The sequence below is a fragment of the Pseudomonas sp. A125 genome (assembly GCF_055409485.1).
On the sequence record NZ_JBUZVP010000006.1, the window covers coordinates 172,071 to 286,531 of the forward strand.

103 protein-coding genes, 1 tRNA gene and 1 pseudogene (2 of these 105 cut by a window edge) are annotated in these 114,461 nt (G+C 60.6%); 53 read left to right on the forward strand and 52 right to left on the reverse strand.

Annotated elements, in window-relative coordinates:
• The 5 genes from lldD to pstB all read left to right on the forward strand — a co-directional run.
• Positions 1-716, forward strand: partial view of an FMN-dependent L-lactate dehydrogenase LldD gene (gene lldD, locus ACZRN6_RS10535; RefSeq protein ID WP_322143508.1) — the 3' portion only. Its footprint begins 427 nt before the window's first position; the window shows 716 of its 1,143 coding nt (coding positions 428-1,143); its start codon lies beyond the left edge, outside the window; the stop codon is at positions 714-716.
• 167 nt (positions 717-883) lie between these two features.
• A complete protein-coding gene (gene pstS, locus ACZRN6_RS10540) occupies positions 884-1,900 on the forward strand; it encodes a phosphate ABC transporter substrate-binding protein PstS (RefSeq protein WP_464007904.1) in 1,017 nt (338 codons plus the stop codon).
• A 67-nt stretch (positions 1,901-1,967) separates the two neighbouring features.
• Positions 1,968-2,963 (forward strand): phosphate ABC transporter permease subunit PstC, encoded by a 996-nt coding sequence (gene pstC, locus ACZRN6_RS10545; protein WP_464007905.1) that lies wholly within the window; start codon positions 1,968-1,970, stop codon positions 2,961-2,963.
• Between the two features lie 50 nt (positions 2,964-3,013).
• Complete coding sequence (gene pstA / locus ACZRN6_RS10550; RefSeq protein WP_322148624.1) at positions 3,014-3,832, forward strand: phosphate ABC transporter permease PstA; 819 nt, start codon at positions 3,014-3,016, stop codon at positions 3,830-3,832.
• Positions 3,832-4,611: a phosphate ABC transporter ATP-binding protein PstB gene (gene pstB, locus ACZRN6_RS10555; protein WP_322143505.1), complete on the forward strand. Its 780-nt coding sequence runs from the start codon at positions 3,832-3,834 to the stop codon at positions 4,609-4,611. Before pstA ends, pstB begins: the two co-directional genes overlap by 1 nt.
• A 119-nt stretch (positions 4,612-4,730) precedes the next feature.
• Here the strand turns inward: pstB and ACZRN6_RS10560 are convergent.
• The 18 genes from ACZRN6_RS10560 to ACZRN6_RS10645 form a co-directional block, all read right to left on the reverse strand.
• Positions 4,731-4,806, reverse strand: a tRNA-Lys gene (locus ACZRN6_RS10560).
• Positions 4,807-4,869: 63 nt separating this feature from the next.
• A complete protein-coding gene (gene queC / locus ACZRN6_RS10565; protein ID WP_322143504.1) occupies positions 4,870-5,547 on the reverse strand; it encodes a 7-cyano-7-deazaguanine synthase QueC in 678 nt (225 codons plus the stop codon).
• A 1-nt stretch (position 5,548) separates the two neighbouring features.
• On the reverse strand, positions 5,549-6,196 hold the full coding sequence (queE, locus tag ACZRN6_RS10570) for a 7-carboxy-7-deazaguanine synthase QueE (RefSeq protein ID WP_464007906.1): 648 nt from the start codon (positions 6,194-6,196) through the stop codon (positions 5,549-5,551).
• Positions 6,197-6,361: 165 nt separating this feature from the next.
• Positions 6,362-7,195 (reverse strand): tol-pal system protein YbgF, encoded by an 834-nt coding sequence (gene ybgF / locus ACZRN6_RS10575; protein ID WP_464007907.1) that lies wholly within the window; start codon positions 7,193-7,195, stop codon positions 6,362-6,364.
• Positions 7,196-7,201: 6 nt separating this feature from the next.
• The gene (gene pal, locus ACZRN6_RS10580; protein WP_003209827.1) at positions 7,202-7,702 is read right to left on the reverse strand and encodes a peptidoglycan-associated lipoprotein Pal; all 501 of its coding nucleotides are present in this window, start codon (positions 7,700-7,702) and stop codon (positions 7,202-7,204) included.
• 55 nt (positions 7,703-7,757) lie between these two features.
• A complete protein-coding gene (tolB, locus tag ACZRN6_RS10585; RefSeq protein WP_032868196.1) occupies positions 7,758-9,038 on the reverse strand; it encodes a Tol-Pal system beta propeller repeat protein TolB in 1,281 nt (426 codons plus the stop codon).
• A 17-nt stretch (positions 9,039-9,055) separates the two neighbouring features.
• Positions 9,056-10,129, reverse strand: a complete 1,074-nt coding sequence (gene tolA / locus ACZRN6_RS10590; RefSeq protein WP_322143501.1) for a cell envelope integrity protein TolA — start codon at positions 10,127-10,129, stop codon at positions 9,056-9,058.
• Positions 10,129-10,581 (reverse strand): protein TolR, encoded by a 453-nt coding sequence (tolR, locus tag ACZRN6_RS10595; protein ID WP_161635741.1) that lies wholly within the window; start codon positions 10,579-10,581, stop codon positions 10,129-10,131. Before tolR ends, tolA begins: the two co-directional genes overlap by 1 nt.
• Before the next feature lie 23 nt (positions 10,582-10,604).
• On the reverse strand, positions 10,605-11,300 hold the full coding sequence (tolQ, locus tag ACZRN6_RS10600) for a protein TolQ (RefSeq protein ID WP_322143500.1): 696 nt from the start codon (positions 11,298-11,300) through the stop codon (positions 10,605-10,607).
• Position 11,301: 1 nt separating this feature from the next.
• Positions 11,302-11,757 carry a tol-pal system-associated acyl-CoA thioesterase gene (gene ybgC / locus ACZRN6_RS10605; protein WP_322143499.1) on the reverse strand — a complete coding sequence of 152 codons (456 nt, stop codon included), beginning with the start codon at positions 11,755-11,757 and terminating at the stop codon, positions 11,302-11,304.
• Positions 11,758-11,895: 138 nt separating this feature from the next.
• Positions 11,896-12,954, reverse strand: coding sequence for a Holliday junction branch migration DNA helicase RuvB (gene ruvB / locus ACZRN6_RS10610; RefSeq protein WP_322143498.1), 1,059 nt, complete (start codon positions 12,952-12,954; stop codon positions 11,896-11,898).
• A complete protein-coding gene (gene ruvA / locus ACZRN6_RS10615) occupies positions 12,955-13,566 on the reverse strand; it encodes a Holliday junction branch migration protein RuvA (RefSeq protein ID WP_010169952.1) in 612 nt (203 codons plus the stop codon). It abuts the gene before it with no gap.
• A 115-nt stretch (positions 13,567-13,681) separates the two neighbouring features.
• The gene (gene ruvC / locus ACZRN6_RS10620; protein ID WP_218263106.1) at positions 13,682-14,206 is read right to left on the reverse strand and encodes a crossover junction endodeoxyribonuclease RuvC; all 525 of its coding nucleotides are present in this window, start codon (positions 14,204-14,206) and stop codon (positions 13,682-13,684) included.
• Positions 14,207-14,387: 181 nt separating this feature from the next.
• Positions 14,388-15,134, reverse strand: a complete 747-nt coding sequence (locus ACZRN6_RS10625) for a YebC/PmpR family DNA-binding transcriptional regulator (RefSeq protein ID WP_010169954.1) — start codon at positions 15,132-15,134, stop codon at positions 14,388-14,390.
• Positions 15,135-15,285: 151 nt separating this feature from the next.
• Entirely contained in the window at positions 15,286-17,061 is a 1,776-nt protein-coding gene (gene aspS / locus ACZRN6_RS10630; protein WP_076017427.1) for an aspartate--tRNA ligase, read from the reverse strand.
• A 108-nt stretch (positions 17,062-17,169) separates the two neighbouring features.
• Complete coding sequence (locus ACZRN6_RS10635) at positions 17,170-17,391, reverse strand: FmdB family zinc ribbon protein (protein ID WP_010208103.1); 222 nt, start codon at positions 17,389-17,391, stop codon at positions 17,170-17,172.
• Between the two features lie 219 nt (positions 17,392-17,610).
• Positions 17,611-17,964 (reverse strand): ribbon-helix-helix domain-containing protein, encoded by a 354-nt coding sequence (locus tag ACZRN6_RS10640; RefSeq protein ID WP_322143496.1) that lies wholly within the window; start codon positions 17,962-17,964, stop codon positions 17,611-17,613.
• A 224-nt stretch (positions 17,965-18,188) separates the two neighbouring features.
• The gene (locus ACZRN6_RS10645) at positions 18,189-18,662 is read right to left on the reverse strand and encodes a Dps family protein (protein WP_464007908.1); all 474 of its coding nucleotides are present in this window, start codon (positions 18,660-18,662) and stop codon (positions 18,189-18,191) included.
• A 429-nt stretch (positions 18,663-19,091) separates the two neighbouring features.
• Here ACZRN6_RS10645 and ACZRN6_RS10650 point away from each other — a divergent pair, with 429 nt between their 5' ends.
• Positions 19,092-19,694 (forward strand): cold-shock protein, encoded by a 603-nt coding sequence (locus ACZRN6_RS10650; protein WP_003209798.1) that lies wholly within the window; start codon positions 19,092-19,094, stop codon positions 19,692-19,694.
• An 83-nt stretch (positions 19,695-19,777) separates the two neighbouring features.
• On the opposite strand, the gene ACZRN6_RS10655 is transcribed toward ACZRN6_RS10650, so the two are convergent.
• Together ACZRN6_RS10655 and ACZRN6_RS10660 are read right to left on the reverse strand one after the other, a co-directional pair.
• Entirely contained in the window at positions 19,778-19,984 is a 207-nt protein-coding gene (locus ACZRN6_RS10655; RefSeq protein WP_017847119.1) for a SlyX family protein, read from the reverse strand.
• A gap of 3 nt (positions 19,985-19,987) precedes the next feature.
• Positions 19,988-20,413, reverse strand: a complete 426-nt coding sequence (locus ACZRN6_RS10660; RefSeq protein ID WP_322143495.1) for an HIT domain-containing protein — start codon at positions 20,411-20,413, stop codon at positions 19,988-19,990.
• An 883-nt stretch (positions 20,414-21,296) separates the two neighbouring features.
• On the opposite strand from ACZRN6_RS10660, the gene ACZRN6_RS10665 reads away from it, so the two are divergent.
• The gene (locus tag ACZRN6_RS10665; RefSeq protein ID WP_322143494.1) at positions 21,297-22,568 is read left to right on the forward strand and encodes an OprD family porin; all 1,272 of its coding nucleotides are present in this window, start codon (positions 21,297-21,299) and stop codon (positions 22,566-22,568) included.
• Between the two features lie 189 nt (positions 22,569-22,757).
• Here ACZRN6_RS10665 and ACZRN6_RS10670 read toward each other — a convergent pair whose 3' ends face one another.
• Both ACZRN6_RS10670 and ACZRN6_RS10675 read right to left on the reverse strand, forming a co-directional pair.
• Positions 22,758-23,600, reverse strand: a complete 843-nt coding sequence (locus ACZRN6_RS10670) for a mechanosensitive ion channel family protein (protein WP_322143493.1) — start codon at positions 23,598-23,600, stop codon at positions 22,758-22,760.
• A 135-nt stretch (positions 23,601-23,735) separates the two neighbouring features.
• Positions 23,736-24,221, reverse strand: coding sequence for a YajQ family cyclic di-GMP-binding protein (locus ACZRN6_RS10675; protein ID WP_464007909.1), 486 nt, complete (start codon positions 24,219-24,221; stop codon positions 23,736-23,738).
• Positions 24,222-24,347: 126 nt separating this feature from the next.
• Between ACZRN6_RS10675 and ACZRN6_RS10680 the strand changes: the two genes are divergently transcribed.
• Genes ACZRN6_RS10680 through ACZRN6_RS10690 form a run of 3 tightly spaced genes read left to right on the forward strand, consistent with a single transcriptional unit; the run spans position 24,348 to position 27,929 of the window.
• The gene (locus tag ACZRN6_RS10680; protein WP_464007910.1) at positions 24,348-25,265 is read left to right on the forward strand and encodes a putative 2-dehydropantoate 2-reductase; all 918 of its coding nucleotides are present in this window, start codon (positions 24,348-24,350) and stop codon (positions 25,263-25,265) included.
• A 46-nt stretch (positions 25,266-25,311) separates the two neighbouring features.
• Positions 25,312-27,348 (forward strand): sensor histidine kinase, encoded by a 2,037-nt coding sequence (locus ACZRN6_RS10685; protein WP_322143490.1) that lies wholly within the window; start codon positions 25,312-25,314, stop codon positions 27,346-27,348.
• 2 nt (positions 27,349-27,350) lie between these two features.
• Positions 27,351-27,929, forward strand: coding sequence for a cob(I)yrinic acid a,c-diamide adenosyltransferase (locus ACZRN6_RS10690; RefSeq protein ID WP_464007911.1), 579 nt, complete (start codon positions 27,351-27,353; stop codon positions 27,927-27,929).
• A 148-nt stretch (positions 27,930-28,077) separates the two neighbouring features.
• Here ACZRN6_RS10690 and ACZRN6_RS10695 read toward each other — a convergent pair whose 3' ends face one another.
• From ACZRN6_RS10695 to secA, 3 genes are all read right to left on the reverse strand, one after another.
• On the reverse strand, positions 28,078-29,022 hold the full coding sequence (locus ACZRN6_RS10695; RefSeq protein WP_464007912.1) for a Nudix family hydrolase: 945 nt from the start codon (positions 29,020-29,022) through the stop codon (positions 28,078-28,080).
• 137 nt (positions 29,023-29,159) lie between these two features.
• Positions 29,160-30,377, reverse strand: coding sequence for a bifunctional glutamate N-acetyltransferase/amino-acid acetyltransferase ArgJ (argJ, locus tag ACZRN6_RS10700; protein ID WP_322143487.1), 1,218 nt, complete (start codon positions 30,375-30,377; stop codon positions 29,160-29,162).
• A gap of 120 nt (positions 30,378-30,497) precedes the next feature.
• A complete protein-coding gene (gene secA / locus ACZRN6_RS10705) occupies positions 30,498-33,233 on the reverse strand; it encodes a preprotein translocase subunit SecA (RefSeq protein ID WP_322143486.1) in 2,736 nt (911 codons plus the stop codon).
• Between the two features lie 305 nt (positions 33,234-33,538).
• Between secA and ACZRN6_RS10710 the strand changes: the two genes are divergently transcribed.
• Positions 33,539-33,994 carry a DUF721 domain-containing protein gene (locus tag ACZRN6_RS10710; protein ID WP_322143485.1) on the forward strand — a complete coding sequence of 152 codons (456 nt, stop codon included), beginning with the start codon at positions 33,539-33,541 and terminating at the stop codon, positions 33,992-33,994.
• Between the two features lie 27 nt (positions 33,995-34,021).
• On the opposite strand, the gene ACZRN6_RS10715 is transcribed toward ACZRN6_RS10710, so the two are convergent.
• Positions 34,022-35,500, reverse strand: a complete 1,479-nt coding sequence (locus ACZRN6_RS10715; RefSeq protein WP_464007913.1) for a helicase HerA-like domain-containing protein — start codon at positions 35,498-35,500, stop codon at positions 34,022-34,024.
• A gap of 197 nt (positions 35,501-35,697) precedes the next feature.
• Here ACZRN6_RS10715 and ACZRN6_RS10720 point away from each other — a divergent pair.
• From ACZRN6_RS10720 to ACZRN6_RS10740, 5 genes and pseudogenes are all read left to right on the forward strand, one after another.
• Positions 35,698-36,729, forward strand: a pseudogene (locus tag ACZRN6_RS10720) (HAMP domain-containing protein); the annotation flags it as partial.
• Between the two features lie 93 nt (positions 36,730-36,822).
• Positions 36,823-37,587, forward strand: coding sequence for a methyl-accepting chemotaxis protein (locus tag ACZRN6_RS10725; protein WP_416152109.1), 765 nt, complete (start codon positions 36,823-36,825; stop codon positions 37,585-37,587).
• A 71-nt stretch (positions 37,588-37,658) separates the two neighbouring features.
• On the forward strand, positions 37,659-38,780 hold the full coding sequence (locus ACZRN6_RS10730) for a glycosyltransferase family 4 protein (protein ID WP_464007914.1): 1,122 nt from the start codon (positions 37,659-37,661) through the stop codon (positions 38,778-38,780).
• Entirely contained in the window at positions 38,773-39,516 is a 744-nt protein-coding gene (locus tag ACZRN6_RS10735) for a DUF2334 domain-containing protein (protein ID WP_464007915.1), read from the forward strand. The genes ACZRN6_RS10730 and ACZRN6_RS10735 overlap by 8 nt, the downstream gene beginning before the upstream one ends.
• Complete coding sequence (locus ACZRN6_RS10740) at positions 39,513-40,622, forward strand: lysylphosphatidylglycerol synthase transmembrane domain-containing protein (protein ID WP_464007916.1); 1,110 nt, start codon at positions 39,513-39,515, stop codon at positions 40,620-40,622. Before ACZRN6_RS10735 ends, ACZRN6_RS10740 begins: the two co-directional genes overlap by 4 nt.
• A gap of 119 nt (positions 40,623-40,741) precedes the next feature.
• Here the strand turns inward: ACZRN6_RS10740 and purU are convergent, their stop codons facing one another.
• Positions 40,742-41,590 (reverse strand): formyltetrahydrofolate deformylase, encoded by an 849-nt coding sequence (purU, locus tag ACZRN6_RS10745; protein WP_464007917.1) that lies wholly within the window; start codon positions 41,588-41,590, stop codon positions 40,742-40,744.
• Between the two features lie 351 nt (positions 41,591-41,941).
• Here purU and mvaT point away from each other — a divergent pair, with 351 nt between their 5' ends.
• Positions 41,942-42,316 carry a histone-like nucleoid-structuring protein MvaT gene (mvaT, locus tag ACZRN6_RS10750; RefSeq protein WP_005790963.1) on the forward strand — a complete coding sequence of 125 codons (375 nt, stop codon included), beginning with the start codon at positions 41,942-41,944 and terminating at the stop codon, positions 42,314-42,316.
• Positions 42,317-42,405: 89 nt separating this feature from the next.
• Here the strand turns inward: mvaT and sbcB are convergent, their stop codons facing one another.
• Entirely contained in the window at positions 42,406-43,833 is a 1,428-nt protein-coding gene (gene sbcB / locus ACZRN6_RS10755) for an exodeoxyribonuclease I (protein WP_322143478.1), read from the reverse strand.
• Between the two features lie 189 nt (positions 43,834-44,022).
• On the opposite strand from sbcB, the gene ACZRN6_RS10760 reads away from it, so the two are divergent.
• The 6 genes from ACZRN6_RS10760 to ACZRN6_RS10785 are packed head-to-tail and all read left to right on the forward strand — an operon-like array spanning position 44,023 to position 50,678.
• Positions 44,023-44,715, forward strand: a complete 693-nt coding sequence (locus ACZRN6_RS10760) for an RDD family protein (RefSeq protein WP_322143477.1) — start codon at positions 44,023-44,025, stop codon at positions 44,713-44,715.
• Positions 44,712-45,692, forward strand: a complete 981-nt coding sequence (locus ACZRN6_RS10765; protein ID WP_464007918.1) for a stage II sporulation protein M — start codon at positions 44,712-44,714, stop codon at positions 45,690-45,692. Before ACZRN6_RS10760 ends, ACZRN6_RS10765 begins: the two co-directional genes overlap by 4 nt.
• Entirely contained in the window at positions 45,679-47,208 is a 1,530-nt protein-coding gene (locus ACZRN6_RS10770; RefSeq protein ID WP_464007919.1) for a DUF4129 domain-containing protein, read from the forward strand. The genes ACZRN6_RS10765 and ACZRN6_RS10770 overlap by 14 nt, the downstream gene beginning before the upstream one ends.
• Positions 47,205-48,362 (forward strand): DUF4350 domain-containing protein, encoded by a 1,158-nt coding sequence (locus ACZRN6_RS10775; protein WP_464007920.1) that lies wholly within the window; start codon positions 47,205-47,207, stop codon positions 48,360-48,362. Before ACZRN6_RS10770 ends, ACZRN6_RS10775 begins: the two co-directional genes overlap by 4 nt.
• A complete protein-coding gene (locus tag ACZRN6_RS10780; RefSeq protein ID WP_464007921.1) occupies positions 48,359-49,339 on the forward strand; it encodes an AAA family ATPase in 981 nt (326 codons plus the stop codon). The genes ACZRN6_RS10775 and ACZRN6_RS10780 overlap by 4 nt, the downstream gene beginning before the upstream one ends.
• A gap of 7 nt (positions 49,340-49,346) precedes the next feature.
• Positions 49,347-50,678 carry a DUF58 domain-containing protein gene (locus tag ACZRN6_RS10785; protein WP_464007922.1) on the forward strand — a complete coding sequence of 444 codons (1,332 nt, stop codon included), beginning with the start codon at positions 49,347-49,349 and terminating at the stop codon, positions 50,676-50,678.
• A gap of 10 nt (positions 50,679-50,688) precedes the next feature.
• On the opposite strand, the gene ACZRN6_RS10790 is transcribed toward ACZRN6_RS10785, so the two are convergent.
• Both ACZRN6_RS10790 and ACZRN6_RS10795 read right to left on the reverse strand, forming a co-directional pair.
• On the reverse strand, positions 50,689-51,048 hold the full coding sequence (locus ACZRN6_RS10790) for a PilZ domain-containing protein (RefSeq protein WP_322143471.1): 360 nt from the start codon (positions 51,046-51,048) through the stop codon (positions 50,689-50,691).
• A gap of 226 nt (positions 51,049-51,274) precedes the next feature.
• Entirely contained in the window at positions 51,275-51,649 is a 375-nt protein-coding gene (locus tag ACZRN6_RS10795) for a tetratricopeptide repeat protein (protein WP_464007923.1), read from the reverse strand.
• A gap of 174 nt (positions 51,650-51,823) precedes the next feature.
• On the opposite strand from ACZRN6_RS10795, the gene pyk reads away from it, so the two are divergent.
• On the forward strand, positions 51,824-53,275 hold the full coding sequence (gene pyk / locus ACZRN6_RS10800) for a pyruvate kinase (protein ID WP_322143469.1): 1,452 nt from the start codon (positions 51,824-51,826) through the stop codon (positions 53,273-53,275).
• A gap of 195 nt (positions 53,276-53,470) precedes the next feature.
• Here pyk and ACZRN6_RS10805 read toward each other — a convergent pair whose 3' ends face one another.
• Together ACZRN6_RS10805 and ACZRN6_RS10810 are read right to left on the reverse strand one after the other, a co-directional pair.
• Positions 53,471-54,220: an enoyl-CoA hydratase-related protein gene (locus tag ACZRN6_RS10805; protein WP_464007924.1), complete on the reverse strand. Its 750-nt coding sequence runs from the start codon at positions 54,218-54,220 to the stop codon at positions 53,471-53,473.
• 30 nt (positions 54,221-54,250) lie between these two features.
• The gene (locus ACZRN6_RS10810) at positions 54,251-55,183 is read right to left on the reverse strand and encodes an iron-sulfur-binding ferredoxin reductase (RefSeq protein ID WP_464007925.1); all 933 of its coding nucleotides are present in this window, start codon (positions 55,181-55,183) and stop codon (positions 54,251-54,253) included.
• A gap of 217 nt (positions 55,184-55,400) precedes the next feature.
• On the opposite strand from ACZRN6_RS10810, the gene ACZRN6_RS10815 reads away from it, so the two are divergent.
• The 4 genes from ACZRN6_RS10815 to ACZRN6_RS10830 all read left to right on the forward strand — a co-directional run bounded on the left by ACZRN6_RS10815 (position 55,401) and on the right by ACZRN6_RS10830 (position 61,738).
• Positions 55,401-56,924, forward strand: a complete 1,524-nt coding sequence (locus ACZRN6_RS10815) for a fumarate hydratase (RefSeq protein ID WP_167664434.1) — start codon at positions 55,401-55,403, stop codon at positions 56,922-56,924.
• 199 nt (positions 56,925-57,123) lie between these two features.
• Positions 57,124-58,890 (forward strand): ATP-binding protein, encoded by a 1,767-nt coding sequence (locus ACZRN6_RS10820; RefSeq protein ID WP_464007926.1) that lies wholly within the window; start codon positions 57,124-57,126, stop codon positions 58,888-58,890.
• The gene (locus tag ACZRN6_RS10825) at positions 58,884-60,209 is read left to right on the forward strand and encodes a sigma-54-dependent transcriptional regulator (protein WP_322143465.1); all 1,326 of its coding nucleotides are present in this window, start codon (positions 58,884-58,886) and stop codon (positions 60,207-60,209) included. Before ACZRN6_RS10820 ends, ACZRN6_RS10825 begins: the two co-directional genes overlap by 7 nt.
• A gap of 209 nt (positions 60,210-60,418) precedes the next feature.
• Positions 60,419-61,738, forward strand: coding sequence for an MFS transporter (locus ACZRN6_RS10830; protein WP_322143464.1), 1,320 nt, complete (start codon positions 60,419-60,421; stop codon positions 61,736-61,738).
• A 63-nt stretch (positions 61,739-61,801) separates the two neighbouring features.
• Here ACZRN6_RS10830 and ACZRN6_RS10835 read toward each other — a convergent pair whose 3' ends face one another.
• Positions 61,802-62,557 carry a COG4705 family protein gene (locus tag ACZRN6_RS10835; protein WP_102605691.1) on the reverse strand — a complete coding sequence of 252 codons (756 nt, stop codon included), beginning with the start codon at positions 62,555-62,557 and terminating at the stop codon, positions 61,802-61,804.
• Between the two features lie 193 nt (positions 62,558-62,750).
• Between ACZRN6_RS10835 and ACZRN6_RS10840 the strand changes: the two genes are divergently transcribed.
• Positions 62,751-63,383, forward strand: a complete 633-nt coding sequence (locus tag ACZRN6_RS10840) for a flavin reductase family protein (RefSeq protein ID WP_464007927.1) — start codon at positions 62,751-62,753, stop codon at positions 63,381-63,383.
• Between the two features lie 62 nt (positions 63,384-63,445).
• Here ACZRN6_RS10840 and ACZRN6_RS10845 read toward each other — a convergent pair whose 3' ends face one another.
• Both ACZRN6_RS10845 and ACZRN6_RS10850 read right to left on the reverse strand, forming a co-directional pair.
• Positions 63,446-63,694 (reverse strand): hypothetical protein, encoded by a 249-nt coding sequence (locus tag ACZRN6_RS10845; RefSeq protein ID WP_464007928.1) that lies wholly within the window; start codon positions 63,692-63,694, stop codon positions 63,446-63,448.
• Between the two features lie 43 nt (positions 63,695-63,737).
• On the reverse strand, positions 63,738-64,079 hold the full coding sequence (locus tag ACZRN6_RS10850; protein WP_322143461.1) for an antibiotic biosynthesis monooxygenase family protein: 342 nt from the start codon (positions 64,077-64,079) through the stop codon (positions 63,738-63,740).
• Between the two features lie 326 nt (positions 64,080-64,405).
• Here ACZRN6_RS10850 and ACZRN6_RS10855 point away from each other — a divergent pair, with 326 nt between their 5' ends.
• Positions 64,406-65,335, forward strand: a complete 930-nt coding sequence (locus ACZRN6_RS10855; RefSeq protein WP_322143460.1) for an AraC family transcriptional regulator — start codon at positions 64,406-64,408, stop codon at positions 65,333-65,335.
• 153 nt (positions 65,336-65,488) lie between these two features.
• Here ACZRN6_RS10855 and ACZRN6_RS10860 read toward each other — a convergent pair whose 3' ends face one another.
• The 4 genes from ACZRN6_RS10860 to edd form a co-directional block, all read right to left on the reverse strand.
• A complete protein-coding gene (locus ACZRN6_RS10860; protein WP_322143459.1) occupies positions 65,489-66,958 on the reverse strand; it encodes an ATP-binding protein in 1,470 nt (489 codons plus the stop codon).
• Positions 66,948-67,679, reverse strand: a complete 732-nt coding sequence (locus ACZRN6_RS10865; RefSeq protein WP_010169994.1) for a response regulator — start codon at positions 67,677-67,679, stop codon at positions 66,948-66,950. Before ACZRN6_RS10865 ends, ACZRN6_RS10860 begins: the two co-directional genes overlap by 11 nt.
• Positions 67,680-67,819: 140 nt before the next feature.
• A complete protein-coding gene (locus ACZRN6_RS10870; protein ID WP_322143458.1) occupies positions 67,820-68,776 on the reverse strand; it encodes a glucokinase in 957 nt (318 codons plus the stop codon).
• Positions 68,773-70,599 (reverse strand): phosphogluconate dehydratase, encoded by a 1,827-nt coding sequence (edd, locus tag ACZRN6_RS10875; protein ID WP_322143457.1) that lies wholly within the window; start codon positions 70,597-70,599, stop codon positions 68,773-68,775. Before edd ends, ACZRN6_RS10870 begins: the two co-directional genes overlap by 4 nt.
• A 221-nt stretch (positions 70,600-70,820) precedes the next feature.
• Between edd and gap the strand changes: the two genes are divergently transcribed.
• From gap to ACZRN6_RS10910, 7 genes are all read left to right on the forward strand, one after another.
• Positions 70,821-71,822 carry a type I glyceraldehyde-3-phosphate dehydrogenase gene (gene gap / locus ACZRN6_RS10880; RefSeq protein ID WP_003214117.1) on the forward strand — a complete coding sequence of 334 codons (1,002 nt, stop codon included), beginning with the start codon at positions 70,821-70,823 and terminating at the stop codon, positions 71,820-71,822.
• 197 nt (positions 71,823-72,019) lie between these two features.
• Entirely contained in the window at positions 72,020-72,538 is a 519-nt protein-coding gene (locus ACZRN6_RS10885) for an RNA polymerase sigma factor (RefSeq protein WP_003214115.1), read from the forward strand.
• A 61-nt stretch (positions 72,539-72,599) separates the two neighbouring features.
• Positions 72,600-73,568, forward strand: coding sequence for a FecR family protein (locus ACZRN6_RS10890; protein ID WP_322143455.1), 969 nt, complete (start codon positions 72,600-72,602; stop codon positions 73,566-73,568).
• Between the two features lie 118 nt (positions 73,569-73,686).
• Positions 73,687-76,266 (forward strand): TonB-dependent receptor, encoded by a 2,580-nt coding sequence (locus ACZRN6_RS10895; RefSeq protein ID WP_464007929.1) that lies wholly within the window; start codon positions 73,687-73,689, stop codon positions 76,264-76,266.
• 131 nt (positions 76,267-76,397) lie between these two features.
• On the forward strand, positions 76,398-77,006 hold the full coding sequence (locus tag ACZRN6_RS10900; RefSeq protein ID WP_322143453.1) for a biliverdin-producing heme oxygenase: 609 nt from the start codon (positions 76,398-76,400) through the stop codon (positions 77,004-77,006).
• Positions 77,007-77,176: 170 nt separating this feature from the next.
• Entirely contained in the window at positions 77,177-77,578 is a 402-nt protein-coding gene (locus ACZRN6_RS10905; RefSeq protein WP_322143452.1) for a YbaN family protein, read from the forward strand.
• 126 nt (positions 77,579-77,704) lie between these two features.
• The gene (locus tag ACZRN6_RS10910) at positions 77,705-79,843 is read left to right on the forward strand and encodes a methyl-accepting chemotaxis protein (RefSeq protein WP_464007930.1); all 2,139 of its coding nucleotides are present in this window, start codon (positions 77,705-77,707) and stop codon (positions 79,841-79,843) included.
• On the opposite strand, the gene ACZRN6_RS10915 is transcribed toward ACZRN6_RS10910, so the two are convergent.
• Positions 79,840-80,403 carry an NAD(P)H nitroreductase gene (locus tag ACZRN6_RS10915; RefSeq protein ID WP_464007931.1) on the reverse strand — a complete coding sequence of 188 codons (564 nt, stop codon included), beginning with the start codon at positions 80,401-80,403 and terminating at the stop codon, positions 79,840-79,842. The genes ACZRN6_RS10910 and ACZRN6_RS10915 overlap by 4 nt on opposite strands.
• Positions 80,404-80,542: 139 nt before the next feature.
• Between ACZRN6_RS10915 and ACZRN6_RS10920 the strand changes: the two genes are divergently transcribed.
• Genes ACZRN6_RS10920 through ACZRN6_RS10930 form a run of 3 tightly spaced genes read left to right on the forward strand, consistent with a single transcriptional unit; the run spans position 80,543 to position 84,166 of the window.
• Positions 80,543-81,970: a di-heme oxidoreductase family protein gene (locus ACZRN6_RS10920; protein ID WP_464007932.1), complete on the forward strand. Its 1,428-nt coding sequence runs from the start codon at positions 80,543-80,545 to the stop codon at positions 81,968-81,970.
• Positions 81,971-82,001: 31 nt separating this feature from the next.
• Entirely contained in the window at positions 82,002-83,066 is a 1,065-nt protein-coding gene (locus tag ACZRN6_RS10925; protein ID WP_464007933.1) for an imelysin family protein, read from the forward strand.
• Positions 83,067-83,068: 2 nt separating this feature from the next.
• Positions 83,069-84,166, forward strand: a complete 1,098-nt coding sequence (locus tag ACZRN6_RS10930; RefSeq protein ID WP_464007951.1) for a DUF1513 domain-containing protein — start codon at positions 83,069-83,071, stop codon at positions 84,164-84,166.
• 42 nt (positions 84,167-84,208) lie between these two features.
• Here ACZRN6_RS10930 and ACZRN6_RS10935 read toward each other — a convergent pair whose 3' ends face one another.
• Positions 84,209-84,922 (reverse strand): tellurite resistance TerB family protein, encoded by a 714-nt coding sequence (locus ACZRN6_RS10935; RefSeq protein ID WP_322143447.1) that lies wholly within the window; start codon positions 84,920-84,922, stop codon positions 84,209-84,211.
• Between the two features lie 169 nt (positions 84,923-85,091).
• Between ACZRN6_RS10935 and ACZRN6_RS10940 the strand changes: the two genes are divergently transcribed.
• From ACZRN6_RS10940 to ACZRN6_RS10980, 9 genes are all read left to right on the forward strand, one after another.
• The gene (locus tag ACZRN6_RS10940) at positions 85,092-86,003 is read left to right on the forward strand and encodes a LysR family transcriptional regulator (protein WP_464007934.1); all 912 of its coding nucleotides are present in this window, start codon (positions 85,092-85,094) and stop codon (positions 86,001-86,003) included.
• Positions 86,004-86,136: 133 nt separating this feature from the next.
• Complete coding sequence (locus ACZRN6_RS10945; RefSeq protein ID WP_464007935.1) at positions 86,137-87,594, forward strand: gamma-aminobutyraldehyde dehydrogenase; 1,458 nt, start codon at positions 86,137-86,139, stop codon at positions 87,592-87,594.
• Positions 87,595-87,666: 72 nt separating this feature from the next.
• Positions 87,667-88,818, forward strand: coding sequence for a putative ABC transporter substrate-binding protein YdcS (ydcS, locus tag ACZRN6_RS10950; RefSeq protein WP_322143445.1), 1,152 nt, complete (start codon positions 87,667-87,669; stop codon positions 88,816-88,818).
• Between the two features lie 194 nt (positions 88,819-89,012).
• Positions 89,013-90,047, forward strand: coding sequence for an ABC transporter ATP-binding protein (locus tag ACZRN6_RS10955; protein ID WP_322143444.1), 1,035 nt, complete (start codon positions 89,013-89,015; stop codon positions 90,045-90,047).
• 1 nt (position 90,048) lies between these two features.
• A complete protein-coding gene (locus tag ACZRN6_RS10960) occupies positions 90,049-90,978 on the forward strand; it encodes an ABC transporter permease (RefSeq protein WP_322143443.1) in 930 nt (309 codons plus the stop codon).
• The gene (locus ACZRN6_RS10965) at positions 90,968-91,777 is read left to right on the forward strand and encodes an ABC transporter permease (RefSeq protein WP_063032954.1); all 810 of its coding nucleotides are present in this window, start codon (positions 90,968-90,970) and stop codon (positions 91,775-91,777) included. The genes ACZRN6_RS10960 and ACZRN6_RS10965 overlap by 11 nt, the downstream gene beginning before the upstream one ends.
• Before the next feature lie 150 nt (positions 91,778-91,927).
• Entirely contained in the window at positions 91,928-93,352 is a 1,425-nt protein-coding gene (locus ACZRN6_RS10970; RefSeq protein WP_177087320.1) for a gamma-aminobutyraldehyde dehydrogenase, read from the forward strand.
• A gap of 174 nt (positions 93,353-93,526) precedes the next feature.
• Positions 93,527-95,389: an NAD(P)-binding protein gene (locus ACZRN6_RS10975; protein ID WP_464007936.1), complete on the forward strand. Its 1,863-nt coding sequence runs from the start codon at positions 93,527-93,529 to the stop codon at positions 95,387-95,389.
• A gap of 362 nt (positions 95,390-95,751) precedes the next feature.
• On the forward strand, positions 95,752-97,377 hold the full coding sequence (locus ACZRN6_RS10980; protein ID WP_322143440.1) for a glucan biosynthesis protein D: 1,626 nt from the start codon (positions 95,752-95,754) through the stop codon (positions 97,375-97,377).
• Positions 97,378-97,422: 45 nt separating this feature from the next.
• On the opposite strand, the gene ACZRN6_RS10985 is transcribed toward ACZRN6_RS10980, so the two are convergent.
• The 4 genes from ACZRN6_RS10985 to ACZRN6_RS11000 all read right to left on the reverse strand — a co-directional run bounded on the left by ACZRN6_RS10985 (position 97,423) and on the right by ACZRN6_RS11000 (position 101,574).
• Complete coding sequence (locus ACZRN6_RS10985; RefSeq protein WP_322143439.1) at positions 97,423-97,608, reverse strand: hypothetical protein; 186 nt, start codon at positions 97,606-97,608, stop codon at positions 97,423-97,425.
• A 303-nt stretch (positions 97,609-97,911) separates the two neighbouring features.
• Positions 97,912-99,018: an NADH:flavin oxidoreductase/NADH oxidase gene (locus ACZRN6_RS10990; protein WP_322143438.1), complete on the reverse strand. Its 1,107-nt coding sequence runs from the start codon at positions 99,016-99,018 to the stop codon at positions 97,912-97,914.
• Positions 99,019-99,169: 151 nt separating this feature from the next.
• A complete protein-coding gene (gene recJ, locus ACZRN6_RS10995; protein ID WP_177046946.1) occupies positions 99,170-100,879 on the reverse strand; it encodes a single-stranded-DNA-specific exonuclease RecJ in 1,710 nt (569 codons plus the stop codon).
• Positions 100,880-101,031: 152 nt separating this feature from the next.
• Positions 101,032-101,574: a YaeQ family protein gene (locus tag ACZRN6_RS11000; protein ID WP_322143436.1), complete on the reverse strand. Its 543-nt coding sequence runs from the start codon at positions 101,572-101,574 to the stop codon at positions 101,032-101,034.
• A 148-nt stretch (positions 101,575-101,722) separates the two neighbouring features.
• Here ACZRN6_RS11000 and ACZRN6_RS11005 point away from each other — a divergent pair, with 148 nt between their 5' ends.
• On the forward strand, positions 101,723-102,922 hold the full coding sequence (locus ACZRN6_RS11005) for a CaiB/BaiF CoA transferase family protein (RefSeq protein WP_322143435.1): 1,200 nt from the start codon (positions 101,723-101,725) through the stop codon (positions 102,920-102,922).
• Positions 102,922-103,800: a TIGR02285 family protein gene (locus ACZRN6_RS11010; RefSeq protein ID WP_464007937.1), complete on the forward strand. Its 879-nt coding sequence runs from the start codon at positions 102,922-102,924 to the stop codon at positions 103,798-103,800. Before ACZRN6_RS11005 ends, ACZRN6_RS11010 begins: the two co-directional genes overlap by 1 nt.
• 171 nt (positions 103,801-103,971) lie before the next feature.
• Here the strand turns inward: ACZRN6_RS11010 and ACZRN6_RS11015 are convergent, their stop codons facing one another.
• Positions 103,972-104,256 (reverse strand): DUF3509 domain-containing protein, encoded by a 285-nt coding sequence (locus tag ACZRN6_RS11015; RefSeq protein ID WP_322143433.1) that lies wholly within the window; start codon positions 104,254-104,256, stop codon positions 103,972-103,974.
• 301 nt (positions 104,257-104,557) lie between these two features.
• On the opposite strand from ACZRN6_RS11015, the gene ACZRN6_RS11020 reads away from it, so the two are divergent.
• The gene (locus tag ACZRN6_RS11020) at positions 104,558-104,779 is read left to right on the forward strand and encodes a hypothetical protein (protein ID WP_322148622.1); all 222 of its coding nucleotides are present in this window, start codon (positions 104,558-104,560) and stop codon (positions 104,777-104,779) included.
• A gap of 142 nt (positions 104,780-104,921) precedes the next feature.
• Positions 104,922-105,575, forward strand: coding sequence for a response regulator (locus ACZRN6_RS11025; RefSeq protein WP_464007938.1), 654 nt, complete (start codon positions 104,922-104,924; stop codon positions 105,573-105,575).
• On the opposite strand, the gene ACZRN6_RS11030 is transcribed toward ACZRN6_RS11025, so the two are convergent.
• From ACZRN6_RS11030 to xerD, 6 genes are all read right to left on the reverse strand, one after another.
• Positions 105,544-106,791: an EAL domain-containing response regulator gene (locus ACZRN6_RS11030; protein ID WP_464007939.1), complete on the reverse strand. Its 1,248-nt coding sequence runs from the start codon at positions 106,789-106,791 to the stop codon at positions 105,544-105,546. The two genes, ACZRN6_RS11025 and ACZRN6_RS11030, sit on opposite strands and share 32 nt — an antisense overlap.
• 72 nt (positions 106,792-106,863) lie before the next feature.
• The gene (locus tag ACZRN6_RS11035) at positions 106,864-110,445 is read right to left on the reverse strand and encodes a transporter substrate-binding domain-containing protein (RefSeq protein WP_464007940.1); all 3,582 of its coding nucleotides are present in this window, start codon (positions 110,443-110,445) and stop codon (positions 106,864-106,866) included.
• A gap of 109 nt (positions 110,446-110,554) precedes the next feature.
• Complete coding sequence (thrC, locus tag ACZRN6_RS11040) at positions 110,555-111,964, reverse strand: threonine synthase (protein WP_464007941.1); 1,410 nt, start codon at positions 111,962-111,964, stop codon at positions 110,555-110,557.
• A 67-nt stretch (positions 111,965-112,031) separates the two neighbouring features.
• On the reverse strand, positions 112,032-113,336 hold the full coding sequence (locus tag ACZRN6_RS11045; RefSeq protein ID WP_322143429.1) for a homoserine dehydrogenase: 1,305 nt from the start codon (positions 113,334-113,336) through the stop codon (positions 112,032-112,034).
• Positions 113,337-113,463: 127 nt separating this feature from the next.
• Positions 113,464-114,195 carry a thioredoxin fold domain-containing protein gene (locus ACZRN6_RS11050; protein ID WP_322143428.1) on the reverse strand — a complete coding sequence of 244 codons (732 nt, stop codon included), beginning with the start codon at positions 114,193-114,195 and terminating at the stop codon, positions 113,464-113,466.
• A 154-nt stretch (positions 114,196-114,349) separates the two neighbouring features.
• Positions 114,350-114,461 carry the end of a site-specific tyrosine recombinase XerD gene (gene xerD / locus ACZRN6_RS11055; protein ID WP_464007942.1) on the reverse strand. The gene runs 785 nt beyond the window's last position, so only the last 112 of its 897 coding nucleotides appear in the window; the start codon falls outside the window, past its right edge — the gene reads right to left on this strand; it ends in the stop codon at positions 114,350-114,352.

Below are 114,461 nucleotides of genomic sequence, written 5' to 3' on the forward strand. Positions count from 1 at the left end.
GAGCCCAGGCCGCCGGGGTGAAAAACCTCGTATTCACCGTCGACATGCCCACCCCCGGCGCGCGTTATCGCGACGCCCATTCGGGGATGTCCGGCGCCTACGGGCCGCAACGCCAAATACTGCAGGCCATGACCAAACCGGCCTGGGCCTTCGATGTCGGCCTGATGGGCCGCCCTCACGACTTGGGCAACATCTCAAAATACCTGGGCAAACCCACCCAACTGAAGGACTACATCGGCTGGCTGGCCAACAACTTCGATCCCTCCATCAGCTGGAAAGACCTGGAGTGGATCCGCGAATTCTGGAAAGGCCCGATGATCATCAAGGGCATCCTCGACCCGCAGGACGCCAAGGACGCGGTGAGCTTTGGTGCCGACGGTATCGTGGTCTCCAACCACGGCGGGCGGCAGCTGGATGGCGTGTTGTCCACGGCCAAGGCATTGGCACCTATCGCACAAGCCGTGGGCAGCGATCTGACGGTGCTGGTGGACTCCGGCATACGCTCGGGGCTGGACGTGGTGCGCATGCTCGCCCTCGGTGCCAAGGGCGTCCTGCTGGGCCGGGCGCAGGCTTACGCACTGGCGGCTGACGGACAGCGTGGCGTGGAAAACCTGCTGGATATCTTCGCCAAGGAGATGCGCGTGGCCATGACGCTGACCGGGGTGACGTCGATTGCACAGATCGATGAATCCATTCTGGTACGCAACCTGGGTTAATTGAAGAACGACCTCGGAATCGCGCTTCCGGGGTCATTCAAGATATTTCTAAATGTTTCTTCATAAAGCCAAACCGTCATTAAACAGACACATTTCAGGAATTAAATCGTCACGTCCCAGACAGGTGGAGCCCTCCACCTAACCCTTTCCTTTGAGGTGTCGTCGTGATGTTGCTGACCAAAAAGAGTCTGTCAGTGTTGTTCACTGCCCTGTGCCTGAGTGGTGTCGCTCACGCTACTGACGTCACGGGCGCAGGCTCCAGTTTCGTTTACCCGGTGCTGTCCAAGTGGGCCCAGGAATACAGCAAAGGCTCCAGTGACCGGATCAACTACCAGTCCATCGGTTCTGGCGGCGGTATTGCCCAGATCAAGGCGGCAACTGTGGATTTCGGGGCTTCCGATGCGCCGCTGTCAGCCGATGAACTGAAAACCGGCGGCCTGGGCCAGTTCCCAAGCGTGATTGGCGGTATCGTGCCGGTGATGAACGTCGAAGGCGTTGCCCCGGGCCAACTGAAACTTGATGGCGAGGTGCTGGCGAAGATTTTCCTCGGTGACATCAAGGCCTGGAACGACCCGGCAATTGCCGCGCTCAACCCTGGCCTGAAGCTGCCTGGCGCGAACATCACCGTGGTGCACCGCTCGGACGGCTCGGGCACCTCCTACAACTTCACCAACTACCTCGCCAAAGTCAGTGACGGCTGGAAAACCAAAATCGGTTTCGGCACTACCGTGCCGTGGCCAGTCGGTGTGGGCGGCAAGGGCAACGAAGGTGTTTCTGCCTACGTGAAGCAGATCAAGAACTCCATCGGCTTTGTCGAATACGCCTACGCGCTGCAAAACAAAATGACCTACGCGTCGCTGAAGAACGCATCGGGCAAGTTTGTTCAGCCTGACGCCAAGGCCTTCCAGGCAGCGGCTGACACCGCCGACTGGGCCAACGCCCAGGACTTCAACTTGATCATGACCAACGCGCCGGGCGAGAACGCGTGGCCGATCACAGCCACCACCTGGATCATCATGTACAAGCAGCCGAAGAACGCCGAGCAAAGCCAGGCCGCTTTCAACTTCTTTAAATGGTCGCTGGAAAAAGGTCAGCAGCAGGCTGCGGCACTGGACTACGTAGCGTTGCCCGATTCCCTCGTGACCCGGATCGAAGGTTACTGGAAATCTGACTTCGCCCACTGATCCGCCCTCCCATGATCCCCTTGCCCAGGCCGCTTGGCGCTTGAGCAAGGGGATGAGCACATCTGACATGAATGAAACTGTCCAAACCCTGGCCATGACGACTCACACGGGCGATGTGTCGGGTGACAGCCGCGCCGCTCGTGATCAACGCAATGACCTGTGGTTCAAACGCTCGATGTTCGGCGCCGCCATGCTCGTCTTGCTGTTGCTGGCAAGCATTGCTGCCTCGACATTATGGGGCGGCGGCCTGGCCTTCAAGACCTTCGGTTTCGGCTTTATCACCAGCACCGAATGGGATGCGGTCAACAATCACTTCGGCGCGTTGGTGCCGATTTACGGCACCTTGGTCACGTCTTTTCTGGCGCTGCTGATTGCCGTGCCGGTGAGTTTTGGCATCGCGATTTTTCTCACCGAAGTAGCGCCGCCCTGGCTGAGAATGCCGGTCGCCTCCGCCGTTGAGTTACTGGCGGGTATTCCCTCGATTATCTATGGCATGTGGGGGCTGTTCGTGTTCGGCCCGTTTATGGCCGAGTACCTTTCACCCTGGATCAACGATTACCTGGGTGCGCTTCCGTTGATTGGCTCACTGTTTCAGGGGCCGCCACTGGGCATCGGGATGCTGACCGCCGGTATCGTGCTGGCGATCATGATTACGCCGTTTATTACCTCGGTGATGCATGAAGTTTTCCGCAGTGTGCCGACTCAATTGAAGGAGTCGGCCTACGCGCTGGGGAGCACTACGTGGGAAGTGGTGTGGGACATCGTATTCCCCTACACACGCTCGGCAGTGGTCGGCGGGATCTTTCTGGGACTCGGTCGCGCATTGGGCGAAACAATGGCCGTCACCTTCGTGCTCGGTAACGCGCAACAGTTCTCCGCCTCGCTGCTGATGCCCAGCAGCTCCATCGCGTCCGTTATCGCCAACGAGTTCAGCGAGGCCTATACCGACCTGCATCGTTCGGCGCTGATTGCGCTGGGCTTCCTGCTGTTCATCGTGACATTCGTGGTGCTGGCGCTGGCGCGGCTAATGCTGATGCGCCTGTCGCGCAAGGAGGGCCTGTGAACAGCAACGAACGGCTGTACCGCAAGCGTGCCTTCAAGAACCGTGTGGCCATGCTGCTCAGTTGTGGCGCGACCGCCTTTGGCCTGCTGTGGCTGGCGTGGATTCTGCTGACCACCATCATCAATGGCTTCCAGGCGCTCAACCTGCGCCTGTTTACCGAGATGACACCGCCGCCCGGCACCGACGGCGGCCTGGCCAACGCGTTTTATGGCAGCGCCCTGATGTCGGGGATTGCCCTGCTGATTGGTACGCCCATCGGGCTGATGGCGGGCATCTGGCTGGCAGAGTTCGCACGGCATTCGCGCCTGGGGACCACGGTTCGTTTCATCAACGACATCCTGCTGTCTGCGCCATCAATCGTGCTGGGGTTATTCATCTATACCGGCGTGATCCTGCCGCTGAATCTGCTGACCAATCATCAGGTGGGTTTCTCCGCCATTGCCGGCGCCCTGGCATTGGCCCTGTTGGTGATACCGGTGGTGGTAAGGACGACTGACGAAATGCTCCAACTGCAGCCCTCGACCCTGCGCGAGGCAGCCCTGGCCTTGGGTGTGCCGCAATGGAAGTTGACGCTGCAGATCGTCCTGCGGGCCGCCAAGGCTGGCGTGGTGACCGGCATCCTGCTGGCGCTGGCGCGAATTACCGGGGAAACCGCACCGCTGCTGTTCACCGCCTTCGGCAACCAGTTCTGGAGCAGCAACCTGCTCAAACCGATTGCCAGCGTACCCGTGGTTATTTTCCAGTACGCCATGAGCCCCTTCGATGACTGGCACTCCCTCGCCTGGGCTGGCGCCTTGGTACTGACGATGTTCGTGCTGGTGCTGAGTTTGCTGTCTCGCCTGATTCTTTTGCGCAATAGGTCCCACTGATGCAATCGACCCGAATTGATCCTGACAAAACCAAAATCCGTGTCCGGGGTTTGGAGTTTTTCTACAACAACCAACGTTCGCTGAAATCCATCGACATCGATATTCCGGAAAAACGCATCACCGCGATCATTGGTCCATCGGGCTGCGGGAAGTCGACCTTGCTGCGCGTGTTCAACCGCATCTACTCGATGTACCCCAAGCAGGAAGCCCGCGGTGAGGTGCTGCTGAACGGCGAGAACATCCTGGCACCGGGCTACTCGATGAACCGCCTGCGCAGCCACGTCGGGATGGTCTTCCAGAAGCCGGTGCCCTTCCCCATGTCGATCTACGACAACATCGCCTATGCCGTGCGCCACCATGAAAAACTATCGCGCCGGGAAATGGATGATCGAGTCGAGCAAGCGTTGCGCGGCGGCGCGCTGTGGGATGAGGTGAAGGACAAACTCAAGCAGAGCGCCCAAAGTCTTTCGGGCGGGCAACAGCAGCGCCTGTGCATCGCCCGCACCATTGCGCTGCGCCCGCAGGTATTGCTGCTGGATGAACCGACCTCGGCGCTCGACCCGATTTCCACCGGGCGCATCGAGCAGTTGATCACCGAGTTGAAAGAGCAGTACACGGTGATCATCGTGACTCACAACATGCAACAGGCAGCGCGCGTGTCGGACAGCACCGCGTTCATGTTCATGGGCGAACTGATTGAGCACGGCAATACGGATGAGATCTTCACCAAACCCAGGATGAAGCAGACCGAGGACTATATAACCGGGCGGTTTGGCTAGGTTTAACGAAAAAAGCCGATCACTCTCAGCCTTGAGAATGATCGGCTTTTTACTGGGCAAAAAAAAACCCGGAAATCCTCACTTGCGTGGGCCTTCCGGATTTTCTAAACCGCCAAAAATGGTGGGTCGTGTGGGATTCGAACCTACGACCAATTGGTTAAAAGCCAACTGCTCTACCAACTGAGCTAACGACCCGCTGTGTGGTGGCGCGTATAATACTGATTTCTAAGGATTATTCAACACCTTATTTTAAATAAATCAGAAATAACGCGTTGGGTCAGTAATTCCGGCCGCCTGGAAGCCTTCAGCACGCAGTCGGCAGCTGTCGCATTTCCCACAAGCACGACCATCATTGTCCGCCTGATAGCAGGAAACAGTCAGCGAGTAATCGACGCCAAGTCCTACGCCAGCCTTCACGATATCCGCCTTGCTGCGGCTCTGCAGTGGCGCCAGGATGCGAAAGCCCTGCCCTTCTACACCGGCCCTGGTCGCAAGATTGGCCATGCGCTCGAAGGACTCGATGTACTCGGGACGGCAGTCCGGGTAACCGGCGTAGTCCAGCGCGTTGACGCCAATGAAGATGTCGCGGGCGTTCAGCACTTCGGCCCAACCGAGGGCCAGGGACAGAAAGACAGTGTTACGCGCTGGCACGTAGGTCACCGGGATGCCTTCGCTGGGCGCCTGGGGTACGTCTATCGAGCTGTCGGTTAACGCCGAACCGCCGATGCCGTTGAGGTTCAGGCCGATCACCTTGTGCTCGACCACACCGAGGTCGCGGGCGACGCGGGCGGCGGCGTCGAGTTCGGCGCGGTGGCGCTGGCCGTAGTCGAAGCTGATGGTGTAGCAGCTGTAGCCTTCTGCTCGGGCCATGGCAACCACGGTGGCAGAGTCGAGGCCGCCGGACAGCAGGATGACCGCACGCTTGTGATCAGTCATCTCAGCGCCCCGGCTCGTCGTTCCACAGGTATTTGTGCAGTTGCAGTTGCAGGCGTACCGGCAAGTTGTCCGCAACGACCCAGTCGGCCAGGTCACGCGCATTCAGGTCATGGTGGCTTGGGGAAAACAGCACTTCGCCAGCGCGACGGTCGAGGCCGTACTGGATCAACTTGGAGGTCGCCCAGTCATAGTCTTCACGGGAACAGATGACGAACTTGACCTGATCGTTGGCTGTCAACAGCTCGATGTTCTCGTAACGGTTGCGGTGCACTTCCTTGGAGCCTGGAGTCTTCAGATCGACAACCCGGCTGACACGTGGGTCGACCGCCGCAATATCCAGGGCGCCGCTGGTTTCCAGTGACACCTCGTAACCGGCATCACACAACTGCTTGAGCAAGGGAATGGCATTAGGCTGCGCCAGTGGCTCGCCACCCGTAACGCAGACATACCGCGGCCGGTAACCGGCCACTTGTTCGAGGATGTCGTCAAGGGTACGCACGGTGCCGCCGCTGAAGGCGTAGGCGCTGTCGCAGTACTGGCAACGCAGCGGGCAACCGGTGAGGCGCACAAATACAGTGGGCAGGCCGGCAGTGCGCGTTTCACCCTGCAACGAGTAAAAAACTTCGGTGATACGTAATGTGTCTTGCATAGTCGCCACGGGCGTAACAGCTAAACAGGCTGTCCGCCTCCGTCAGGCACTTCAAGGAATTCCGCCAACGCGTAAACCCCAAAAAGCGTGTGTCATAAAAGGGCGTGGATTCTAACGAAAAAACCCGCGCAGGGCGCGGGTTTCTTCTAAACGGGGTTGCCACACTTACATGCGTTGCAGATCCCGTTGAGCCAACTGCGCGGCGGAGGTACCCGGATATTGGGCCACCACCTGCTGCAGAATGCCTTTGACCTTGTCGGTATGACCCAGGCGGCGTTCTACGTCAGCAAGTTTGTACAGCGAATCCGGCACCTTGGCGTGCTTGGGGTACAGCTGGCTGACCTTGGCAAACGCCTGGCCTGCACCTTGCAGATCGCCCTTGGCCAGGTTCACCTCACCCAACCAGTACTGGGCGTTGCCCGCATACTGGCTGTTCGGGTATTTGCGCAGGAACGCGGTAAAAGCCTGGCTGGCTTTATCGAAGTCCTTGGCTTTGATCAGGTCGAAGGCTGCGTCGTAATACAGCTTTTCCTTCGCCGGGTCACCCGGTTCGCTGCTGGCGGCAGGGGCTTGGCTGGCAGCCGCGGCCCCTGCTGCTGCACCACCGGCGGCGCTTGGGGCGCCACTGGCAGAAGAATTATCAGAAGTGGCGGCTGGTGTAACGCCGGCTCCAATACGTCGATCAAGATCCTGGTATCGCTCCAGGCCTTCTTGCTTCAGCTGGTTCACTTGATTTTGCAGAACTTCAATCGTGCCTTGTTGCTGCGACAATTGATCCTGCATGCGTTGCAGCTGGTTGAACAGTTCGCCCTGTGCCGAAGGGGCGGCAGTCGCCGCTCCCCCGGCATAGGCGCCGTTCGTGCCATAACCCGCTGGCGGATAGCTGCTCCCGCTATTGTTATAGCCAGAGTTGCTATCTTCCACAGGAACCGCAGCCCACACCGCAAGCGGTGCCAGGCTGAGAGCCAATACAGTTAGAGCACGACGGCACGTTCGCATGACGAATTACTTACGCAGTTCGACGCGACGGTTTTGAGCCCAGGACTGCTCGTCGTGGCCAGTAGCAACTGGACGCTCTTTACCGTAGGAAACCAGTTCCAGTTGGCCCGGAGCAACACCTTGCAGTACCAGGTAGCGCTGAACGGCTTTCGCACGACGCTCGCCCAGTGCCATGTTGTACTCACGAGTACCACGTTCGTCGGTGTTACCTTCCAGAACAACGCGAGCGCCGTTAGCTTTCAGGTCCTTCGCGTGAACGTCCAGAGCGCGCATGGCTTCTGGTTTCAGGTCCGAACTGTCGTATTCGAAGTAGAAAGTGGTGATAGCGCGCAGAGCAGCTTCTTCGCTCAGGGAGCCGTCAACTGCACCAGTGTTAGCGCCGTAACCAGCGTTTGGATCAACAGCTGCGCCTTCACCGGCATTGTCGCCGCCTTTAGACGAGCAACCAACGGCTACGGACAGAGCCAGAGCCAGAGCAGCAAACTTACCAAACTTCAGCATTTCCATCGTGAAACTCCTAATGAACCCCAGTGTGTTAAGTACTTCTTTTTGTAGCGCCGCGTCAGTTCAGGTAAGGGGACCAGGACGGTTCTCTGACTTCGCCTTGTGCGGTAGGAAGCGGGAGCCTTACGCGTCCATTAATGGACACGAGCATCAAGACTCCCCGGCCCTGCTGGCGGGTGGCGTAGATTACCATGGTGCCGTTGGGCGCAACAGTGGCTGACTCATCAAGGTTGGTATCTGTGAGGATTTTTACGGTTCCGCGCTGCAAATCCTGGGCCGCAACCCGGAAATTAGTGAAACCATCCTGACGGTGAATCATCACCAACGTCTTTTCATCGGCCGAAAGCTTGGGTGCCGCGTTGTAGTTACCAATAAAGGTCACACGTTCGGCGCCGCCGCCGTTGACGCTGGTTTTGTAGACTTGCGGCTTGCCGCCACGGTCAGAGGTGAAGTAGATGGTCGAACCATCCTTGCCCCAGAACGGTTCGGTGTTGATGCCTGGACCACTGGTAACACGGCTCAACTGGCGCGAAGCCATGTTCATCACGTAGATGTCCGGGTTGCCGTCTTTGGACAGCACGAACGCCAGGCGTGAACCATCCGGCGACCAGGCTGGTGCACCATTGAGGCCTTCAAAGTTGGTGATCTGCTCACGGCGACCAGTGTCGATGTGTTGAACGAAGATCCGTGGACGCTTCTGTTCAAACGACACGTAGGCGATACGCTTGCCATCCGGTGCGAAGCGCGGCGACAGGATTGGCTCACGCGATTGCAGCAACGTCACTGCACGAGCGCCGTCATAGTCGGAACGCTGCAGCGTGTAGCGAGTGTTGTCTACCGAAAAACGCTCTGCCGTTACATAAAGCAGGCGAGTGGAGAAGGCACCCTTGATCCCGGTCAGTTTTTCAAACGACTGGTCGGAGATGTAGTGCGCCATGTCCCGCAGCTGATCCGTGGTGCCCGACACGCTGCCGGTCAGCACTTGCTGCTCGGTCGCGACGTTGAACAGAGTGTACTGGATCTGCAGGCGGCCGCCGGCAGGCGTGATGCTGCCCACCATCAGGTACTGGGCGTTCAGCGCTTTCCAGTCACGGAAGATGACTTCGCTGGCCTGGGTCGGCTGGCTGATCATGTTGCCTTTGTCGATCGGTGCGTAGTAACCGGAGTTGCGCAGGTCATCGCTGATGATCTGCGACATGTCGTCCGGCAGCACGCTGCCGCCCTGCCAGCCAAACGGTACAACGGCGATCGGGGTGGCCCGATCGCTACCGCTGGTGACCAGGATGTTCTTTTCATCCGCCGCCGCTATCCCTGCCATGCAGCAAATAACGACAAGCATTCCTCGAAGAAGGTTTCTCACAAGGCTAGATCCTCAGGTGTGAATGTCATCTTGAATGAACGGTAGGGAGCGAAGTCGCTTGGTTTCATTCCCTGCATCTCGGTCAACCGGCCAATGTTCTTGACCGCTGCTACCGCCGAACTGTCGAACGAACCATCGCCACTGGACTTGGCCACGCTGACCGAAGTCACCGTACCGTCCGGCAACATGCCGATCTGCAGCACTACTGTCATGCCTTTGCGTGCCGAAGGAGGACGTGTCCAGCCTTCTGCTGCCCGTGAGCGAATCAGGTCATCGAAACTGCCCGCGACTTCATCGCCACGTTCATCAGCCAAGGCCTGCTGGCGCTGCGGCGTGTCGGAAAGCAAATCGGCCAAGGCCTGGGCCTTTTTGTCTTCGGTCGATTTACGTGCTGCTTCCTGGGCCTTTTTCTTGGAGGCATCGGCGGCAGCTTTCTTCTTCGCATCGTCGGCGACTTTCTTCTTCGCCTCGTCAGCTTCAGCTTTCTTCTTGGCGTCGTCCGCGGCTTTCTTCTTCGCGTCTTCGACAATCTTTTTCTTCGCGTCTTCAGCGGCCTTTTTCTTGGCCTCTTCTTCGGCAGCTTTCTTGGCTTCTTCTTCAGATTTCTTCTTGGCTATATCAGCCAATTGTTTCTCTTCGACCTTTTTGGCTTCGGCAGCTTTATCGGCTTTCTTGGCTTCATCAGCCTTTTGCGCCTCTTCAGCTTTCTTCGCCTCGTCGGCCTTTTTCGATTCCTCGGCCTTTTGAGCCGCCTCTTCTTTCTTTTGTTCCGCAGCAGCCTTCACCGCTTCCTGCTCGACCTTCTTCTGTTCCATCTGTTCGACTTCAGTCTGGCGCGCAGCCGACTTCTGGGCCTCACCCGCAATCTTCTGATTGGTCTGGGTGGTGGCCTGGCTTTTCGATTTCAGCTGATACAGGGTCGCCTGCACGATCGGCTTGGCTGGCGGCAGGTCCGGGGTCATGGCAAAGCTGACAAACAGCATGCCAAACACCAGGACGTGCAGGGCAATTGCCCAGACGCTAGGCCAGAAGAAGCTTTCCGAGGCGGACGGCTCTCGCTGTTGGTGCATCAGGGCGCCTCGGTAATCAAGCCAACATTACCGACGCCGGCCTTCTGCAGCCCGCCCATGGCGCCCATCACGGAGCCGTAGTCGACGACCTTGTCGCCGCGGATGAACACCTGGGTGTGCTTGCCGCCTTCGTTGCCGGCGCGAATGATCTTGGTCACCGCATCCGTCATCTGCGGCAAGGTCATGGCCTTGTCCTGCTGCTTCTGGGTGTCGACTTCGCTGCCAAGGTTCCAGTAATAGGTCTTGTCAGCCTTGATCGAAATGGTCAGGACCTGGGTGTTGTTGTCCTGCGGCAAGGCTTCGCTGGAAACCTTGGGCAGATCAACCTTCACGCCCTGATTGAGCATCGGCGCGGTCACCATGAAGATAACCAGCAGCACCAGCATCACGTCGATGTAGGGCACTACGTTCATCTCGGCGACCGGCTTGCGCTTTTTGCGAGCTCGAGCGATTAAAGCCATTGGGAATTACCTGCTTATTCTTCGCTGGTGTGCACTTTACGGTGCAGGATCGCCTGGAATTCTTCGGCGAAGGTGTAGTAACGGCTGATCAAGGTTTCGCCGCGAGCAGCAAAACGGTTGTAGGCGATTACTGCGGGAATGGCTGCGAACAGGCCGATAGCAGTGGCGATCAGCGCTTCAGCGATACCCGGGGCCACGGTGGCGAGGGTCGCTTGCTGGGCCTGGGCCAGGCCGCGGAAGGAGTTCATGATGCCCCACACGGTACCGAACAGGCCGATGTAAGGGCTCACGGACCCTACGGTGGCGAGGAATGGCAGGCTTTGCTCAAGCTTTTCTTCTTCGCGGGAAATGGCAACGCGCATGGCACGGGCCACGCCTTCCATGACCGCTTCCGGGTCAACGCCTGGCTGCTGGCGCAGACGGGAGAATTCCTTGAAGCCGGCGCGGAAGATCTGCTCGACGCCCGAATCCGGGTCCGGGTTGCTGCCGGCCTGGCGATACAGTTTGGACAGGTCGATACCCGACCAAAAGCGCTCCTCGAAGCTCTCCAGGGCACGTCGACCGGCGCGCAGCAGGTTGCTGCGCTGAAAAATCATGACCCAAGAGGTAACCGATGCGGCTACCAGGACCAGCATCACCAGTTGAACCACAACACTGGCATTGCTGACCAGGCTCCACATGGAGGAATGGTCGACGACGGTAGGTTCCACGCTAAATCTCCTGCTCTGAATGTTTACCCGCGCCGCTCACGGCGGCAAAGGCCGCGCGTAGAGTTTCGGGAATGGCCCGGGGTTTCAAACTATTGGTGCGAACACAGGCCACCAGGAACTGCCCCTCACAGAGCAGCGTTGCATCCGTAGCCCGCCTGACCTGCTGTTTAAAGCGCAGGCTGGCACGGTTCAATTCGGTTATTTCTGCGCTGACCAGCAGTTCGTCGTCCAGTCGCGCCGGCGCGTAGTAACGTGCCTCGCTGGAATGCACGACAAACAACAGGTCCTCCCCTGCAAGCGTGGATTGGGCAAAGCCCAGCTCCCGTAGCCGCTCGGTTCGAGCCCGCTCCATGAACTTTAGGTAATTGACGTAATAAACGATGCCGCCAGCATCGGTGTCCTCGTAATAAACGCGACAGCGATGTGCGAACGACTGATCCCCGTTTTGCGCGCGCATACTCTAGTGCTTACTCCTCAGGTTGCCAATCCGGCCAGGCAACTGTTTTTCACTCTGTGGCTCATTTCTAACGAAAGAATGACGACGCCAGCCACTAGGACAGCACAAACGCCGAATAAATCGAATCGCCAAGCGTTTTTAATCGTCTACTGCATCGAGGAATTCGTCTACTACGGGCATCTCGCCCAATCGTGACGGAATGTTTAACCCAAAGTGCAAATAGGCATGCCGGGTTACCACTCGGCCCCTCGGCGTACGCATGATGTAGCCCTGCTGGATCAGGTACGGCTCCAGTACATCCTCAATCGTGTGCCGCTCTTCGCTGATGGCGGCCGCGAGGCTGTCCACCCCTACCGGGCCGCCGTCGAACTTCTCGATCATGGTCAACAGCAGGCGCCGGTCCTGGTGGTCAAAGCCGTGTTCGTCCACGTCCAGCAGGTTCAGCGCCAGGTCTGCGACGGGCTTGGTGATATGCCCCTTGGCCCGCACTTCGGCAAAGTCGCGCACCCGGCGCAGCAAACGGTTGGCAATACGCGGCGTACCACGGGCACGACGGGCGATTTCAAAGGCGCCTTCCGGGTCCAGGGGCAGGCCCAGGATGCTCGCCGATCGGCTGACGATGGTCGCCAGGTCTGCCGTGCTATAGAACTCCAGACGTTGAACAATCCCGAAACGGTCGCGCAACGGGTTGGTCAGCATTCCGGCGCGAGTGGTAGCACCCACCAGCGTGAACGGTGGCAGGTCGAGCTTGATCGAGCGCGCCGCAGGGCCTTCGCCGATCATGATGTCCAGCTGGAAGTCTTCCATGGCCGGATACAGCACTTCCTCGACGATGGGCGATAGCCGGTGAATCTCGTCGATAAACAGTACGTCGTGGGGTTCCAGGTTAGTCAGCAGCGCTGCCAGGTCGCCCGGGCGCTCCAGCACGGGGCCTGAGGTGGACTTGATCGACACGCCCATCTCCTGGGCGATGATGTTGGCCAGGGTGGTCTTGCCCAAGCCCGGCGGGCCAAAGATCAACGTGTGGTCCAGTGACTCGCTACGCCCGCGTGCAGCCTGGATGAACAGTTCCATTTGCTCGCGCACGGTGGGCTGGCCGATGTATTCGGCAAGGCTCAGGGGGCGAATGGCCCGGTCCTGGACTTCTTCACGGTCACGGGGGCCGGTGGCCGCGATCAGACGATCAGCTTCAATCACTTAAATCATTCCCTTCAGGGCGCGGCGGATCATGTCTTCGCTGCTCAGGTTCTTGTCCTTGATGGCCGACACGGCCTTGCTCGCCTCTTGCGGCTTGTAGCCCAGGGAGATCAGCGCGCTGACCGCATCGCTTTCAGCGCTGGCCACCGGAACGCCCGGCGCATCAGGCTGGTTAGGCACCAGGGCGAACATGCTCGGCACGACTTCCCAGGCCTTGAAGCGGTCTTTCAGCTCCACCAGCAAGCGTTCGGCGGTTTTCTTGCCGACACCCGGCACCTTGGTGAGTGCGGACGTATCCTGCGCTGACACACACCGCACCAATTCATCGACTTCCAGGCTCGACATCAACGCCAGCGCCAGCTTCGGCCCCACGCCATTGAGGCGGATCAGCTCACGGAAGAAATCGCGGTCACGCTTGCCGATGAAACCATAGAGCAATTGGGCATCTTCACGCACCACTAGGTGGGTGTGCAGGGTCAGCGGCTCACCGACCGACGGTAGGCGGTAGAGGGTGGTCATGGGCACTTCCAGCTCATAGCCCAGGCCGTTTACATCCAGAATCAGGTGCGGCGGCTGTTTCTCAGCCAGGGTGCCGCGCAAGCGTCCAATCACGTTCGAATCCTTAAGAATCGGCGCAGATCAAGGCCTGGCCGGTAATAACGCGGGCATGCCGGCCGACAGCACAGGCCGTTCATGCACCCCACGCAGAATGATTGCGCTGATGCTATCAGAGACGCAGCCGGCCGCCACGACTGCGTGCCGTGCCCAAGCCGTGCGGCATCAGGCTGGAACGGGTATGGGCGTGGCAAATGGCAATGGCCAGGGCGTCAGAGGCGTCGATTTGCGGTTTGGAGGTGAGCTTGAGCATGTGCATGACCATCATCATCACTTGCTCCTTATTGGCTGCGCCGGTGCCGACCACGGCTTGCTTGACCTGGGTCGCGGTGTATTCGGCGATCTCCATGCCCTCTTCGGCACCGGCAACAATGGCAGCGCCGCGCGCCTGGCCGAGCTTCAAGGCCGAGTCGGCGTTTTTTGCCATGAAGACTTTTTCGATGCCCATGGTCACGGGGCCATAGGTCTGGATTACTTCACGCACGCCGCGATAAACGATTTGCAAGCGCTCGGCCAGCTCGCCGGCGCCGGTACGGATACAGCCCGAGGCCACGTACACGCAGCCTCGCGGGGTCTGTTGGACCACGCCAAAGCCGGTGATTCGCGAACCGGGGTCGATACCTAGGATTAAAGTCATAACGCCTGCGGGTTGGATTTAAAGCGGATGCGCCAGGCACATGGTTTGTGTAAACAGCATAGAACCCTGTGGGAGCTGGCTTGCCTGCGCTAAAGGCACCTCGGTGCATCAGCTCGACCGGGTTGATGCCATCGCAGCCTCGCCGGAGCTCGACAGCTCCCACATTGGATCTTTGGTGTACTTAAGTGAGCTGTTCGGCTACCGATTCCGGGATATCGGCGTTGGAATAGACGTTCTGCACGTCATCCAGGTCTTCGAGCATGTCGAGCATCTTGAGTACCTTCTGAGCCCCGTCCAGGTCCAGCTCGGCGCTGGTGGTCGGCAGCATCACGATTTCCGCATCGGTCCCTTTGAAACCGGCCGCTTCCAACGCGTTGCGCACAGAGTAGAAGCCCGCAAACGAGGTAAACACGTCGATGGAGCCGTCTTCGTTGGTCACCACGTCGTCGGCATCCGCCTCCATCGCCGCTTCAATCAGCGCATCTTCATCAACGCCCGGCGCGAAGGAGATCTGCCCCTTGCGCTCAAACAGGTAGGCCACCGAACCGTCGGTGCCAAGGTTGCCGCCACACTTGCTGAACGCATGGCGCACGGCAGCCGCGGTACGGTTGCGGTTGTCGGTCATGCACTCGACCATCACCGCCACGCCACCGGGGCCGTAGCCTTCGTAGCTCAACTCGACCATGTCATCGGTATCGGCCGCACCGGCGCCACGGGCCACGGCACGGTCGATGATGTCGCGGCTCATATTGGCGCCCAGCGCCTTGTCCAGGGCCAGGCGCAGACGCGGGTTGGAGCCCGGGTCACCGCCACCCTGGCGCGCAGCTACGGTCAGCTCGCGAATCCACTTGGTGAAGATCTTGCCTTTCTTGGCATCCTGACGCTCTTTGCGGTGCTTGATGTTCGCCCACTTGGAATGGCCAGCCATAACACAACTCCGAAATTCTGTAGAAACCTGTCGATCCCGCCCCAGGCGGGACTTCCCCCTTTAACGTACAGCCCTTGTAACGCAAAGGCGCATCCGAAGATGCGCCCTTAGCTGACAATGTAAAACCTTATCGCGCTTTCACGCTGCGGCCTTACTCAGCCTTTGGTGCTTCGCGCAAACGGATATGCAGCTCGCGCAGTGCCTTGGCATCCACCACACCCGGTGCCTGCGTCATGACGTCGGCAGCACTTTGGGTTTTCGGGAAGGCAATCACTTCACGGATCGACTGGGCACCGGTCATCAGCATCACCAGGCGGTCCAGGCCGAAAGCCAGGCCGCCGTGGGGTGGTGCGCCGTATTTCAGGGCGTCGAGCAGGAAGCCGAACTTCTCTTGCTGCTCATCTTCGTTGATGCCCAGCAGGCGGAAGACCGATTGCTGCATTTCCTTGCGGTGGATACGGATCGAACCGCCACCCAGCTCGGTGCCGTTCAGCACCATGTCGTAGGCACGGGACAGAGCGCCAGCCGGGTTGGCTTCGAGCTCTTGCGGCGTGCACTTGGGCGCGGTGAACGGGTGGTGCAGGGCGCTGAAGCTGCCGTCGTCGTTCTCTTCGAACATCGGGAAGTCGACCACCCACATCGGCGCCCACTTGCAGGTCAGCAGGTTCAGGTCGTTACCGACCTTGATCCGCAGTGCACCCAGTGCTTCGCTGACGATCTTGGACTTGTCGGCGCCGAAGAACACGATGTCGCCGTCGACCGCGCCAACGCGATCAAGGATCACGTTGAGGTTGGCTTCAGGGATGTTCTTGACGATTGGCGACTGCAGGCCTTCAACACCCTTGGCGCGCTCGTTGACCTTGATGTACGCCAGGCCCTTGGCACCGTAGATGCCGACGAACTTGGTGTAGTCGTCGATCTGCTTGCGCGGCATGCTCGCGGCGCCAGGAACGCGCAGCGCGGCAATACGGCATTTCGGGTCGTTGGCCGGGCCGCTGAACACCTTGAAGTCGACATCCTTGAGCTGGTCTTCAACGTCAACCAGTTCCAGCGGGTTACGCAGGTCGGGCTTGTCGGAACCGTAACGGCGCATGGCTTCTTCGAAGGTCATGTGCGGGAATTCGCCGAACTCCAGGTCCAGCACTTCCTTGAACAGGTTGCGGATCATTTGCTCGGTGATGCCCATGATCTCTTTTTCATCGAGGAAACTGGTCTCGATGTCGATCTGGGTGAATTCCGGCTGGCGGTCAGCCCGCAGGTCTTCGTCACGGAAGCACTTGGCGATCTGGTAGTAGCGGTCGAAGCCGGCGACCATCAGCAGTTGCTTGAACAGCTGTGGCGATTGCGGCAACGCAAAGAAGGAACCCGCGTGGGTACGGCTCGGCACCAGGTAGTCGCGGGCGCCTTCCGGGGTAGCACGGGTGAGGATCGGCGTCTCGACGTCGAGGAAGCCGTTCTCGTCGAGGAAGCGACGGATGCTGGTGGTCATGCGCGAACGCAGACGCAGCTTCTCGGCCATTTCCGGGCGACGCAGGTCAAGGAAGCGATAACGCAGGCGGGTTTCTTCGCCAACGTCCGAGAACTCGTTCAACGGGAACGGCGGGGTTTCCGATTCGTTCAGCACTTCCAGCTCATAGCCCAGCACTTCGATCATGCCCGATGCCATGTTGGCATTGGTGGCACCGGCCGGACGCAGGCGAACCTTGCCGGTGATCTTCACGACGTACTCGCTGCGCACGCGATCGGCGGCGGCGAAGCTCTCGGCGCGGTCCGGATCGAACACCACCTGGGCCAGACCATCACGATCACGGATATCGAGGAAGATCACCCCGCCGTGGTCGCGGCGACGGTGAACCCATCCGCAAAGAGTGATTTCCTGACCTTCCAGGGTCTCGTTCAGTTGGCCGCAATAGTGGCTGCGCATCATGATAGTGGTTTCGCTTCTCGTAATTCGAAATTCGGTGGAGGCCTGCCTCATCACCGTACAGCTTAGTCAGGTGACGGATAATGCAGGAGCCTGCGCGTAGAGTTCAACTCAGTCTGCTTTGTCGCCGCCGGCCAGATTCTTTTTCGAGCCGGTCTTGAAGTCGGTCTCGTACCAGCCGCTGCCACTCAGGCGAAAGCCCGGCATGGACAACATCTTTTTAAGCTCCGGCGCCTGGCAGGCTGGGCAATCGACCAGCGGCGCGGCGCTGATCTTTTGAATGGCTTCCAACTGATGACCACAGGAAGCGCATTGATAGTCGTACATGGGCATGGAGATGTCTCGGCGATCAGATCACGACGTAAGCCACGCCCTGCCCTGACTCTGTCCCGTGGGAAAGTCCCGGCATGCGCAGCAAAGCCCGGGATTATATCTGGTAAATCGAGGCTGTGCAGCCGTAGCGGCGCCCTGCTTTATATATAGGTGGCCATACCGGACGCCTGCCAGGGGCCCGAACCGGAAACTTCCCGGGCGCGGCACCTGGCAGGCGAATCATCCCGGGCTGAACTCGCTGGCCGGCGCGGTAACCCGTCCTTTTAATACATGGACCACGCACACCACCCTCACCAGGCCGCTGAAGTTCTTCACTCCGCCGTAACGCAAGTGCACTTCGCGGTCTACGTAAGACAACAGTGCACTGACCGAGCAGGTATTGATCCTGGCGATTTCCGTCAGAATATTCCAATAGACTTGTTCAAGTCGCAAACACGTCGAAAAACCATTAAGCCTGACTGATCGGGACAGTGGCCTGGCCAAGTCCATATCAAACCCCTTGGCAAAGGGGTCCATCTTTATCTTGTGAAACCCGACCGTTTCCATCACTCCATTACCCGCTCCACGTGACATACACTTGACACTCCATTGCCTAACAGCCACTCCTGAGTATTCTCATTGGCCGTTGAGCCTATAAAACATCAAGAAGACACGTGCAGCCAGAAGACAGGGAGTTGATCACCGTAGGACAAGCCAACGCGCGCGTCGGGAAGCTCGCAGAATGAGGAAAAGGCCGTGGCACCGGCACGACAAGCAGGGCGAGGGGCGTCAGTTCGACGCCTCCGCGCCACAGCGCCTTATTTGCTTTCGAGCAGGGAACGCAACATCCACGCCGTTTTTTCATGAACTTGCATGCGCTGGGTCAGCAAGTCTGCAGTGGGCTCATCGCTGACTTTATCCAACAACGGGAAGATGCCGCGAGCCGTTCGGATAACCGCTTCCTGGCCTTCGACCAATTGTTTGATCATGTCCTCAGCACTCGGTACGCCCTCTTCTTCCTTGATCGAAGAAAGACGCGCATACACCGAGTAAGCACCCGGCGCCGGGAAGCCGAGGGCACGAATACGCTCTGCAATTGAATCCACCGCCAACGCCAGTTCGTTGTACTGCTCTTCAAACATCAAGTGCAGCGTGCGAAACATGGGACCCGTTACGTTCCAATGGAAGTTGTGAGTCTTCAGGTACAGTACATAGGTATCGGAAAGCAGTCGCGAAAGTCCATCAACGATTGATTTACGGTCTTCTTCACTGATACCAATATCGATTGCCATGTTTTTCCCCTTCAATTGATAAAAAATTCATTGATCAGGTGCAGGACCACTCTAGCAAGAGTACCGGCCTCGCGCAGCCTGAGAGCCGCACCCGAGGTGCGGCAAATCGCCCCTTGCGGAGCCCTTTCGCACTGTCGGCAAGGCCTCAAGCGGCGCAAGAAAAATTACCCGACGCCCGACGAACAGCTCCGCACCTGTCTAGGACAAGCGTTTGACGCAGAAATGCCGCTCGCCTCGCAACACCCCGAAATGCTTGATTTGAGTAGGCACAGGCTTTGCTGTTAAATAGGCAGCGTGTCGCCACCGTTATTTTTTGCGGCAGCCGCATAGGCTGATACCCGTGCACGTGCCCAGCGCCTCCCATTGTTCAGAAGCGAACCGTGCCAGTCAGCTCTTCCTTGTGATCCGTCTTAACGTGAGTTAATCAAAATGTTGAAAATCGTCCACCTGCTAACGGGCGCTGCAGCTTTGCTGCTGTCCTTTATCCCCAGCCTGCGATCAGAAACCCTGCCTTACCTGCAACAACCTGACGCTCTCTACCTGACCTTCTTTGGTCTTCTTAACCTGACACTGGCTCCAGTCATTCCTTACTGGAACAAAGGCCCGCGTCATCAACTGCAAAACCTGGTCAGCGCCCTGCTGGTCCTGGCTGTTGTCGTACAAACCCTCACCCTGCTGGCGCCTATGCCTGAAGTGGGTGGCCACCCGGCCGTCCTGCTCAGTTTGGCAATCGCACTGGTTGCCATCGTTCTTCATCTGGCCATCAGTTTTTACCGTTCCTCCCCGGCCGCTGCGTCGCAAAGCTACGACATGACTAACCGGGATACCGGTACCGTCAAGTGGTTCAACACCTCCAAGGGCTTCGGCTTTATTTCCCGGGATTCGGGCGACGATATCTTCGTCCACTTCCGGGCGATTCGCGGCGAAGGCCATCGCGTTCTGGTTGAAGGCCAGCGCGTGGAGTTTTCCGTGATGAACCGTGACAAGGGCCTGCAAGCTGAAGATGTGATCGCCGCGTTGCCGCGTCGCTGATTCCAGCACCCCGAAACAAAAAACCGCGATGCAGCCTGGCTGTATCGCGGTTTTTTTACGCCCGGGGATTCACCCCAATCCTGTTAATAATGAGGCGGCGGTGCTTCTTCCTCGGACGACTCGAACTGGCCGCCCATTTCTTCCTGGCGCTTGAGCAGCGCTGTCATCTGCAATTGCAGGCGCTCGACTGCCCGCTGCTGGGTGACCAGGATGTCATTGAGGGTCTCAATGGTGTCGTCCTGAAAGGCCAGGCGGCTCTCCAGGTCGGTTACACGGTCTTGAAGGTCCATGGTTCAAGCCTCCAGGAACGTGAAGTCAGTCGGCAGGATCTCGCGCAGGCGTGCACGAATCGCCGCCACTTGCTCGTCACTGTAGGGCTTTGCCGGATGCTTGCCCCAGACCGGCGCTGGCCAGGCCGCGTCATCGCGCTTGCGCACAATCACATGCACATGCAGTTGGCTGACCACATTACCCAGGGCGCCAATGTTCATTTTATCGGCGCCAAACCCTTCATTAAGCAGTTGCGCCAGCGCGGTGCTCTCCTGCCACACCCGCTGCTGGTCAGCGACATCCAGTTGAAACACTTCGCTGATACCATCAATACGCGGCACCAGGATGAACCATGGGTAATTCGAGTCATTGCAAAGCAGCAGCCGGCACAGGGGAAAATCCCCGAGGGGCAAGGTGTCTTGTTGAAGACGTGGATCTAAGGCGAACACAGCAGTCACTCCCGTTCGGCGGGTCAGGTTTCAGGCGCCCAGCATACCTGCGAATGCCGGGCGCTTCACGGTGAATGCTCCCGGTCAAATACGCGCCTAAACAGGACGGCACAAAAAAAAGCGCACCATTTCGAGACAGGCCAATATTTCAGCTACGCTAAATGACCAGCGCCCCCACACTCAGTCAAAGTCAGGGCACAGGATATGCCTCAAGACCTTGAACCAGAGGGCTTGCACGCAGAGAGCAGTGGCACGGAGCAAAAATGTGCGCAGGAAGCAACTGCACCAAAATGACCCATTTGAGCGTTAAACGGACCCGCACACTACCCACCGAACGGGGTGAACCGGTAACGTTTTGCTCGGGTGCAGGGGTTACGCTCCTGCACACAGGAGTACAGCAGGCACGCCGAAGCCAAACCAAACGGCGTAAAAAGCCCGTGCTTATGCGGTTTTTACAGCGCGTTGACAATTTTCACGAAAAAATCACATTCAGCCACGCGTTTGTGCACGCTTGTTGCATTCACACTCATATGGTCGACAACAGCACCCGCAGGAAGCCGGTGTTTCGCGACAGAAAACTACAGCGGGTCAATGCTTTTCAGGGAAGTGTTAAAACTTTCAAGGGTGACTTTTCCACCCTGGTTTCAAGGTTTTAAAACAGTATTGAAGTTGTCAGTCCGGTTACATTCGGACTGTAAATTTGCGACATGGACATAGCAATTTACGACAGGCTCGTAAAGAAGCTGAAAGGATAGATGGGCAAGTATCGCCAATATTGTCAGCGTGATATAAGTTTGCGCCGACACAAAAAAGAAAGAGCCGCCCAGACAAAAATATAGGTGGGACGGCAGTACTCTTCCTAAAACCAAAGGAGCAAATCACGATGCGCGTGATGAAGTGGAGCATGATCGCCCTCGCTGTTTCAGCAGGCACCTCGCAGTTCGCAATCGCGTCCTCCCAGGACGATTCCAAGGGCTTTGTTGAAGACAGCACATTCAGCATCAACACTCGCCTCCTGAACTTTAGCCGCGACTTCCGTAACAATGACACCGGCAAGAGCCGCGTCGACGAAACCGGTCTGGGCTTCAACGGCCTGTACCAGTCGGGCTTCACCCAAGGCACCATCGGTGTGGGTGTCGACGTCATCGGTCTGTTGGGCGTCAAACTGGACAGCGGCAAGGGTCGTTCCGGCACTGGCCTGTTTCCAACTGGCTCCGACGGTCGCGCCCAGGATGATTACTCCAAGGGCGGCGGCGCAGTTAAGTTCCGTATCTCCGATACGGTCCTGAAAATCGGCGACCAGTACACCACCGCGCCTGTATTCGCTTCCGATGACAGCCGTCTGCTGCCTGAATTGCCACAGGGTATCTCGCTTGTCAGCAACGAGATCAAAGGCCTGAAACTTGAAGGCGGTCACTTCACTTCGAGCGTGGCACAAGCCCAGACCTACCGCGACAGCCTGGGCCTGACAAAAACCGACTTCATCGGTGGCGTCTATGCCCTCACTCCAGAAGTCAGCGCCAGCCTCTACTACGCGAAGACCGAAGACTACTGGAAGAAAACCTACGCCAACCTGAACTGGACCCATGCGCTCAGCAATGAGCAGTCCCTGGCGGTCGACTTCAACATCTACAGCACCAAAAGTGATGGCGCTGGCCTGCAACGGGCTGAGAAAGACGGCACCACCAAACTGGACAACCGGGCCTATAGCTTGCAAGGCGCGTACACCATCCAGGCTCACACCTTTACCCTGGCCTACCAGAAGGTTAGCGGTGACGGTGACTACGGCTACGGCGTAGACGGCGGCGGCACGATCTTCCTGGCCAACTCCATCGCTCGTTCCGACTTCAACGCTGAAGACGAGAAGTCCTTCCAGGCTCGCTACGACCTGAACATGGCGACTTTCGGCGTACCAGGCCTAAGCTTCATGACTCGCTACGTTAAAGGCACCGGCGCCAACACCGCCGACACCTCAAACGGCAAAGAGTGGGAACGTGACATCGAAGCCAAGTACGTGATCCAGAGCGGCCCGGCTAAAGACCTGAGCCTGCGTGTACGTCAAGCCACTTATCGCTCCAGCGATGGTGTGTACTACGGTTCGGCGTCGATCGACGAACTGCGTCTGATCGCGCAATACCCGCTGAACATCCTGTAATTGACAGTTTGATTACAACGATGACTTAGGGCTTGGCCCTAACTAAAAAGCCGCTCACTTGTTCGCAAGTGAGCGGCTTTTTTATTGCAACTTAATCGCCTTGAACAGATAACTAGCAAGCTAGCTATCTAGTTTGTCCAATGTATCAAACCTGACACATTGGCCAGGTTTAATTCACCCGTTGCAATGTTACTTAGTAGCACTTTCCTGCACGACGCGTATAACCCGCTGTGGAAATGGAATATCAATCCCCGCCGCTTTCAAACGGTCACGTGCCAGTTCATTGAACATGAACATCACATCCCAATAATCCGAAGTCTTGGTCCAGATCCGCAGGGACACCGTAATCGAGCTATCGCCCAAGGTCGAAACCACGGCTGCCGGTGCCGGGTCAGCCAGTACGCGTGGGTCGTTGGCAAGCTCCAGCAGCACTTCACGCGCCTTCTGCAGGTCGGCTTCGTAGTCGACACCTACGTCAAACACCACTTTGCGGGTCGGCTGACGGTTGGTGTTGGTGATGAGGCCGTTGGACAGGCTGCCGTTTGGGATGATCACCGTCTTGTTGTCGCCGGTGCGCAACACGGTGTGAAAGATCTGAATGCTATCGACGGTACCGGAGGTGCCCTGGGCTTCGATCCAGTCACCAATGCGGAACGGACGGAACAACAGAATCAGCACACCACCGGCGAAGTTCGCCAGGCTGCCTTGCAATGCCAGGCCGATGGCCAGGGTGGCGGCACCGATTGCAGCAACGAACGAAGTGGTTGCCACGCCGATCATCGAGGCCACGTTGACCACCAGCATGACTTTGAGCGCAATGTTTGCAAGGCTGGTAATGAAGTGTTGCAGCGCCAGGTCAGCATTACGCAATGCCAGCAAACGCCCCACGCGGTGGGTCAAGACATTGATCAGCCACCAACCGATGGCCAAGGTAACCAGCGCCAGCAAAAATCGGCTGCCATATTCCATGATCATCGGTAACCACGACTCCGAGGTCTTGATCAGGTGATCCACTTCAGCGTTCAAATCCATCTACATTCTCCTGTTTACCGGATGCTCGGCATATTGAGTGGCCATAAATGCAATTGAGCCCCGTAGGGCTCAATGGTCGGCGCAGACTCTGGGGCGTGGGACGTCAAAAACGCCCACAGGTTCCCCAAAGGGCTGTCAGTCGCGGAAGTTGTTGAACTGCAGCGGCATGTCGAAAGTCTTGGCGCGCAGGGCAGCAATGGCCTCTTGCAAGTCATCACGCTTCTTGCCGGTGATACGCACCTGCTCGCCCTGGATCGCGGCCTGGACCCTGAGCTTGGCATCCTTGACGTGAGCGACGATTTTCTTCGCCAGCTCTTTGTCGATGCCCTCTTTGAACACCACTTCCTGTTTCATCAGCTTGCCGGATGCATAGGCGTCCTTGATTTCAAGGCACTGCGCATCGATCTTGCGCTTGACCAGCGACAGCTTGAGGATCTCAATCATCGCTTCAAGCTGGAAGTCGGCTTCTGCGGTCAGGTTGACGGTGAGGTCCTTTTCCTTGAACTCGAAGCTGCCCTTGCCCTTCAAGTCATAACGACGATCCAGCTCCTTGACGGCGTTCTCGACGGCGTTGGTGAGTTCGTGCTTGTCCAGTTCGGATACCACGTCGAACGACGGCATGTAGTTTCTCCAATAAAAAAGGGGCGCGGCTCAGTAGAGATGGAGCACGCCCGGGCTAAAATGCCCGGGCATTATAGCGGTTCTTTCGCCTCGTTCACTGCAGGCAGGCTTACGGAGTAAAAACTGATGTCGACCACCTGGCATGTCCTCGGCGCCGGCAGCCTCGGAACATTGTGGGCCGCGCGCCTGGCCCGCGCGGGGTTACCCGTGCGCCTGATCCTGCGGGACGACGCACGGCTGGCGAGTTACCAGGCGGCCAAGGGGCTGACCCTGGTCGAGCAAGGCACGGCCCATACCTACCCCGTCGTCGGCGAAACATCCGATAGCACAGAGCCGATCCATCGCCTGCTGGTTGCGTGCAAAGCCTACGATGCACAACACGCCGTCGCACAGCTCGAGCACCGCCTGGTGCCGGACGCCGAACTGATCCTGCTGCAAAACGGCCTGGGCAGCCAGGACGCAGTCGCCGCACAACTGCCCCAGGCACGCTGCATTTTCGCCTCCAGCACCGAAGGCGCGTTTCGCGAAAGCGACTGGCGCGTGGTGTTTGCCGGCCACGGCTACACCTGGCTGGGAGATGCGAGCCACCCTACCCCGCCGCTATGGCTGGATGACTTGCAGGCCGCCGGCATTCCCCATGAGTGGAGCACCGACATCCTCACCCGCCTGTGGCGCAAACTGGCCTTGAATTGCGCCATCAACCCGCTGACCGTGCTGTACGAATGCCGCAATGGTGACCTGCAAGCCCATCAATGCGAAGTCGCCACCCTGTGCGCCGAACTCGCCGACCTGCTGCAATGCTGCGGCCAGCCCGCGGCCGCGCAAGACCTGCAAAGCGAAGTGGAACGCGTGATCCAGGCCACCGCGGCCAATTACTCCTCGATGTACCAGGACGTTGCCAGTGCCCGGCGCACCGAAATCAGCTACTTGCTGGGCTACGCCTGCCAGGCGGCCGCCCGCCACCAGTTGACCTTGCCACACCTGCAACAACTCCAGGCGCGCCTGGTACAACGACTGTCTGCACGCGGATTGCCCAGCGACTGAACCACGCGCTACCCTGCCTGCTTGTTCCTTTGCTGCGAAAACTTCGATGCCACTGCGCCAGCGTCTCGAAAATCTACCGGTTGGGCAGAAACTGCTGGCGGCCCTGCTGGTTTTGCTGACCACCGTCTTGCTGGTGGCCAACCTGACCTTTATCAGCGCCGCCTACTGGATCTCCCAGGAAAGCATGGCACCCCAGGCCTTGCAGGCCATCGGCCGGCTGGTCTCCAACCCGTCACTGGCCGCCGAGGCCCTGGACTCACCGCTCAAGGCACAAACCCTGCTGGATGAGCTGACCAGTTACTCGCCGTTGCGGGCGGCGGCCTTGTATGACGGCGAAGGCACGCGCCTGGCCCAGCTGCAACATGCCAATCGCCTGCACCTGCCGGACACTTACCGCGAGATCGAAACCTGGCGCGCCACCGAGTTTCGCAGCAACCAAGTGATCACCATTCCCCGTGCAGGCCAACCGTCCGGGCATTTGTTGCTGGTGGCCAGCAGCGAACTGCCGGTGGCGTTCTACACCGGGACGTTAACCGCCAGCCTGGGCATCCTGATCTTCAGCGTGCTGCTGTGGCTGGTCATTGCCCGGCAGATCAAACGCCTGATTACCCGGCCGATCCATGAACTGGAAGAATTGTCGCGTCAGGTCACACGGGAAGAGAACTACGCCCTGCGCGCCGGTCGCGGCAACCACGACGAAATCGGCAGCCTGGCCGAAGCTTTCAACACCATGCTTTCACGCATCGAAGCCCGCGAGCAGCAACTCAAGCGCGCCCGGGACGACTCTCAGGCGGCCTACGATCAAGCCCAGGGCCTGGCAGAGGAAACCCGCCACACCAACCGCAAGCTGGAGTTGGAAGTCCAGGTGCGCAGCAAGATCGAGAAAAAGCTCACCGGTTTCCAGAACTACCTCAACAGCATCATCGACTCGATGCCCTCGGCATTGATCGCCCTCGACGAACAACTCTACGTCACCCAGTGGAACCAGGAAGCCAGCGCCCTTTCCGGTACCCGCCTGGATGAGGCGTTGAACCAGCCGATCTTCCTCGCCTTCCAGCCACTCAAACCCTTCCTGCCGCAAATCAAGGCCACGGTAGAGCAACACACCGTCGAGCGGATCGAGCGGGTGACCTGGATCAAGGATGACGAGCCCAAGCACTATGCCCTGACCTTCTACCCGTTGATGGGCGGCGCCGGGCGCGGCGTGGTCATCCGGATCGATGACATCACCCAGCGCCTGTCACTGGAAGAAATGATGGTGCAGTCAGAGAAGATGCTCTCGGTCGGTGGCCTGGCTGCCGGCATGGCCCACGAAATCAACAACCCCCTGGGGGCGATCCTGCACAACGTGCAGAACATCCGTCGTCGCCTGTCGCCAGAACTGCCGAAAAACCTTGAGCACGCCGAACAGGTGGGCATTGAACTGGGCACCGTCAACCGCTACCTGCAAAGCCGCGAAGTGCCGCAACTGCTCGACGGCATCCAGCAGGCCGGCGCCCGTGCGGCGAAGATCGTCACCCACATGCTCAGTTTCAGCCGCCTGAGCAACCGCCAGATGGCGCCCTGCGACTTACCCGCGCTGATCGATCAGGCCGTGGAAATCGCCGGCAATGATTTCGACCTCACCGTCGGCTTCGACTTCAAGGGGCAGGCAATCATTCGCCAGTTCGACCCACAGCTGGGCCCGGTGCCCGGTACCGCCAACGAGCTGGAGCAAGTGTTGCTCAACCTGCTGAAAAACGCCGCCCAGGCAATTCACCAGCGTGAAAATGACAGCGAACCGGGGCGCATTATCCTGCGTACCCGGCTCAACCCACCCTGGGCGGAAATCCAGGTGGAAGACAACGGCATCGGCATGAGCGAGAACGTGCGCAAACGCACCTTCGAGCCGTTTTTCACCACCAAGGAAATCGGCCAGGGCACCGGGCTTGGGTTGTCGGTTTCATATTTCATCATCACTAACAACCACAAGGGGCAGATGGAAGTGCACTCCACTCCAGGCCAAGGTACCTGCTTTACCTTGCGCCTGCCTTTGGCCAGCAGCCAAATGCCCCCCAACGAACTGACTCAACTGGAGCGCTAACCATGGGCTTTCGCCTGTCGAAAATTTACACCCGTACCGGCGACAAGGGCGAAACAGGCCTGGGCGATGGTCGTCGCGTGCCCAAGGACCATCCACGGGTGGAGGCGATTGGTGAAGTTGATGCGCTGAACAGCCAACTGGGTTTGTTGTTGGCCGGGCTTGAAGAACAAAGCGGCCAGCACCCCGCCTTGAAAGATGTGATCGAGGTGCTTACCCCTTGCCAGCATCGGCTGTTTGATTTGGGCGGTGAGTTGGCGATGCCGGTGTATAAGGCGCTGAATGCAGCAGAAGTCGACCGCCTGGAAGCGGCGATTGATCGCTGGAACGAAGAGGTCGGGCCGCTGGAGAACTTCATTTTGCCGGGTGGTTCAGCGTTGATTGCCCAGGCTCATGTGTGCCGCAGCCTGGCCCGCAGTGCAGAGCGTCGGTGCCAGCACCTGAATGCGATGGAACCGTTGGAGGGTGTGGGGTTGGCGTATATCAACCGGCTGTCGGACTTGCTGTTTGTGACGGCCAGGGTGATTGCCAGGCGCCAGGGCGTTGCGGAGATATTGTGGCAGGCAGCCGCCAAGCCGCACTAATGCTCACTGACTGATTGAGACCTGTGGCGAGGGAGCTTGCTCCCGCTGGGCTGCGCAGCGGCCCCAAAAAAGCGGGAGCGCTGCGCACTCCAGCGGGAGCAAGCTCCCTCGCCACAACAGCTCCCCTGGCCACTCGCCAAGGCTATGCTTAAACCTCAGGCCAGAACGCCCGAATCCCCGCCACACCTTGAGCACCGGCTTCCCAGGTTTTTTCCTGCTCAAGGGGACCAACCCCACCCAGCAGGTATACCGGCTTGCTGAACCCACTGATCAACTGCTGCGCCTGCTCCCAGCCCAACGGCTGCGCATCTGGATGAGTCTGGGTCGGCTGCACCGGCGACAGCGTGACGAAATCCACGTCCATCAATTGCGCCAAGGCCAATTCCTCAGCATTGTGGCAAGACGCCGCCAACCAGCGATCCTTGGGCAAAGGTCGTCCCTTGCTGGCGTACTTGCGCAGTTGCGCCGAAGTCATGTGCCAACCGGCTGCAGGAAAATCCCCCAGCCATTCAAACGGCCCCTTGAGCATCAACTGAGCCTTGCCCGCGCACAGGCCCACGGCGTCCACCGCCAGGTCGCGGTACTTGGGGTCATAACCGTTGGGGGCGCGCAATTGAACCAGCTTGATGCCGCCAGCGATGGCTTTTTGAATGCCGCGCAACAGGACCGGGGTTTCCAGCTCGCCGGGGGTGATCAGGTATTGCGCCGGCAAACGCGCCGCGGCCACGATCGGCGCATTGGCCGCCGGAAACTCATAGTTCAAAAGGTCTCGCGGTGCCACCCACTCAAGAGGCTGGCCTTCGGCCCCGTGGGGTTCGCCGGTAAACGCCGAGACTTCCCAGACATCCAGCAATACCTGTTTGTCCGGGTAATCATGCTGCACCTTGATCAACGGGCGAGCCGCCCTGACCTGGATGCCCAACTCTTCCTGCAACTCACGGGACAGCGCGGCAGAGACCGACTCATCGGCCTCCACCTTGCCACCGGGGAACTCCCAGAGGCCGCCCTGATGCTGGGTATCGGCGCGGCGCGCCAGCAGAATCCTGCCGTCGACGCCGCGGATGACCGCTGCTGCTACATGAATTCGTTTCACCACACTGTCCTCTAAACGTAAACCCACCTGCTCGCGAAGGTCGTTACCGATAACGCGGGCTCCCCGACTCAACGGGGTGCCCTCTGGTTTTTCGCGAGCAAGCTCGCTCCTACAGTGATACCCGACCTGGCTGCGTATCAGGTGCGGTATTCCGCGTTGATCTTCACGTACTCGTGGGACAGGTCGGTGGTCCAGATGGTTTCGCTGCATTCACCGCGACCCAACTCGATACGGATGGTGATTTCTTCCTGCTGCATCACCGCAGAACCCTGGGCTTCGGTGTACGTCTCGGCACGGGCACCACGGCTGGCAATACACACGTCGCCCAGGAACACGTCGATCTTGCTCACGTCCAGGTTGGGTACACCAGCACGACCAACAGCGGCCAGGATACGGCCCCAGTTCGGGTCGGAGGCAAACAGCGCGGTCTTGATCAGTGGAGAGTGGGCCACGGTGTAGCCCACATCCAGGCATTCCTGGTGATTGCCGCCGCCGTTGACTTCAACGGTCACAAACTTGGTGGCGCCTTCGCCGTCACGCACGATGGCCTGGGCCACGTCCATGCACACCTCGAACACTGCCTGCTTCAAGGCAGCGAACAACGGGCCGTTGGAAGAGGTGATTTCCGGCAGGTCGGCCTGGCCGGTAGCAATCAACATGCAGCAATCGTTGGTCGAGGTATCGCCGTCGATGGTGATGCGGTTGAACGACTTGTTGGCGCCGTCGAGCATCAGGTTTTGCAGCACATCGCGGGACACTTTGGCGTCGGTGGCGATATAGCCAAGCATGGTCGCCATGTTCGGGCGAATCATACCGGCGCCCTTGCTGATGCCGGTGACGGTGACGGTGACGCCCTCGTGCACAAACTGGCGGCTCGCGCCTTTGGGCAGGGTGTCGGTGGTCATGATGCCGGTGGCCGCAGCCGCCCAGTTATCCACCGACAAGTCGTCCAGTGCGGCTTGCAACGCGCCTTCGATCTTCTCTACCGGCAGCGGCTCACCGATCACGCCGGTGGAGTATGGCAGCACTTGGCTGGCATCAACGCCGGTCAGTTGCGCCAGCTTGGCGCAGGTGCGCGCAGCCGCCTCCAAGCCAGGCTCGCCGGTGCCGGCGTTGGCATTGCCGGTGTTGGTCAACAGGTAGCGCACCGGGCCTTCAACGCGCTGCTTGGCCAGGATCACGGGCGCTGCGCAAAACGCGTTCAGGGTGAACACGCCGGCGACGGTCGAGCCTTCGGCACAGCGCATCACCACCACATCCTTGCGCCCCGGGCGTTTGATGCCGGCCGAAGCAATACCAAGTTCAAAACCGGCAACCGGGTGCAACGTGGGCAAAGGACCAAGACCAACAGCCATGAATGCGCTCCTTAAAATAGGTGATGTGTGCTCCGTCGCCATCGACGGTGAACTAATGGCAAAACGCCGCGACGGCTGATGCCGGTCGCGGCGCGGGGTGTTGCACGTCAGGGGAAAATCTTAGTTGATTTCACCGTGGCAGTGTTTGAACTTCTTGCCCGAACCGCACCAGCACAGTTCATTGCGACCCAGCTTCTGGTCGTTGCGCACTGGCGTCTGGGCCAAGGCTACATCGACTTCCTCACCCAGCACTTCCGGCGCTTCAAGGCCTGGGGCCTCGTCATGCTGGAACTGCATGCGCGCAGCCAGTGCCTCGGCTTCCTGGCGCAGGCGAGCTTCTTCCTCGACCGGGTCTTCGCGACGCACCTGAACGTGGGACAGCACGCGAATCGAATCGCGCTTGATCGAATCCAGCAACTCGGAGAACAGCGTGAACGACTCGCGCTTGTACTCCTGCTTCGGGTTCTTCTGGGCGTAGCCACGCAAGTGGATGCCGTGACGCAGGTGGTCCATGGTCGACAGGTGGTCTTTCCACAGATCGTCCAGCACACGCAGTACGATTTGCTTCTCGAAGGTGCGCAGTGCTTCGGCACTCGCCTGCTCTTCTTTCTCGTTGTACGCGGCCAGCAGCTCGGTCATGAGCTTCTCGCGCAGGGTTTCTTCGTACAGATGGTCGTCTTCGTCGAGCCATTGCTGGACCGGCAAGTCGACACCGAAGTCGCTCTTCAACGCCGCTTCCAGGCCGGCAACATCCCACTGCTCAGGCAGGGACTGTGGCGGGATATGCGCGCTGACGGTTGCGTTCAGTACATCCTGGCGGAAGTCGGCAATGGTTTCGCCAATGTTGGTGGCCGCCAGCAACGTGTTACGCATGTGATAAATCACTTTACGCTGTTCGTTGTTGACGTCATCGAACTCGAGCAGTTGCTTACGAATGTCGAAGTTGCGGCCTTCTACCTTGCGCTGGGCCTTCTCGATGGCGTTGGTCACCATGCGGTGCTCAATGGCTTCACCGGACTGCATGCCCAGAGCCTTCATGAAGTTCTTCACCCGATCCGAGGCGAAGATACGCATCAGGCTGTCTTCGAGAGACAGGTAGAAACGGCTGGAACCGGCGTCACCCTGACGACCGGCGCGGCCGCGCAGCTGGTTGTCGATACGGCGCGATTCGTGGCGCTCGGACGCGATCACCTGCAAGCCGCCGGACTCCAGCACTTGCTGGTGACGCTTCTGCCAGTCGGCCTTGATCTGCGCGATCTGCTCAGGCGTCGGGTTGTCGAGGGAGGCGACTTCCACTTCCCAGTTACCGCCCAACAGGATGTCGGTACCACGACCGGCCATGTTGGTGGCGATGGTCAGTGCGCCTGGGCGACCGGCCTGGGCAATGATCTCGGCTTCTTTTTCGTGGAACTTGGCGTTGAGGACCTTGTGCTCGATGCCTTCCTTGTTCAGCAAGCTGGACATGTGCTCGGAAGTTTCGATGGTGGCCGTACCGACCAGCACCGGACGGCCCTGGGTCATGCACTCCTTGATGTCGGCGACGATGGCCGCGTATTTCTCGTCGGCGGTCAGGAACACCAGGTCGTTGAAGTCTTTACGCGCCAGCGGCTTGTTCGGCGGGATAACCATCACCGACAGACCGTAGATCTGGTGGAATTCGAATGCTTCGGTGTCGGCTGTACCGGTCATGCCGGACAGTTTGTTGTACAGGCGGAAGTAGTTCTGGAAGGTGGTCGAGGCCAGGGTCTGGCTTTCTGCCTGGATGTTCAGGACTTCCTTGGCTTCGATCGCCTGATGCAGGCCTTCCGACAAACGGCGACCCGGCATGGTACGCCCGGTGTGTTCGTCGACCAGTACGACCTGGCCGTCCTGCACGATGTATTCGACGTTGCGATGGAACAGCTTGTGCGCGCGCAGGCCGGCGTACACATGGGTCAACAAGCCCAGGTTGTGCGCCGAGTACAGGCTCTCGCCTTCAGCCAGCAGCCCGATCTGGGTCAGCATGTCTTCGACGAACTGGTGACCGGCTTCGTTGAGCTCGACCTGGCGGGTCTTCTCGTCGATGGTGTAATGACCTTCTTTGGTCACCACGCCTTCCACTTCCTCGATGTGTTGCTCAAGGCGCGGGATCAGCTTGTTGATCTCGGTGTACAGGCGCGAGCTGTCCTCGGCTTGGCCGGAAATGATCAACGGGGTACGGGCTTCGTCGATCAGGATGGAGTCGACTTCGTCGATCACGGCAAAATTGAGTTCGCGCTGGAATTTTTCTTCCATGCTGAACGCCATGTTGTCGCGCAGGTAGTCGAAACCGAATTCGTTGTTGGTGCCGTAAGTGATGTCGGCAGCGTAGGCGAGGCGCTTCTCTTCCGGCGGCTGGAACGGCGTGACAACGCCGACGGTCAGGCCGAGGAATTCATAGAGCGGACGCATCCAGTTGGCATCCCGACGGGCCAGGTAGTCGTTCACCGTCACAACGTGCACGCCCTTGCCGGACAGTGCATTGAGGTAAACACCCAGGGTTGCCACCAGGGTCTTGCCTTCACCGGTACGCATTTCGGCAATCATGCCTTCATGCAAGGTCATGCCGCCGATCAACTGAACGTCGAAGTGGCGCATGCCCATGACACGCTTACCGGCTTCGCGGGCGACCGCAAAGGCTTCGGGAAGCAGCTTGTCGAGGGTTTCACCTTTGGCTATGCGGGCCTTGAACTCTTCGGTCTTGGCGCGCAATTGCTCGTCCGAAAGGGCAACCATCTGCTCTTCGAAGGCATTGACCAGCTGCACCGTCTTGAGCATGCGTTTGACTTCGCGCTCATTCTTGCTTCCAAAAAGTTTCTTTAACAAAGGCGCAAACATATCGGCAGGTTCTTCCACACATAGGGATGGAGGGCGCCCCGTGAGTCGCCCGAGCAGCCCTCACGGCCGCATGCGAACGAGCATTCTACCCGGAAACGTGGGTGAGGAAAGTGGCGTTATTCCACGATGCAGGCACGGCGCTCTAAGAGGGCTTGTTTAAAATAAGGGCTTTTTGCTGAACTTCAACCCGTCCGGGCAATAAGTTACCCATTGATTTAATGGATAAACTGCCGGCAATGCAATGGCGGCGGCGACCCAGGCGCTTTCTGCTACCATGGCCCCTCTGTTACTTAAGGTGTCTAGTCATGGCATTTCGCCCTCTTACGGCCCGTGCTCCCGCCGTGTTGCTTCGCGAAGCCAAGCCTTTAAAAGCCATCTTCGGCCATGCGCAACGCCTTGGTCATTTGCAGCGCCTGGTAGAAAGCCAACTGCAACCTGCCGCCCGCGAACACTGTCATGTGGCTTCGTGGCGTGAAGGCAACCTGCTGCTGATCGTCACCGACGGCCATTGGGCGACACGCCTGCGCTATCAGCAAAAGCGCTTGCAGCGCCAATTGATGGCCTTCGATGAGTTCGCCAGCCTGACGCGCATCCAGTTCAAGGTGCAGCCACCCACCGTGCAGCAAGGTGCAGTGGGCCATACCATGGATTTGTCTGAAGTGGCGGCCGAAACCATCCAGGCCACCGCGGACGGGATTACCGACCCAAACTTGCGCGCTGCGCTGGAGCGGCTGGCCGCTCACGCCAAACCTAAAACCTGAGACCCGCTCCCAGATTTGATCCCATCGTTATTTACGCTTGCTGCCGCCCAGCAACGACCCCAGTAATCCGCGCACCAATTGCCGGCCCATCTGATTGGCCGCCTGCTGCATCGCAGATTTCAGCGCTTTGCCTGCCGTAGTGCCAAGGAACGCGCCGGCCTTGTCGGTGAAGCTCGGCTCTTCGGCGGTGGGCGTCGCTGGCGCTTGCGGTCCCAGTTCCTTGCGCGCCATCAATATTTCGTACGCCGACTCCCGATCAACCGGTTTGTCATAGCGCCCAAGCAGCGGCGAACTGGCAATCAACCCCGCCCGTTCGGCTTCACTCAACGGCCCGATCCGCGATTGCGGCGGTGCCACCAGTACGCGCTGGACTACTTCAGGCGTCCCCTTTTCCTGCAAGGTTCCCACCAACGCCTCACCCGTACCCAACTCAGTCAGCACCGCCAGCGCATCAAACGCCGGGTTGGGACGGAAGCCATCGGCCACTGCACGCAGCGACTTCTGCTCTTTAGTGGTGAACGCCCGCAGGCCATGCTGGATACGCAAGCCCAGTTGCGCCAGCACCGTGTCCGGCAAGTCTCCTGGAGACTGGGTGACGAAATACACGCCGACCCCTTTCGAGCGAATCAGCCGAACCACTTGTTCCAGGCGATCCTGCAAAGCCTTTGGAGTATCGGCGAACAACAAATGCGCCTCATCGAAAAACAGCGCCAACAGCGGTTTGTCGGCATCACCGCGCTCGGGCAATTGCTCGAACAGCTCGGCCAACAGCCACAGCAGGAAGGTCGCGTACACCTTCGGCGCCTCATGCACCAGGCGGCTGGCGTCCAATAGATGTATGCGCCCGCGCCCGTCACTGGCCGGCTGCAGGATATCTTCCAGTTGCAGGGCCGGCTCGCCGAACAATGCTTCGGCACCCTGCTGCTCCAGTACCGCCAGGCGCCGCAACAAGGCCTGGCTGGAACCGGTAGTCATCAACGCCGCGTCCTCCCCCAACAACTCCGGGTGGTAGCGCAAATGATTGAGCAGTGCCTTCAGATCCTTGAGGTCCAGCAGCAACAGGCCTTCGCGGTCGGCCACTTTAAAAGCGGCGTAGAGGGCCGATTGCTGGCTGTCGGTGAGTTCCAACAGGCTGCCGAGCAACAGCGGGCCCATTTCACTCATGGTGGTACGCAACGGATGACCAGACTGCCCGTGGATATCCCACAGCGTCACCGGGTAAGCCTTGGGCGTGTAATTAAGGAAAGGCATGCCGGCAATCCGCTCGGCAACCTTGCCCTGAGGGTTGGCCGCCGCGCCCAGGCCACACAGGTCGCCTTTGATGTCGGCGGCGAATACCGCAACGCCGGCATCGCTGAACGCCTCCGCCAGGCGCTGCAAGGTGACGGTTTTGCCAGTACCGGTGGCGCCCGCGATCAGGCCATGGCGGTTGGCCAGGCGCATCGACTGGGCAATCGGCTGGCCTTGAAGATCGGCACCAATAATGAGTTGCGAAGAGTCAGGCATTTTGTCACCCATGGTTAATCTTTAGTGGCGCATGGTCGATACAGTCAAAGCGAGAGACCCAAAAAGTCTTAGAAAAAACGGGCCGGATAATTCCTGCAGGAGCAGATGGAAATATCACACTTTTTTTGACGCAGCCATTTTGCGCGCCTCAAAAGGACGCGCATCGGATATTAAGACCATAGCGGACCCCACAAGCCATGAATAAAAATCTGCGTTTCAGCCATAAAATCCTGCTTGCCGCCGCGCTTATCGTCATTGCCGCCTTTGCGTTGTTTACCCTCTACAACGATTACCTGCAGCGTAATGCGATTCGCGACGACCTGAACAACTACCTGCATGAAATGGGCGATGTCACCGCCAGCAACATCCAGACCTGGCTCGCCGGGCGTATTGTGCTGATCGAAAGCGCCGCGCAAAACATCGCCATTAACCCGGACTCAACCAGCGTCGCCAACCTGCTGGAACAGAAGGCCCTGACGTCTTCATTCATGGCCACGTACCTGGGCGACAGCAAAGGCGGCTTCGTCATCCGCCCCGACACCAAGATGCCCGATGGCTTCGACCCACGTGTGCGCCCCTGGTACAAAGGCGCACAAGGCAGCAACGGCTCAACCCTGACCGAACCCTACATTGATGCGGCCACCGGCCAGTTGATCATTTCCATCGCCACTCCCAGCAGCAAAGCGGGCCAGAGCGTCGGCGTGGTGGGCGGAGACCTGAGCCTGCAAACCCTGGTAGACAACATCGGCGCCCTGAACTTCGGCGGCATGGGCTACGCCTTCCTGGTCAGCGCCGACGGCAAAGTGCTGGTGCACCCGGACAAAAACCTGGTGATGAAAACCCTGGCCGATGTCTATCCGAACAGCACCCCAAGAATCAGCAGCGATGTCAGCGAAGTCGAGGTAAACGGCAAAACCCGAATCGTTACCTTTACCCCTATCAAGGGCCTGCCCTCGGTAAACTGGTACCTCGGCCTGTCGGTGGATAAAGACAAATCCTTCGCCATGCTCAGCGAATTCCGCACCTCGGCAATTATCGCTACGAGCATCGCGGTGGTCATCATCATCGCCCTGCTCGGCATGCTGATCCGCATCCTCCTGCAGCCGCTGCACGTCATGACCCGCGCCATGCAAGACATCGCCGACGGCGAGGGCGACCTGACCCGCCGCCTGACCATCCAGAACCATGACGAATTCGGTGTGCTGGGAAGCGCGTTCAATCGCTTCGTAGAGCGGATTCATACCTCGATTCGCGAAGTGTCCTCGGCCACCGAGCAGGTCAACGAAGTGGCCCTGCGGGTGGTCAGCGCCTCCAACTCCTCGATGGTCAACTCCGACGAGCAGGCCAACCGCACCAACAGCGTCGCGGCCGCCATCAACGAACTGGGAGCCGCCGCCCAGGAAATCGCCCGCAACGCCGCGCAAGCCTCCAGCCAGGCCAGCGATGCCCGGCACCTGGCCGAAGACGGTCAGCAGGTGGTCGAGCGCAATATCCAGGCAATGAACCAGTTGTCGCAGATGATCAGCGCTTCCAGCACCAATATCGAAGCGCTCAATAGCAAGACGGTGAACATCGGGCAGATTCTGGAAGTGATCACCAGCATTTCCCAGCAAACCAACCTGCTGGCCCTCAACGCGGCGATTGAAGCAGCGCGGGCCGGGGAAGCCGGGCGCGGGTTCGCGGTAGTGGCCGATGAAGTGCGCAACCTGGCGCACCGCACCCAAGAGTCGGCGCAGCAAGTGCAGAAGATGATCGAGGAGCTGCAAGTCGGCGCCCGGGATTCGGTCAGCACCATGAGCGAAAGCCAACGCCACAGCCAAGACAGCGTGGAAATCGCCAACCTGGCGGGTGAACGCCTGAACAGCGTGACCCAGCGCATCGGCGAGATTGACGGGATGAACCAGTCGGTCGCCACCGCTACCGAGGAACAGACCTCGGTGGTGGAGTCGATCAACATGGACATCACTGAAATCAACACTCTCAACCAGGAAGGCGTGGAAAACCTGCAATCCACCTTGCGGGCCTGTTCGGACCTGGAGCAGCAAGCGGCCCGGTTGAAACAATTGGTCGGCAGTTTCCGGATCTGACAGCACGCAAACCCAACCGAACATCTCTCCTTGCCCAAGGTCCACGGTAAGGAGAGCAATGGATCGGAGGGATGTTCATCGTGCATATCGCGGACATAACCATGTTCTACGCCCCGGCCAGCGGCGGCGTGCGCACCTACCTGGATGCCAAGCACCGCCGCCTGGCACTCAGGCCCGGAATTCGCCACAGCCTGTTGATCCCGGGCGCGCACTTAAGCGAGCAGGACGGCATATTCAAAGTCCCGGCACCCGCCCTGCCCTTCGGCAAAGGCTATCGCTTCCCGTTGCGGCTGGCGCCTTGGCGAAACGTCCTGCACGATTTACAGCCTGATCTGATCGAGGTCGGCGACCCTTACCTGACTGCCTGGGCGGCACTGGATGCCCGGCGCCAACTGGATGTGCCGGTCATTGGTTTCTATCACTCCGACTTGCCACTGTTGGTGAGCAATCGAATGGGCAACTGGTTCACCCCGAACGTTGAAGCCTATGTCAGCAAACTCTATGGGAATTTTGACCGGGTGTTGGCGCCCAGCCAGGTGATGGCCGACAAGTTGATCGGCCTGGGGGTAAAAAATGTCTATGTCCAGCCACTGGGCGTCGACCTGCAAACCTTTACCCCGGCGGCACGGGACCCGGGGTTGCGCGCCGAGCTGGGCATCAGCCAAGACACACGCCTGCTGATCTTTGCCGGACGCGGCTCAAGGGAGAAAAACCTGCCAGTGCTGCTCAACTGCATGAAGCGTTTGGGGAACGGCTACCACCTGCTGCTGGTGGGTTCCGGCATGCCGGTGACGTTGCCGGACAATGTCACGGTGGTCGACGGTTTCCGTCCGGCGGCCCATGTCGCCCGGCTGATGGCCAGTTCCGACGCCCTGCTCCACGGCGGCGACCAGGAAACCTTTGGCCTGGTGATTCTTGAAGCCATGGCCTGTGGCCTGCCGGTGATCGCCGTAGCCGCCGGTGCCTTCACAGAAATCGTCGACGAGCACTGCGGCCTGCTGTGCGCGCCGAACAATCCCCGCGCCATGGCCAATGCAGTGCACGAACTGTTCAGTACCAATAGCCAGCACATGGGCGAACAGGCCCGGCGCCACGTCGAACAGCACTACGCCTGGGACGCCGTGGTCGACAGCCTGCTGGGGCATTATCAGGCCGTGCTTGGGGCGCACCCACCGATGCTCGCCCATGGCTAGGCGCTCAGTGATATTGGTGCTGCATGACGTGGCACCACAAACCTGGGCCGATTACCGTCCGTTCGTCGAGGCGGTCGATGCGTTGGGTAACGTGCCTGTTACCTGGTTAGTGGTGCCGGACTTTCACCACCGCAACTCACTCGACCGCCATGATGATTTCCGACGGCTGCTGGACAGCCGCGTTGCGAGGGGCGATGAACTGACGTTGCACGGCTACTACCATTGCGATGATCAACCGGCTCCGCGCACGCCGAAAGACTGGTTCATGCGTCGAATCTATACCCATGAAGGAGAGTTCTACCGACTGGCCGAAGACCAGGCCCTGTCCCGATTGGCAGACGGGATCGAACTGTTCCAACGCCACGACTGGCCCCTTCATGGCTTCGTCGCCCCGGCCTGGCTGATGAGCTGCGGCACCCGCCAAGCCTTGCGCCAGTTGCCCCTGACCTATACCAGTGACCCGCAACATTTTTATCGGCTTCCCGACTTCACCGCGATCAAGGCCCCGGGGCTGGTGTGGAGTGCCCGAAGCGCCTGGCGCCGGGGCGTGTCGAAAGTCCTCAGCAACCGTCGCGCGCAGCGCTGGCAATCGGCTCCGGTGATTCGTCTCGGCCTGCACCCGGTGGACATGCGCCACGATTTTTCACGTCAATATTGGTTCGATATCCTACGGCGGCTGATCGATGAAGGACGTATCCCGCAAACCAAACACGCCTGGCTGGCCACGCAGCCATGAACCGGCTGATCTGGTTGGCGGTGGCGTTGCTGGCAGCATTGGCTATTCCCTTGAGGCTGGGCGGCGGTGAAACCGGCGCACGCTTGCAGCAATTCCCCTTGCAACTGCTGTTGCTGATGTTCGGCATGATTGTGCTGTGCTGGCTGGTAAACACCCTGCGTATCCGTCTGCTGTTGGGGAACCATCTCGGGCAACTGGGCCGGATAAAAAGCCTGGGGCTGGTGATGTCCACCGAATTTGCCATGTGCGCAACACCCGGTGGCAGCGGTGGCCCATTGACGCTGATGGCCTTGCTCGCGCGCAATGGCGTGCGTCCGGCCCGTGGCAGTGCAGTGTTTGCCATGGACCAGTTGAGCGACTTGTTGTTCTTTCTCTGCGCATTGATCGGGATCGCCGTATATGCGCTGTTCCATACGCTCAACCCCAAACTCGAATGGCTGTTGGGGCTCAGTGCGGTATCGATGGTCGGCGGGCTGATCAGTTGCCTGCTACTGGCGCGCCTTCACCGCCGATTGCTTCGCCTTACGGAGTTTGTGCTCAAGACTTTGAAGGTGCGGGCCGCTACCCGCCGCCGCTGGGCGCGCAAATGGCTGCGTTTTCTCGCGGCCTTCACCGAGACCCTGAAGTTGCCATGGCACACCCTGGTGCTGGTATTTTTGCTGACCTGCGTGCACTGGAGCTTGCGCTACAGCGTCCTGTACCTGGCATTGCGCGGTTTGGGAGCGAATGTGCAATGGGCCTGGAGTTTCCTGATCCAGATGCTGGCATTGACTGCTGGCCAGTTCAGCCTGCTGCCCGGAGGTGCCGGGGCGGCAGAACTGACGTCGGCGGCATTACTGGCACCGATGGTGGGCAAATCGACCGCAGCGGCTGCGATCCTGATCTGGAGGGCCGTGACGTATTACTTTTACCTGCTGGCGGGCGGCCCGGTCTTCCTGTTGATGCTGGGCAAACCGTTGCTCAAGCGTCTGATTCAGGCAGCGCCGGCGGCTCATCCTGCTCCTGCAACTGCGCCCACAAAAGGGCGGCACCCGGGAAGTCGGTACCGTCTTGAGCATCCAGAGCGTCCGGGTCATAACGACTCAAACACCCCTCGCCCAAAGTAGCGGGTGCTCGGGAAGTGGCTTTATCGCGCGGATCAGTCATTGTCCGATCCTCCTGAATGAAAAAGGGCCTGCAGCGATTTAACGCCCAGGCCCCTTATTGTTCAACTGGAACAGGTCGATCAGAACACGACGGTCTTGTTGCCGTGCACCAATACGCGGTCTTCCAGGTGATAGCGCAGGCCACGCGCCAGCACCATTTTCTCGACATCACGGCCAAAGCGGACCATGTCTTCAATGCTGTCGCTATGACTGACGCGCACCACGTCCTGCTCGATGATAGGACCTGCGTCCAGCTCTTCAGTGACATAGTGGCACGTTGCACCGATCAGCTTGACGCCACGCAAAGACGCTTGGTGATACGGCTTGGCACCCACAAACGACGGCAGGAAACTGTGGTGAATGTTAATCACCTTGCCCGCGTATTCACTGCACAGTGCCGGCGGCAGGATTTGCATGTAGCGCGCCAGCACCACGACGTCCGCGTCGTGGTGCTTGACCAGGCGCGAGACTTCGGCGAATGCCGGCTCCTTGTCCTGCGGGTTGACCGGGACGTGGTAGAACGGGATGCCGTGCCACTCAACCATGCTGCGCAGGTCGTCGTGGTTGGAAATCACACAAGAGATCTCGCAGTCCAGTTCATCGCTGTGCCAGCGGTGCAGCAGGTCGGCCAGGCAGTGGGACTCGCGGCTGGCCATCAGCACCACGCGTTTTTTCTGTTCCGTGTCGGTGATGCGCCAGGTCATCGAAAACTCTTCAGCGATCGGCGTAAATGCCTCACGAAAAGCTTCCAGGCCAAAGGGCAGCGTGTCGGCACGAATTTCGTGACGCATGAAAAACCAACCGCTGAGATTGTCCGAGTGATGGCTCGCTTCGGTGATCCAGCCGTTGTGGGAAGCCAGAAAGTTACTGACCTTGGCAACGATGCCAACCCGGTCCGGGCAAGCAATCACCAGCCGAAAAGTGCGCATTAGGGGGGAACTCCAGAACTTCGCAAAGGCCGCCATTCTAGCGATTGCGCAGAAAAACTGCAGTATTCCTCAACGCTTATTCTGATCGCGAGCGTCGGCGGCGTCCCTTAATACCGTAAGGTTTTACCCACTCTATGTGCGCAACGCCATAGACTCGGGCAGTTAGCCAAGACTTAACGAGAGTATCTATAGGGCTTAACCCTTACTAATTAACTCAATTCCACGCTTTTGCCATAAACTACCAAAGTAAATTACATAAATGCGGCCTTAAATGTTTACTTGGGCAAACTGTCTGACTATTATTGGGCCACTATCCCCTTTCACCCCAGCGCCCTACATAAGGTAGTCCTCATGTCCCTGATCAACGAATACCGTGCCACCGAAGAAGCGATCAAAGAGCTGCAAGCCCGTTTGAAGAACCTGTCCCAAGACGACAAACTGCAAACCGAGCTGGAATTCGAAGGCAAATTGCGCACCCTGATGGGTGAGTACTCCAAATCCCTGCGTGACATCATCGCGCTGCTGGATCCAGAGTCGAAAGTTAAGGCACCCCGTGGCGCTGTAAAAACTACCGGCACCAAGCGTGCACGCAAGGTTAAACAATACAAAAACCCGCACAACGGCGAAGTGATTGAAACCAAAGGTGGCAACCACAAGACGCTGAAAGAGTGGAAAGCCAAGTGGGGCGGCGACGTGGTTGAAGGCTGGGCTACCCTGCTGGGTTAAGCTTCGTCAGGACGCTGCGCGATACGCAACGCAATAAAAAACGCCAGCTTGCTGGCGTTTTTTATTGTCTGAATTTTACGAGGGACCGATTACAGCCCCATTCGAGTTGCTAAGGAATCAACATATCCCTGCCACTCATCAAGCACCTGCCGCTGAAACGGTGTAGCACTAACAGCCAATTCAAAATGCGCCTGTTTAAACCCTCCAAGGGTGTTTGGCGCGCCCCATTGCGGGTCGGTCAAACGTTGCTGACAGAAAACTCTCCAGCGCTGTTGCTCCTCGTTATTCAGGGTGTCGGGAAAGTTACGGGCGCGATAGCGAAATAATAATTCCGGCAAACGCTCATCATCAAAAGGCCATTGCTGGCGCGCTAGTTGCTCAGGCTCAGCGACTCTCACTTGTTCACATAAACGTCGATCGCGATCACCGATAAAACCATCGTATAGCTGCTGCTCCGGATCGGCGCTCGACGCAAAATCTTCCTCGGCATAAATCGCCGCTAATTTATCGCGCCATAGTTCCTGTGCGTCGCTTAGCCGCAGGGCACGTGCCGCATACTCATCCATGTCCAGTTGCAGGCGCTCGCGGTCTTGAACACGAAGCACACTTAACGGCGCGACCACCGGGCAGCGATTGATATGCAGCAATTTGAGCGGTACCGGCAACTCACCTTCGGCAAGATCATCGCGCCGGGTGTAGAGGCGCCGACGCAAGGTTTCGGCGTCTTCGTCCAGTAAACCCCGGGGGTCGAGCCCCAAGTCACAAACGATCAATGCGTTGCGATTGCGCGGGTGCCACGCCAACGGCAATACCACGCCCAGGTAATGACGCTCGGCAGCAAAGCGGCCGGAGATATGCACCATCGGCTGCAACAGACGCACCTGGTCCATCACCCGTTGTTTGCTGCGCAACTGGAACAGCCAGTCATAGAGCTTGGGTTGTTTCTCACGGACCAGCCGGGCCAGGGCGATGGTGGCGCGCACATCGGACAACGCGTCGTGGGCCTGCCCATGGTCGATGCCATTGGCAGCCGTCAATCGCTCAAGCTTGAGGGTGACGCGTCCGTCTTGTTGCGGCCAGACGATCCCGTCCGGGCGCAAGGCGTAGGCGGTGCGCACCACATCGATCAAGTCCCAGCGACTGTTGCCGCCTTGCCACTCCCGTGCATAGGGGTCAAAAAAGTTGCGATACAAACTGTAGCGCGTCATCTCGTCGTCAAAACGCAAGGTGTTGTAGCCGGCGCCACACGTGCCTGGGGCGGCCAGTTCGGTGTGCACCCGGGTCATGAAGTCGGCTTCGGCCAAGCCCTTTTCCGCCAGCACGCCAGGCGTGATGCCGGTAATCGCGCACGCCGCCGGATGCGGCAGGATATCGTCGCTGGGCTGGCAATAAAGATTGACCGGCGGCCCTACCTCGTTGAGCTCAAGGTCGGTACGAATGCCGGCCACTTGCAGTGGGCGGTCGGTACGCGGGTTGATGCCGGTGGTTTCATAGTCGTACCAGAAAATGGTGGTCACGGGCTATTCCTGTGCTGAAGACCGACAAAGTCTAGGCGCTGGAAGGCACCGGGGGCCAGCGCTGTCTGTACTGTACAAACATTCAGTAAATCGTTGAGTGGTTGCTTCCAGCGTCGACACTGCTAGCATCCGTCTTTCCAACCCAGCCGCTGCCGCCCGTGCGCCAGCTCTGCACTGCCAAGGACCGCGATGCCACCTGCGCCATTGGACACCCGCTACCAGATCGAAACCCCGGAGGGCATCGACCTGCCGCTGCGCCCGGCCGGGTTGCTGGTGCGTTCACTGGCATTTGCCTTAGACCTGGGGTTGCGCGGCCTTATCCTGGGCATCCTGTTCATCGCCCTGGCCTTTCTTGGCAACCTGGGCGTTGGCCTGGGTTCACTGCTGCTGTTTCTCGTCAGTTGGTGGTACATGGTGCTGTTCGAGGTACTCAACCAAGGCTGCTCGCCCGGCAAGCAGATCATGGGCCTGCGGGTGGTGCACGACGACGGCACGCCCATCGGCTGGTCCGCGTCTCTCATCCGCAACCTGCTGCGTTTTGTCGACATGCTGCCCATAGGCTATTTCCTCGGGGCCATCAGTTGCCTGCAACACCCCAACTTCAAGCGCCTGGGCGACCTGGCGGCCGGAACACTGGTGATCTATCGAGAACAAACGCTTTCCCGACCGCAAGTACCGCAAGCCCCGCCGCTGCGCCTGCCGTTCGCCCTTGAGCTGAACGAACAGCGGGCGATTCTCAGCTTCGCCGAACGCCAGGGTGAGTTGTCCACCGAACGGGCCAATGAACTGGCCGCGATCCTGGCCGCGCCCCTGCAAGTCTCCCCTGCCCGCGCCGTGGCAGAACTGAACGGTGTCGCCCGCGGATTGTTGGGGCCAGCATGAAGCAGAGCCTTTTCGAAAGCCGTCACCAACCACAATGGCAAGCCTTTGCCATACAACTGGCACAGCTGGAAAAAGGCAAAGCCAAACACACTGACTTTGCCGACTTCCCCCATCAATACCGGCAGTTGTGCCAACACCTGGCCCTGGCCCAGGAGCGCGGCTACAGCAGCTATCTGGTTGACCCACTGCAACAACTTGCCTTGCGGGGCCACCAACAGCTGTATCGCCACCACAGCCGGTTGGGTGCAAACGTGCTGGGTTTTCTATTGGCCGGCTTCCCCAGGCTGGTTCGCGCGCAATGGCGATTCGTGCTGGCGGCGAGCTTGCTGTTCTTCGGCAGCCTGGTCGGTATCGCGCTGCTGGTGTACCTGTTTCCCGAGCTGATCTACAGCATCGTCAGCCCCCGACAAATAGCCGAGATGCAGGGCATGTACGACCCCGATGCCAGCCGCCTGGGCCGGGCAGCCGAACGCGCTTCCAGCGAAGACTGGATGATGTTTGGCTACTACGTCATGCATAACATCGGGATCGCCTTCCAGACCTTTGCCGCCGGCCTGCTGTTTGGCCTGGGCAGCGTGTTTTTCCTGTTCTTCAACGGCCTGATGATTGGCGCCGTCGCCGGGCACCTGACCCAGATCGGCTACGGCCAGACCTTCTGGTCATTCGTGATTGGCCATGGTGCCTTCGAACTCAGCGCTATCGCCCTGGCTGGCGCGGCGGGCCTGCAGTTGGGGTGGGCACTGATTGCGCCGGGGCAACTGACAAGAGGCGAATCCCTGCGCTTGGCCGCGCGTATAAGCGTGCAGATGATTTGTGGTGTGATGGTGTTCCTGCTCATCGCCGCATTCATCGAGGCGTACTGGTCCTCTACCACCGCCGTGGCCCCCTGGATCAAATACCTGGTGGGCGCCGCACTGTGGCTGCTGATGGCCGCCTACCTGCTGTTTGCCGGACGCAACCGCCATGCGCCTGAGTGATGCCAGCGTCGTGATCCGCCCGCGCAATGCCTGGGAAGCCATGGACCTCGGCATCCTGCTGGCCCGCGAACATCGGCGGCTGCTGTGGAGCAGTTGGGCAATCGTGAGCTTGCCGGTCTTCGCCCTGTTCAGTGCGCTGCTGTGGAACCATCCCTCCACCGCGCTGTTGCTGTTCTGGTGGTTGAAGCCAGCATTCGACCGCCTGCCACTGTATATCCTGTCCAAGGCCTTGTTCGGCGAAACCCCCAGCCTCAAGCAGGCCCTGCGCCAATGGCCACGCCTGCTCAAGGGCCAATTGCTGGCCAGCCTGACCTGGCGGCGCTTCAGCTTGAGCCGCAGTTTCTTGATGCCGGTAGTCCAGCTCGAAGGCCTGCAAGGCCAGGCACGCCAACAACGCCTTGGCGTGCTGCAACAGCACAACGCCGGCGCTGCGCGCTGGTTGACGTTGATCGGGGTGCACCTGGAACTGGCCCTGTGGGCCGGGCTGATGGTGGTGTTCTATTTTTTCCTGCCCGAACAGGTCGAGCAAGACTGGGATTGGCAACACCTCATACTGAGCGCCGGGCAAGACTGGCTATGGCTGGAGCACCTGACCAATGCCTTCTATGCTGTGATCCTGGTGTTCTGGGAGCCTATTTATGTCGCCTGTGGTTTCAGCCTGTACTTGAACCGCCGCACCGTGCTGGAAGCCTGGGACCTGGAGTTGGTATTCCGTCGACTGCGCCAGCGCTTGAGTGGTGTAGCGCCGGCCATGTTGCTATTGATCGGGCTCGTGCTGGTGCCGGCGTTCCCATCGGCATGGGCCGATGAACCGGCTCCTAAAAAGCCCCTGAGTACCCAAGCGGCCAATCAGTCGATCAAGACGCTGCTGCAGCAGCCACCGTTCAAGAACCCCGAGACCGTCACCCGTTACCGCTTTGGCGAAGACAAATCGGCGGACAAAAACAAACCGACAGGTGAGGCCAGACTGCCAGCCTGGCTCGAAGCATTGCTGAAAAACCTCGACAGCGATTCGTTCAAGCATATCGCCAAGGGGCTGGAAGTACTGCTATGGGGGTTGCTGACCGTTGGCCTGGCGCTGGTGCTCTGGCGTTATCGTGACTGGCTGCATGCGTTTGTCAGCCGACGCAGCCCGCGCAAGGCCAAGCCTGCCAGGCCCGCGCCATCGCAGCTGTTCGGCCTCGAACTTGGCGCAGACACTTTGCCGGAAGACGTCGCAGGCACCGCCGAGCTGCTTTGGGCCACCCAGCCCCGGGAAGCCCTTGGCCTGCTCTACCGTGGCTTGCTCAACCGCCTGCTGCACGACTTCAACCTGCCACTCAAAAATGCCGACACTGAAGCCCAGGTCCGGGAGCGTATTCGTCAACTGCAGCAGCCGTCGTTGCTGGCGTTCAGCGACGAACTCACTCGTCATTGGCAAAATCTTGCCTATGGCCATCGCCTGCCGCCAGCCATGGCGCAACAACAGCTTTGCACTGCCTGGCGAGCGCTGTTTGGCTCGGGTGCCACACCATGAACCGGCCCTCACTGTGGGTCGGGCTGCTGCTGGCCTGTTTGCTCGCCGCCGGCGGCTTTTATGCCTGGCACAAGGCTATTCCCTATCAGGAAGTCGTGGATCGCGGCCCTTCACCGCAAGCGCTGGCCAACCCTTATCTCGCGGCAGAGCATTTTCTGCGCCAGCAAGGCCTGACGGTGCAGCACGCCAACAGCCTGGAACGGCTGGCTGGCCTCTCGCCCAAAGGCAACAGCCTGCTGTTGCTGGGCGAGCGCAGCAATATGAGCCCACGCCAGGTTGACCAGCTGCTGGAGTGGACGAAGGCTGGTGGGCACCTGCTGCTGGTGGCCGAAGCGCTGTGGGATGAAGACACCGGCAAAAGCGCTGACCTGCTGTTGGATCGCGTGCAAATACACCAATTTTTCAGTGACGCATTCGACACGCCAGCACCCGCGCGAAAAAACCAGGCGCCGGACCTGACCAAGCTGTATGTGGACAACGAAACGGCCCCGGCCTATTTCAGCTTCGACACCGACTTCAATCTCATCGACCCCAGGCACTTGGCGCAATTCTCGGCCAACAGCGCCAAGTCGACGCACCTGATGCAGGTCAACCTCGGGCAAGGCCGCGTGACCGTCATTACCGACAGCGACCTGTGGAAAACCCCAGCCATTGGCCTGCACGATAACGCCTGGCTACTGTGGTACCTGAATCAGGGCACCCAGGTCACGTTGCTGTTCAATACCGATGTCGAGGATCTGTTCAGCCTTTTGCTGCGCTACTTCCCCCAGGCCCTGGTGGCGCTTGTCGCCCTGATTGCTCTGGGGTTGTGGCACGCCAGTATGCGCCAGGGCCCGACCCGACAACCGGCCTCCAAGGCTCGCCGGCAACTGCAGGAACACTTGAAAGCCAGCGCCGATTTCCTGCTGCGCCGCAGTGGCCAGAACAGCCTGCTGCAAGCCTTGCAGCGCGACATCCAGCGCACTGCAAGGCGCCGTTATCCCGGGTTCGAACACCTCGACACCGCCGAGCAAGCGCGGGTTCTTGAACGCCTGACCCGCCAACCCACCCTCGTCATCCGCCAGGCCCTCGGCCCACTCCCGGCAAAACGGCTTTCCAGTGCCGATTTCAGTCGCCAGGTGGCCAGCCTGCAAACCCTCAGGAACGCCCTATGAGCGAATTTCCAGCCGCTGACCCGATCCAGCGCGCCAGCCAACAGGCCCAGGCCTTGCGCGTCGAGTTGCGCAAAGCCGTCATCGGCCAGGACCAAGTGATTGATGACGTGCTCACCGCGTTGATCGCGGGCGGCCATGTATTGCTCGAAGGCGTTCCAGGCCTGGGCAAGACCTTGCTGGTGCGTGCCCTGGCGCGCTGCTTTGGTGGTGAGTTCGCGCGTATCCAGTTCACACCAGACCTGATGCCCAGTGACATCACCGGCCATGCCGTGTACGACCTGCATACCGAACAGTTCAAGCTGCGCAAGGGGCCGTTGTTTACCAACCTGCTGCTGGCCGACGAGATCAATCGTGCACCGGCGAAAACCCAGGCAGCATTGCTTGAAGCCATGCAGGAACGCCAGGTAACCCTGGAGGGCGAGGCGCTGCCCATCGGCCAACCGTTCATGGTATTGGCCACCCAGAACCCCATCGAGCAGGAAGGCACTTACCCCTTGCCCGAGGCCGAACTGGATCGTTTCATGCTCAAGGTACGCATGGACTACCCCGAGGCGCAGCAGGAACTGGACATGGTGCGCGAAGTCACTCGTTCCTCCAGGGCCGACATGCTCGACGTGCAGCCGCTGCGCACGGTACTGCAAGCCGAGGATGTGCTGCTGTTGCAACAGATCGCCAGTGAACTGGCGCTGGATGAACAGGTACTCGACTACGCCGTTCGCCTGGCCCGTACCACCCGCAGTTGGCCAGGCCTGACCATCGGCGCAGGCCCTCGAGCCTCCATCGCCTTGGTTCGCGGCGCGCGGGCCCGGGCCTTGCTGCGCGGTGGCGAGTTCGTCACCCCGGATGACATCAAAGGCTGCGCCCTGGCGGTGTTGCGCCACCGGGTACGCATTGCCCCGGAACTGGATATCGATGGGCTGGAGGTCGATCAGGTGCTTAAACAACTGCTGGACCAAGTCCCGGCGCCACGTCAATGAAACGCCCATGAGACCGACCCGCCTGCTATTGATCTGGCTCGGCGTGCTGCTGGGCCTGAGCACCCTGATCGGCGCACTGGTGGCGCTGCAGGTCAAGGTGCCAGGCACCCTGCACTCAGTGATATGGGGCCTGCTGCTGGCCCTGTTGCTGCTGGCCTTGCTGGACGCCAGCCGCTTGCATCGCCAGCCGTCCCCACGCGTACGACGGCAGATGCCCGGCAGCCTTGCGTTGGGACGCTGGGGGGAGGTGCGGTTAACGCTGGAGCACGACTATTCCCAGCCGTTGATAGTGCGGTTATTCGATCACGTGCCTGACGGCCTGGCAGTGGAGAACCTGCCGCAGTCCATTGAACTGCGACCCGGAGAGCGAAGTGAATTGGGTTACCGGTTAAGGCCCCAAAGGCGCGGGCATTTCAGTTTTACCCAGTGTGAAGTCCACCTTCCCAGCCCACTGGGGCTGTGGTCGGCACGCCGCCTGACAGCCGTCACCGATGCCACGCGGGTCTACCCGGACTTCGCCCGGCTGTATGGCGCGCAACTGCAGGCGGTAGACAACTGGCTCAACCAGCTCGGTGTACGCCAGCGCCAGCGACGTGGATTGGGCCTGGAGTTTCACCAACTGCGGGAGTTTCGCGAGGGCGACAGCCTGCGCCAGATCGACTGGAAAGCCACTGCCCGGCAACGCACGCCGATTGCCCGGGAGTACCAGGACGAGCGCGACCAGCAGATCATGTTCATGCTCGATTGTGGCCGGCGCATGCGCAGCCAGGACGCCGAACTGTCACACTTCGACCACGCTCTCAACGCCTGCCTGCTACTCAGCTATGTTGCCTTGCGCCAGGGTGATGCGGTGGGGCTTTGCACATTTGCCTGCGACGCGCCGCGCTACCTGGCGCCCGTCAAGGGCAGCGGCCAGCTTAACCAGTTGCTGAATGCCGTGTATGACCTGGACACCAGCCGGCGTACCGCAGATTACCAGGCGGCCGCCAGCCAACTGCTGGCCCGGCAGAAACGGCGCTCGCTGGTGATCGTGGTCACCAATTTGCGCGATGAGGATGATGAGGAGTTGCTCAGTGCCGTCAAACGCATCAGCCGCCAGCATCGGGTACTGGTGGCCAGCCTGCGCGAGGATGTCCTGGATCGGTTGCGCCAGGCGCCGGTGCAAACCCTGCCCGAAGCGCTGGCCTATTGCGGCAACGTCGACTACCTCAATGGCCGCGACGATCTCCATGGCCGCTTGAACGCCCACGGCTTGCCGATACTGGATGCGCTGCCTTCGGAATTGGGTGCTGCCCTGGTCACCCGCTACCTGGGCTGGAAGAAAGCCGGCGTGCTCTGAAGCCTGGCGCCTAGGCAGAGGCCTGCAGCGGGTCGAAGCTGAAGTAATCCCATAATGCGCTGATCACCTGGGCATATTCAGCGGGCGCATGCAAAACGCTGAACCCGGAGTCGTAATGCTGCGGGTTGATATCCTCATGACACCACAAGCAGTTAGCCGTGAGGTCAACGGCATGTACCTCGCCTTTGCCTCCCGGGATCTTCAACCGCAATTGGAATTCAACGTCGACCATCATCGGCAATTGACTGATCAGCATCAGCCCTTGCTCGGAAACATTGCCCAAATAGCCAATGGGCTTGTCCGTGAGGCGATTGAATACCTGCAAAAAGCAGGGTAATTGATGCCGCTCGATCCGTCGCTCGATAAACATAATAAGATTGCCATCCAATGGCCATCAAAGTGGCCTCTCCAGTGATTCGGAACGCGCCCTCTCAGACCCGCTCTCCCTGAATCTCGGCGCAACAATAGCCAAAGCCTTGTCGCCTATACCTTCCGAACCCAGGCACGCCATTCATTTGAATACAAACTTGTACAAATGCACATTCAAAGAATAGCCCAAGAATGGCAACGAGCCAGCTACTGGACGACAAATAGGATTACAGCGACGCCGGACGCGGTTGAGCGACGCTGGCGCCCGAATAATGTCCCAGTTGCTGCAAGGTATCCAGGCGCGCGCGTGCCCGGAATGCATACTCGCTCGCCGGGTATTGGCTGATGATGAACTGATAGGTCTGGGCCGCATCCACGAACAGTTTTTCGCGCTCCAGGCACTGCCCGCGCAACATCGAGACTTCCGGTTGCACGTAGCGCCGAGAGCGACTTTCACGGTCAACCTGGGACAACTCAAGGGTGACCCGCTGGCAATCGCCTACACCGTAGGCGCGGTACGCATTGTTCAAATGATGGTCCATCGACCAACGGGTGCAGCCGACAACACTGACGGCCAGGGCAGCAATGATCACGATTCGCATGGGGTTCTCCTGTCTTGTGCAGTGTATCGACCCTTCATCGAAAATCTTCAAGGTTGTTCATCTGTTCATGCAGAGTGAAAACAAGCGAATCATCGATAAGTAGTGCAAACGAACAATGACTACAACCAAAGAGCATAGTAGCCTTCCCCAGCGCTTGAACTCAGGAGTCCGTGCATGTCCGTCCGTCGTACCAAAATCGTCGCCACCCTTGGCCCGGCCAGTAACTCGCCGGAAGTCCTCGAACAGCTGATTCTGGCTGGCCTGGACGTTGCCCGTCTGAACTTCTCCCACGGCACCCCGGACGAGCACAAGGCTCGCGCCAAGCTGGTGCGTGACCTGGCCGCCAAGCATGGCCGCTTCGTCGCACTGCTGGGTGACCTGCAAGGCCCGAAAATCCGTATCGCCAAATTCGCCAACAAGCGGATCGAGCTGAAGATCGGTGACCAGTTCACCTTCTCCACCAGCCATCCGCTGACCGAAGGCAACCAGCAAGTCGTGGGTATCGACTACCCGGACCTGGTGAAAGATTGCGGCGTAGGCGACGAACTGCTGCTGGACGACGGTCGCGTGGTCATGCGCGTCGACACCGCGACGCCAACCGAACTCAATTGCACCGTGATCATCGGCGGCCCGCTGTCGGATCACAAAGGCATCAACCGTCGCGGCGGTGGCCTTACCGCTCCGGCCCTGACTGAAAAAGACAAGGCCGACATCAAGCTCGCCGCCGAAATGGAAGTGGACTACCTCGCGGTATCCTTCCCACGCGACGCTGCCGACATGGAATACGCCCGCAAACTGCGCGACGAAGCTGGCGGTACTGCCTGGCTGGTGGCGAAGATCGAACGCGCCGAAGCCGTGGCCAATGACGAAACCCTCGACGGCCTGATCAAGGCTTCCGACGCCGTGATGGTTGCCCGTGGCGACCTGGGTGTGGAAATCGGCGATGCCGAGCTGATCGGTATCCAGAAAAAAATCATCCTGCACGCACGTCGCCACAACAAAGCGGTGATCGTTGCAACGCAGATGATGGAGTCGATGATCCAGAACCCGATGCCGACCCGTGCCGAAGTGTCCGACGTGGCCAACGCCGTGCTCGACTACACCGACGCCGTGATGCTCTCGGCTGAAAGTGCCGCTGGCCCGTACCCGCTGGAAGCCGTGCAGGCCATGGCGCGCATCTGCGTCGGCGCTGAAAAGCACCCGACCAGCAAGACCTCCAGCCACCGTATCGGCAAGGTCTTCGAAAGCTGCGACCAGAGCATCGCGCTCGCCGCCATGTACACCGCCAACCACTTCCCGGGCGTGAAGGCGATCATCGCCTTGACCGAAAGTGGCTACACGCCGTTGATCATGTCGCGCATCCGCTCCTCGATCCCGATCTACGCGTTCTCCCCGCACCGCGAAACCCAGGCCCGTGCGGCCATGTTCCGTGGTGTCTACACCGTACCGTTCGACCCGGCATCGCTGCCGCCTGAGCAAGTCAGCCAGGCTGCGATCGACGAGTTGCTCAAGCGCGGCGTCGTGGAGAAAGGCGACTGGGTCATCCTGACCAAGGGCGACAGCTACCACACCATCGGCGGCACCAACGGCATGAAGATCCTGCACGTTGGCGACCCAATGGTCTGAGTACAGGCTGAAAAACAAAAGCCCCGCCATGTGAATGGTGGGGCTTTTTGCGTTTCAGATCGGGATATTCCATTGGCTATCTGGGCCTCATCGCAGGCAAGCCAGCTCCCACAGTTAATCGCGTTTCTTCAACTCAACTCGGTCAACTGTGGGAGCTGGCTTGCCTGCGATGGCGCCCGCTCCCACAACACTTCTTCATCGCCTGGCGATAAACCCCGACAACGCCGCAATCGCCTCCGGCGACTTCAACCTCTGGGTAAACAACGCCCCCTCCTCCTCGATCACCTTGCGCAATTGCTCGCGATCGACGCTTTTCATCAAATGCTTGCTGACCTGCACCGCGCTCGGCGACAGGGTTTCGAACCGTGCCGCGACTTCCCGCGCCTTGGCCAAGGCGGACTCGCCACTGCCCAACGCTTCAGTGGCAATGCCCCACGCGGCAGCCTGCTCGCCGGTAAAGCCTTCACCCAGCAGCAACAACTCCGCCGCCTTGGCATGCCCCAACAATCGCGGCAGGATCAAGCTGGAACCAAACTCCGGGCACAGCCCCAGGTTGACGAACGGCATGCGCAACCGCGCATCCCGGCTGATGTACACCAAGTCGCAATGCAGTAGCAATGTGGTGCCAATACCCACCGCCACACCCGCCACCGCCGCAATCACCGGCTTGCGGCAATTGAGCAAACTGCGCATGAAATGAAACACCGGGCTGTCGAGGTCAGCGGGCGGTTGTTCAAGGAAGTCGGCAATATCATTACCGGCGGTGAAGCACTCACTGCTGCCCTGGATCAACACGGCATTGACGCTGGTGTCGGCGTCGGCTTGCTCCAGCGCCTCGGCCAGTTGGCTGTACATGGCGCGGGTCAAGGCGTTTTTCTTGTCCGGGCGATTGAGCTGCAGGGTCAGCAACCCGCATTCGCGTTGCTGCAGGATGGCGTCAGTCATGGCAAATCTCGCGGCTGGAAAATTCAGCGCTCAACCACGGGGCAGGAACACATCGGCCAGCAGTTGATTGCGCGGCAGTCCGGCCAGGAACAGGCGCTTGGAAAAGGCCTCGACGCTGGCCGGGTGCCCGCAGAGTAAGGCCAGAGTTTGCCGCGAAACAAGCCGCAGTTGCGCCAAAGCTTCGGTCGACCCGGCCGCCGTCCAAAGCTCGACGGTCAGGTTCGGATGCGCTGCAGCCAGCTGCGCCAACGGCTCGGCCAGATAATGACCGCCAGCGTCATGGGCCAGGTGAATGACCCGGATGGCGCCCTGATGATCCTGGCGCAAGGCCTCGCGCAATACGCCCCACAACGGTCCAAGCCCGGTGCCCGAGGCCAGCAGCCACAGCGGCCGGGATTGCCAGTCGGGGTCGTACTGCAACGCGCCGCCCCGCAGTTCGCCCAGGCGCAGGCTGTCGCCGGACTTGAGCTGGCGGGCGGCATCGCTGAATTCGCCAGGCAGGCGGCAGTCGATGTGAAACTCCAGAAACGGATCTTCCAGGGGCAAGCTGGCCAATGAGTAAGGCCGCGCGATACTCCCCGCCCACAGCACCAGATGCTGCCCCGCCCGGTAACGCAAGCCGCGTTCGGGTTGCAGCCGCAGGCGCAATACGCTCGGGTTCAGCCAATCAACGCTCGAGACTGTCGCCGGCAACCCGTCACGCTGCGGGTCAAATGCCTCGACCTGCACATCACCCGAGACCTGGCACTGGCAGGCCAGGTGCCAGCCGTCCTGGCGTTGTGTCGGGCTCAGGGCATCTGGCTGGTTGTCCTGAATATCACCCCGGCAACGCACCAGACAGGCATGGCAACTACCGGCGCGGCAACTGTAAGGCACGGCCACGCCCGCCAGGTTCAGGGCATCCAGCAGGTTGCTGCCGGCGGCTACCGACCAGTGGCGTTCGCCGACGTGAAGTTCAGGCATCAAGGGTCTCGAATCAAAAAGGCAGCTACAGGGAATCACGCCCGGCAGAGTTTGACCATAGTCGGGTGTATCGGCCACCGTGGCGGGTTATACTGCCGCGCCTTTTTAGCGTCGCGCCAGCACCACACGGCGTGCCTTGGAAAGGTGCCTTCAGCCGACCGATTCACCCTACTGAAGGCACCTTTATTGAATGTTCCCTTATAGAGGAGCGCGACTCATGACCGTGATCAAGCAAGACGACCTGATTCAGAGCGTTGCCGACGCCCTGCAATTCATTTCCTACTACCACCCCGTTGACTTCATCCAGGCGATGCACGAAGCCTACCTGCGCGAAGAATCGCCAGCGGCCCGTGACTCCATGGCCCAGATCCTGATCAACTCGCGCATGTGTGCCACCGGCCACCGCCCGATCTGCCAGGACACCGGGATCGTCACCGTATTCGTACGCGTGGGCATGGACGTGCGCTGGGATGGCGCCACCATGAGCCTGGACGACATGATCAACCAAGGCGTGCGCCAGGCCTACAACCTGCCGGAAAACGTCCTGCGGGCTTCGATCCTCGCCGACCCGGCTGGTGCGCGTAAAAACACCAAGGACAACACCCCGGCCGTGATCCACTACTCCATCGTCCCGGGCAACACCGTGGAAGTGGACGTGGCCGCCAAAGGCGGCGGCTCCGAGAACAAGTCGAAAATGGCCATGCTCAACCCGTCCGACTCGATCGTCGACTGGGTGCTCAAGACCGTTCCGACCATGGGCGCCGGCTGGTGCCCTCCGGGCATGCTGGGCATCGGCATCGGCGGCACCGCCGAGAAAGCTGCGGTGATGGCCAAGGAAGTGTTGATGGAATCCATCGACATCCACGAGCTGAAAAAGCGCGGCCCGTCCAACCGTATCGAAGAGATGCGCCTGGAGCTGTTCGAGAAGGTCAACCAGCTGGGCATCGGCGCCCAGGGCCTGGGTGGCCTGACCACCGTGCTCGACGTGAAAATCATGGACTACCCGACCCACGCCGCCTCGCTGCCGGTGTGCATGATCCCCAACTGCGCCGCCACCCGTCACGCGCACTTCGTGCTCGACGGCTCGGGCCCGGCATCGCTGGAAGCGCCACCGCTGGACGCCTACCCGGAAATCGTCTGGGAAGCCGGCCCGTCGGCCCGTCGCGTCAACCTCGACACCCTGACCCCGGAAGACGTGCAAAGCTGGAAGCCGGGCGAAACCGTGTTGCTCAACGGCAAGATGCTCACCGGCCGCGACGCCGCGCACAAGCGCATGGTCGAGATGCTGAACAAGGGTGAAACCCTGCCGGTGGACCTCAAGGGTCGCTTCATCTACTACGTGGGCCCGGTTGATCCGGTGCGCGAAGAAGTGGTTGGGCCTGCAGGTCCGACCACTGCCACGCGGATGGACAAGTTCACCCGCCAGATCCTCGAGCAAACCGGCCTGTTGGGCATGATCGGCAAATCCGAGCGCGGCCCCACCGCGATCGAAGCGATCAAGGACCACAAGGCTGTTTACTTGATGGCAGTGGGCGGCGCGGCGTACCTGGTGGCCCAGGCCATCAAGAAATCCCGCGTGGTGGCGTTTGCCGAGCTGGGTATGGAAGCGATCTACGAGTTCGACGTGAAAGACATGCCGGTCACCGTTGCGGTGGATAGCAAGGGCGAATCGGTACACATCACAGGTCCTGCCATCTGGCAGAAAAGGATCAGTGAGAGCCTGGCGGTAGAAGTGCAGTAAGCATTTCCCCGCAAGGATAAAGGCGACCTGTAAGGTCGCCTTTTTTGTGCTGAACACCTCTCAATGTGGCGAGGGAGCTTGCTCCCGCTGGGGTGTACAGCGCTCCCATTTTTTTGGGGCCGCTACGCGCCCCAGCGGGAGCAAGCTCCCTCGCCACCATGCTATGGTGCTCGCCCCTAATTGCACTGTTCATCTTCGTATGATCGCGATTCCCCGCCCGTTGCGTTTGACCTTCTACTCCCTGCTGATTATTGCCGGCGCGGTGCTGGCTGCCGCCCTGGCCACCCGGCATGCCGAACGCCTGGCCCTGGTGGATGACGCCGCACGCGCCAATCAGCAACTCATGCTCTACGGCAACTCCCTGCACACCCTGATCGAACGTTACCGCGCCCTGCCCGCCGTGCTGGCCCTGGACTCGGAAATGATCAACGCACTCAAAGGCCCGCTGGACGCTGCCACCCAGGATTTGCTCAACCGCAAACTGGAGCGCATCAACGGTGCCGCACAATCTTCCACCCTCGAACTGATGGACCGCAACGGCCTGGCCGTGGCCGCCAGCAACTGGAACCTGCCCAGCAGTTATGTGGGGCACAACTACGCGTTTCGCCCCTATTTCAGCCAGACACTGAGCCAGGGCACCGGGCGTTTTTATGCGGTGGGCGTGACCACCGGTATTCCGGGGTATTTCCTCTCCAGCGCGGTAGTGGGCGAGAACGAACAGTTCCTCGGCGCCATGGTGGTCAAGCTGGAATTCCCGGAGCTGGAGCGCGAATGGGCCCAGGGCAATGACCTGCTGCTGGTCAGCGATGCGCGAGGCATTGTCTTCATCGCCAACCAGCCGGGCTGGCGCTACCGCGCCCTGCGCCCGTTGTCCGACAGCGATCACGCCGAACTCAAGGCCACTCGCCAATACGACAAGAAACAACTGCTGCCGCTGGACGCTGAAGCCCTGCAGCGCTTTGACGACAACAGCCACCTGATGCGCGTTGACGGGCCCGACGGCAAAGCCAGTTACATTTGGGAATCGCTGCCGCTGAAGGCCGAAGGCTGGACCTTGCACCTGTTGCGCAAGCCTCAGGTTGCCTTTGAAGACCAACGCAATGCCGGCCTCGCCGCCGCTGGTTCGTGGTTGGCGCTGGTGTTTTTGGTGCTGTTCCTGACCCAGCGCTGGCGCCTGGCCCGCCTGCGCCAGCGCAGCCGTGAAGAACTCGAACAGTTGGTGGAAGAACGCACCCGTGCCCTGCGCACCGCCCAGGACGGCCTGGTGCAATCGGCCAAGCTGGCGGCACTGGGGCAGATGTCTGCCGCCCTCGCCCACGAAATCAACCAACCGCTGACCGCCCAACGCATGCAATTGGCAACCCTGCGCCTGCTGCTGGATCACGGCCGGGTGGACGATGCCTACAAAGCCCTGACGCCGCTGGACGACATGCTCACGCGCATGGCCGCCCTCACCGGCCACCTCAAGACCTTCGCCCGCAAAAGCCCCAGCGGCCTGCGCGAACGCCTCGACCTGGCGACGGTGGTGGACCAGTCCCTGCACCTGCTGGACGCACGCCTGCGGGACGAAGCCATCGGCACCGTCCTCGATTTGACCCGCCCAGCGTGGGTACGCGGTGACGCGATCCGCCTGGAACAAGTGCTGATCAACCTGCTGCGCAACGCCCTCGATGCCATGGCCGACAAGCCTCGCAAACGCCTGGAAATCCGCCTGCACGCCGATCAACAACTGTGGTGCCTGACGGTCAGCGACAGCGGTGGAGGGATCGCCGACGAAAACCTCAACAGCGTATTCGACCCGTTCTTCACCACCAAACCGGTGGGTGACGGGCTCGGCCTGGGGCTCGCCGTGTCGTACGCTATCGTGCATGAACTGGGCGGCCGCCTGAGCGCCGGCAATCAAGGCGACGGGGCGATCTTTACCCTGACCTTGCCCATCGCCCTGGAGACACCAGACCTATGTTGAACGCGGTGATTGTGGTCGATGACGAAGCCAGCATTCGTACGGCTGTCGAGCAGTGGCTGAACCTCTCAGGCTTTGAGGTGCAGTTGTTCAGCCGGGCCGAGGAATGCCTGGCGCAATTGCCCAGGGACTTTCCCGGGGTGATCCTGAGTGACGTACGCATGCCCGGCCTCAGCGGCCTGGAGTTGCTTGCCGAAGTGCAGCGGCGCGACGCCGACCTGCCGGTGATTTTGCTCACCGGCCACGGCGATGTGCCGATGGCTGTCGAAGCCATGCGTGATGGCGCCTACGACTTCCTCGAAAAACCCTTCAGCCCCGAAGCCCTGCTCACCAGCCTGCGCCGGGCGCTGGACAAGCGCAGGCTGGTGTTGGAAAACCGCCGCCTGCATCAACAAGCTGATCACCGCGCTCAACTGGAATCGAGCCTGTTGGGGGTGTCCCGTGGATTGCAGAATCTACGCAAGCAAGTACTGGACCTGGCGGGCCTGCCGGTCAACGTGCTGATTCGCGGCGAAACCGGCAGTGGCAAGGAATTGGTCGCCCGTTGCCTGCATGATTTCGGGCCCCGCGCGAAGAAGCCATTTGTGGCGCTGAACTGTGCGGCGATTCCCGAGCAGCTGTTTGAAGCTGAGTTGTTCGGCCATGAAAGTGGCGCGTTTACCGGCGCCCAGGGCAAGCGCATCGGCAAGCTGGAGTATGCCGACGGTGGCACGCTGTTTCTCGATGAAATCGAAAGCATGCCCCTGGCCCAGCAAGTGAAGTTGCTGCGGGTGTTGCAGGAGCAAAAGCTGGAACGGCTGGGCTCCAATCAAAGCATCAAGGTGGACTTGCGGATCATCGCCGCCACCAAGCCCGACCTGCTGGACGAAGCCCGGGCCGGGCGTTTTCGCGAGGATCTGGCCTACCGCTTGACCGTCGCGCAACTGCGCCTGCCACCGCTGCGCGAACGCCGGGAAGACATTCCGCTGCTGTTCGAGCACTTTGCACAAAGTGCCGCCGAGCGCCTGGGCCGCGCCTTCGCGCCGTTGAGCGGGCCCGCGCTGGGGCGCCTGCTCAACCATGACTGGCCGGGCAATGTGCGGGAGCTGGCCAACGTCGCCGAACGCCAGGTGCTGGGGCTGGCTGAACCGGAGCCGGAAGGCATCGAAGCCGGGCAATCGTTGGCCGCGCAGCAAGAAGCATTTGAAGCCCATTGCCTGAAAGCCGCGCTGACCCGGCACAAAGGCGATATCAAGGCGGTGCTGGCCGAGTTGCAACTGCCCCGGCGCACCTTCAATGAAAAAATGCAGCGCCATGGCCTGGCGCGGGACACGTTCCTCTAAACCGGTTCTTGTATCGCCTGGTAGGGCGCCATCGCAGGCATAAGCGGATTTCCGCTCATCCCCTTTGATTCATCAGCAATTTTCCGCTCAAAAATTTCCGCAAACCCTTCTAGACCGGGCCTTCATCGGCTTGGCACAGCTCCTGCTACAGCCCACCCAGGCTGCGCTCGCGCGCGCTCCACAAAAACAATTAGATGAAGGATCCTTAAATGGATAACTCCAACTCCCTGCCTCTGGGTTCGGCGGCTGCGCCGGCAAAAGAACGCACCACCTCCAGTCGTATCAAGTCGATCTTCAGCGGATCCATCGGCAACATGGTCGAGTGGTACGACTGGTACGTCTACGCGGCTTTCTCGCTGTATTTCGCCAAGACCTTTTTCCCGAAAGGCGACACTACTGCCCAACTCCTGAACACCGCCGCGATCTTCGCCGTGGGTTTCCTGATGCGCCCGATCGGTGGTTGGCTGATGGGCCTGTACGCCGACAAGGTCGGTCGCAAAAAAGCCTTGATGGCTTCCGTGTACGTGATGTGCTTTGGCTCGCTGCTGATTGCCCTGAGCCCGGGTTATGAAACCATCGGTATCGGCGCACCGATTTTGCTGGTGTTCGCGCGCTTGCTGCAAGGTTTGTCGGTGGGTGGCGAATACGGCACCTCGGCCACTTACCTGAGTGAAATGGCGACCAAGGAACGTCGCGGTTTCTTCTCCAGCTTCCAGTATGTGACCCTGATCTCCGGCCAGCTCATCGCGCTGGGCGTACTGATCATCCTGCAGAACTTCCTGACCACCGAAGAGCTGTACGCGTGGGGCTGGCGTATCCCGTTCGCCATCGGCGCCCTGTGTGCGGTAGTGGCGCTGTACCTGCGTCGCGGCATGGAAGAAACCGAGTCGTTCACCAAAAAAGAAAAGGCCAAGGAAAGCGCAATGCGCACCTTGATGCGCCACCCCAAGGAACTGATGACCGTGGTCGGCCTGACCATGGGCGGTACGCTGGCGTTCTACACCTACACCACCTACATGCAGAAATACCTAGTGAATACCGTCGGCATGAGCATCTCCGACTCCACCACCATTTCGGCTGCGACGTTGTTTCTGTTCATGTGCCTGCAACCCATCGTCGGCGGGCTGTCGGACAAGGTTGGGCGCCGGCCGATCCTGATTGCCTTCGGCATCCTCGGCACGCTGTTCACCGTGCCCATCCTCACCACCCTGCACACCATCCAAAGCTGGTGGGGCGCGTTCTTCCTGATCATGGCGGCGCTGATCATCGTCAGTGGCTACACCTCGATCAACGCGGTGGTGAAAGCCGAACTGTTCCCGACTGAAATCCGCGCGCTGGGCGTAGGCCTGCCGTATGCGCTGACGGTGTCGATCTTCGGCGGTACCGCCGAGTACATCGCGCTGTGGTTCAAGAGCATCGGCATGGAAACCGGTTACTACTGGTACGTCACCGCGTGTATTGCGGTGTCGCTGGTGGTGTATGTGACCATGAAGGACACCCGCAAGCATTCGCGGATCACCACGGACTAAGGTTCGGCAGCTGTAAAAAAGGGGCCATGTCATTGACTGACATGGCCCCTTTTTCATTCAGCCTCAAGACAGCTCGGCAGCCGCCTGGCGCCCATACCGGCGCTGGGCATACGCCGCCCCGGCAATCATCACTACCAGCACCGCCGCCAATACCGCCGACGAGCCGATGGTGCCAAAGTCCAGCCCGCCCTTTTCATGGGGTTTGGTCAGGAAGTCACCCAAGGTTGCGCCGAATGGCCGGGTCAGTACAAACGCGACCCAGAACAGCAGCACCGACGAAATCCGCGTGAAGTATTTAAGCAACACCACCACCGCGATACTCGCACCGATCAGCAAGGCGCCACCGGCAAACCCCAGCCCGGAATCGTCTGCCAGGAAATCCCCCAGCGCCGTGCCCAAGGTGTTGGAAAACAGAATCGCCATCCAGTAGAACAGCTCGCCGCGAAAGGTCTGGACCTTGTTCACGTTCAAGGAATCGCCGCTGATACGCCACAGGGCAAAGATCGCCACCAGGATCGACACCAGGATCATCGAGCCCGTGGCATAGCCCAGCCCCAGGGTGCGGTCCATAAAGTCGGACATGGTGGTGCCGGCGGTGCTGGTGGACAGGATCACGATCCAGTACAGCACCGGGTTATAGGTTTTTGACCAGAGTTGCGTGACCAGGGTGACCAGGAACACGCTGATCAGGATCATCGAGCTGATGGCGTAACCGACATTCAGGGTCATTGACAGCAAGTCCCCGGCGGTTTCGCCCAGGGTCGTGGCGCAGATTTTCATGACCCAGAACGCCAGGGTGATCTGAGGAAGTTTGTTCATTGTGCAGAAGGCTCCAAAGGCTCAGTCTTTCAATCGGTCGACGTATAGGGGGTGTCGACCTGGCGCGCAGACTGAACCGGGAGCTGTGAAAAATAGGTGGGGGCTGTATGAAAATTCCATCCAGATGATAGAAATCCGCTGCGCTGGATTGCACTATGATGCCCTCCCGAACCGCGCAACAGGAACCCCGGCCATGTCCGACGATATCCATTTCTACGAACCCGCCAACGGCCACGGCCTGCCCCACGACCCGTTCAATGCCATCGTCGGCCCGCGCCCGATTGGCTGGATTTCGTCCCACGACAGCCAGGGCCGACTGAATCTGGCGCCCTATAGTTTTTTCAATGCGTTTAACTACATTCCGCCGATCATTGGGTTTTCCAGCGTCGGGCGCAAAGACAGCCTGAACAATATCGAACAGACCGGCGAATTCGTGTGGAACCTGGCCACCCGCCCGCTGGCCGAGCAGATGAACCAGAGTTGCGCGCCGGTATCGCCCGAGGTCAACGAGTTTGAATTGTCCGGCTTGACCCCGGTGGCTTCAAAGGTGGTCGCCGTGCCGCGTGTGGGTGAAAGCCCGGTGTCGTTCGAGTGCAAAGTGACGCAGATCATTCAGCTGCAGCGAGCCGACAAGGAGTTGGTGCCAAGCTGGCTGGTGCTCGGCGAGGTGGTTGCGGTGCATATTGCCAAGTGGCTACTGAAGGACGGCGTGTACGACACCGCTGCCGCCGAGCCGATCCTGCGTGGAGGCGGCCCGGCGGATTATTTTCAGTTGGGGCCAGAGGCGCTGTTCAAAATGTACCGCCCCGGCGCCGCGCAACGCTGATTGGCATGCAAAAAAAATGTGGGAGCGGACTTGCCCGCTCCCACAGTTGGATCGGCGGTTTCTTAGTTAGCGGCAGTTGCCCAAGTGAGTTGACCGTCTTCGTCTATATGGACCAAGCACTCAAGCTGCAGCGCCGCCGCATCATCGGCGTCATCAGCGGTCTTGAAGGTCTGGCCATCGAGGATCTTGTGAAAGCGCGGTGCGCCCATGCCATCCAGCGCCTTCACGGCGATGGCGGCGCTATAGCCACCCTCATCTTCACGCACCAAGGCGGAAACGGCTTCGTGGTGGGCAAACTCTTTACGTGCCATGTTGCAGGTCCTGGCCAATGGGAAAGGCGGCCATTCTAAAGCACTAGCCCGCCAGTTGCAGGTACTCGCCATAGGCGTTTGCCGCCGAGGCGTCGGTAAAGGTCTGGAAGTCCATGCTGCGGACCACCATGTCATTCAACAGCTCGGTGAAGACCATCAGCGCCGGCGAGTTGAAGTAGGCACTCATCGCCTGCTCGCTGCTCCAGAAGCCCGACACCAACCACACATCCGGGTCGGCCAGGGAATGCTGCAACGAGAATTGCAGGCAACCCTGAGCCTGGCGGCCCGGTTCGATCAAACTGCTCAAGCGTGCACCCAGTTCGGTGCTGCACCCGGTACGGGCACGGATAAAGGCCATATGGCTCGCGGGAATGGGGGTGGACATGTTCGACTCTCCCGTTGAGAAGTGATGCTCGGCAAGCACTGTGAGGGCGTGTTGCCACAGGATCAAAGATACTGGCGCGGGCATGGATGCAGTTAGTCGATTCCTGCCGGCTTATTGCACAATCCTGCGAGATGCGTAGGTATAACAATCGGCCTGCGGATTTTATTCCCGGCATGACCGCCGTATTTCAGGCGGATGACAGCCGCCGGCTTGCCTGATTCGCATTTTTTCGCAGGATCAGGCAAGGATTGTGCAGAATCGAAGTACCGCTTTTTGCAAAGCCACCTTTAAGCTGTGCCCATCGTCAAAGCACCAGAGGATATGCCATGTCGTCGCCCGAACTTTGCCCCACGCCCCTCGACGCCGATATGGAAAAGCAGCGCGCAGAACTCGCCGGCATCGTGCGCCGGCACACATGGGAGGACGGTTCCTACGGTACGGCGATCACTTCGCTGTACCTCAACCGCCATAACACCCCGCGCGACTTCATGCCGGTGCTGGTGGAGCCTGCCCTGTGCATCCTCGCCCAGGGCCGCAAGGAAGTGCGCCTGGCAGACGAAGTATTCGCCTACGACCCGCTCAATTACCTGGTGTTCTCGGTCTCGATGCCGGTGGCCGGGCGCATCCTTGATGCGACGCCGGAAGATCCCAACCTGTCGATTCGGGTGAATATCGACCCGGCACAGATCACCGCACTGATTGCCGAAGCCGGCCCCATGGGCGTGCCTACCCGCCCGACGTCCCGCGGGATGTATGTCGACCGACTGGACACCCAACTGCTCGACGCCGTGCTGCGCCTGACCCGATTGTTGGACACACCGAAAGACATCGCAATGCTGGCGCCGTTGATCAATCGCGAAATCCTCTATCGCATGTTGCGTGGCCCGCAGGGTTATCGGCTGTATGAAATCGCCGTCGCCAATAGTCAGAGCCATCGGGTCAGCCAGGCGATCAGTTGGTTGAACGGCAACTACGAACAGCCGCTGCGCATTGATGACCTGGCCAAGGAAGTAAACCTCAGCGTCTCGACCCTGCACCACCGTTTCAAGGCGATGACCGCCATGAGCCCATTGCAATACCAGAAGCAACTGCGCTTGCAGGAGGCCCGGCGGCTGATGATCTCCGAGGGCCTGGAAGCCTCGGCGGCGGGGTATCGGGTGGGCTATGAAAGCGCCTCGCAGTTCAGTCGCGAATACAGCCGGCTGTTTGGTGCGCCGCCCTTGCGGGATCTGGCCAGGTTGCGCCAGAGCGTCTAGCCGCGGTTATAACGCCGAGCACTACCCCATGTAGTGAGGGAGCTTGCTCCCGCTGGACTGCGCAGCAGTCCCATCTTTTGGGGCCGCTTCGCGCCCCAGCGGGAGCAAGCTCCCTCACCACAAGCACTCAATCACTTCCAGTATGGGTGGCCGCTAATCCAGGCCGCGGGGTAGTTGCAAGGTCACCCGCAAACCACCCTCGCGCAAATTCTGCAAACTCACTTCACCGCCATGGCTGTGGGCAATGTTGCGGGCAATACCCAGGCCCAGGCCATAACCCTGCTGCTGCCCGGCCAGGCGGAAGTGCGGTTCGAAGACTTGCTCCAAGCGCTGTTCCGGCACGCCCGGGCCTTCGTCGTCGACATGGAGGATGAACTGCGCACCGTCGTCTTCGATATGCAAATGCGCGTTCTGCCCGTACTTCAATGCGTTGTCGATCAGGTTGCCAATGCAACGCTTGAGTGCCAGCGGTTTGCCCGGATACGTCGTCAGCGCGCGGCCATGCTGGGTCACACGCCCGTTACCGTTGGGCGCCAGGTACGGCTCTACCAGGCAGTCGAGTACGTGGTTGAGGTCCACCGGCTCGATGTTCTCGTGGATATCGGTGTCTTTGACGCACTGCAGCGCGCCTTTGACCAGCAACTCCAGTTCATCCAGGTCGCGACCGAATTTGATTTGCAGGTTTTCGTCCTCCAGCAATTCCACCCGCAACCGCAAGCGTGTAATGGGCGTGCGCAAATCGTGGGAAATCGCACTGAACAACTGGCTGCGTTCGGTCAGGTAACGGCTGATGCGTTCGCGCATCGCGTTAAAGGCCCGGCCCACTTCCACCACTTCGCTGCCGCCGCCTTCGGCCACCGGCTCCACGTCGGCGCCCAGGGACATGTCCCGTGCGGCGCGTGCCAGGCGCTTGAGCGGACGGCTTTGCCAGTGCACCAACAGGCCGATAAACAGCAACAGGAAGCCGCTGGTGAGCACGATGAACCACACCTGCTGGTAGGGCAGGCCTTGCTCTTCGAGGCTGGTATAAGGCTCGGGCAACAAGGACGCGATGTACAGCCATTCGCCCTGCGCCAGTTGGATCTGGGTCACCAGCACCGGTGGGTTGACCGGCTCCAGGGTCAGCGCGTAATGCGCCCAGGAACGCGGCAATTCATCGAGTTTCAAGCCGGCATTGAAAATACGCAGGTCTTCGGCACTGACGAATTCCACCGACACATGCACATCGCTGCCCAGGGTCTGGCGCAGCACTTCCTCGACGGCGCCGAGCACCGCGTGCTTGCGCGGGGTTTCCGGCAACACCGCCATGTCCAACGGCTTGTCGTTGAGGGTCACCACAAACCGGGTGCCGCCCATGCTGCGCAATTGGTCCAGCACCAGCGGCCGAAAGGCCACGGGCAACGAACGGAAATAACTCACGCTGGCGGTCATCGAATGCGCCAGGCTGCGAGCCGCCGTCACCAGGCCTTCGAGCTGGGTGGCGCGCAGTTGCGACACCCAGATCACGCTGGACAACGCTTGGGCGAACAGCACGGCCAACAGGGTCAGCAGTAACATCCGCCCCAGCAACGAGCGCGGTACCGGGACCCGCCGGCGCAGTTCACGCAGGCGCTCAGTGGGCATTGCCGGCAACCACGCTGGCTGCCAATTGATAGCCACTGCCGCGCACGGTGCGGATCAGCCGGGGTGGTTTTTCGGTGTCGCGCAGGCGTTGGCGCAAGCGGCTGACGGCCATGTCGACAATCCGGTCCAGCGGCATCAGGTCGCGGCCACGGGTGGCGTTGCCGATGGTGTCGCGGTCGAGGATTTGCTGGGGATGGTCAAGGAACAGTTTCAGCAGGGCAAAGTCGGCACCGGAGAGAATCACTTCCTCGCCGTCGACGTGGAACAGCCGGTGGCTGACCATGTCCAGGCGCCACTCGCCAAACACCAGCACCTCGCCACCGCTGCGCTCCTGGCCAAACTGGGCGCGGCGCAGCAGCGCCTTGACCCGCGCCTGCAGCTCGCGCGGGCTGAAGGGTTTGCCGATGTAATCGTCGGCGCCCAGTTCCAGGCCGATCACGCGGTCGGCCTCGTCGGAACTGGCGGTGAGCATGATGATCGGCACCTGCGCCTGGCGCGGGTGCTGGCGGATCCAGCGGCAAAGGCTGAAGCCGTCTTCGTCCGGCAGCATCACATCAAGGATCACCAGGTCGCACGGCGCTTCGTTCATCGCCTGGCGGAACCCCGCGCCATCCGGCACACCGCGCACCTGGAAACCGGCGCGGCTGAGGTAGGTTTGCAGCAATTCGCGGATTTCCTGGTCGTCGTCGACCAGGAGAATGGATTTACTGATTACGCTCACGGGGTCGTCCTTGTTGTTAGGGATGGGACGGGCTTAATAATTCGTTGTTCTGGAGGGCCTCATCGCAGGCAAGCCAGCTCCCACATTTGGAATGCATTCCCCTGTGGGAGCTGGCTTGCCTGCGATGGCGCCATCACTGCCTAGGCAAATGCCTGCTCCAGCGCTACACCTGCCCCGGTCAAACCGGAATACGGTGCGGTCACCAGCCACACCGGAATGCCTTTGAAGTAGTCGCTCATGCAGCCTTTGTCGCCGAAACTCTTGGCAAAACCACTTTTGATAAAGAAGTCGGCAAAGCGCGGTATCACGCCGCCAACGATGTATACCCCACCACGACCGCCGGTGGTCAGCACGTTGTTACCGGCGACGCGGCCCAGCCAGATACTGAACTGGTCCAGCACTTCCAGGGCAATCGGGTCGCCCGCCAGGCCAGCAGCCGTGATGGCCTCGGGGGTTTCCAGGACCGCCTCATGGCCGTCCACCGCGCAGATCGCCCGGTACAACCTCGGCAAACCACCACCGCTCAAGGCGGTTTCAGCGCTGACATGGCCGATCTCAGTGTAGATGTGCTGCCACAGCTGGGCTTCGCGCGGGCTGCTCACCGGCAGGTCGACATGGCCGCCCTCCCCCGGCAATGCCGCCCAACGGCCGCCGCCGAGGTCGAGCAGGGTGCCTACGCCCAGGCCAGTGCCCGGGCCGATTACCACGGCCGGGCGCAGCGGCTCCGGCGTACCTTCGCACACCACGCGAAATTCGTCCGGCTTCAGGCGGGTCATGCCCAGCGCCATGGCCGAAAAATCATTCACCAGCAGCAGTTCGTCCACCTGCAAGGTTTTGCAAAAAGCAGTCTTGCTCAGGCGCCAGTGATTGTTGGTGAATTTAAATTCATCTCCACTCACCGGCCCCGCAACCGACAGGCACACCGCACCGATCGAGCCGATGGCCAGGCCTTCTTCCTTCAGGTAGACCTGGATCGCCTCTTCGGGGCTGGCATGATCCGCCGTCGCGTGGACGCGGATCGAGTGCAGCGCCTGATCCCGCCACAACGCAAAACGGGCGTTGGTACCACCGATATCACCGACCAGCGCAAGCTTCACTTAAGTGTCTCCAGGGCAGAGGTAAAGGCGCTGGCGCCCTGCTCTGCGGAGCTTGCGGCCAGACGCATAAACGCAAACAACTCGCGACCGGCCCCCACGTTATTGCCCAGAAGGCCCGTGGCAGGCGTGCGCGCTGCAAATTCTTCGGCGTCCACCTTAAGCTCCAAGGTGCCTTTGACGCCATCCACACGAATAATATCGCCATCGCGCACACGTGCCAGTGGCCCGCCGCTCTGAGCTTCGGGGTTGACATGAATCGCGGCGGGAATCTTACCCGACGCGCCGGACATGCGCCCGTCTGTTACCAGGGCAACCTTGAAACCACGATCCTGCAAAACGCCGAGGAACGGGGTCATCTTGTGCAATTCCGGCATGCCATTGGAGCGCGGGCCCTGGAAGCGCATCACGGCGACAAAGTCTTTTTCCAGTTCACCGGCCTTGAACGCGTCGGCCAGGTCTTGTTGGTCCTGGAACACCACCGCCGGCGCTTCGACGATTTGGTGCTCGAGCGCCACGGCGGAGACTTTCATCACACCACGGCCGAGGTTGCCTTCCATTACCCGCAAGCCGCCTTCCGGGGAAAACGCACGGGCCACGGGACGCAGGATGGTTTCGTCGAGGCTTTCGATCGGGCCTTCACGCCATACCAGTTCGCCGTCCACCAGGAACGGTTCCTGGGTGTAGCGGCTCAGGCCATGACCGGCCACGGTGTTGACGTCGTTGTGCAGCAGCCCGGCCTCCAGCAGTTCGCGGATCAGGAACGACATGCCGCCCGCCGCCTGGAAGTGGTTGATGTCAGCCTTGCCGTTTGGATACACGTGGGACAGGGTCGGCACCACCTCGGAGAGGTCAGCCATGTCATCCCAGGTCAGGATGATGCCCGCCGACATGGCGATGGCCGGCATGTGCAGGGTGTGGTTGGTGGACCCGCCAGTAGCGTTGAGGGCAATGATGGAGTTGACGATGGATTTCTCGTCGACGATCTCACCGATCGGCGTGAAATTACCGTTGGCTTTGGTCAGGCGCGTGACCTGATGCGCAGCTTCGCGGGTCAGGGCGTCACGCAGCGGCGTGTACGGGTTGACGAACGAGGCGCCCGGCAAGTGCAGGCCCATCACTTCCATCAGCAATTGGTTGGTGTTGGCGGTGCCGTAAAAGGTGCAGGTACCGGGGCTGTGGTAGGACTTCATCTCCGATTCCAGCAGCTCTTCGCGGGTGGCCTTGCCTTCGGCGTAGCGCTGGCGCACGTCGGCTTTCTGTTTGTTGGAGATACCCGACGGCATTGGCCCGCCCGGTACGAAGATCATCGGCAGGTGGCCGTAGCGCAAGGCGCCCATCATCAGGCCAGGCACGATCTTGTCACAAATGCCCAGCATCAGCGCCGCGTCGAACATGTTGTGGGACAGCGCTACCGCCGTCGACATCGCAATCACTTCACGACTCAGCAGGCTGAGTTCCATGCCTGGCTCGCCCTGGGTCACGCCGTCGCACATGGCGGGAGTGCCGCCAGCGAACTGACCCACGGAGCCGACTTCACGCAGGGCTTTTTTGATTTGCTCGGGGAAATGTTCGTACGGCTGGTGGGCCGAAAGCATGTCGTTATATGACGAAACAATTGCCACGTTGGCGGCGTTCATCATGCGCAGGCTGTTTTTGTCTTCGGTGCCGCAGCCGGCCACGCCGTGGGCAAAGTTGGCGCACTGCAGCTTGCCGCGCATCGGACCGTCGCTGGCAGCGCCGCGAATGAGCGCAAGGTATGCCTCACGGGTTGCACGGCTGCGGGCGATAAGCCGTTCGGTGACCTCAAGTACGCGGGGATGCATGTATAGAACTCCAGGCTAACGGATATGGCGACCTGAAAGTCTATGCTGGTCAAAAGCCCGCCGCGAAGAGGTTGGCAGGGTGTTGCTTGACCAATCGGACCAGTTGATTCAGGTCACTCGTTGTAGATTGAACAAAATATTGCCACTAAAAAGGCTTGTTTTCTATTTTTATGCGAATAATCTTGTAATTCTTACAACAAATCGACGACAGGCACCTTCCAATGACTCTACGTATCGCTATCAATGGTTTTGGCCGTATTGGCCGTAATGTCCTGCGCGCACTTTATACCCAAGGCTACCGTCAGGATTTGCAGATCGTCGCCATCAACGATCTTGGCGACAGCTCGATCAATGCCCACCTGCTTAAATACGACACCGTCCACGGTACTTTCGATGCAGAGGTCGCCCACGATCAGGAAAGCCTGACCGTCAATGGTGACCGGATTGCCGTGAGTGCCATTCGTAACCCCGCCGACCTGCCGTGGGCTGCACACAAGGTGGATGTGGTGTTCGAATGCACCGGTCTGTTCACCGACCGCGACAAGGCCGCCGCCCATATTACCGCCGGCGCGCGCAAGGTGATCATCTCCGCCCCGGCCAAAGGCGCCGATGCCACCGTGGTGTACGGGGTAAACCATGACATTTTGCGTCAATCCCACCAGATCATCTCCAACGCTTCCTGCACCACCAACTGCCTGGCGCCAGTGGCCCAGGTGCTGCACCGCGAGCTGGGCATCGAAAGCGGCTTGATGACCACCATCCACGCCTACACCAACGACCAGAACCTGACCGACGTCTACCACACCGACCCGTACCGGGCGCGTTCGGCCACCCAGAACATGATCCCGAGCAAGACCGGCGCCGCCGAAGCCGTGGGCCTGGTGCTGCCGGAACTGGCAGGCAAGCTGACCGGCATGGCCGTGCGTGTACCGGTGATCAACGTGTCGCTGGTAGACCTCACCGTACAGCTGAAAAAAGAAGCCAGCGCCGAACAAGTCAACGCGCTGCTCAAAGAAGCCAGCCAGCACTCGAAAATCCTCGGCTACAACACCCTGCCGCTGGTTTCCAGTGACTTTAACCACAACCCGCTTTCGTCGATCTTCGACGCCAATCACACCAAGGTCAGCGGCAAACTGCTGAAAGTGCTCGCCTGGTACGACAACGAGTGGGGCTTCTCCAACCGTATGCTGGATAACTGCCTGGCGCTGTGCAACGCCGAATAAACCAGCGGTGCTCACCTCTCCTGTAGGAGCTGGCTTGCCTGCGATTGCATCACCGCGGTCCACCTGACAGACCGCGTGGACTGCATCGCGGGCAAGCCCGGCTCCCACAGGGCCTTGCTTCATGCTCAAAAATAGCCACTTGCCATTTGCGTTGATGATAAGCATTATCATTCGCTGCAAATCGGTCTGGTATCTCTGTGAGCCAATCTCGCTTCAACCAAGTCTTCCTCACCCAGCGGGTGATTCTGCTGCGCACCTTGCAGCGCATGGTGAATAACCACAGCACCGCCGAGGACCTGCTGCAGGAAACCTACCTGCGCGTTACCCGGGCCTTGAGCGAACGGCCGATCGACCACCTCGAACCCTTCGTGTACCAGACGGCGCGCAACCTGGCGCTGGATCACCTGCGCGCCCGCAGGATTCAGGCCCGCACCCTGCAGGAAGATGTCCCTCTGGACGTGCTGCAAAGCGTCGCCTCCCCCGTCAGCACCCCCGAAGACGCGACCCAGGCCGAGCAATTGCTGGAGCACCTGAGCGTCAGCCTCGGCCAGTTGAGCGCCCGTCAGCAGCAAATTTTCATCCTCAGCCGCCTGCACGGTTGCAGCTATCAGGAGATCGCCGACAAGCTCGATGTGTCCCTGAGCACCGTGCAAAAGGAACTGAAATTGATCATGGCCATCTGCATAGGTGTGGCCGAAAGACTGGATCGCCCTTAAGCTTTGTCGGCACAGTCTGTAGGACTATTGATTAAAACGTGGCGAAGACCCGAGGAACACCGTGACGGATCCGAATAAACGGCACCCCCATGAGCTGGCTCATGAGGTGTTGCAAGACGCGGCCATGGACCAAGCCCTCGACTGGCTGATCGCCTTGCAGTGCCCGCAACCCGGGCAGCAGGCGGCGTTTGAAGCCTGGCTCGCCAGCGATTCGCTGCACGCCGAAGCCTTTATCAAGGCCCAGGCCGCCTGGGGCGGCGCACCGGTGCACAGCGCTGCGGTCGCCCTGAATGCGCCGCGCAAGCCCAGCGCCTGGCGCCGTATCAAGCCTCACTGGAAACCCCTGGCCACCGCCGCTGTGTTGCTGTTGGGCCTGTTCAGCTTCAGCAACCTGCCGATGCGCCTGCAGGCCGACCACCTGACCGTGGTGGGCGAGCGCCAGCGCCTGCAACTGGACGATGGCTCGAAAGTGCTGCTTAACACCAACTCCGCCTTCTCCAGCAGCATCAAGGACCACCAGCGCATCGCCCGCCTGTACCAGGGCGAGGCGTTTTTTGAAGTGCTGCCCAGCCGTGGCCTGCCGCTGGAAATCGACGCCGGCCCGGTGCGCGCCAGCGTGCGCGATACGTCTTTTGCGGTGCGCTACCTGAACGGTGAAGCCCAGGTTCAAGTGCAGCGTGGCGATGTGGACCTGAGCAATACGTTTGACGACGCGCGAGTGCGCCTGAGCGCCGGTGAAAGCATCCGCATCGGGCCCAAGGGCTTCGGCCAACCCGCCAAGCTTGATACCACCAAGGACCTGGCCTGGGTCGACGGCCGGCTGATTTTCGAAAACTGCCCGATGAGCGAAGTGCTGGCCGAGTTGCGCCGCTATTACCCCGGCTGGATCGTCAACAACAACGACAAACTCGCCAGCGTCGCGGTCACCGGCAATTACCGCCTCGACCAGCCGCTGGACGTGGTGCGCTCGCTGGCCCACATCACCTCGGCCAAGCTCTCGGAATACCCGGCGCTGGTGATCCTGAACTAAATGAGAATTATTTTTACTCGATAGCCATCGACGGTACGTCTCGTTATAGCCAATGCAACTGATTCCTATTTGATTCAGTGTCGCAACTATAAGATTCGTACCTTCCGGAGCGCTCTCGATGTCCTCTCGTTTCAACCGCCGGTCCTCTTCGCCCGTTCGCCGCCACGGCTTGTCGCTGCTGACGGCTGCCATTCTGTTGGCCGGTGCACCCGTCATGGTCGCCAGCGCCGCAGAGCCCGCTACCCGCAGCCAGGGCAATTACAGCTTCAGCATCGAGCAGCAATCCCTGGTCTCGGCGCTCAACGCCTTCACCGCCGTGACCGGCTGGCAAGTCGGCCTGCCCGCCGAGCTGGGCCAGGGTGTGTCATCCCCTGGCGTGCGTGGCTCGTTGCCGGCGGATAAAGCCCTGGACCGGCTGTTGGTGGGGACCAACCTGGGCTATCGCAAACTGAGCAATAACAACATCGTGCTGGAAAAGCGCGCCGTCGCTGGCGCCATCACCCTGCAACAAATGACCATCAGCGCCACCCGCCAGGAACAGGCCGTGGACAGCGTGCCCAGCACCGTGACCGTGCACGAGCGCGAAGACCTGGACCGCCAGAACGTCAACACCATCCGCGAGCTGGTGCGCTATGAGCCGGGTGTTTCGGTCGGTGGTGCCGGCACCCGCTCCGGCAATGCCGGCTACAACATTCGCGGGATCGACGGCGACCGCATCCTCACCCAAGTGGACGGTGTCGAAGTCCCGGACAACTTCTTCAACGGCCCCTACGCCAAGACCCGTCGCAACTACGTCGACCCGGAAATCGTCAAGCGCGTGGAAATCCTGCGCGGCCCGGCATCGGCCTTGTACGGCAGCAGCGCCATCGGTGGTGCGGTGAGCTATTTCACCCTCGACCCCAGCGACATCATCAAGCCTGGCCAGGATTTCGGGGCGCGCCTGAAGACCGGCTACAGCTCCGCCGACGAGAGCTGGCTGACCTCCGGCACCGTCGCCGGGCGTGTGCAAGACTTCGACGGCTTGCTGCACCTGAGCCAGCGCAATGGCCATGAAATGGAATCCTACGACGGCAATAACGCCACCGGCCTGGCCCGTACCGGTGCCAACCCGGAAGATGCGCGCACCACCAACGTGTTGGCCAAATTGGGCTGGAACTACGGCGAAGAAAACCGTCTGGGCCTGACCTACGAGAAGTTCAAGGATGATCGCGACACCAACCTGAAAAACGCGATTGGCGGCCCGTTCGTCGGTGGCCGGGGCTTTAACTTCTACCGTGGCCGTACGGGCAACGACACCATCACCCGCGAGCGTTTCGGCATCGAAAACAAGTTCGCCCTCGACTCGCCGATTGCCGATCACATCAAGACCAGCCTCAACTACCAGATCGCCAAGACCGACCAGACCACCGCAGAAATCTACCAGCCATCGCGCAAGGTATTGCGCACCCGCGAAACCCTGTACGAAGAGAAACAGTGGGTATTCGATGCGCAATTGGACAAGGCTTTCAGCATCGGTGAAACCGACCACGTAGTGACCTACGGCACCACCCTCAAGCAGCAGAAAGTCACCGGTTCCCGCGAAGGCGCCGCGACCTGCCTGGCGGTGGGCGCAGGCTGCACCGCCATCGGCGCACCGAGCCCATCGGCCGGCGACAGCGTGAAAAAAGCCAGCGACTTCCCGGACCCGACGATCAACTCCTACGCGCTGTTTGCCCAGGACCAGATTGCCTGGGACAAATGGACCTTCCTGCCCAGCGTGCGTTACGACTACATCCAGCTCAAACCCAAGCTGACTCAGGAGTTCCTCAACACCGTTGACCCGACACGCATCTACGACCACAGCGACTCGGAAAAAAACTGGCACCGTGTAACGCCCAAGTTCGGCGTGACCTACGCGCTGACCGAGCAATACACCTGGTTCGGCCAGTACGCCGAAGGCTATCGCACACCGTCGGCCAAGGCTTTGTATGGCCGCTTTGAAAACCTGCAACAGGGCTACACCGTCGAACCCAACCCGGACCTCAAGCCAGAAAGCAGCCGCGGTGTTGAAACCGGGATTCGCGGCAACTTCGACGCGGGCTCCTTTGACGTGGCGGTGTACTACAACAAGTACCGTGATTTCATCGATGAAGACGCCTCCGTCGCCGGTGGCACCGTGCAGCAGTTCGAAGCCAACAACATCAAGCACGCCACCATCAAAGGCGTGGAAGCCAAGGGCCGCTTGAACCTGGACGCATTCGGCGCACCGCAGGGCCTGTACACCAAAGGTTCGATTGCCTACATCTACGGGCGCAATGACGACAACGGCGAACCGCTCAACAGCGTCAACCCGCTCAAGGGCGTGTTTGGCCTGGGTTATGACCAGCAGAACTACGGTGCGCTGGTCAGTTGGACCCTGGTCAAGAAACAGGACCGCGTCGACAGCACCACCTTCTTCGCTCCCGACGGTAACAGCGCCAACGGCCCGTTCAAGACCCCGGGTTTTGGCATCGTCGACCTGACCGGCTTCTACAAGGTCACCAACGATGTGACCATCAACGGTGGCTTGTACAACCTCACCGACAAGAAGTACTGGAACTGGGATGACGTGCGCAGCTACGACAGCGTCGGCGAAGCCGGTGTGACCGGCCCGGCCAACCTCGACCGCCTGACCCAGCCGGGCCGCAATTTTGCGATCAACCTGATCTGGGACATCTGATCAATGGAGCCTCACCCCGCCGGAATTTAATCTTCGGCGGGGTGAGGATTTTTTACTGTGACGCGTCTTCTGGTTCGTCTAGTTCATAACAGCCTGGCAACCAGACGCTTTCTCTTCCCAAGGACTCCCCGATGACCGCCTCCCCTATCGCAGAACGTGCAGCCCTGCGCTCCCAGCGCCTGAACCAGATTACCAACGAGCCGCACACCAAGCTGGACGCACTGGTGAAGGCTCATGCCCCGTTTGAAACCCAAGCCAACTTCGCCCGCTTCGTGGTCGCGCAATACCTGTTCCAATCGGAACTGGTCGCGCTGTACAACGATGCCGAGTTGATCAAGGTCATCCCTGACCTGGCCGAACGCTGCCGTGCTGAAGCTGCCAGGCTGGACCTGGGCGACCTGGACACCGAAGTGCCCGCCCCGGTGGCAGGCGCGGTGAAAAACCCGAGCAAGGCCCAAGCCCTGGGTTGGCTGTTCGTGTCCGAAGGCTCCAAGCTGGGCGCCGCGTTCCTGATCAAGCGTGCCGTGGGCCTGGGCTTGAGCGAAACCTTCGGGGCCCGTCACCTGGGCGAACCGGCTGGCGGTCGCGCTGAAGGCTGGAAGAGTTTCACCCGCACCCTCGATGCGCTGGAATTCACCGCCGAAGAAGAAGCCGAAGTAGAAAAAGGTGCGGTTGATGCGTTCGTGCGCTTCACCGTGTTGCTGGAACAGGCGTACGCTAGCGCCCCTGAGCTGGCCTGACTTTTCTGTAGCAACCCAATCAATGTGGGAGCTGGCTTGCCTTCAATAGCATCAACTGGGCGTACCTGATGCACCAAGTTGCCTGCATCGCAGGCAAGCCAGCTCCCACATGTGATCGGGTTTCAGTCCCTATAATCTGCAACCCACTCCACCCTGCAAGCCCCACTAAAATGACCGGCAAAACCCAATCCTCATCCAAAATCGCGCGCATTCTGTTCGGCCTGCTGGCCTACGTCAGCCTGGGCATCGGCTTGGTTGCGATTGTGATACCGGGCTTGCCCACCACCGAATTCATCCTGCTGGCCGCCTGGGCCGCCACCAAAAGCTCCCCGCGCTTGAGCGCCTGGCTGGAAAACCACCGGCTCTTTGGGCCGATCCTGCTCAATTGGCGCAATGGCAAGATCATCGCCCGCCGCGCCAAAGTCAGCGCCACCGTGAGCATGTTGCTGTGCGCCGGCCTGATGCTGGTGATGCTCGACCATGGCTGGCCGATCTACCTGGCCATCGCCGGAATGAGCATGGGCAACCTGTGGATCTGGTCACGGCCGGAACGATTGCCCCAGCCCATCTGACCCCGCACCTACCGCTCATCGGCTCCCGCTCATGAACCGCCGGCCCAAGCCGATGTTCCGGGCATAGCGCCGAATGGACTTGGCAATGCTGCGTGCATACCAATAAGTCCATTCGCGGGTAAACCTATGTTCGACACCCTTTCCATTCGCTTGAAAATCGTGCTGTTGTCCGGTCTCTGCCTGCTGGGGGTGATAGCCCTGGTGGTCGGCATGAACCTCTACCAGACCAACCAGAACGATGAACTGATCAGCACTTCAAGCTCGCGAATGCTCACCGACAGCGTGCAGAACCTGCTGCAGGCCAAGGCCGCCGAACAAGCGGTGCAACTGCAAAAGACCTTCGGTGAAAGCCTGTTGGTGGTCACAGCCCTCGCCGACCAGATCAAGGACCTGCGCACCCTGGCCGGCAAGCGCTCGCTGGACGCCGGAGCCTTGCGTGAAGAACTCAACCACAGCCTGAAAACCGCCTTCGACCGCAACAGCAAGGTGCTCGGCATCTGGCTGTCGTTCGAGCCCAACGGCCTGGATGGCAAAGACAGCGAGTTCGTCAACGATGCGGCCCGTGTGTCCAACGAAAAAGGCCGATTCTCCAGCTACTGGAGCCGCGCCGGCGGTGAAGGCCTGAACACCGTGATGGTCGAGGACGACCTGACCAAGACCACTCTCAACCTCAGCGGCACGCCCTACAACATCTGGTACACCTGCCCACGGGATACTCGCAGCACCTGCCTGCTGGACCCGTACGAAGACACCGTGGCCGGCAAACCGGTGTTGATGACCACCATCTCCCTGCCGCTGCTGGTAGACGGCAAAGTGATCGGCGTGGTCGGTATCGACCTCGCCCTCAACGCCCTGCAAGCGGCGACCGATACAGCGCGACAGGAGCTGTTTAACGGTGCCGGGATTCTGGAAATCCTTTCCGGCAGCGGCTTGATCGCCGGCTACAGCGGCGAACCCGCCAAAGTCGGCAAGAACCTGGTCGATACCCTCGGCGCCGAAGGCAAAGAGATCGTGCAACTGCTGGCCAGCGATACCCGCAAGATCCGCGAGGAAGACGGCACGATCCGCGCCGTGTACCCGGTCAAGCCCATTGCCGACGCCAAGTCCTGGGGCATCGTCATCAAGTTGCCCAAGGAAGTGCTGCTGGCTGACGCCCACAAACTCCAGGCCGTGCTGGACAAGTCCCAGGCCAGCGGCACCTTCAAGGCGTTGCTGGTGGGCGCGGCTGCCGGCCTGGTGGGCCTGTTGCTGATCTGGCTGACCGCCACCGGCGTGACCCGGCCGATCAACAGCGTGGCGGCCATGCTCAAGGAAATCGCCAGCGGCGACGGTGACCTCACCCAGCGCCTGGCCTACGCGAAAAAGGATGAGCTGGGAGAACTGGTGAACTGGTTCAACCGCTTCCTCGACAAGCTGCAGCCGACCATCGCGCAGATCAAGCAAAGCATCACCGAAGCCCGTGGCACCGCCGACCAATCCTCGGCCATCGCGCGCCAGACCAGCGAAGGCATGCAGGTACAGTTCCGCGAAATCGACCAAGTGGCCACGGCCTCGAATGAAATGAGCGCCACTGCCCACGACGTGGCCAATAGCGCCTCCAACGCCGCCAGCGCTGCGCGAGGCGCCGACCAGTCAGCCCGTGAAGGCATGCAGATCATTGAACGCAGCACCCGCGACATCACCACCCTGGCCGAGGAAGTCAGCAAGGCCGTGACCGAAGTCGAAGCCCTGGCGGTGAACAGCGAACAAATCGGTTCGGTACTGGAAGTGATCCGCAGCATCGCCGAGCAGACCAACCTGCTGGCGCTGAATGCCGCGATTGAAGCGGCGCGGGCCGGGGAAAGCGGGCGTGGTTTTGCGGTGGTGGCCGACGAGGTGCGCAACCTGGCCAAACGCACCCAGGATTCGGTGGAAGAGATTCGCCTGGTGATCGAACGCATCCAGACCGGCACCCGTGGGGTGGTGGCGACCATGCATTCAAGCCAGAGCCAGGCGCAGAACAACGCCGGGCAGATTCATCAAGCGGTGCAGGCGTTGGGCAAGATCAGCGATGCGGTGACGGTGATCAGCGACATGAACCTGCAAATCGCCAGCGCCGCCGAGCAGCAAAGTGCGGTGGCCGAAGAGGTCAACCGCAACGTCTCGGCGATCCGCACGGTGACCGAAACCCTGACCGGCCAGGCCACCGAGTCAGCGGCCATCAGCAGCCAACTCAATGCCCTGGCCAGCCAGCAGATGAAGCTGATGGATCAGTTTCGGGTTTAAACCCCGGTCCAGGCGGCCACAAACGGCGCCAGGTCTTCTTTCGGGGCCGTACGCGGCGGGTTTTGTGGGGTGCCCAGGTAGAGGAAGCCAATCACTTCCTCATCCGCTGTCAGCCCCAACCCTTTGGCGACGTGGGCCGAATACGACAACTCGCCGGTGCGCCACACCGCACCGATCCCCTGGGCGTACGCCGCCAGCAGAATCCCGTGGGCCGCACAGGCTGCCGCCAGCAGTTGCTCGGACTTCGGCACCTTGAAGTGTTCTTGCAGACGGGCGATTACGACAACAACCAACGGCGCACGCAGCGGGCCATTTTGCGCCTTGTCGATAAACGCCTGGGGCGCGTCGGCGTCTTGCAGGCGGGCCGCCTCGGCCAGCAGCGTGCCCATGCGCTCACGTGCCGCACCTTCCACCGTCAGGAAGCGCCAAGGCCGCAGTTGGCCGTGGTCGGGCGCACGCATGGCGGCAGCGAACAGCAGGTCGCGCTGCTCCTGGGTCGGTGCCGGGTCCAGCAATCGCGGCACGGAAACACGGTTGAGCAAAGCGTCGAGAGCCTGCATTGGCCACCTCCAGAGAAAAATGTGCAGTCATTCTAGCGGGAATGAATCGGATACCACCAAACGATAATTGCTCTTATTCAATCCGCCCTGCCCTGTTAGACTTTGCGGCCTTATTTTCAGCCTACGTTCAGGAAGACTGATGTCCCGTTCGCCCCTTCGCCTGTCTGCACTATTGATGGCCCTGAGCCTGAGTGCCTGCGATGACGCCCCGCGATTCACCAAGGCTGAACCCGGTGAAGCCAGGGCGGGTGGCGCGACAACGGTGCGCAAGACCGACCAGAACGCCTTCTCGCTGCCCGCAGCCAACCTGTCGCCGACCCGGCGCCTGGACTTCAGCGTAGGCAACAGTTTCTTTCGCAGCCCCTGGGTGATTGCTCCGTCCACCACCACCGCCCGCGATGGCCTGGGGCCGCTGTTCAATACCAACGCCTGCCAGAACTGCCATATCAAGGATGGCCGTGGTCATCCGCCAGTGCCCGATGCGCCCAACGCCGTGTCGATGCTGGTGCGCCTGTCGATCCCGGATGCACCGCCCTATGCGAAGGTCATCGAGCAACTGGGTGTAGTCCCCGAGCCGGTCTACGGTGGGCAATTGCAGGACATGGCCGTGCCCGGCGTCGCCCCGGAAGGCAAGGTGCGGGTCGACTACACCCCGCTCAACGTCAGCTTCAAGGACGGCACCGTCGTCGAGTTGCGCAAGCCGGCGCTGAATATCACCCAGCTGGGCTACGGCCCGATGCACCCCGACACGCGCTTCTCGGCCCGGGTCGCGCCGCCGATGATCGGCCTGGGGCTGCTTGAAGCGATCCCCGAGGCCGACCTCCTGCGCAACACCGACGCGAAAACCGCCGACAAGGAGGCCATCGTCGGGCGGGCGAATTGGGTCTGGGACGACGCGCAACATCAGACCGTACTCGGCCGATTTGGCTGGAAAGCCGGGCAACCGAATCTCAATCAACAAAATGTTCACGCGTTCTCTGGTGATATGGGCCTCACTACCTCCCTGAGACCGTTCGATGACTGCACCGACGCACAAGTGGCCTGCAAACAGGCGCCCAACGGCAATGGCCCGGGCGGCGAGCCCGAGGTCAGCGACAACATCCTGCGCCTGGTGCTGTTCTACACCCGCAACCTGGCCGTACCCGCCCGCCGCGACGTCAACGCGCCGCAGGTGCTGGCCGGAAAAAACCTGTTCTACCAAGCCGGTTGCCAGGGCTGCCACACCCCGCAATTCACCACGTCGCCCACGGCTGCCGAACCTGAACTGGCCAACCAGGTGATTCGTCCCTACAGCGACTTGCTGCTGCACGACATGGGCGACGGCCTTGCCGACAACCGAACCGAATTCAAGGCCAGTGGCCGCGACTGGCGCACGCCGCCGTTGTGGGGCATTGGCCTGACGCAAGCCGTGAGTGGCCACACCCAGTTGTTGCATGACGGCCGCGCCCGCAACGTGATGGAGGCCGTGCTGTGGCACGGCGGTGAAGCCCAGGCAGCGCAGCAGCATGTGTTGTCTTTTAATGCCGAGCAGCGCGCGGCGTTGCTGGCATTCCTGAATTCTTTATAAGCTTTGTCCTAATTACAGAAGGGAGCTCGACATGTTCCGTCCCAAGTTGTTGTTCACCAGCCTTGCCGCCCTCGCCCTCGGTGCGTGCTCGCCCCAGGACCCGCAAGCGGTGACCTCGGCAGCCATCGCCAAGCAAGTGATCCTGCCGACCTACAGCCGTTGGGTGGAAGCCGACCGCCAACTGGCCGTCAGCGCCCTGGCTTACTGCCAGGGCAAGGAAAGCCTGGAGACCGCGCGCGCCGACTTCCTGCACGCGCAAAAAGCCTGGGCCGAGTTGCAACCGCTGCTGATCGGCCCGCTGGCAGAGGGCAACCGCTCCTGGCAGGTGCAGTTCTGGCCAGACAAGAAAAACCTGGTGGGCCGTCAGGTCGAGCAACTGGTGACTGCCCAGCCGCAGATCGACGCCGCCGCACTGGCCAAATCCAGCGTCGTGGTGCAAGGCCTGTCGGCCTACGAATACATCCTCTACGACGCCAAGACGGATCTCGCGGACGAGACACAAAAAGCCCGTTACTGCCCGCTGCTGGTAGCCATCGGCGAGCGCCAGAAACTGCTCGCCGAAGAAATCCTGTCGAGCTGGAACAGCACCGACGGCATGCTGGCGCAGATGACCAAGTTTCCTAACCAGCGCTACGCCGATTCCCACGAAGCCATCGCCGACCTGCTGCGGGTGCAAGTCACTGCGCTGGACACCCTGAAGAAAAAACTCGGCACCCCGATGGGCCGCCAGAGCAAGGGTATTCCGCAGCCATTCCAGGCGGATGCGTGGCGCAGCCAGTCGTCCCTGCAAAGCCTGGAGGCCAGCCTGGCTGCCGCCCAGACCGTCTGGGTCGGCGTCGACAACAAAGGCCTGCGCGGCCTGTTGCCTGCCGATCAAAAGCCATTGGCCGACAAGATCGACGCCGCGTATGCCGCGTCCCTGAAACTGTTCGCCAGCACCCAGCGTTCACTCAATGAACTGCTGGCCGACGATGCCGGGCGCCAGCAACTGAACGACCTCTACGACAGCCTCAACGTGGTCCACCGCCTGCACGAAGGCGAGCTGGCCAAGGCGCTGGGCATTCAACTGGGCTTTAACGCCAACGACGGTGACTGATGATGCTCAGGCGACAGGCTTTGGCGATCGGCAGCGTGCTGCTCAGTGCAATTACCCTGGGTGGCTGGACGCTGTTCAAGCAGAAGGGCAAAAGCCCGCTGCTGCTCTCGGCGCGCGATGACAGTGACGGCAAGCACTACGCCGTCGGCTTCCAGCTGGACGGCAAGCAGGTGTTTGCCACCGAGGTTGGCCAGCGCTGCCACGACATCATCAACCACCCGTCGCTGCCGATTGCGCTGTTTGTCGCCCGCAGGCCGGGTACCGAGAGTTATCTGATCGACTTGCGTGACGGGGCGCTGCTGCAAACCATTACCTCCAACGCCAATCGCCACTTTTATGGGCATGCGGTGGTGCACAGGGATGGCGAGTGGTTGTATGCCACCGAAAACGACACATCTGATCCGGGTCGCGGCTTGCTGGGCGTGTATCGGTTTGAGGGTGAGCGGCTGGTGCACACCGGCGAGCTTTCTACCCATGGGATTGGGCCGCATCAGGTCTCGTGGATGCCTGACGGTGAAACGCTGGTAGTGGCTAACGGCGGGATTCGTACCGAGGCTGAAAGCCGGGTCGAGATGAACCTGAATGCCATGGAACCGAGCCTGGTCTTGATGCAGCGTGACGGTACGCTGTTGAGCAAGGAAGCCCTCGGCCAGCAAATGAACAGTGTGCGGCACATGGGGATCGCCAGTGACGGTACGATCCTCGCCGGGCAGCAGTTCATGGGGCCGTCTCACGAGCGCTCGGAGCTGCTGGCGATCAAGCGGCCGGGGCAGCCGTTTGTGGCGTTTCCGGTGGCCGACGAGCAGTTGCAGGCCATGGGGCACTACACCGCCAGTGTGGCAGTGCACAGTGAGTTGCGACTGGTAGCGTTGACGGCGCCGCGGGGGAATCGGTTCTTTATCTGGAACATGGACAGTGCGCAGTTGCTGCTGGACGGGCCCTTGCCGGATTGTGCCGGGGTGGGTGCAGTGGCTGATGGGTTTGTGGTGACCTCGGGCCAGGGGCGTTGCCGGTTTTATGATTGCCGGCAGATGCCGCTGGTGGCTACGCCGCTGGAGTTACCAGCGGGGCTTTGGGATAACCATCTGCACCTGGTTTGATCGGGGGCCTATCCGTCGCTGTGGCAACGGATAGGCACTCAATCAAGAAACCACTGCCTGGCGCACCTGCTTCTCCAGTTCAGCCTTCAACCCCGGAGCCAACTCAAGTTGGCGCGCCAGTTCATCGAGATATGCCTTCTCCATGAAGTTCTCCTCATCCACCAACATCACACTGGCGATGTACATTTCGGCAGCCATCTCAGGCGTGCCGGCAGCCCGCGCCACGTCAGCCGGATCCAGCGGTTTGTTCAGCTCCGAATGCAACCAGTGCTGCAGTTCCTGATCGTTATCCAGCTTCACAAACTCCCCTTCGATCAACGCCCGTTCCCGCTCATCCACATGCCCATCCGCCTTGGCCGCCGCCACCAGCGCCTTGAGAATCGCCTGGCTATGCACCTCGACCTGAGCGGCAGGCAACCGGTCGATCGTCTGCGGCTCACCCTGGGGCGCACCGGCCTGCTGCGCCTGCCAGTTTCCGTAGGCCTTGTAGGCAATCACGCCCAACGCGGCCAGCCCGCCGTAGGTCAGCGCCTTGCCGCCAAATTTCCGGGCTTTCTTGTTGCCCAGCAATAGCCCCATGGCGCCGGCGGCGAGCGCTCCACCGCCCGCGCCGCCGAGCAGGCTACCCAACCCGCCCCCGCCCAACAGGCCGCCGAGCGCGCCTTTATCGTCTGACTTGCGCGGCCCGCCAGCCTTGTTCTGCAACATGTCCTGGCCGGATTTAAGCAGTTGATCGAGCAATCCACGGGTATTCATTCACAGCCTCCAGAAACTCAAGTTCACAGGACCAATAGGCTCACAGCGTAAAACCAAGTGCCAAAAACCTGCCGATCTAGAGTGCTTCCAGATGTAACGCGCTTACCCCTCAATTAAAACGATATACACTCGAACAAATCTATAAAAACACCCCACTGGTAATTCCAGCATGATGACCTTGCGTCAAATCCGTCACTTCATCGCCGTGGCCGAGACCGGCTCGATCTCCGCCGCCGCCCAGACCGCCTTCATCTCCCAGTCCACCCTGACCCTGGCGATCCAGCAACTGGAGCAGGAAATCGGCGTCAACCTGTTCAACCGCCACGCCAAGGGCATGACCCTCACCCACCAGGGCCACCAGTTCCTGCGCCAGGCGCACCTGATCCTCGCCACCGTCGACAACGCCAAGCGCAGCCTGCAACAGAGCACCGACCAGGTGGCCGGGCAGTTGATCATCGGTGTGACCAGCCTGGTCGCCGGCTACTACCTCGCAGACTTGCTCACCCGCTTCCAGCGCGCCTACCCCAATGTCGAAATCCGCGTGATGGAGGACGAACGCCCCTTCATCGAACACCTGCTCGTCAGCGGTGAAATCGACGTCGGCGTGCTGATCCTCTCCAACCTCGAAGACCGCCACGCCCTGCAAACCGAAGTGCTCACCCACTCGCCCCACCGTTTATGGCTGCCGGCCCAGCACCCGCTGCTGGAACACGACAGCATCAACCTGGCGGACGTCGCGCGCGAGCCGCTGATTCAACTGAACGTCGATGAAATGGGCCACAACGCGCAACGCATGTGGACCGGCGCGGGGTTACAACCGCGCGTCACCTTGCGCACCGCCTCCATGGAAGCCGTACGCAGCCTGGTCGCCGCCGGTCTGGGCGTGTCGATCCAGCCAGACATGACCTACCGCCCCTGGTCCCTGGAGGGCGACATTATCGAGGCCCGGCCGATTGCCGACCTCAGCCAAACCCTCGACGTGGGCCTGGCCTGGCGCCGGGGCACGGCGCGCCCGGCGCTGGTGGACCCGTTCCTGACGGTAGCCCGCGAACAGCCCCACCCGCGCAAGCCATCTATTTAATCGAATGCTGCTTTCAGTATTTAGTATTTGTTGACCTCGCGCCTGACCTCTAGTCTCTGCTTATCCCATAAGAGAAGGTCAGGCGCCTTGTAAGAGAACGCCCATGACCACACAAGAAAAGAGATCGCGAAAAATGTCTGGCGCGCCCACACCGCTGCTCACTGCGTTGCTGATCGACGGCGAACTGGTCGCAGGCCAGGGTTTTGTCGAGCCGATCATCAACCCGGCCACCGGGGAAATCCTCACCCATATCGCCGAAGCCAGCACCGAGCAGGTTGAGGCCGCGATCCTGGCCGCCCACCGCGCCTTTGCCGGCTGGTCACGCACCACGCCCCAGCAACGTTCAAACATTCTCCTGGGCATCGCCGATGCCATCGAAAAGCAAGCCGACTACCTCGCCCGCCTCGAATCGCTGAACTGCGGCAAGCCGTTGCACCTGGCGCGCCAGGACGATTTGAGCGCCACTGTGGATGTGTTCCGTTTCTTCGCCGGCGCCGTGCGCTGCCAGACCGGGCAACTGAGCGGTGAATACCTGCCGGGCTATACGAGCATGGTGCGCCGCGATCCGATTGGCGTGGTCGCCTCGATTGCGCCGTGGAACTACCCGCTGATGATGGCCGCCTGGAAAATCGCCCCGGCCCTGGCCGCCGGCAATACCCTGGTGTTCAAGCCCTCGGAACATACACCGCTGTCGATCCTGGCCGTGGCGCCCGTGTTTAGCCAACTGTTGCCACGTGGTGTGATCAACATTGTGTGTGGCGGCGGCGAAGGTGTCGGCAGCCATTTGGTCAGCCACCCTAAAGTGCGTATGGTCTCGTTGACCGGCGATATCGTCACCGGGCAAAAAATCCTCCAGGCCGCCTCCAAGACACTCAAGCGCACCCACCTGGAACTGGGCGGCAAGGCCCCGGTGATCGTGTGCAACGACGCCGACCTGCAAGCCGTGGTCGAAGGCGTGCGCGCCTATGGGTATTACAACGCCGGCCAGGACTGCACCGCCGCGTGCCGTATCTACGCCCAGGCCGGGATACACGACAAGCTGGTGGCCGACCTCGGCGCTGCCGTCAGCAGCCTGCGCTTTGCCGGCAAGCGCGATGCCGACAACGAACTCGGCCCGCTGATCAGCACGCGCCAGCGCGACCGCGTGGCCAGTTTTGTCGAGCGCGCCCTCGGCCAACCGCATATCGAACGCATCACCGGCGCCGCCGTGCATTCCGGCGCGGGTTTCTTCTACCAGCCAACGCTACTGGCCGGTTGTAAACAGAATGATGAAATCGTGCAGCGCGAAGTGTTCGGCCCGGTGGTCACCGTGACCCGCTTCGACGAGCTGGAACAGGCCGTGGACTGGGCCAACGACTCGGAATATGGCCTGGCCTCCTCCGTGTGGACCCAGAACCTGGACAAGGCCATGCAGGTTGCGTCGCGCCTGCAGTACGGCTGCACCTGGATCAACAGCCATTTCATGCTGGTCAGCGAAATGCCCCACGGCGGCTTGAAACGCTCGGGTTATGGGAAAGATCTGTCCAGCGATTCGCTACAGGACTACAGCGTGGTGCGGCACATCATGGCGCGCCACGGCCAGCATCTTTAAAACAACAACTACGCTCATGCACCACCTGCTGCAAAAACTGCCCCGACCATAATTAAAGAAGAGGGAACCCCCATGTCTGCGCACAAGACCGCACTGCTCAGTGCCCTGACCACCGCGCTGCTGGCCAGTGTCAGTATCCAGGCCGCCGAACCGCTCAAAGCGGTCGGCGCCGGTGAAGGCCAGTTGGATATCGTCGCCTGGCCCGGCTACATCGAACGTGGCGAAAGCGACAAGAACTACGACTGGGTCACCGGTTTCGAGAAAGAGACCGGCTGCAAGGTCAACGTCAAGACCGCCGCCACCTCGGATGAGATGGTGAGTTTGATGGCCAAGGGCGGCTACGACCTGGTCACCGCGTCAGGCGACGCCTCGTTGCGATTGATCGGCGGCAAGCGTGTGCAGCCGATCAACACCGCGCTGATTCCCAACTGGAAGAACATCGACCCGCGCCTCAAGGATGCGCCGTGGTACGTGGTCGGCCAGCAGACGTATGGCACCCCGTACCAGTGGGGCCCGAACGTGTTGATGTACAACACCAACGTGTTCAAGACCGCGCCCACCAGCTGGAACGTGGTGTTCGACGCGCAGAACCTGCCCGACGGCAAGCCGAACAAAGGCCGCGTGCAGGCCTATGACGGCCCCATCTACATCGCCGATGCGGCGCTGTACCTCAAGTCGACCAAGCCGGAGCTGGGCATCCAGAGCCCGTACGAGCTGACCGAAACCCAGTACAAGGCCGTGCTTGAACTGCTGCGCGCCCAGCAACCGTTGATCCACCGCTACTGGCACGACACCACCGTGCAAATGAGTGACTTCAAGAACGAAGGCGTGGTGGCGTCCAGTGCGTGGCCGTATCAGGTCAACGGCCTGGTCAACGAGAAGCAGCCGATCGCCTCGACCATTCCAAAGGAAGGCGCCACCGGCTGGGCAGACACCACCATGCTGCACGCCGACGCCAAGCACCCGAACTGCGCCTACAAGTGGATGGACTGGTCGCTGCAGCCGAAGGTCCAGGGTGATGTGGCCTCGTGGTTCGGTTCGTTGCCGGCGGTACCCGCCGCGTGCAAGGAAAGCGAATTGCTCGGCGCCGAAGGTTGCAAGACCAATGGTTTCGACCAGTTCGAGAAGATCGCCTTCTGGAAGACCCCGCAGGCTGAAGGCGGCAAGTTCGTGCCGTACAGCCGCTGGACCCAGGATTACATCGCGATCATGGGCGGCCGTTAAGCCCTTGGGGCCGCTTCGCGGCCCAACGCAGCCTCGTACCTCGGCAGCTGCTACGCGACCTCAATAAAACATCGCCTGCGCTCGACAGCGCCTACGCAAAATGTAGGCGCTGTCGAGTGAAACGAGGCTGCGAATTTGCGCACCGCCTCGGATTTGATTTTTATCCAAAACGCGCCTTTTTGGAGCACCGCACCATGACGCTTGCAGTCCAATTCACCCACGTTTCCCGTCAGTTCGGCGAAGTGAAAGCCGTTGACCGGGTTTCCATCGATATCCAGGACGGCGAGTTCTTTTCCATGCTCGGCCCTTCCGGCTCGGGCAAAACCACCTGCCTGCGCCTGATCGCCGGGTTCGAGCAACCGAGTGCCGGCTCCATCCGTATTCACGGTGAAGAAGCCGCCGGTCTGCCGCCCTATCAGCGCGACGTGAACACCGTGTTTCAGGATTACGCGCTGTTCCCCCACATGAACGTGCGGGACAACGTGGCCTACGGCCTGAAAGTCAAAGGTGTGGGCAAGACCGAGCGCCTCAACCGCGCCGAAGAAGCGTTGGGCATGGTTGCCCTCGGCGGCTACGGCGAGCGCAAGCCGGTGCAGCTCTCCGGCGGCCAGCGTCAACGTGTGGCCCTGGCTCGCGCACTGGTCAATCGTCCTCGCGTGCTACTGCTCGATGAGCCCTTGGGCGCCCTCGACCTGAAGCTGCGCGAACAGATGCAAAGCGAGCTGAAGAAGCTGCAACGCCAGCTCGGCATCACCTTCATTTTCGTGACCCACGACCAGACCGAAGCGCTGTCGATGTCCGACCGTGTGGCCGTGTTCAACAAGGGCCGCATCGAGCAGGTCGACACCCCGCGCAACCTGTACATGAAGCCCGCCACCACCTTCGTCGCAGAGTTCGTCGGTACCTCCAACGTGATTCGCGGCGAGCTGGCGCAACGCTTGAGCGGCAACCCGCAGCCGTTCTCGATCCGCCCGGAGCACGTGCGTTTCGCCGAAGGCCCGCTGGGCACGGGTGAAGTGGAAATCAGCGGCCTGCTGCATGACATCCAGTACCAAGGCAGCGCCACCCGCTATGAACTGAAACTGGAAAACGGCCAGGCCCTGAACATCAGCCAGGCCAACAACCAATGGCTGGACACCAGCGCCGGGCATCAAGTCGGCCAGCCCATCACCGCACGCTGGGCGCGGGAAGCCATGACCCCGCTGACCGACATCGCAGGCGAGGTGTGACATGAGCCTGGCCCTGTCCCAACCCCCGATGCGCAGGTTTTCCAACCTGCTGTACAAGAAGCCCAACCTGTACCTGTCGCTGCTGCTGGTGCCGCCGCTGATCTGGTTCGGTGCGATCTACCTGGGTTCGCTGCTGACCTTGCTGTGGCAAGGGTTCTACACGTTTGATGACTTCACCATGGCGGTCACGCCGGACTTGACCCTGGCCAACTTCGCCGCGCTGTTCCAGCCGTCGAACTTCGACATTATCGTGCGCACCTTGAGCATGGCGGTCGTGGTGTCGATCGCCAGCGCCGTCGTCGCCTTCCCCATCGCCTACTACATGGCGCGCTACACCACGGGCAAGACCAAGGCGTTTTTCTACATCGCGGTGATGATGCCGATGTGGGCCAGCTACATCGTCAAGGCCTACGCCTGGACCCTGCTGCTGGCCAAGGGCGGCGTAGCGCAGTGGTTCGTGCAGCACCTGGGCCTGGAGCCGGTGTTGCAATTGATCATGGGCATTCCCGGCGTAGGCGGCAGCACCTTGAGCACCTCGCATCTGGGGCGGTTCATGGTGTTTGTGTACATCTGGTTGCCGTTCATGATTTTGCCGATCCAGGCCTCGCTTGAGCGTTTGCCTCCGTCGTTGCTGCAAGCTTCGGCAGACCTCGGCGCCAAGCCGCGCCAGACCTTCATGCAAGTGATTTTGCCGCTGTCGGTGCCGGGGATTGCCGCGGGTTCGATCTTCACCTTCTCGCTGACTCTGGGCGACTTCATCGTGCCGCAACTGGTGGGCCCGCCGGGCTACTTCGTCGGCGGCATGGTGTACGCCCAGCAAGGTGCTATCGGCAACATGCCCATGGCCGCAGCATTCACTCTGGTGCCGATCGTACTGATCGCGGTTTACCTGTCCATCGTCAAACGTCTGGGGGCCTTCGATGCACTCTGAAAAAGCTTCATGGAGTCTCAAAATCGCGGCCTGGGGTGGGTTGGTTTTCCTGCACTTCCCGATCCTGATCATCTTCCTCTACGCCTTCAACACCGAGGAGGCGGCGTTCAGCTTTCCACCCCAGGGCTTCACCCTGAAGTGGTTCAGCGTGGCCTTCTCGCGGCCGGACGTACTGGAAGCAATCAAGTTGTCGCTGCAAATCGCCGCCATCGCCACGCTGATTGCGATGGTGCTCGGCACCCTGGCCTCGGCAGCGCTGTATCGCCGGGAGTTCTTCGGCAAGCAAGGTATCTCGCTGATGCTGATTCTGCCGATTGCCCTGCCGGGAATCATCACCGGTATCGCGCTGTTGGCGACTTTCAAGACGCTGGGGATTGAGCCGGGGATGTTCACCATCATCGTCGGCCACGCGACCTTCTGCGTGGTGATCGTCTACAACAACGTGATCGCTCGCCTGCGCCGCACTTCCCACAGCCTGATCGAAGCCTCGATGGACCTCGGCGCCGACGGCTGGCAGACCTTCCGCTACATCATCATGCCCAACCTGGGTTCTGCGTTGCTGGCCGGCGGCATGCTGGCGTTTGCGCTGTCGTTCGACGAAATCATCGTCACCACCTTCACCGCCGGCCACGAACGCACCTTGCCGTTGTGGCTGCTCAACCAGTTGAGCCGGCCACGGGATGTGCCGGTGACCAACGTGGTGGCGATGCTGGTGATGATCGTGACGATGTTCCCGATCCTGGGTGCCTATTACCTGACCCGCGGCGGCGAAAGCGTGGCCGGTAGTGGCGGTAAATAACTGCCACTGACGAAACCCGCGTCACTTGTAGGAGCTGGCTTGCCAGCGATGGCGGTATCACCTGACACACCGCCATCGCCGGCAAGCCGGCTCCTACAAGTGACGCTGGTTTCGGCAGGGGAAACGATGCAGCTTTAAGAGGACTGAACCATGCAAACCAAACTGCTGATCAACGGCCATCTGGTCGAAGGCGAAGGCCCGGCGCAGCCGGTGTTCAACCCGGCGTTGGGCCGGGTGCTGGTAGAGATCAAGGAAGCCAGCGAAGCCCAGGTCGACGCCGCTGTGCGCGCCGCCGACAGCGCCTTTGAAGGCTGGTCGCAGACCCCGCCGAAAGACCGCTCGCTGTTGCTGCTCAAGCTCGCCGACGCCATCGAAGCCCATGGCGAAGAGTTGGCCAAGCTTGAGTCGGACAACTGCGGCAAACCCTACAGCGCCGCGCTGAACGACGAGATCCCGGCGGTGGCCGATGTGTTCCGCTTCTTCGCCGGCGCCAGCCGCTGCATGAGCGGTTCGGCCGGCGGTGAATACCTGCCGGGCCACACCTCGATGATCCGCCGCGACCCGGTGGGCGTGATCGCCTCCATCGCGCCGTGGAACTACCCGCTGATGATGGTCGCCTGGAAAATCGCCCCGGCCCTGGCCGCCGGTAATACCGTGGTGCTCAAGCCGTCGGAACAGACCCCGCTGACCGCGTTGCGCCTGGTGGAGCTGGCCGCTGAAATTTTCCCGGCCGGTGTGCTCAACCTGGTGTTTGGCCGTGGGCCAACCGTCGGCAGCCCGCTGGTGAATCACCCGAAAGTGCGCATGGTGTCGCTCACGGGTTCGATTGCCACCGGCGCCAACATCATTTCCAGCACCGCTGACAGCGTCAAACGCATGCACATGGAGCTGGGCGGCAAGGCGCCGGTGATCATCTTCAACGACGCCGATATCGACGCGGCCGTGGAAGGCATCCGCACCTTTGGGTTCTACAACGCGGGCCAGGATTGCACGGCGGCGTGCCGGATTTATGCACAGGCTGATATCTACGACGCGTTCGTCGAGAAGCTCGGCGCGGCCGTCGCCAGCATCAAATACGGTTTGCAGGACGACCCGGCCACCGAGCTGGGCCCGCTGATCACCGCGCAGCATCGTGACCGTGTGGCCGGGTTTGTGGAGCGTGCCGTGGCGCAATCCCACATCCGCCTGATCACCGGCGGCAAGGCGGTGGAAGGCAACGGGTTCTTCTTTGAGCCGACGGTATTGGCCGACGCGCAGCAGGACGACGAGATCGTGCGCCGCGAGGTGTTCGGGCCGGTGGTGTCGGTGACCAAATTCAATGACGAGGCCCAGGTGTTGGGCTGGGCCAACGACTCGGACTATGGCTTGGCGTCATCGGTGTGGACCGCCGATGTCGGCCGCGCCCATCGGCTGGCGGCGCGCCTGCAGTATGGCTGCACCTGGGTGAATACCCACTTCATGCTGGTCAGCGAAATGCCCCACGGCGGTCAGAAACTGTCCGGCTACGGCAAGGACATGTCCATGTATGGCCTGGAGGACTACACCACCGTTCGCCATGTGATGTTCAAGCACTGACCCTTTACCCCTGTCGAAGCGAGCTCACTGTGGCGAGGGCGCTTGCTCCCGCTGGAGTGCGAAGCGCTCCCAGGATTTTTGGGGCCGCTACGCAGCCCAGCGGGAGCAAGCTCCCTCGCCACAACAGCCGGCTCCTGCAGGGATCTCATAACAATAAATAATTCGTAGGTTCCCATGGACATCACCCGCCGCGACTTCCTCAACGGCGTCGCCATCACGATTGCCGCCGGCATGACACCCCTGCAAATCCTCCAGGCCGCTCCCGATGGCCGCTACTACCCGCCCGCCCTCACCGGCTTGCGCGGCAGCCATGTCGGCTCGTTCGAAATTGCCCACCAGATGGGCTGGGAAAAGAAGACCTTCGACACCGACAAACTGCCCATCACCGAAGACTATGACCTGGTGGTGGTCGGCGGTGGCTTGAGCGGTTTGTCGGCGGCGTGGTTCTACCGTGAGAAGCACCCGAAGGCGAAGATTCTGATCCTGGAGAACCACGACGACTTCGGCGGCCATGCCAAGCGCAATGAATTCCAGGCCGGTGGCCGGCTGATCATCGGCTACGGCGGCAGCGAAGCGTTCCAGTCGCCGAATCATCTTTACAGCAAAGAAGTAAACGCACTGTTGAAGAAACTTGGGGTGAACATCAAGCGCTTCGAGACCGCCTTCGACCGCCAGTTTTACCCGGGCCTGGGGTTGTCCCGCGGAGTGTTCTTCGACAAGGAGAACTTCGGCGAAGACAAACTGGTCACCGGCGACCCAACGCCAATGGTCGCCGACGACATCGCCCCGGACCAATTGCATGCGCGCTCCATCAGCGACTTCATCAATGATTTCCCGTTGCCGCCAGCTGATCGCGAGGCGCTGATTGCCTTGCACGTCACGCCCAAGGATTACCTGCCGGGCAAGTCCGCCGACGAAAAGGCCGTGTACCTGGCGGCTACCAGTTACCGCGATTTCCTGCTCAAGGACGTCGGACTGTCGGAAGGTGCCGTGAAGTACTTCCAGAGCCGCACCAACGACTTCATGGCCCTGAGCATCGACGCCGTGGCTTCGTCCGATGCCTATAGCGTGGGATTCCCGGGTTTTGGCGGGATGAACCTGGCACCGATCAGCGAAGAAGCTGCAGCGGAAATGGAAGAGCCCTACATCTACCACTTCCCCGACGGCAACGCGTCGCTGGCACGGTTGCTGGTGCGCAGCCTGATTCCTGCCGTGGCGCCCGGGCACACCATGGACGACATCGTGCTGGCGCCGTTTGACTACGCCAAGCTCGACCAACCCAGGACGCCGGTGCGGGTGCGCCTCAACAGCACGGCGGTCAGTGTGCGTAACGTTGGAGACGGCGTGCACATCGGCTACAGCCGTGGCGGCCAACTCGTACAAGTGCGTGGCAAGCGCTGCATCCTCGCCTGCTACAACATGATGATCCCGTATCTTTTGCGGGGCCTGCCGACAGAACAGGCCCAGGCCCTGAGCCAGAACGTGAAGTACCCACTGGTGTACACCAAGGTAGTGGTGCGCAACTGGACGTCGTTCCAGAAGCTTGGGGTGCATGAGATTTATGCCGCCACCCAGCCTTACAGCCGCATCAAGCTGGACTACCCGGTGAGCATGGGCGGCTACGAGCACCCACGTGACCCGACGCAGCCGATTGGTTTGCACATGGTGTACGTGCCCACCAGCCCCAACAGCGGCATGAACGGCCGCGACCAGGCCCGCGCCGGGCGGGGCAAGCTGTACGGGCAGACGTTCGAACAATTGGAAGCGCAACTGCGCGACCAGTTGCAACGCATGCTCGGCCCGGGCGGTTTCAACCACCAGACCGATATTCTGGCGATCACTGTCAACCGTTGGTCACACGGCTATGCGACCTTCTCCAACAGCTTGTTTGACGATGCCGATGAAAGTGAAAAGCTGAAGGACCTGGCGCGCCAGCCGCTGGGGCATGTGAGCATCGCCAACTCGGACGCGGCGTGGAGTGCGTATGCCCATGCTGCTATCGATGAGGCGTATCGGGCGGTAGGCGAAGTGAGCTGACCCCGGCTTTTCCTGGAGGAAGAGGTTGTTGTGGCGAGGGAGCTTGCTCCCGCTGGGGTGCGCAGCAGCCCCAAACCAGGCGATCGAGATATCCCTGAAAGATCTCCATCGCCTGAGCTGGGGTCGCTTCGCGACCCAACGCGAGCTTGCTCCCTCGCCACACGGCTCCCACAGAAACGTCTTGTTTCACATGCAATGCCATCAACCCGCCATCAATCATTTTTCCTTCTGCACCGAACCGCTTAAGCTATTTGGCATCTGTTTAATGTCCGTTGCGTTTGGCCGAAGGCATGTCCGAACCGTTTTCCTTGATCCAGCACGTGCCAGGAACGGCGCGGGATTGTTCACGACAGGTTGTATTTATGCACCGCAGGAATTTGCTCAAAGCGTCCATGGCCATTGCGGCTTACACCGGTCTGTCGGCCAGTGGCCTGCTGGCCGCACAAGCCTGGGCGGGCAATCGCGCCGCTGATGGCGAGGCCCAGGCCTTCGATTTCGAGGCCCTGAAGATCCAGGCCAAGCAGTTGGCAAGCAATCGCTACCAGGACACCAAACAGGTATTGCCGCCGACCCTGGCGACCATGACCCCGCAGAATTTCAACGCCATCGGCTACGACGGCAAGCATTCGCTGTGGAAGGAGTTGAACGGCCAACTGGACGTGCAGTTCTTCCACGTCGGCATGGGTTTCAAGACGCCAGTGCGCATGTACAGCGTCGACCCGAAGACCCGCCTGGCCCGCGAGGTGCACTTTCGCCCTTCGCTGTTCAACTATGAAAAAACCACGGTAGACACCAAGCAGTTGACCGGCGATTTGGGGTTCTCCGGCTTCAAGCTGTTCAAGGCCCCGGAACTGGACCGCCACGACGTGCTGTCCTTCCTCGGCGCCAGCTACTTCCGTGCGGTGGACTCCACCGGCCAGTACGGCCTTTCTGCACGTGGCCTGGCCATCGATACCTACGCGAAAAAGCGCGAGGAATTCCCGGACTTCACCAAGTTCTGGTTCGAAACCCCAGACAAGGACAGCACCCGTTTCGTGGTCTACGCGCTGCTGGATTCGCCGAGCGCCACCGGTGCCTACCGCTTTGACATCGACTGCCAGGCCAACCAGGTGGTGATGGGCATCGACGCCCATATCAATGCGCGCACCGCCATCGAGCAACTGGGCATCGCACCGATGACCAGCATGTTCAGCTGCGGCACCGTTGAACGGCGGATGTGCGACACCATCCACCCGCAAATCCACGACTCGGACCGCCTGGCCATGTGGCGCGGCAACGGCGAGTGGATCTGCCGCCCACTGAACAACCCGGCCACCCTGCAATTCAACGCATTTGCCGACAAAGACCCGAAAGGCTTCGGCCTGGTGCAAACCGACCATGAGTTCGCCAGCTATCAGGACACTGTGGACTGGTACAGCAAACGCCCAAGCTTGTGGGTAGAACCTACAACCGCGTGGGGCGAAGGCTCTATCGACCTGCTGGAAATTCCTACAACCGGCGAGACCCTGGATAACATCGTGGCCTTCTGGACCCCGAAAAAACCGGTGGCCGCCGGCGAGTCCCTGAACTACGGCTACAAGCTGTACTGGAGCGCCCTGCCGCCGGTCAGCACGCCACTGGCGCAGGTCAATGCCACCCGTTCGGGCATGGGCGGTTTCACCGAAGGTTGGGCACCGGGCGAGCATTACCCTGAAGTGTGGGCGCGACGTTTTGCGGTGGACTTCAACGGTGGCGGGCTGGATCGGTTGCCCGAAGGCACCGGGATCGAGCCGGTGGTGACGTGCTCCCACGGTGAGGTCAAGGACTTCAGCGTATTGGTGCTGGATGCCATCAAGGGCTATCGAATCCTGTTTGATTGGTACCCGACCAGCGACAGTGTCGAGCCGGTTGAACTGCGGCTGTTTATCCGCACCCAAGACCGCACCTTGAGTGAAACCTGGCTGTACCAGTACTTCCCGCCTGCGCCAGACAAGCGCAAGTACACCTGAAACCGAACGTTCCCACGCTTGCGTGGGAACGCCCCTTCGGCGCGCTCAGAACCGCGAAATACTCTTCATCGCCCCAATCAAATATCGCATCGCCACCTGATCGCTCTCGGTCAGGGCGCGGTACTGTTCCAGCAACTGCTCCTCGTCCGAACTCAGGCGCCGGCTGCGCAACGACATCCTGCGGGCCAGAAAGGACGACACAAAACCCGCAACACCATAAGACTTGGCCATGGACTGTCTCCTCGTATCAATCAATTGCTCCTGGTTGCCCATAACCTCAGACAGCGATGCGACCTGCGAGGATGATCAGGCTGACTTCCTGGGCCAGAAATCAGACTTACTGTAAGCGTAGAAACTATCTTGCCGGGCGTGAGACTTTTTTAGAGTAATCACTTAAAAAATACTTACGGGGCAATGACCTACAGCGCTATCCCACATGGGTACACGATGCCCCGTAATGAATGATGCTCAAGCCAATGAAAAGCCCGCCGGTTCAAGGGCGGGCTTTCATGTTTGCCAGTATTGCCGAGCAGATCAATCCCGCAGGTCCGACTCATGAATCGGCTGGTCTCTATGGGTCGCCCGCTGATACTGCGCCGGCCAGATCGCTTTGCGGCCGCCAAGGTCATCGTCGGCGTGCAACGGCCAGTACGGATCACGCAGCAACTCACGGGCGAGGAAAATGAGGTCGGCCTGGCAAGTGCGCAGGATGTGTTCGGCCTGGGCGGGCTCGGTAATCATGCCCACGGTGCCGGTGGCGATCCCCGACTCTTTGCGTACGCGCTCGGCGAAGCGGGTCTGGTAACCGGGGCCCGTAGGAATTTCCGCATTGGCGGCGGTGCCACCGGAAGACACATCGATCAGGTCCACGCCGAGGTCTTTCAGGCGGCGCGCCAGTTCGACGGTTTCATCCGGGTTCCAGCCGTCTTCGACCCAATCGGTGGCCGACACCCGCACAAACAGCGGCAGCTCCTGCGGCCAGGCTTCACGCACCGCGGTGGTCACTTGCAGCACCAGGCGGATGCGGTTTTCAAACGAGCCGCCGTACTGGTCCTGACGCTGATTGCTCAGGGGCGAGAGAAACTGATGCAGCAGGTAGCCATGGGCCGCATGGATTTCCGCCACTTTGAAACCGGCGGTCAACGCACGCTTGGCCGCGGCGACAAAGTCCGCGATCACTTGCTGGATCTGCCCTTCGTCCAATTGTTTGGGTGAGGTGTGCTGCGGGTCAAAGGCTATCGGCGAGGGCCCCACCGGCACCCAACCGCCGTCTTCCGGCTTGACGCTGCCGTGCTTGCCGATCCACGGGCGGTGCGTGCTGGCCTTGCGCCCGGCGTGGGCCAGTTGAATCCCCGCCACCGCGCCCTGGGCGTTGATAAAGCGTGTGATGCGTTGCAGGGGTTCGATCTGTTCGTCGTGCCACAGGCCCAGGTCCTGGGCGGTGATACGGCCATCGGCGGTCACGGCGGTGGCTTCGGTAAAGATCAGCCCGGCACCGCCCACGGCACGGCTGCCGAGGTGCACCAGGTGCCAGTCGTTGGCCAGGCCATCGACGCTGGAATACTGGCACATCGGCGACACGGCGATGCGGTTGAGCAGGGTCAGTTGGCGCAGGGTATAGGGTTCAAGCAGACGACTCATGGGGCACCTCTTTTATGCAGTGGGCTGGCTCCAGGGTTCTGTTTGAACGGTCGACGAAAAACCCGTCCCCGGCGGGCTGAAATAAAACAAAGTCACAAGACCGATCACACAGTGCTTAGAGACTAGTCGACAACAGAGGATTGCACAGGGTTCAGCGCGGCTCGATATGGGCAATCATCAGTTGCACGGTTTCCTGGCCACGGAACTCGTTCACGTCGAGCTTGTAGGCCAGTTCCACCCAGCGAATGGTCGGGTTGGGCCAGATCTCGCGGTCGATACCGAAGGCAATGCCATCAAGCTTCACCGAACCGCATTCGCTCTTGAGCACCACTTTCAGGTGGCGCTCGCCGACGACGCGTTGCTCCACCAACTGGAACACTCCGTGAAACAACGGCTCGGGGAAGTGCTGGCCCCATGGCCCGGCATTGCGCAGCGCGCGGGCCAGTTCCAGGTGAAACTCTTCCACCGCCAGGGTGCCGTCGGACAGCAGCCGGCCCGTCAGGTCTTCTTCACGCAGTTGCCGGCGCACTTCGGCGTCAAACGCCTCGGCGAACAGTGGGAAGTTGGCTTCGGGCAAGGTCAGGCCCGCCGCCATGGCGTGACCGCCGTATTTGGCGATCAGTGTCGGATGCTGGCTGGCCACCACGGCCAGCGCGTCACGAATATGAAAACCCGGCACCGAGCGCCCGGAGCCCTTGAGCAGGCCATCGCCAGCATCGGCAAAGGCGATGGTCGGGCGGAAGTAACGCTCTTTCATGCGCGAGGCGAGGATGCCGATCACGCCCTGGTGCCATTCCGGGTCGAACAGGCACAAGCCATACGGCATTGACTCCACCGGCAAGTCCTTGAGCTGGGCCAGGGCCTCACGCTGCATGCCTTGTTCGATGGACTTACGGTCCTGGTTCATGCCGTCCAGTTGCGCGGCCATTTCCCGGGCAGCGGCGAAATCCGTGGTAAGCAGGCATTCGATGCCCAGGCTCATGTCATCCAGGCGACCGGCGGCGTTCAGGCGCGGGCCGAGGATAAAACCAAGGTCGGTGGAAGTGATGCGCGCGTGATCGCGCTTGGCCACTTCAAGGATCGCCTTGATCCCCGGGCGGGCGCGACCGGCGCGAATGCGTTCCAGGCCCTGGTAGACCAGGATGCGGTTGTTGGCATCCAGCGGGACTACGTCGGCCACGCTGCCCAGGGCCACCAGGTCCAGCAGTTCGCCGATGTTTGGTTGGGGCTTGTTCTCGTACCAGCCGAGGCTGCGCAAACGTGCGCGCAGGGCCATCAGCACGTAGAAGATCACGCCGACACCGGCCAACGCCTTGCTGGGGAATTCGCAGCCCGGCTGGTTCGGGTTGACGATGGCATCGGCCGCCGGCAGTTCATCGCCCGGCAAGTGGTGGTCGGTGACCAACACCTTCAGCCCCGCTGCTTTCGCGGCCGCCACGCCTTCGACGCTGGAGATGCCGTTGTCCACGGTGATCAGCAACTGAGGCTGGCGCTGCAGGGCCACGGCGACGATTTCCGGGGTCAGGCCGTAGCCGTATTCGAAACGGTTGGGCACGAGGTAATCGACGTGAGCCGCGCCCAACAAGCGCAGGCCCAGCGTGCCCACCGTGCTGGCGGTGGCGCCGTCGGCGTCGAAGTCACCCACGATCAGGATCCGCTGGCGCTGTTCCAGGGCCGTCACCAGCAAGTCCACGGCGGCATCGATGCCCTTGAGCTGCTGATACGGAATCAGCCGCGCCAGGCTTTTATCCAGCTCGGCTTCCGATTGCACCCCGCGTGCGGCGTAGAGACGGGTCAACAACGGTGGCAATTCACCGAGAAATGGCAGGACGGCGGGCAACGGGCGAGGATCGATACGCATGGGGTGACGGAAGCTTCTCTTTAATGTTGAAAGTTAACGGCGATCCCTTGTAGGAGCTGGCTTGCCTGCGATGCAGACAACTCGGTCATTCAGATGCACCGAGGTGATGCAATCGCAGGCAAGCCAGCTCCTACATTCGATCTATCGGTGTTTCAGCCGCGCTCGCCGACCAGCCATTCCAGTTGGACTTCATGCTGGCCACGGTCGTCAGTCACAAAGATCGTGCCTTCGCTGATCATCACGTCCCACTTGATCACCCGTGGCATGTCCTTGGCCAGGACTTCGAGGATTTCCTGGGGTACGGCGGCGATGTGCACGTTTTTCAGGTTTTTCGCCACCGGCACCACTTTGCCTTCCCAGACGCGCAAGCTGCCGTAGGCCAGCAACGTGGTGCGCTCGGTCCGGCGCGAACACCAGGTCAGGCGGTCCGCGTCCGGCTGGCCGACTTCGATCCAGTGCAGGACGCGATCATCCAGGCTTTTTTCCCACAGCGCCGGCTCGTCTACATCCGACAGGCCACGGCCGAAAGCCAGCTGTTCGTTGTAAAAAAGCGCGTAGGCCAGCAAACGCACGGTCATGCGCTCTTCGGTTTCCGAAGGGTGGCGCGCGATGGTCTGCTTGACGCTCTCGTACACCGAACGATCAAGGTCGGTGAGGTTGAGTTCAAACTTGTAGGTCGTGGACGGCTGGGCCATGAACGGACTTCTAGAGACAGGGAAAGGCGGCAAGTCTAACCGATGGCGAGGTGATTCAACGAATCCTGCGCTGCATCATCCTTATCACTGCGCCACTCGCCTATGTTAAAAGGCATCACACCCCCGTACAGCGCCCGAAAGGATCCTCATGTCGTTTACTGCCAAACCACTTGCCGGCCTGAAAGTCATCGAACTCGGCACCCTGATCGCCGGCCCGTTCGCGTCGCGCATTTGCGCCGAGTTCGGCGCCGAGGTGATCAAGGTCGAATCCCCGGACGGCGGCGACCCGCTGCGCAAGTGGCGCAAGCTGTACGAAGGCACTTCGCTGTGGTGGTTTGTGCAGGCGCGCAACAAGAAATCCCTGACCCTGAACCTGAAACACCCGGACGGCCTGGCGATCCTCAAGCAACTGTTGGCAGATGCCGACATTCTGATCGAGAACTTTCGCCCCGGCGTGCTGGAAAAGCTCGGTCTGGGCTGGGAAACCTTGCACGCCCTGAACCCTAAATTGGTGATGGTGCGCCTCTCGGGCTTCGGCCAGACCGGGCCAATGAAGGACCAGCCCGGGTTTGGCGCGGTGGGCGAGTCGATGGGCGGCCTGCGTTACATCACCGGCTTCGAGGACCGGCCGCCGGTGCGCACAGGGATCTCCATCGGTGACTCGATCGCGGCGTTGTGGGCAGTGATTGGGGCGCTGATGGCCCTGCGTCATCGTGAGGTGAATGGCGGGCTCGGCCAGGTCGTGGATGTGGCGTTGTATGAAGCGATTTTCGCGATGATGGAGAGCATGATCCCGGAGTTCGACGTGTTCGGTTTTATCCGCGAGCGCACTGGCAACATCATGCCGGGCATTACGCCCTCCTCGATCCACACCAGCCAGGATGGCAAGCACGTGCAGATCGGTGCCAATGGCGATGCGATTTTCAAGCGTTTCATGTCGGCCATTGGTCGCGAGGATTTGGCCAACGATCCGGCCCTGGCCAGCAACGATGGCCGCGACAACCGCCGCGATGAGTTGTATGGGGTGATTGATCGCTGGGTCAATTCGCTGACACTGGAGCAAGTGGTGGAACAGTTGAACAAGGCCCAAGTGCCCGCCAGCCGGATCTACAGCGCTGAAGACATGCTGGGAGACCCGCAATTTCTCGCCCGCGAGATGTTTCTCAAGGCGCAACTGCCCGGCGGCAAGGACTTCAAGATGCCTGGCATCGTGCCCAAGCTGTCGCACACCCCGGGCAGTTGCGAGTGGGTAGGACCCCAATTGGGTGAACACAACAACGTGCTGTTGGCAGAGCTGGGCTACGACGCTTCTGCGATCACTCGCCTGCGTGAGAATGGCGCGATCTGATGGCCCGGCGCTGCATCATTCGACTCTGCCTGCTGGGCTCACTGCTCGGCGGTTGGCCACTGTCGAGCCAGGCCCACGACACCTTGATCTGGCTGTTGCGTGACCTGCCGCCGGTGACGATTTTCGAAGGCCCGCAAAAGGGCCAGGGAGCCCTCGACCAACTGCTGCCGATACTCGCCGAGCACATGCCGGAGTATCGGCAGCAGATCCTCCACGTGAACCGCGCGCGCGGCATGCAAATGCTCCGCGACCCCGGCACGCTGACCTGCGACCCTTCTTTGCTGTGGACGGCAGAGCGCGCGAAAACCATTGTGTTTTCCGCCCAGGCCTTTGCGTCGGTGAGCAATGGGGTGACGATCCGCGAGAGTCAACGGGCGGTGCTGGCGCCATTTGTGGTGGATGGCGCGTTTGACCTGGAGGCGTTCTTGAATGCCCGGGAAGCGCGCCTTGGTATCGTCGCCGAGCGCAGCTATGGCACCTTCATTGATCAAGCGCTGACGCACGCCAGCCCTCACAAACTGGCACCGCACTACGGCAATGACGCCCTCGGCAGCCTGCTGCAAATGCAACGCAAAGGGCGGCTGGAAGCCCTGCTGGGTTACTGGACAGAAGTTCGTTATCAGGCGCTGCAACAGGGCATCGACCCCCAGGACCTGATCTTCTACCCCATCAAGGGTACGCCGCCGTATCAACTGACCCGTATTGCTTGCACTGACAACCCGGCGGGCCGCGCGGCCATTGAGCGGATCGACCAAGTGTTGCACGAGATCCCGCAGGAACAACTGCGACAGTCCTACGCCTCGTGGCTCGACCCGGTCATGCGCGAGCAATACTTGAACGACAACCCGACGTTTTTCCAGGATGCCCCGGCCCCCTGACAAAACGCAGGCAAAAAGAAACCCCGAGCAGTGGGGAGACAACTCGGGGTTAATAAGGGCCTAAAAAGACCAGTAACAACGAGCCACAAGCACCGGAGCACAATGCTTGATCTCGCTGTTACAAAATCTGACTCGCCTTACTGTAGGAAGGTTCCCAACAAAAATAAATCTTCATGCGCAAGCTATCGGCCGCGTCAGGGCCGCATTGCGCAGGGCCGCTATGACCGAGGGTTCCAGGCGCCCTTCGGCAATCATCAGGTCGCGGTGCAAACAATCCACCACATCCACCAATGCACGCTTGTCGGTCAATTGCACCTGGTCGACTTCACGCTCGACCACGATGGCACCGGCAGGATTCTTTACGGTTACCAGGCATTCGCCCTGCACACCCGAGGTGGTCAGCGTGACCTGATAAGGGCTCAGTGCTTCACCGAGCAATAGGCTGATACTTTCCATCTCGATCACCACTCAATAGTTCGCAAACAATCGTGTAAACGGGGGCTGCATCTATCCTAAGTGACTATTTGTGTCGTAGGAAAGTTCGCTTTTTCGTCTTTCAAGGGTTGCCGGGGATGACGCGTCCAGCATGCGCTTGCAACATGACAATCAAAAAACGGCGGCACATAACTGCTTACTCAATGGGTCGCAGTTTTGGCGCTGATGCCGAGGGTGAATCCTATACTCGGTGAGTGCTCGTCACGCTGTCATGCAGGCAAGAGCGCAGATCAAAAGGCCCCAATTGCGAAGGATGAACATGATGCTGGAACACAACGAACAGCAGGCTACGGGAGACAGGATTCACGCCGACGTAGCCCGTATTTATGCCGAGATATCCCGTATGAATGCAGAGCAAACCAAGCTCCGCGCAGAATCAATGAAGATAACCTGCGAGACTTTCTGGTACCCGGTGGCGATCGCGACGGGCTTTTATGCCGCTGTCGGCACCGTCATAGTGGTGGCGCAGAAACTATTCGCTTAACGCTCAACCGGGCCTGCCTGAAACTAAAACACCGCTGACCCAAGGCAGGGAAGGCGGCGTTTTTTTGCACACTGTTAAAACGCCCTTCCGGTCATCCCGCCGTTAACAGGCTAGAATCCCCGAATTACCCCGGGAGCCTGTATTGAAAGAAACGTCTGACAAGCCATTGCGCATCGTCCTCGCCGACGACCACCCGATTTTCCTCATCGGTCTGCGGGCGGTCCTGGAACGTGACGAGAGGCTAACCATCGTCGGTGAAGCCAACTCACCCCAGGCCCTTGGCGAACTGCTGCAACATTGTGCCTGTGACATTCTGGTCACCGACTTCATGATGCCCGCCGAGCCCCAGGCCGATGGCTTGCGCCTGATTGAACAACTGCGCCGGCATCACCCGGCCCTGCCCATCGTGGTGGTGACCATGCTCAATAACGCCGGGTTGTTTCACGCCATCCTGGAGCTGGGCGTCATGGGCCTGCTGAGTAAGGCCAGTCTCGCGGACGAATTGCCTGAAGCGATCCGCCAGGTGCGCCAGCACAGGCGTTATGTGGCCCGGACCATCAGTCAGTCACTGAACCAGGCGGGCGTCGAGCGCGTTCATTCCCAGGATCAACTCTCACCCCGTGAACTGGAAGTGATCCGCCTGCTGGCCGGCGGTTTGACAGTAGGCGAAATCGCCGCGAATTTGCATCGCAGCAAGCAGACCGTCAGCGCACAAAAAGTCAGCGCCATGCGCAAGCTGGGCCTGAGCAACGACGCGGCGTTATTTATCTATGTGCAGGAACACGGGTTGGCCTAGCCTGAAACGCGATCCACTGTTTCAGCGCCGCGGCATCCATCGGCCGGGCAATGAAGCAGCCTTGCAGCCACGCAACGCCCAGTTCACTCAGCGCGTGATAATCGGCGGCGCTTTCTACCCCGGTTACCACCACGCCAATGCCCAATCGCCGGGCCATGCTCATGGCTCCTGCAACCACTGCTGCCTTGCGATCGTCACTGGCCATCCCGCTGGCAAACACAGGGGGGATTTTCAGCTCACTGAACGGCAGTTCCAGCAAGCGTTGCAGGCTGGTGCCGCCCACGCCGAAATCACCAATCGACAGCTTGCACCCCATCATCCGCAAACGCAGCAAGCCGGTGACGTGAGCGCTGTCAGTCCTTAACCGCGAGGTCTCCACCAGTTCCAGGGTCAAGCCATGAGCAGGTACCCCATGCAGTTGCAGCAAGCCTTGCAGCACCTGGGGAAAGTGCGAGCGCTCCAGCATCCGCCCCGGAATGTTCACCGCCACCGGCAGTAACTGGCCCGTTTCGCGCGTGACCTGTGCCGCCATCCCCAACGCTTGCTCCAAGACGTGCCAGGTAAACGCCTCCTCCATCCCGGCATATTCCAGCACCTGCAAAAACGCGTCGGGCAGCAACAGTTCGCCGCCAGGCAGCTCCCAGCGCGCCAGCGCTTCAACACCTTGCAACGCACCCGCCTGGCTGACGATCGGCTGATACCAGACAGTGCCACACCGCGCGATAACGGCCTGGCTCAGATCCGCCGAGGGCGGCAACAGTTCGACGTCGCTCAAGCCCAGCAACTGGCGTACCCGTTCCCAGGACACCCCTTGCGGCCCCCCCGGCCGCAGGCGCTCCAGGCATGCCTTCAAGACTTGCCCGATCAGCTTTGCCGACGCCGGTTTGGGCAGACAGCCGAGGACGTTGAGCCCCAATTGCCGCGCCATGTTCGCCACACCGTCCAGTACATCCGGCTCGGCGTTGCTCAGGAGGATTAACACTTGGGCCTGGCGGCGCTCGGCCATTTCGCGAATCAGCTCCAGCGCATCGCCTTGCTCCAGGTACAGATCGCAAATCGCAATATCCACCGCGCCCTTGCTCTCCAGGGACTGGCGGGCTGCATCGACACTCTCGGCGGTGCGTACATTAAACACGCCGTTGGCATTGAGCATTTGATGCAGGGCCATCAATTGGAACGCGTTATCTTCAAGGATCAGGACGTTGAGGGAGCGCATGAAAAAATTACCGGGGAGTAGCGAGGGCGCACAGACTAATCAAAACCCCGCTCCTGCCCCATAGGACACGTCTTATTCAACCGGATTCAGGCACACCTCAAGCTCGCGCCGGAACTCGGTCAATGCCTCGCACAGCGTCAACCAGTGCGTTTGCATTTCAGCGTTGCGCTGCTCCCGAATACAAACCTCAAGCGCCACGCAGGCCTTGGCCAGCGCCAATGCATCCACCAGGCAGCAAATGCCCTTCAAACGATGCAGCGACGCCGCCACACGGACCTGGTCTTGATCCGTCATGGCAGCAGCCATCACGTTTTGCTCCTGCTCCAGGCTCCTCGCCAATTCCTGCAACATCCGCTGCAACACCGGCCCGTCGGCTTGGGTCATGGTGCGCAAGGCCTGGATACTGAAGGAGCGTACAGGTGCCACGCGGGCGAGTACCCGCGCCCAGTGTTCAAGGGTGACGGGTTTGACCAGCAGTTCATCCATACCAGCCTCCCGGCAACGCTGCTGTTCATCGTCCAGGGCATTGGCCGTGCACCCCACCAGCGCACTTCGTGGCTTTTGCTCCCGGGTTTCAATCCGGCGTATGGCCTCGCTCAAGGCGTAGCCGGACATGCCCGGCATATTGCAATCGGTGACCAGCACGTCAAATACCTCATGGCGCCAACGCTGCAAGGCCGCCTCCGCCGAGTCGACGGCCTCGACCTGATGGCCGAGGAACTGTAACTGCTGGACCATAACCAAGCGGTTGGCCGGCAGGTCATCCACCACCAGCACTGACAGGCTGCGGCCCGCGAATGGCAACGACACCGCAGGCGACGCCGGCACGTCGTCACTGCTGACCCGGTCAAAGTACAGATCGATACACACGACCGTGCCTTCACCCACCACACTGCTCAACGTGATGCGCCCGCCCATCAACTGCACCAGTTGTTGGCAGATGCTCAAGCCCAGGCCCGTGCCTCCGTGCTCGGCTGCCGTCAGCGCGCTGACCTGAATAAACGGCTTGAACACCCGCGTTTGCTGCTCGATACCGATGCCAGGGCCGCTGTCTTCCACGCACAGGTGCAAGTACTCGGCACCTGCCTGGTCACGCTTGCGGGCGACACTGACCCGAACCTCGCCGCGCTGGGTGAACTTGAGCGCGTTGCCCACCAGGTTATGGATAACCTGGCGCAGGCGCAGCGGGTCGAACCAGTAGTGCCCTTGCGCAGCCGGATCGAAGGCAAGGGTCAAGTGCAGGCCCTTTTTCTGCGCCATGGCTTCAAACAGCCGTTGTATGCCCTCGAAGAAACCTTTCAAGTCAGTGGTTTGCGGGGCCAGTTGCAAATGACCGGCTTCAATCTTCGCCAGGTCCAGGCTGTCACCCATCAGGGCAATCAACTCCCGTGCCGAGCGATGGGCGACCCGGATCGCCTCGGACACCGGCTTGCCTTCGGCCAGGGCACGCTCCTGTTCCAGTTCAAGCAGCCCGATGATGGCGGTCATCGGTGTGCGAATTTCGTGGCTCAGGGTCGAGAGAAAGGTGCTTTTGGCGTAGTTCGCCTCGTCCGCCGCCTGGCGTGCGTCCATCAGCTGATTTTCCAGGACCTTGCGTTCGTTGATATCGATCCAGCCACCGAGCAAACCCTGCAACTGGCCCTTGGCATCAAAGAACGGCACCGTCCATTGGTAGACATGAAAGACCCCGCCGTTGAATTCCAGCTGCCGATCGACGAACAGCGACTGTTGTGTCGCCAGTTGTTCCATATGCCCGGCGTGCAGGCGTGTGGCCGTTGCTTCAGGCATCAGGCCGCTCTCCATCAGCGTCAGGCCCTGGATCTGTTCACGCGTGGTAGCCAGTTGCTTTTCATAACTGGTGTTGCAGGTCACCAGGCGCCCGGCCAGATCGCGGACGAACACTGGATTGGGCATGCCGTCCAGCAGTGCGCGCTTGAACGCCAACTGGTCGTTGAGCCGCTGCTCGGCCTGTACGCGCTGGCGAATCTGGCGCTTGAGCCGGCTGTTCCACGCCCACGACACCAGCACCAACAGCAGCGCCATGGCAACTGTCCAATAGGCCCAAGGCGGCACCCGCTGCCAGGCGGGCACCGGGATCGGCACGGCGCCCAGCCAACGCAGGCGCAGGGCGCTCAACTCCGCCACCGGCAGCGCTTCCAGGGCCTTATTCAAAATGTTCAGCAGTTCCGGTTGATCCTTGCGCACCGAGAGGCTGTTGACCGACCACTTGCCCTCGACGCTGCGACCTACGCGTAGCCCGTCGGCCGGGTAACTCTGCACCTCCACTTCGGTCTGGATAGTCGCCGCTGCATCCCCCCGAGCTACCAGGTCACGGGCCTGGGCGTAGTTGTCCACGGACTGCAGCTTGATCCCGGGGTGTTCGCGACGGATATAGCCTTCCATGAGATGACGTGCCGGCAGTGCCAGCACCTTGCCTGAAAGCTCGCTCAAACTGGCGACTGGCGGCGCGTCAGCACGTTGAATAAAGACCCAGCCGGAGCCACCAAAACCATGACTGAAATTGAGGAAGGCCTTGCGTTCCTGATTCTCGGCCAGGGTGGTGTTCATGTCCGCCCGGCCCGTTTCCAGCAGCGCCAGGGTTTGTGCCGTGGAGGACACTTCTTCCATGACGAACTGCAGGCCGGTCATGCGTGAAATGCGGTTGAGCAAATCCACATTCAGCCCCACCCATTGGCCGTCCTTGTCCTTGAATACGTAGGGCGACAGTTGCTGGGCCGCCACCACCACATGGGGATGTCGCAGCACCCAGGCCCGCTCCGGGTCCGACAAGGCGATGCGTTCAGCGTCGATGCCCACGCCCAGGCCAGTGGTCCAGCGCGCGAGGATTTCGCGGTGCAGGGACTGATCGATACTCGACAGCGCCTGGTCCATCATCGTCCCCAGCAGCGGGTCGGCCTCACGTGTGGCAAACGCAAAACCAATGGGCGCCAGCCGGCTCTCCACCTTGATCTGCAAGCCCAGGTAAGGTCGCAGCGATTTGTAGGCCCGCACGATCACCTCGTTACCGATAAACGCATCGGCATCGCCTTGCTTCAGTGCTTCCAGGCCACTGTACAGATTCGGTGCCAGCATGATGTGGCTGCCGGGGTACGCCTGATGGACGTTCTTGACGTTGGCGTAGCCGTCCAGCAACACCAACTTCTTGTCCTTGAGGTCGTCGTTCTGGGTGGTGTCATCCCGGCGTACAACCACCACCGAACGGTCTGGCATGTAGTCCTGGGTAAAACGCAGCCCCGGCGCGTCACGCTCATAGCCGTTGGCGCTGGTGAGAATATCGATGGCGCCGCTGCGCAAGGCTTCCACCGCCTGCGCCCGCTCGGAGAAGCCCAGGACTTGCATCGGTGCATTCAGGCGCGCGCCGATCAGGCCCAGGTAGTCGGCGCTGATGCCCTGGTAGCGATTGCGGTCGCGGGTGATATCAATCGGCTGATAGTCATCAATCGAGATGCCCACCTTCAATGGCCGATGCGCCGCCAGCCATTGCTGCTCGCTGGCCGTCAGGGGCATGGGTTCCAGGGCAATGAACGCCGGCACCAGCTTGAACGGCAGGCTGACGGCGGCCAGGCTTGCCGAACCATGGCCAAGCAGCAGCAGGCAGGTGAGCCACACGCACCTTCGGGTAGATAGATACACCGGTCGTGTTTCCTTGGTTATTCTTGTTGGTCGCCGCGCAAGTATGGCTCGCCAGAATGAAAAAGCCCGTCACGAAGACGGGCTTGAACCACCGCGCGAAGCCGCTGGATCAGAGTGGCTTACCGCGATTGCCGTGCTGGCTGACAAACGCCTGCACTGCTTTGAGGTCATTGGCCAGCACCGTGCAACGTTCTTCACGTTCAAACAGATCGGTAAGGTGTGGCGGCAGTTCCAGCGCCTTGCCAACGCCCGCCTTCTCCACCGCTTCCGGGAATTTGACCGGGTGCGCGGTGCCAAGGATCACCATCGGGATGTCCAGGCTGCGACGGCATTCACGTGCAGCCTTGACGCCAATGGCGGTGTGCGGGTCCAGCAGCTCGCCGGTCTGGGCGTAGACTTCGGCGATGGTCTGGCAGGTTTCTGCGTCGTCCACGGCCAGGGAGTCGAACAGCTTGCGGGTTTCGGTCCAACGCTCTTGCTCGACGCTGAAACCGCCACCTTGCTTGAAGCTGTCCATCAGGCCGGCCAGGGCTACGCCGTTGCGACCGTGCATGTCGAACAGCAGGCGTTCGAAGTTCGACGAGACCATGATGTCCATCGACGGCGACAGCGTGGCGTGCAGGGTTTCCTTGACGTACTGGTTGCCGCTCATGAAGCGGTGCAGGATGTCGTTGCGGTTGGTGGCGACGATCAACTGGTTGATCGGCAGGCCCATGTTGCGCGCCAGGTAACCGGCGAAGATGTCGCCGAAGTTGCCGGTAGGCACCGAGAACGACACCGAACGCGCCGGGCCGCCCAACTGCAGGGCTGCGTGGAAGTAGTAGACGATCTGGGCCATGATCCGCGCCCAGTTGATCGAGTTCACTGCCACCAGGCGCGTGCCCTTGAGGAAGTTCTGGTCGGCGAAGCTCGCCTTGACCATTTCCTGGCAGTCATCGAAGTTGCCTTCGATGGCGATGTTGTGGATGTTCTCGCCGAAGATCGTGGTCATCTGGCGACGCTGCACTTCCGACACGCGGTTGTGCGGGTGCAGGATGAAGATGTCGACGTTTTCGCAGTGCTTGCAGCCTTCGATCGCCGCCGAGCCGGTATCACCGGAGGTGGCGCCGATGATCACCACGCGCTCGCCGCGCTTTTCCAATACGTAGTCGAGCAGACGACCCAGCAGTTGCAGGGCAAAATCCTTGAACGCCAGGGTCGGGCCGTGGAACAGCTCCAGGACCCACTCGTTGCCGTTCAGCTGACGCAACGGTGCGATGGCGCTGTGGGAAAACACACCGTACGTCTCTTCCAGAATCTTTTTGAAGTCCGCATCCGGAATGCTGCCGGTGACGAACGGGCGCATGACCCTGAACGCCAGCTCGTGGTACGGCAGGCCGGCCCACGAAGCGATTTCTTCCTGGGTGAAGCGTGGCAGGTTTTCCGGCACGTACAGGCCGCCGTCAGTGGCCAGACCGGCCAGCAAAACGTCTTCGAAATTCAGGGCCGGTGCCTGGCCGCGGGTACTGATATAACGCATGACTGGCTCCTCTAGAGCTTTCTTGAACAAGGGCCGCCGAACGTGTGGGGCCCTTGTAGCAAAACGATTAGTTCAGGTGTTCGACGCGAATCCGCACCACCGGCCCAACCACGCCCTGCAACGCTTCAAGCGCGGCGATGGCATCGTTGATGTGCTGCTCCAGCACGCGGTGGGTCAGCAGGATCATGGGCACCAGGCCGTCTTGTTCTTCGACTTCCTTCTGCATGATCGATTCAATGTTGATGCCGCGCTCCGACAGGATGCTGGCCACCTGAGCGAGCACGCCCGGGTGATCCTTGGCCTGGATGCGCAGGTAATAGGCACTTTCGCAGGCTTCGATCGGCAGGATCGGGTGGGCCGACAGCGAGTCCGGCTGGAAGGCCAGGTGCGGTACGCGGTTTTCCGGGTCGCTGGTCATGGCGCGGACCACGTCCACCAGGTCGGCAATCACCGAGGAAGCCGTAGGCTCCATGCCGGCGCCGGCGCCGTAGAACAGGGTAGAACCGGCAGCATCACCATTGACCATCACGGCGTTCATCACGCCATTGACGTTGGCGATCAGGCGGTCGGCCGGGATCAGCGTCGGGTGCACACGCAACTCGATGCCGGCCGGGGTGCTGCGCGCCACACCGAGGTGCTTGATGCGGTAGCCCAGGGCTTCGGCGTAGTTCACGTCGGCGGTGGTCAGCTTGGTGATGCCTTCGGTGTAGGCCTTGTCGAACTGCAGCGGGATACCAAAGGCGATGGACGCCAGGATGGTCAGCTTGTGGGCCGCGTCGATGCCTTCCACGTCGAAGGTCGGGTCGGCTTCGGCGTAACCCAGGGCCTGGGCTTCGGCCAGCACGTCTTCGAAGGTACGGCCCTTCTCACGCATTTCGGTGAGGATGAAGTTACCGGTGCCGTTGATGATGCCGGCCACCCAGTTGATGCGGTTGGCCGAGAGGCCTTCACGAATCGCCTTGATCACCGGAATGCCACCGGCCACGGCGGCTTCGAACGCTACGATCACGCCCTTCTCGCGGGCCTTGGCGAAGATTTCGTTACCGTGAACGGCGATCAGCGCCTTGTTGGCGGTGACCACGTGCTTGCCGTTTTCGATGGCCTTGAGCACCAGCTCGCGGGCCACGGTGTAGCCGCCTACGAGCTCGATGACGATATCGATTTCAGGGTTGGTCGCGACGTCGAAGACATCGTTGGTAATCGCAATACCGGTCGTTTGGAACTGAGGCTTTGGCGTACGCGTGGCAATTTGTGCCACTTCAATCCCACGCCCTGCACGGCGGGAAATTTCTTCAGCGTTACGCTGAAGTACGTTCAAGGTGCCGCCACCGACGGTCCCTAACCCACAGATGCCTACTTTGACCGGTTTCACTGAAGAACTCCCCATGAAACGGCCGACTCAAGGTCGGCCGTGAAAACAGCCGCACAACTGCGGCTCTCTGTTAATGACCCGCCGAATGGTCAGCGAATCATGATCGTCAAAGGCTCGACGATAATGCTTACTTTGCGTTCAGTGCCAGTTTGGCAACTTGCGGCGCAGGCTGGTAGCCCGGAATCACCTGGCCGTCAGCCAAAACGATGGCCGGCGTACCGTTCACACCAATCGACTGGCCGAGGGCAAACTGCTTGGAAACCGGGTTGGCGCACTTGGCAGCCTTGATTTCCTTGCCATCGACCATCTTGTCCATGGCGGCTTTCTTGTCGGCCGAACACCAGACGGCTTGCAACTGCTCGTCACCCGGTGAACCCAGGCCCTGGCGCGGGAACGCCACGTAGCGCACTTCAACGCCGAGCTTGTTCAGCTCAGGCACTTCGGCGTGCAGCTTGTGGCAGTACGGGCAGGTGGTGTCGGTGAACACGGTGATGTGGGTCTTGGTTTCGCCGATGGCCGGGTACACCACGGTTTCTGCAACCGGAATGCCATTGATCAGCTTGGATACGCCCAGTCGTTCGGCTTTCTCGGTGAGGTTCACCGGCTTGCCGTCTTTCAACTGGAACAGGTAGCCCTGGACGATGTACTGGCCATCGGCGCTGGCGTACAGCACGCGGCTGCCCTTGAGCTTGACTTCATACAGGCCGGCCATCGGGCTGACGCTGATGCTTTCAATCGGGGTGTCGAGCTGGAGGGCTTCCAGGCTCTTGCGGATTGTCTTCTCTGCGGCGTCGTCGGCGACGGCAAAGGTTGAGACCAACGCAATGGCTGCGATGGCAAAAATCTGGGTCAAGCGCATGGGAACTCCTGAAGGCAGATGCAGGGACGGGAGCAGGAACACCGATCTTCAAACACGGGTTGGGGCCGTCCCCTTTGCGAACCGGCAAAGCCTACCACAGTTGGGCCGCAGGGCAGCCAGTCGCGGGGAAATTGGGCCTTTTGCGGCGTGATTTTCATCCCCGGGGGTGGTGCTTGGCGTGCATGTCCTGCAAACGTGCCCGCGCCACGTGGGTGTAGATCTGGGTGGTGGATAAGTCGCTGTGGCCCAAGAGCATTTGAACCACA

Excerpts from the sequence above, each read along its gene's own strand:
- ACZRN6_RS10905 (WP_322143452.1), top strand. The coding sequence starts at position 77,177 with ATGACCGGCAAAACCCAATCCTCATCCAAAATCGCGCGCATTCTGTTC.
- ACZRN6_RS10825 (WP_322143465.1), top strand. The coding sequence starts at position 58,884 with ATGTTGAACGCGGTGATTGTGGTCGATGACGAAGCCAGCATTCGTACG.
- ACZRN6_RS11030 (WP_464007939.1), bottom strand. The coding sequence starts at position 106,791 with ATGCGCTCCCTCAACGTCCTGATCCTTGAAGATAACGCGTTCCAATTG.
- ACZRN6_RS10895 (WP_464007929.1), top strand. The coding sequence starts at position 73,687 with ATGTCCTCTCGTTTCAACCGCCGGTCCTCTTCGCCCGTTCGCCGCCAC.
- ACZRN6_RS10730 (WP_464007914.1), top strand. The coding sequence starts at position 37,659 with ATGTTCATCGTGCATATCGCGGACATAACCATGTTCTACGCCCCGGCC.
- ACZRN6_RS10925 (WP_464007933.1), top strand. The coding sequence starts at position 82,002 with ATGTTCCGTCCCAAGTTGTTGTTCACCAGCCTTGCCGCCCTCGCCCTC.
- ACZRN6_RS10910 (WP_464007930.1), top strand. The coding sequence starts at position 77,705 with ATGTTCGACACCCTTTCCATTCGCTTGAAAATCGTGCTGTTGTCCGGT.
- ydcS (WP_322143445.1), top strand. The coding sequence starts at position 87,667 with ATGTCTGCGCACAAGACCGCACTGCTCAGTGCCCTGACCACCGCGCTG.
- ACZRN6_RS10760 (WP_322143477.1), top strand. The coding sequence starts at position 44,023 with ATGCCACCTGCGCCATTGGACACCCGCTACCAGATCGAAACCCCGGAG.
- ACZRN6_RS10710 (WP_322143485.1), top strand. The coding sequence starts at position 33,539 with ATGGCATTTCGCCCTCTTACGGCCCGTGCTCCCGCCGTGTTGCTTCGC.
- pyk (WP_322143469.1), top strand. The coding sequence starts at position 51,824 with ATGTCCGTCCGTCGTACCAAAATCGTCGCCACCCTTGGCCCGGCCAGT.
- ACZRN6_RS10935 (WP_322143447.1), bottom strand. The coding sequence starts at position 84,922 with ATGAATACCCGTGGATTGCTCGATCAACTGCTTAAATCCGGCCAGGAC.
- ACZRN6_RS10795 (WP_464007923.1), bottom strand. The coding sequence starts at position 51,649 with ATGCGAATCGTGATCATTGCTGCCCTGGCCGTCAGTGTTGTCGGCTGC.
- ACZRN6_RS10740 (WP_464007916.1), top strand. The coding sequence starts at position 39,513 with ATGAACCGGCTGATCTGGTTGGCGGTGGCGTTGCTGGCAGCATTGGCT.
- ACZRN6_RS10860 (WP_322143459.1), bottom strand. The coding sequence starts at position 66,958 with ATGCCCACTGAGCGCCTGCGTGAACTGCGCCGGCGGGTCCCGGTACCG.
- aspS (WP_076017427.1), bottom strand. The coding sequence starts at position 17,061 with ATGATGCGCAGCCACTATTGCGGCCAACTGAACGAGACCCTGGAAGGT.
- ybgF (WP_464007907.1), bottom strand. The coding sequence starts at position 7,195 with ATGCGAACGTGCCGTCGTGCTCTAACTGTATTGGCTCTCAGCCTGGCA.
- ACZRN6_RS10915 (WP_464007931.1), bottom strand. The coding sequence starts at position 80,403 with ATGCAGGCTCTCGACGCTTTGCTCAACCGTGTTTCCGTGCCGCGATTG.
- ACZRN6_RS10975 (WP_464007936.1), top strand. The coding sequence starts at position 93,527 with ATGGACATCACCCGCCGCGACTTCCTCAACGGCGTCGCCATCACGATT.
- queC (WP_322143504.1), bottom strand. The coding sequence starts at position 5,547 with ATGACTGATCACAAGCGTGCGGTCATCCTGCTGTCCGGCGGCCTCGAC.
- ACZRN6_RS10655 (WP_017847119.1), bottom strand. The coding sequence starts at position 19,984 with ATGGACCTTCAAGACCGTGTAACCGACCTGGAGAGCCGCCTGGCCTTT.
- ACZRN6_RS10840 (WP_464007927.1), top strand. The coding sequence starts at position 62,751 with ATGTCCGACGATATCCATTTCTACGAACCCGCCAACGGCCACGGCCTG.
- ACZRN6_RS10960 (WP_322143443.1), top strand. The coding sequence starts at position 90,049 with ATGAGCCTGGCCCTGTCCCAACCCCCGATGCGCAGGTTTTCCAACCTG.
- ACZRN6_RS10650 (WP_003209798.1), top strand. The coding sequence starts at position 19,092 with ATGTTGAAAATCGTCCACCTGCTAACGGGCGCTGCAGCTTTGCTGCTG.
- ACZRN6_RS10955 (WP_322143444.1), top strand. The coding sequence starts at position 89,013 with ATGACGCTTGCAGTCCAATTCACCCACGTTTCCCGTCAGTTCGGCGAA.
- queE (WP_464007906.1), bottom strand. The coding sequence starts at position 6,196 with ATGCAAGACACATTACGTATCACCGAAGTTTTTTACTCGTTGCAGGGT.
- ACZRN6_RS10680 (WP_464007910.1), top strand. The coding sequence starts at position 24,348 with ATGTCGACCACCTGGCATGTCCTCGGCGCCGGCAGCCTCGGAACATTG.
- ACZRN6_RS10980 (WP_322143440.1), top strand. The coding sequence starts at position 95,752 with ATGCACCGCAGGAATTTGCTCAAAGCGTCCATGGCCATTGCGGCTTAC.
- ACZRN6_RS10775 (WP_464007920.1), top strand. The coding sequence starts at position 47,205 with ATGAACCGGCCCTCACTGTGGGTCGGGCTGCTGCTGGCCTGTTTGCTC.
- ACZRN6_RS11020 (WP_322148622.1), top strand. The coding sequence starts at position 104,558 with ATGCTGGAACACAACGAACAGCAGGCTACGGGAGACAGGATTCACGCC.
- ACZRN6_RS10675 (WP_464007909.1), bottom strand. The coding sequence starts at position 24,221 with ATGCCGTCGTTCGACGTGGTATCCGAACTGGACAAGCACGAACTCACC.
- pstA (WP_322148624.1), top strand. The coding sequence starts at position 3,014 with ATGCTGCTCAGTTGTGGCGCGACCGCCTTTGGCCTGCTGTGGCTGGCG.
- thrC (WP_464007941.1), bottom strand. The coding sequence starts at position 111,964 with ATGCGTTATATCAGTACCCGCGGCCAGGCACCGGCCCTGAATTTCGAA.
- pstC (WP_464007905.1), top strand. The coding sequence starts at position 1,968 with ATGAATGAAACTGTCCAAACCCTGGCCATGACGACTCACACGGGCGAT.
- tolB (WP_032868196.1), bottom strand. The coding sequence starts at position 9,038 with ATGCTTGTCGTTATTTGCTGCATGGCAGGGATAGCGGCGGCGGATGAA.
- ACZRN6_RS10765 (WP_464007918.1), top strand. The coding sequence starts at position 44,712 with ATGAAGCAGAGCCTTTTCGAAAGCCGTCACCAACCACAATGGCAAGCC.
- ACZRN6_RS10900 (WP_322143453.1), top strand. The coding sequence starts at position 76,398 with ATGACCGCCTCCCCTATCGCAGAACGTGCAGCCCTGCGCTCCCAGCGC.
- ACZRN6_RS10965 (WP_063032954.1), top strand. The coding sequence starts at position 90,968 with ATGCACTCTGAAAAAGCTTCATGGAGTCTCAAAATCGCGGCCTGGGGT.
- ACZRN6_RS10810 (WP_464007925.1), bottom strand. The coding sequence starts at position 55,183 with ATGCCTGAACTTCACGTCGGCGAACGCCACTGGTCGGTAGCCGCCGGC.
- ACZRN6_RS10690 (WP_464007911.1), top strand. The coding sequence starts at position 27,351 with ATGGGCTTTCGCCTGTCGAAAATTTACACCCGTACCGGCGACAAGGGC.
- ACZRN6_RS10790 (WP_322143471.1), bottom strand. The coding sequence starts at position 51,048 with ATGTTTATCGAGCGACGGATCGAGCGGCATCAATTACCCTGCTTTTTG.
- ACZRN6_RS10770 (WP_464007919.1), top strand. The coding sequence starts at position 45,679 with ATGCGCCTGAGTGATGCCAGCGTCGTGATCCGCCCGCGCAATGCCTGG.
- ACZRN6_RS10945 (WP_464007935.1), top strand. The coding sequence starts at position 86,137 with ATGTCTGGCGCGCCCACACCGCTGCTCACTGCGTTGCTGATCGACGGC.
- ACZRN6_RS10665 (WP_322143494.1), top strand. The coding sequence starts at position 21,297 with ATGCGCGTGATGAAGTGGAGCATGATCGCCCTCGCTGTTTCAGCAGGC.
- tolA (WP_322143501.1), bottom strand. The coding sequence starts at position 10,129 with ATGCACCAACAGCGAGAGCCGTCCGCCTCGGAAAGCTTCTTCTGGCCT.
- ACZRN6_RS10835 (WP_102605691.1), bottom strand. The coding sequence starts at position 62,557 with ATGAACAAACTTCCTCAGATCACCCTGGCGTTCTGGGTCATGAAAATC.
- ACZRN6_RS10715 (WP_464007913.1), bottom strand. The coding sequence starts at position 35,500 with ATGCCTGACTCTTCGCAACTCATTATTGGTGCCGATCTTCAAGGCCAG.
- ACZRN6_RS10725 (WP_416152109.1), top strand. The coding sequence starts at position 36,823 with ATGGTCAACTCCGACGAGCAGGCCAACCGCACCAACAGCGTCGCGGCC.
- ACZRN6_RS11050 (WP_322143428.1), bottom strand. The coding sequence starts at position 114,195 with ATGCGCTTGACCCAGATTTTTGCCATCGCAGCCATTGCGTTGGTCTCA.
- argJ (WP_322143487.1), bottom strand. The coding sequence starts at position 30,377 with ATGGCTGTTGGTCTTGGTCCTTTGCCCACGTTGCACCCGGTTGCCGGT.
- ACZRN6_RS11000 (WP_322143436.1), bottom strand. The coding sequence starts at position 101,574 with ATGGCCCAGCCGTCCACGACCTACAAGTTTGAACTCAACCTCACCGAC.
- mvaT (WP_005790963.1), top strand. The coding sequence starts at position 41,942 with ATGTCCCTGATCAACGAATACCGTGCCACCGAAGAAGCGATCAAAGAG.
- purU (WP_464007917.1), bottom strand. The coding sequence starts at position 41,590 with ATGCGCACTTTTCGGCTGGTGATTGCTTGCCCGGACCGGGTTGGCATC.
- recJ (WP_177046946.1), bottom strand. The coding sequence starts at position 100,879 with ATGCGTATCGATCCTCGCCCGTTGCCCGCCGTCCTGCCATTTCTCGGT.
- ACZRN6_RS10940 (WP_464007934.1), top strand. The coding sequence starts at position 85,092 with ATGATGACCTTGCGTCAAATCCGTCACTTCATCGCCGTGGCCGAGACC.
- secA (WP_322143486.1), bottom strand. The coding sequence starts at position 33,233 with ATGTTTGCGCCTTTGTTAAAGAAACTTTTTGGAAGCAAGAATGAGCGC.
- ACZRN6_RS11015 (WP_322143433.1), bottom strand. The coding sequence starts at position 104,256 with ATGGAAAGTATCAGCCTATTGCTCGGTGAAGCACTGAGCCCTTATCAG.
- ACZRN6_RS11010 (WP_464007937.1), top strand. The coding sequence starts at position 102,922 with ATGGCCCGGCGCTGCATCATTCGACTCTGCCTGCTGGGCTCACTGCTC.
- ACZRN6_RS10735 (WP_464007915.1), top strand. The coding sequence starts at position 38,773 with ATGGCTAGGCGCTCAGTGATATTGGTGCTGCATGACGTGGCACCACAA.
- ACZRN6_RS10930 (WP_464007951.1), top strand. The coding sequence starts at position 83,069 with ATGCTCAGGCGACAGGCTTTGGCGATCGGCAGCGTGCTGCTCAGTGCA.
- ACZRN6_RS10645 (WP_464007908.1), bottom strand. The coding sequence starts at position 18,662 with ATGGCAATCGATATTGGTATCAGTGAAGAAGACCGTAAATCAATCGTT.
- ACZRN6_RS10830 (WP_322143464.1), top strand. The coding sequence starts at position 60,419 with ATGGATAACTCCAACTCCCTGCCTCTGGGTTCGGCGGCTGCGCCGGCA.
- ACZRN6_RS10640 (WP_322143496.1), bottom strand. The coding sequence starts at position 17,964 with ATGTCACGTGGAGCGGGTAATGGAGTGATGGAAACGGTCGGGTTTCAC.
- ACZRN6_RS10815 (WP_167664434.1), top strand. The coding sequence starts at position 55,401 with ATGACCGTGATCAAGCAAGACGACCTGATTCAGAGCGTTGCCGACGCC.
- ACZRN6_RS10670 (WP_322143493.1), bottom strand. The coding sequence starts at position 23,600 with ATGGATTTGAACGCTGAAGTGGATCACCTGATCAAGACCTCGGAGTCG.
- ACZRN6_RS10855 (WP_322143460.1), top strand. The coding sequence starts at position 64,406 with ATGTCGTCGCCCGAACTTTGCCCCACGCCCCTCGACGCCGATATGGAA.
- ACZRN6_RS10920 (WP_464007932.1), top strand. The coding sequence starts at position 80,543 with ATGTCCCGTTCGCCCCTTCGCCTGTCTGCACTATTGATGGCCCTGAGC.
- pstS (WP_464007904.1), top strand. The coding sequence starts at position 884 with ATGTTGCTGACCAAAAAGAGTCTGTCAGTGTTGTTCACTGCCCTGTGC.
- ACZRN6_RS10820 (WP_464007926.1), top strand. The coding sequence starts at position 57,124 with ATGATCGCGATTCCCCGCCCGTTGCGTTTGACCTTCTACTCCCTGCTG.
- ACZRN6_RS10785 (WP_464007922.1), top strand. The coding sequence starts at position 49,347 with ATGAGACCGACCCGCCTGCTATTGATCTGGCTCGGCGTGCTGCTGGGC.
- ACZRN6_RS10845 (WP_464007928.1), bottom strand. The coding sequence starts at position 63,694 with ATGGCACGTAAAGAGTTTGCCCACCACGAAGCCGTTTCCGCCTTGGTG.
- ACZRN6_RS10970 (WP_177087320.1), top strand. The coding sequence starts at position 91,928 with ATGCAAACCAAACTGCTGATCAACGGCCATCTGGTCGAAGGCGAAGGC.
- ACZRN6_RS10985 (WP_322143439.1), bottom strand. The coding sequence starts at position 97,608 with ATGGCCAAGTCTTATGGTGTTGCGGGTTTTGTGTCGTCCTTTCTGGCC.
- ACZRN6_RS10850 (WP_322143461.1), bottom strand. The coding sequence starts at position 64,079 with ATGTCCACCCCCATTCCCGCGAGCCATATGGCCTTTATCCGTGCCCGT.
- ACZRN6_RS10805 (WP_464007924.1), bottom strand. The coding sequence starts at position 54,220 with ATGACTGACGCCATCCTGCAGCAACGCGAATGCGGGTTGCTGACCCTG.
- ruvC (WP_218263106.1), bottom strand. The coding sequence starts at position 14,206 with ATGACTTTAATCCTAGGTATCGACCCCGGTTCGCGAATCACCGGCTTT.
- ACZRN6_RS10780 (WP_464007921.1), top strand. The coding sequence starts at position 48,359 with ATGAGCGAATTTCCAGCCGCTGACCCGATCCAGCGCGCCAGCCAACAG.
- ACZRN6_RS10625 (WP_010169954.1), bottom strand. The coding sequence starts at position 15,134 with ATGGCTGGCCATTCCAAGTGGGCGAACATCAAGCACCGCAAAGAGCGT.
- ybgC (WP_322143499.1), bottom strand. The coding sequence starts at position 11,757 with ATGCGCGCGCAAAACGGGGATCAGTCGTTCGCACATCGCTGTCGCGTT.
- pal (WP_003209827.1), bottom strand. The coding sequence starts at position 7,702 with ATGGAAATGCTGAAGTTTGGTAAGTTTGCTGCTCTGGCTCTGGCTCTG.
- ACZRN6_RS10990 (WP_322143438.1), bottom strand. The coding sequence starts at position 99,018 with ATGAGTCGTCTGCTTGAACCCTATACCCTGCGCCAACTGACCCTGCTC.
- gap (WP_003214117.1), top strand. The coding sequence starts at position 70,821 with ATGACTCTACGTATCGCTATCAATGGTTTTGGCCGTATTGGCCGTAAT.
- ACZRN6_RS10685 (WP_322143490.1), top strand. The coding sequence starts at position 25,312 with ATGCCACTGCGCCAGCGTCTCGAAAATCTACCGGTTGGGCAGAAACTG.
- ACZRN6_RS11005 (WP_322143435.1), top strand. The coding sequence starts at position 101,723 with ATGTCGTTTACTGCCAAACCACTTGCCGGCCTGAAAGTCATCGAACTC.
- edd (WP_322143457.1), bottom strand. The coding sequence starts at position 70,599 with ATGCATCCCCGCGTACTTGAGGTCACCGAACGGCTTATCGCCCGCAGC.
- pstB (WP_322143505.1), top strand. The coding sequence starts at position 3,832 with ATGCAATCGACCCGAATTGATCCTGACAAAACCAAAATCCGTGTCCGG.
- ACZRN6_RS10635 (WP_010208103.1), bottom strand. The coding sequence starts at position 17,391 with ATGCCCATGTACGACTATCAATGCGCTTCCTGTGGTCATCAGTTGGAA.